Here is a 115,343-nt window from a genome sequence, read left to right on the forward strand (position 1 = left end):
ACGCATGGCACGACGACATGATCGCGCGATGCATCGACTGCTCGACAGAGACGGCATTGGCGTTCATCGCCACGTCCATCGCGCCGATGAAGCCACCGAACAGGAAGATGGCGATCGCCGCGGTCCAAACACTCTGGGTAATGGTCAAGGCGAGCAGCATCGGCAGCAACAACACGGCAAAAGCCTTGACGACGATCTTCGAGCCGCGCCCGGCAATCTGCGCACCGGCCATCGGCATCATCACCAGCGACCCCAGGCCGAAAACCAGGATCATCAGGCCGAGTTCGAATTTGGTGAGTTGCAGCCTTTCGGCGAACTCCGGAATCTTCGGCGCCCAACAGCCGACCGTGAAGCCGTTCATCAAAAACAGCAGGGAAACGGCTGCGCGCGATTTTGTGAAGAATCCGCTTCTGCGAGCGTGAAAGCTCTCGGATTGCGTCATATCATCCATAAGAAATCCCCCAAATCGGTGCGCGCAGAATATTTAAATCGATTGAAATCTCAATATCCGAAAAGAGGGACATCGGTCACATTTCGTCTCCATCTGTTAAAACGGAGGCAACGAAGCCACAACCGCAAATAATATTTCCCGACCCACCTACCTTGCCCATATGGCCTATTGACGGCAAAAAAGTAGCCTCCTATCGGTTGAGCCTTAAAGAATCTTCGACCGGCCCGCCTCGAGCCATCCCCATGGTGCTTCCGTGAAAAACCCTGTCAGCTACGGCATCCTGCTTACGGTGTTTGCCTACATGCTGTTCACCGCCCACGACTCGGTGGTGAAATTGCTCGTCGTCACCATTCCGGTCTGGCAGATCCTGTTCTGGCGAAGCTGTACCATCCTCGCCGGCTGCTTCATCTTCGAGGGTCCATCGCTGGCGCAAAAGGTGGCGCGCTCGCCGATCATCAAGCCCATGATCGTGCGCAGCATTCTGCTGGTGGTCGCCTGGACCTCCTATTATTCCGCCGCGCGCTACCTGCAGCTCGCAGAAGTCACCACGCTCTACTACGCAGCCCCGATCGTCGGGACAATTCTTGCGACCATCGTGCTGCGCGAGAAGGTCACCGTCGCCCGCTGGATGGCCGTCGGCGTCGGCTTCTGCGGGGTGGTGATCGCCTCCAATCCGGTCGGCCTATCGATTTCCTGGCCGGTCTATCTGGCGCTGCAGGCGGCTGTGCTTTGGGCGACCGGCATGGTGCTCCTGCGCAAGACTGCACTGCACGAAAAAAGCCATATCCAGATGGCCGTCTCCAATATCATCTTCATCCTGCTGACGGGCACGATGGCCATTCTGCACTGGAAAACGCCGACGACTTACGAACTAGTCCTGCTTTTCAGCACCGGCGCGATTGCCGGCGTGGCGCAGTTGGCGCTGTTCGAAGGCATGCGGCAGGCGCCGGTCTCGGTTTTGGCGCCGTTCGAATATACCTCGCTCGTCTGGGCCTTCCTTCTCGGCTTTCTGATCTGGGGCGATATTCCCAAGATCAACACCTTCGTCGGCGCCGTCCTGATCCTCGGCGCCGGGCTGATCATCATCGTCAGCGAACGGTTGCGACGGGTGCCGGCGGCTTTAACGAAGCAGGATCACGATCGCGCAGAACGCTCTCCGGTGCCGCATTCAGGCGAGTGAAGCAGCGGTCGGCGGCAAGCGTCATTATAGCAGACGGCAACTTTCCGAAAACGCAGCCTCCAGCCTGTATCCGACGGCTTGTTGATCGGGACTCGCCAACGCTGAGATTCAATCAAAAGCTGCATTTTACCCGCCACCATGGGCATGTATCTAAGCTCTCCCTTCACCTTATGGCGACATGACTTCCGGCAAAGTCATTAGGGTGATGACTGGACAAGCCCACTCTCTTGGGTCACGCTGCTATCAGCGATTTCGTGCGATCAGCATTTAACATACTGAATGCCTTCAGTAACCCGAATACCAGTTTCTGGTAGTTCTCGTGAAAGCATCGGATCCCAATGAAGTATCGACCCGAAATAGATGGCCTCAGAACTATGGCCGTCTTGCCTGTAGTGTTTTTTCACTCTGGCTTGTCCGGGTTTTCGGGAGGCTTTATCGGCGTCGATATATTCTTCGTCATCTCAGGTTTTTTGATTACGACCATAATTGAAGACGATCTCAAAGCCGGGCGCTTTTCCATAGTGGGATTCTACGAAAGGAGAGCAAGACGCATTCTCCCCGCCCTTTTCTTCTATCTGCTTTTGACAACCTTGTTCGCGTCACTCTTATTTTTACCGTCATTTTTCATCGACTATTCCAAGAGTATGGCGAGCGTTGCATTATTTATTTCCAATTTCTATTTTTGGAAATTTTCCGGATATTTTGAAGACAGCGCTCTGCTTCGTCCGCTGTTGCACACATGGTCGCTCTCGGTCGAAGAACAGTTTTATATCTTTATGCCGCTCGCGATGTGGCTGCTTCACCGGTGGCGCGGCGGTCTCCGTCTCACGGCTTTCGCTGCTGTCGCAGCCGCATCATTTGCCCTTAGCGTATATGCAACCGACGTTGCTCCAACAGCCAATTTCTTTCTCCTGCCAACGAGATGCTGGGAGCTTTTGCTCGGCGCGCTTCTGGCTATCTGGGGCAGACAAAGCACTCTGCCGAATTTGATAAATAACCTGCTGGCAATTGCCGGATTTTTGGCAATCGTGATTGCAGTTTTCACCTATTCGGCAGCGACGCCATTTCCGGGCCTCTCTGCAGCGTTGCCCTGCATCGGTGCGGTCATCTTGATTTACACCGGCGGAGCCAAGCAATCGATCGTTGCCAGGTTACTGTCGACGAAACCCTTCGTATTCACCGGCAAGATATCCTATTCCCTGTATCTGGCGCACTGGCCCATCGCGGTATTCTTGCGCTATGTCACGCTGCGCGAACCGGGAGCGCTCGATGCAATTTTCATCATTGTGTCGAGTTACGTTTTGGCCGTTTGTTCGTGGTGGTTCGTGGAACGACCTTTCCGTGGAAGGGAAATTATTTCGTCCCGCGGCAAAGTGTTTGCATCAGCCGCGACGGGGCTTTTTGCCGCTTTCGCGGTTGCATACGGAACAATCGCCGCTGGCGGCTTCCCCAATCGCTTTCCCGCCTATGAGGCACAGGCGGAGATGCTGCACCTAAAGAAAAAACCGCAGGCGGTAGCGGCCGGCGAAGACCAGACCTGGCGAAATGACAGATGCTTCTTCGAGAATGGAGACGAGTTTAAGAACTGGAAGCCGGAAAACTGCCAATTGACGAAAACCTCGGGCGACGTCGCTTTTCTCTGGGGTGACTCGTACGCCGCCCACTATGTCCCGGGTATTGTCGCGAACGCTGGCCAAACGTCTCTACAGATTTACGAGTACACCTATGCGGGCTGTCCACCGGTACTCGCCTACTATTCCTATGCCAGACCCAACTGCCAGCAATTTAACCGCAACGCGCTAAACCTCATCAAGACGCTCAATGTGAAGCACGTCATTCTTTCGGGGAGGTGGGTGGATCTACGTGTCAGAGGTCTGGATTTGCTTCAAGATACGATATCGACCCTCAAGGCGCTGGGGGTGGACGTAACCGTAATAGGTCAATCGCCGATGTTCGTTACGGACGTGAGGGTCATTGGATTTGAAAAAGCTGCGTTAGGAGAAGCGTCGTCTTCGTGGCCCACTGTAATTGAGGCGAACTTCAATGAACAACTGAGGTCTGTATCCAAAGGCGCGACTTTTGTTGATCCAATTGCAAATTTGTGTTCAGGCGGAAACTGTAATTATATTATAGACGGGCAATTTGTATACTTTGATTCTGGACATTTTTCGGATTTCGGCAGCGCTTTGGTGGTAAAACGATATTTTCCACTTTCTTATAAAAGTGCGTATAACAACTAATGTCATTGGGGTGGCGTTGCGGGGAGCACGATGCCTTCTCTAGGCCAATGTTGTCGATTTAGTCGGCGATCCATCGACTTGCTTCCTCGTGGTTCACCCACACCATTACGACGGCTTGCCCGGATACCTCTTACCTGCGCGGTGGCAAAATCACGAAACCTCAACCCTTTGAGAAAAATATTCGCAATTGCCCATTTCTTTTGCAGTTTTCTACGCTTCATTGCCCCAGTTTTTCTGCAATGTATGCGGCATCGATTGAACCGCTCAAGAAACGGGAGAAAACAATGAACTGGTTGAAGACTGTCGCCGCTGCCGCCCTCGTCCAGGCTGCATTCCTGCTGCCCGCCCATGCCGGCGATAACTTGAAGGCCATCCAGTCCGCCGGCGTCCTGAAAGTGGGGACTGAGGGCACCTATGCCCCGTTCACCTATCACGACGAAAGCGGCAAGCTCGTTGGCTTCGACGTTGAGATCGCCGAAGCCGTCGCCGCTAAGCTCGGCGTCAAGGCGCAGTTTCTGGAAGGCAAGTGGGACGGCCTGATCGCCGGCCTCGACGCCAACCGCTATGACACAGTGATCAACGAAGTCGGCGTTACCGATGCCCGCAAGCAGAAGTACGACTTCTCCGATCCCTACATCGCCTCCAAGGCCGTGCTGATCGTCAAGGATAGCAACAGCGACATCAAGGACTTCGCCGATCTCAAGGGCAAGAAGGCTGCACAGTCGCTGACCAGCAACTTCGGCAAGCTCGCCGAACAGTCCGGCGCCGAACTCGTTGGCACGGATGGTTTCGACCAGTCGATCCAGCTCGTGCTGACCGGCCGCGCCGATGCCACCATCAACGACAGCCTGTCCTTCTTCGATTTCAAGAAGCACAAGCCGGACGCACCGGTGAAGATCGTCGCCCAGCAGGCCAATGCCGATTATTCCGCCGCCATCATCCGCAAGGGCGAGCCGGAGCTGCAGGCCGCCATCAACAAGGCGCTGGCCGACATCAAGGCTGACGGCACCTATGCCAAGATTTCCCAGAAATACTTCGGCCAGGACGTTTCCAAATAATAGGCATCGCCGCCAAATTGTGAAAAAGATGCGTCTGGGGTCATTCCTGGACGCATTCTCTTATTGAAAGGCCGCTTCGTGCAGCACTGGTCGCAATTGATGTGGGACTCACTGGGCTCGCTGCTTTGGGCGGGACTTGTCTTCACCATCCCGCTCACCCTGATCACCTTCGTTCTCGGCTTGCTGCTCGGCCTGCTCACCGCCGTCACGCGGCTTTTCGGCCCGCGCCCGCTCGCCGCAATCGCACGCTTTTATGTCTGGGTGATCCGCGGCACGCCGCTGCTGGTGCAGCTCTTCGTCATCTTCTACGGCCTGCCGAGCCTCGGCATTCTGCTCGACGCCTTCCCTGCCGCCGTCATCGGTTTCACGCTGAGCGTTGGCGCCTACACATCCGAGATCATCCGTGCCGTCATCTCCTCGGTGCCCAAGGGTCAATGGGAAGCGGCCTATTCCATCGGCATGAGCTGGCGGCAGGCGATGAGCCGCACCATCCTGCCGCAGGCCGCGCGCGTTGCCGTGCCGCCGCTGTCGAACACCTTCATCTCGCTGGTCAAGGACACCTCGCTTGCAGCCGCAATCACCGTGCCGGAACTGTTCCAGGCCGCACAGCGCATCGTGGCGACGACCTATGAGCCGCTGATCCTCTATATCGAAGCGGCCCTGATCTACCTCGTCATGAGTTCGTTCCTGTCGACGCTGCAGGTCTCTCTTGAACGCCGTTTCGCCCGCTATGGCGGCACGCTGGAGGCGCGGACATGATCGAGCTGTCGCATATCGAAAAACGCTTCGGCGACAATGTCATCCTGAGAGACATCAGCCTGCTGATCCCGGAAGGTACGGTGACGGCGCTCGTCGGCCCTTCCGGCGGCGGCAAGAGCACGCTGCTGCGCTGCATCAACCTTCTGGAAATACCGACGTCAGGCACGATCCGCATCGGCGAAGAGACGGCCACCTTCCTACCTGGCAAGAAGACCGTCTGGCAGGACATCCAGAAAATCCGCCGGCAGACCGGCATGGTCTTCCAGAATTTCCAACTCTTTCCGCACCAGACGGCAATCGAGAATGTCATGGAAGGCTTGGTGACCGTATTGCGCTGGCCGGCTGACAGGGCGCGAGCCCGCGCGGTCGAGCTTTTGACCAAGGTCGGCATGGCGCACAAGATGGACGCCTGGCCATCGACGCTGTCGGGTGGACAACAGCAGCGCGTGGCGATCGCTCGTGCGCTGGCCCCCTCGCCTCGCGTTCTCCTCTGCGACGAGCCGACCTCGGCACTCGACCCCGAGCTCGCGGCCGAAGTCGTCGACGTTCTCGGCCGGCTCGCCAACGAGGGCACAACCATGGTGATGGCGACGCATGACCTGCGCCTTGCCTCGAAGATCGCCACCAGTGTTGTCTTTCTCGAGGCCGGCAACATCGTCGAAACCGGCCCCTCCCGTGCCATTTTCGGCGCCCCGACACAGGAGCGGACGAAGCAGTTCATCTCGACGCTGAATGCAGGGCACACCTACGACATATGAGATCACGATCTTCGCGGCCAAGGCGATCATGAGCGCAACCTTCTCACTGCGGCCGGCGACCGCGGCAGACGTCGAAGCCATCCGCTCGCTAACGCGGGACGCATATTCGAAATGGGTGCCGCTTATCGGCCGCGAACCGCTGCCGATGACCGCCGACTACACCGAGGCCGTCCGCAGCCACCGCATCGACCTGCTCGACAGCGACGGCGCACTCGCCGCGCTGATCGAAATGATCCCGCAAGCCGACCATCTGCTGATCGAGAACGTGGCCGTATCGCCCGCTCATCAGGGCCGGGGCCTTGGCCGAAAGCTGCTCGCCCATGCCGAACAGGTCGCGGCATCGCTGGGACACAAGGAGATCCGGCTCTATACCAACAAGCGCTTTGCCGAAAACGTGCAACTCTACCTGAAGATCGGCTACGAGATCTACCGCGAAGAGCCGTTCAAGGGCAGCTTCATCGTCCATATGCGCAAATCAGTTGGATAGCGCGCAACACGCCGGGCTTGAATGTTGGGATTAGGCCGCTTCCTGCCCTCAAACAAGGCCGCTGCTGGTTCACACGGTCGAGATTTGGTAGCCCTCGGAGGCCCGCTGTACGCGGCCGAAGCCGGTGATATGGCCGCCGGCGATGATCCATCCCTCACGAACAGCCTCTTCCAGTGTGGCTTGGCGAGTTTGCGCCGCCATGTCGGGGTCAAGATCAAAGACCAGCCCGATCTTTGGATCACCAGGTTGAAGATCCCCTAGATGCAGGGTGTCGCCCCAGATCAAGAGATCATTATCCTCGCCGCGCACCAGATAGCCGGTGTGGCCGGGAGTATGGCCCGGCAGAGGACGTGCCTCTATGCCAGCGAACACAGGGCCTTCCTTTATCCGTCTGACTCGGGATCCATATACGCGTTGGAGCTGTTCAGCCACGTTGAAGCCGCCCCGTCGCGCCTCCGGCGTCGCCTGTCGAGCGGCTGGATTGGTGAAAAAGGCGAAATCGCTCTCTGGCACGAATACGTCGGCATGAGGGAAATACGGAGTGTCGCCATCGAACAAGCCGAGAGCATGATCGCCATGGATATGGGTGAGCAATATGCGCCCGATCTGGTCCGGTGTTATTCCGGCCTCATGCAATGCAGATCGCGCGTGACCATATTTGGGTCCCCACGAGGTACCAGTGCCGGCATCGACGAGAATAATGCCGTCGGCGTCCCGCAGGGCAAAACAGTTTACATCCACCTGAAGCGTCGGCTTACCCCATGCTTCGATGACGCGATGCCGTGCGGCGTCGCCATCCGCATGGATCAGCACGTCCGCTGGCGCTTCAAACACGCCGTCGCGCAGAAGGATAACCTCATATCGCCCGAAGTGGCGGGAACTGTTTGTCATTAATGCGATTTCGTCTTCAATTCTACATTCATGCGACGGGCAGGCTCTGGGAGCCGCCCCTTCTTTGCTTCGCTACGGGCGGTCAGGCCCCGTAAACCACCAGCAGGTCCTTGGCATCGATCTGGTCGCCGGCGCGCACCAGAACTTCGGCGACCGTGCCGTCCTTCTCCGCGTGCAGCGCCGTTTCCATCTTCATCGCCTCGATGGAGACCAAAACGTCGCCGGCCTTGATCGCCTGGCCGGGCGAGACGAAGACGGTGGAGATGACGCCCGGCATCGGTGCGCCGACATGGGCGGCATTGCCCGCCTCAGCCTTGCGCCTGATAGCACTGCCCGACGCACCGTGAGCGCGATCCGGCACCTTGATGCGCCGCGGCTGGCCGTTGAGTTCGAAAAACACCGTCACCATGCCCTTGTCGTCGGTCGCCGTCATTGCCTGGTTGACGACAACGAGGGTCTTGCCCTTCTCGATTTCGGCAAAAAGCTCGCCGCCTTCCTTCAGGCCGTAGAAATAGGCCGGCGTCGGCAGCACCGAGACCGGGCCATAGGTATCGGCGGCCAGGGCATAGTCGGTGAAGACCTTCGGATACATCAGGTAGGAGGCGAATTCGAAGTCGTCGACCTTGCGCTCCAGCTTTGTCTCGATCGCCTTACGCTCGGCATCGAGATCGGCATCGGCGAGCAGAGAACCGGGACGAACCGTATAGGGCGCCTCACCTTTCAGCGCCTTCTTCTGCAGCGCTTCCGGCCATCCTGCCGGCGGCTGGCCGAGATCGCCCTTCAGCATCGATACCACCGATTCCGGAAAGGAAACCTCGCGCTCCGGGCTGACGACGTCGGCAACCGTCAGGTCCTGGGAAACCATCATCAGCGCCATATCGCCGACCACCTTGGACGACGGCGTCACCTTGACGATGTCGCCGAACATCTGGTTGGCGTCGGCATAGGCCTGGGCGACTTCGTGCCAGCGGGTCTCGAGGCCGAGCGAACGGGCCTGCTCCTTGAGGTTGGTGAACTGGCCGCCCGGCATTTCGTGCAGGTAGACTTCCGACGCCGGTCCCTTGAGGTCGCTTTCGAAGGCAGCATACTGATGGCGCACGGCTTCCCAATAGAAGGAGATGCGACGGATCCATTCCGGATCGAGACCCGGATCGCGCTCCGTACCCTTCAGCGCCTCGACGATCGAGCCTAGGCAGGGCTGCGAGGTATTGCCGGAGAGCGCATCCATCGCTGCATCGACGGCATCGACGCCGGCGTCCACGGCGGCCAGCACCGTCGCCGCCGCAATCCCCGAGGTGTCATGCGTATGAAAATGGATCGGCAGGCCGGTCGCTTCGCGCAGCGCCTTGAACAGCACCTTGGCCGCACCGGGCTTCAACAAGCCGGCCATGTCCTTCAGCGCGATGATATGGGCGCCCGCCTTTTCCAGCTCGACGGCGAGATCGGTGTAATATTTCAGGTCGTACTTCGGCCGGGCGGAATTGAGGATGTCGCCGGTGTAGCAGATCGCCGCCTCGCAGAGCTTGTTCTCCTCGGCGACGGCATCCATCGACACCCGCATATTCTCGACCCAGTTCAGGCAGTCGAAGACGCGGAAGAGGTCGATTCCGCCCCGGGCAGCCTGGCGGACGAAGTATTTGACGACATTGTCGGGATAGTTGGTGTAGCCGACGCCGTTGGCGCCGCGCAGCAGCATCTGCAGGAGCAGATTCGGCGCGCCCTCGCGGATCAGCGACAGGCGCTCCCACGGATCCTCGGTGAGGAAGCGCATGGAGACGTCGAAGGTGGCGCCGCCCCAGCATTCCAGCGACAACAACTGCGGCAGCGCCCGGGCATAGGTGCCGGCCACCCGGGCGATATCGAAAGTACGCATGCGGGTGGCGAGCAACGATTGATGGCCGTCACGCATCGTCGTGTCGGACATCAGCACGCGCTTTTCGTTGCGCATCCATTCGGCAAACTTTTGCGGACCGAGCTTGTCGAGCCGCTGCTTGCTGCCGTCAGGAACCTTTCCGTCGATATACGGCAGGATCGGTTCGGCGGCCTTCGGCGACGGCGCCGGCCGGCCGCGCGCTTCCGGATGGCCGTTGACGGTGACGTCGGCGAGGTAGGTGAGCAGCTTGGTGGCGCGGTCCTGGCGCTTGACCTGCTGGAACAGCTCCGGCGTCGTGTCGATGAAGCGCGTCGTGTAGCTGTTGTCGCGGAATTTCGGATGGGTAATGATCGCTTCAAGGAAGGTGAGGTTGGTCGCGACACCACGGATGCGGAATTCGCGCAGCGCCCGATCCATGCGGCTGATCGCCTCCGAAGGAGTCGAAGCCCAGGCCGTCACCTTGACCAGTAGCGGATCGTAGAAACGGGTGATGATCGCACCGCCATAGGCCGTGCCGCCATCGAGACGGATGCCGAAGCCTGCAGCCGAACGGTAAGCAGTGATGCGGCCGTAATCCGGAATGAAATTATGTTCCGGGTCTTCCGTGGTGACGCGGCATTGCAAGGCATGGCCGTTGAGATGGATATCCTCCTGCTTCGGAACACCCGACTCCGGCGTGCCGATGGCGAAGCCGTCGAGGATATGGATCTGCGCCTTGACGATGTCGATGCCGGTGACGACTTCGGTCACGGTATGCTCGACCTGGATGCGCGGATTGACTTCGATGAAGTAGAACTTGCCGGTTTCGGCATCCATCAGATATTCGACGGTGCCGGCGCCGACATAATTGGTCGCCCCGGCGATCTTCAGCGAATAGGCGGCCAGTTCCTGGCGCTGCGCTTCGGTCAGATACGGCGCCGGCGCGCGCTCGACGACCTTCTGGTTGCGGCGCTGAACGGAACAGTCGCGCTCGAAGAGATGCACGACATTGCCGTGCGTGTCGCCGAGAACCTGGCTTTCGACGTGGCGCGCACGCTCGACCAGCTTTTCGAGATAGACTTCGTCCTTGCCGAAGGCGGCCATTGCTTCGCGCTTGGCTTCCGTCACTTCCTTGGCGAGATCCTTGGGATCGCGGATGGCGCGCATGCCGCGGCCGCCACCGCCCCAGGAGGCCTTGAGCATGACCGGATAACCGATCTCCTCGGCCATGCGGGCAACCTCAGCCATGTCGTCGGGCAGCGGCTCGGTTGCCGGCACGACGGGAACGCCGACGGAAATGGCCAGATTGCGGGCCGCGACCTTATTGCCGAGCTGGCGCATCGTATCAGCCCTCGGGCCGATGAAGATGAGGCCGGCGGCATCGCAGGCGTCGACGAATTCCGGGCTTTCCGACAGCAGGCCGTAGCCTGGATGGATGGCATCGGCGCCCGACAGCTTGGCGACGCGGATGATCTCGTCGATCGACAGGTAGCTTTCGATCGGGCCGAGATCGCGGGCGAGATGCGGACCGCGGCCGACCTGATAGCTTTCGTCGGCCTTGAAGCGATGCAGCGCGAGTTTGTCTTCCTCGGCCCAGATGGCAACTGTTTTTATGCCCAGCTCGTTGGCGGCGCGAAACACGCGGATGGCAATTTCAGAACGGTTGGCAACCAGGATTTTGGAAATGGGCAAATGCGGTCTCCCTCGCGACGCCGGAAGCGGGCATGCTGCACCCGCGAAGGAAATTCTTAACTTCTTGTCACGAGAAGTTCAATTTCCCCTGCGACATCCGACATCAAAATAGTTGCCATTACGGAATAAGTCCGTTTCTAAAAGCGATGGCAACGATATGCTGGCGGTTCTTGGCATTCAGCTTATCCTGGATGCTGTTCATATACCAATCGACGGTGTGATTTGAGATCTTGAGCATCCGGCTGATCTCCATCGAGGTCATGCCTTCCGCGAGATGATTGAGCACCTCCATCTCGCGCCTGGTAAGCTTGACATCGATCGTGGCCGCCTCTTCCAGTGATCGTGCTTCGTCACGCAGTTCCAGAAGCCGCCAGAAGGCTTTTTTCGCCACCGCATCGAACAGCGCGATTTCGACCGGCGACAGATCGACCACATTGCCGCCGATCGTCATGCTGCCAAGCAGACCGCTGCGCCCATGAACAGGGAAGATGTAGCCGTCGATGAGCCCATGGGCGCGGGCATCGGCCATCATCTGCTCCATGCGCCGACGGAGCGGATCGCCCTTCAGTGCCGCCATGGCATCGCGCCAGCGGAAAGGCCGCTGCGCCCGGCCGAGATAGCGAATGGTGGGATCGACCAGGATGTATTTCTTGGTGACATAGGTGAGCGGCCATTTGTCTGGCCAGCGTCCGGCAAGGACGAGATTCATAGGGTCGGTATTCGGCCGCGGCTGCTTCAGCAGACCATAAAAATCGAACTTATAAGACCGCAGGACCAATTCCAGCTCTGTCACAACATTCTTGGCAAGCTTGCATTCTTCAATAACCACAAGCAATTGTATTAAGGAATGAATATTCACATAAACCCCCTGGCCTAAAAGCCTGGTTCTTCGTCAGCAGATGCCGTCATCATCATCCGCTTTGCCGCCGACACGGCTGATGGCGGGCAAACATACCCAGATCGAAATGAAATTAAACGTCTTTGGCGAAAATTTTACCGATCAACCTTAAATAGCAACCGCGTCGCCGCGCGACAATGCCAATACATGAACTATCCTATAGTTGTCACATTTCTCGGACAGCCGCTTGCACGCCCTTGCGGCTACAAGCGAAACGCGTCAAAATTCCCCTGAAAAAACAGCGTCAGATTCCGTTAATCGCCGGTTCAGGTAGCAATCTGTAGCATCCAGCATTCCTTATTTGCGAATGCACAGAGGGTGCCAGACGTGTCGCTGTTCAAAGTCTATGCCAGAGCCCTGAAGTATCTTGGCGCGTATCGATACCGCGTCTGGATGGTTGTCATCGCGAACATCGCGCTGGCGATGACCACCATTTACGAGCCGGTTCTATTCGGCCGCATCTTCGACTCCATCGCCAAAAAACAGGCAGTGGCGCCGACCATGATGCTGTGGGCAGGTTTCGCCGTCTTCAGCGCGGTAGCGTTCATCGTTGTTTCCCGTGAGGCGGACCGTCTCGCCCATGGGCGTCGCGCATCGCTGCTGACCGAAGCATTCAGCCGAATCATCTCGATGCCGCTCTCCTGGCACAGCCAGCGTGGCACAGCGAGCGCGTTGAACACGCTGCTGCGCGCCTGCGAAGCTCTGTTCGGCCTCTGGCTCGAATTCATGCGCAACCATCTGTCGACTGCGGTCGCGCTTGTTGTGATGATCCCGACGGCCATGGCTATGGACCTGCGTCTCTCGGCCGTGCTCATCCTGCTCGGCATCTTCTACTGGGTCATCGGCCGCCTCGTCATGAGCCGGACGAAGGATGGCCAGACCTCGGTGGAAAGCCATTACAATACGGTGTTCTCGCATGTCAGCGACAGCATCAGCAACGTTTCCGTGCTGCATAGCTATAACCGCATCGAAGCCGAAACCAGGGCGCTGAAGTCCTTCACTGAACGACTGCTCGCCGCACAGTATCCGGTTCTCGACTGGTGGGCGCTCGCCGGTGCGCTGAACCGTACGGCCTCGACCGTCGCCATGATGGCCATCCTGATGATCGGTACGCTGCTGGTTCAAGACGGCAGCCTGAGCCTCGGCGCCCTCATCACCTTCATCGCCTTCGCCAACGTGCTGATTGGCCGCCTGGAACAGTTGCGCAACTTCGCCAACCAGATTTTCGAAGCGCGCGCCAAGCTGGAAGACTTCTACACGCTGGAAGATTCCGTCCGCGACCGTGAAGAGCCGGCCGGCCTTGCCGAGATCAAGGACGTCAAGGGCGAAGTCGAGTTCCGCAACGTGTCCTTCGGCTTCGGCAATACGTCGCAAGGCCTGCACAATATCAACTTCACGGTGAAGGCTGGGCAGACGGTCGCAATCGTCGGTCCGACCGGCGCCGGCAAGACGACGCTCGTCAACCTGCTGCAGCGTGTCTTCGACCCGCAGGACGGCCAGATCCTCGTTGACGGCAACGACATTACCAAGGTGACGCGCAAGTCGCTGCGCCGCTACATCGCCACCGTCTTCCAGGATGCCGGCCTGCTGAACCGCTCGATCAGCGACAACATCCGTCTCGGCCGCGAGGGTGCCACCGAAGAGGAGATGGTCCGCGCCGCCGAAGCGGCTGCCGCCAACGACTTCATCGAGAATCGCGAAAGCGGCTATGACACTCGTGTCGGCGAACGCGGCAACAAGCTCTCCGGCGGTGAGCGCCAGCGCATCGCCATTGCCCGCGCCATCCTCAAGGACGCGCCGATCCTGGTACTCGACGAAGCGACCAGCGCGCTCGACGTGGAGACCGAGAACCGGGTGAAGGCGGCGATCGACAATCTGCGTCAGAACCGCACGACCTTCATCATCGCTCACCGCCTGTCTACGGTACGCGAGGCCGATATCGTCCTCTTCCTCGACAATGGCCGCGTGATCGAAAACGGCAGCTTCAGCGAGCTCAGCCAGAGCAACGGCCGCTTCGCCGCCCTGCTGCGCGCCAGTGGCATCCTGACGGACGACGAAGTCCGCAAGGCACACGCCACGGAAACCGAAGCCGCCTGATATTTTCCAAGGGGCCCAAAGATCGAAGCCGGGGGAGCGATGCTCTCCCGGCTTTTTTGCTGCCGAACTTCCGGCCGGACGACGTATGTCAGGTACGTCCGACGCCGTCGCCGCCCTGCGTCTGTCGAATACATGGCTGAACCAAAAACAAGAAAGGCCCGGCAGGGAAAACCGGGCCTTTCTCCTTCTCTGATCGGAGGTCAAATCGGTTGTGGCGTCAAGCTGGAGTCAAGGCCAACGTCAAACCGGTTATGACTGGCGTCAAACCGGGATCAGATCAGAACTTGCGCTCGAAGCGGAGCACGCCGGCCCACTGGTCCTGGTCGGCAGCGTCCCAATCGGTGTAGGAAACTTCCGGCTCGATCAGCAGGTCCTTGACCGGACGCCAGGCGACGTTGGCGGTGGCGGCAAAGATTTTCGAGTCGGTATAGGCGACCTGAGCATTGGCCTGCAGCTTCGGCGTCAACTGATAGCTGGCGCCCGTCCAGAAGGCCCAGTCACCCCAGCCGCAATCCGCGCCATTGGTCGGGCAAGCTGCGCGGTTGCTGTTGAGGTAGGAACCGGCATACTTGTTCAGCTTGTCGCCATCCGTGTTCCATCCACCCATCAGGAAGACCTTGAAGTCGCCGAAATCGGCGTCGATGCGCGCTTTGATGGCGCCTTCCTCGACAATGCTGTCATAGCCGCCGATGATCCGGAGGGTCCATGCGCCCGCCTTGTAGCCGGCGCCGGCAACGACATCAGGAGCATAGTGATTGGCCTTACCTGTTTGCCACGCGCCGCCGTAGGACGACGTATCGGCTGACGAGTTGGAATCTTCCAGCGAGATCACAGCCGTGAAGCCGTTGCCGGCGTCATACCTGTAGGTGAACTGGTTGAGTTCCTTCGGGCCGTCATAGACGACGTCATCGTTGATGACGTTGCCGGCATAGCCCATGTAGAGATTATACTGCGAGTCGAGCTTACCTACGATGAAGCCGGCAAGGCTGATATTGGCCCAAAGCAGCTTGGTGGCGGTGGTGCCGCCCTCCTGCCAGTCCCAGCGGTAGACGGTGTTGGTCTTCAGCGGGCCGTATTCGGTATCGGTCGCCGTGTCGATGCTGAGCTCAGCGCGGGTATGCCAAAGCGTACCATTCTTGCTGTTGGCGTTGTAGGCATCATACCATTCGCCCTCGGTGCGGACGCGGCCGCCGATCTTGAGGCAGGTTTCGGTGCCCGGAATAAAGAAGTAGCCGGCGCCATAGGCGTCGCAAATGCGAACATATTGAAGCGGTTCCGGCTCGGCAGCCACAATAGCGTCAGCCGCCTGCGCCCCCGAGGCGGCTGCCAGGGCGGCGGCCGAACCGAGAAGAAGACTTCTAATATTCATAAATACTCCAATCTAGTATCGATTGGGCATGAGTTATCGCGCCGAAAATTCGACGTTCCCTACCCCATTCCCGTTTTGACAATCCCCACGAATGCGTCGCGCCCGTTTGTACGCTTTAACGCCGGGGTGGCGGCACTCCCCGAGCACCGTCACGATCTCGATGTAGGAATTCAATTTTGCACAACAAGATTTTGGGCAACTGAATATTTGCCGCAACGCGCCGGGTCACCGTTGCGTTGCAGAAAAATCACGTCACACTTCGTTCGCACAATTGTTGCAAAACGAATTAACGATATAGATCAATAGATTATAAGTTGTGGTACGGAATGGCCGCGAGACAAATTATCGACTTTTTTCGATCCGTGCCGGCAGCGGAATTGTACCCACGGATGCCGCGATGGGCCGATGGCCTGCTGTATCCAGCCGCCTATGCTCGAGATAGTAGGCATAGGCAAACTGTGCGACGATGCCGACCAGAACATAGGCGCCGCCAACAGCCGGGTCCTTATCGGTGACGTACAGGATGACCTGGCCGACCATGGCGAGGATCGTGCCTGCAACGAAGATGCTCAGTGAATGCCGCCCGAGGATCGCCAACGGATGATCGGCGGGCCGGCGCAGCAATCGCGAAACCGTCGGGACGCTGACGATGATATAGGCAAGCGCCAGCACATGCAGCAATCGCGGCAACGACAGAAAGGTCTTGTCGAAACCGGTGACGACCGTGGGCAGGCCGAGCGCAGCGAGGTGATCGCCCAGCGTCCAGAGTTTGTCGGTGACCCAGATGAAAGACAGAACGACATAGGCAAGCGACAGCGCAAACAGGACCGGATTATAGGAGATCCGGCCGCCGCGCTTCACATGCATGATGGCGACGAAGCCAATAACGAACAGGAACTGCCAGGAGAGCGGATTGAGAAACCAGAAGCCGTCAAGCAGCGTCGTATGCGGCGCGATCTGATAGATGCCGGCGACCAGCCAGACACCGGCGGAGACCAAGAGCAAGAGCAGCGGGCTTCGCGCCTCCAGCACCAGGATCAGCGGCAGCATCAGGAACAATGCGCCATACATCGGCAGGATATTGTTATAGCCGATCTGGTGCCCGAGCAGCAGCAAGGCCGGAATGCCGCGAGCCGGATCCATCAGCACAGCAAGGATATTCACCTCGCAGAGCAAGCCCGGCTGGCGGAATATCCATGCGCCGGAGATGAACAGCACCAGCGTGATGAAAGTGGTGATCATGTGCGCAGCATAAAGCGTCAAGGCGCGCCTGACCGCCTTCCAGGCGATTGAAAGCTGATTGCCAGGCATAAACCGCGTGCCATAGGCGAGACCGACGGAAATGCCGGAGATCAGCACGAAGGCTTCCGCCCCATCGGAGAAGCCGAAATTCTTGGTAGTCAGCCGCTCGAAAAACTGGCCCGGCACATGATTGATAAAAATCGTAATCAGGGCCAAAGCCCTTAGAACATCCAGTCTCGTATCCCGCTGCGTCGCCGTCTTCGGCAAGCTCACTCGACTTGCCGAGGCCACGTCGATATTTGCCCTGGAATTCATGGACTTCTCCTGTTCCGACATCCAAATGCGATCGGGGCCAAAGAGTTCCCCCTTTGGCCCCGATCGTTGAAGCGAAAACAGTGCAGGAAAACGCTACTGTCCGATCGGATAGCCCTCTTCGGGATGGGCGATCGCCCTATCATTTATCGTGACCGAGTATCCCTCTGCATCGGGCACTTTTGAGACGGAAATACGGTATTTTCCGCTCGGCAGATCGAGGTCCGCCGCAAAGCCGTCCCACTTCGACGGCAGCGCCGGCTTGACGTAGAGATGGCCATTCTTCACGCGGATGCCGAGAATTCCCTCGATTGCCACGCGATAGAACCATCCCGCCGAGCCCGTATACCAGGTCCAGCCGCCACGGCCGGTCAATTGGCCCTCGCCATAGACGTCGGCGGCGATGACATAAGGCTCGACACGATAGGTATCGGCTTGATCACGATTGCGTGCGTGGTTCACCGGATTCAGCAGTTCGAAGCAATGCCAGGCATCGTCGCCGCGGTTCATTTCCGCCAGTGCCATGACTACCCAGGTGGCGGCATGAGTATACTGGCCACCGTTTTCGCGCACACCCGGAGGATAGGACTTGATGTAGCCCGGATCACGCGCCGATTTGGCGAAGGGCGGCGTGAACAGCCGGATGATGCGGTTGTCATCGTCGACAAGCTTTTCAAGAACGGCGTTCATCGCCATTTCGCCGCGCTCGCGGTCGCCTTCACCAGAGAGAATATTCCAGGACTGGGCGATCGAATCGATCTGGCATTCGAAATTCTCGTTCGAGCCGAGCGGACTGCCGTCATCGAAGTAGCCGCGGCGGTAATGACCGCCATCCCAGCCCGCCGTTTCCAGCGCCTTGCGCAATTCCGGCAAATGCTTGGTCCAGCGCTCGACGCGCTCCTTGTCGCCCCGCGCTTGCGCATAGGGCAGGAAGGCGGTGAGCGTGCCTGCAAGGAACCAGCCGAGCCAGACGCTTTCGCCGCGGCCTTGAATGCCGACGCGGTTCATGCCGTCATTCCAGTCGCCGCCGAGAATCAGCGGCAGACCGTTGCCGCCCTTGCGCTTGATCGCGAGATCGAGCGCCAAGGCCGCGTGCTCGTAGACACTGACCTTATCCTGCGACACGGACGGCTGGTAGAAGGCGTCGTGCGTGCCTGGCATGAGGGCCGCGCCTTCGACAAAGGCAAGTTCCTCGTCGAGGAGCGACTTATCGCCGGTCACCATGCAATACTGGTTGATGGCATAGGCGAGCCAGACGACATCGTCCGAGATATGCGTGCGCACGCCGGCGCCACTGCCCGGCAGCCACCAATGCTGCACGTCGCCTTCGCGGAACTGACGCTGCGCCGCATTCAGGATCTGCTTGCGGGCAAGTTCCGGCGCGTGCATCAGGAATGCCAGCGTATCCTGCAACTGGTCGCGGAAGCCGAAGGCACCGGAAGCCTGATAGAAGGCAGTGCGCGCCATGATGCGGCAGCCGAGGCTCTGATAGGGCAGCCAGGCATTGATCATGTTGTTCATCGCCTTGTCCGGCGTCGAAATCTGCAGACGGCCGGTGAAGCCATCCCAGAAGCCGCGGCTGGCCGAAAGCACAGCCTCGAAATCGGCCTTGCGGATATCGGCGACCAGTGCACGCGCCTCTTCGACCGAAGCGGTATCGCCCATATAGAGGCAGATATCCTTCTGCTCGCCGGCTCCGACGGTCAGGTCGAAGGCGAGCGCCGCGCAGGGGTCGCCATCGAGGTCGGCGGAGTTGGAGAGGACGGCGCCGGAAACGACGGCCTCCGGCATCTGCACCGTGCCGTAGCGGCCGATGAATTCGCGGCGGCTGGCCGAGAAGCTCGAATGCCCCTCGCTTGCCGCCATGAAGGCGACGCGCTTGGAATAGTCGATGCTGTAGGGATTGTTGGCAAACAGCGCACCCGTTTCTTCGTCCAGCGACGATAGGATGAATGGTCTGGTTTTGTGCGGATTGGTGCCGAGCACCCACTCCGCATAATTGTAGAGCCGCAGCCGGCGGGTGCCGGCGCCCGTGTTGCGGACGCGCAGGCGGAAGAGCTTGACAGGACGTTCGCGGTCGATCGTTTGCGTCAGTTCCAGCGCTATGCCGTTCTGTTCGCTCGAGAACACCGAATAGCCGAGACCGTGGCGGGCCTCATATTGGACCTTCGGGTTGCGCGACAGGCCCGCATAGGGAGTCATCACCGTATTGCTATCGAGATCGGTCACGTAAAGCGCCTCTCCCGGACGGTTGATGACCATATCGTTGGTCCATGGCGTCAACTGATAGTCGCGCGAATTGTGGCTCCAGGTGAAGCCGCCGCCTTCGGCAGGCACATGGAAGCCGAAGCGCTCGTTGGAGATGACGTTGATCCATGGATGCGGGGTCGACTGGCCGCCGGCAAGCCGGACGACATATTCGCGGCCATTGTCGACAAAGCCGCCGTAGCCGTTCCAGAAATCGAGATCGTCCTGCGCTCCCAGCTCTCCGGCTGCAAAGATCGATTCCTGTGGCAGAAGCGGCACGGCAAGGCGATTGGCGGGTGCCCGCCCATCGGACTGTGCGGAACCGAACAGCGTGGCCGCGCGGGCAATTTGATCGACAAGCTTGCCGTTGCGTGCATGGAAGATCACACGCGAGGCCGCGAGAATCTGCTGGTAGGTCTCATTCTCGATCAGATCCTTGCGAACCGAGAAGATATTCGGGCGCAACCCGTCGCCCTGATTGTGACGGACGTGCTCGACGAGCTTGTCCAACTCGCTCTGCATGTCCTGGGCCTGGTCCACGTTGCGTTCGTTGACGATCACCAGATCGGCATTGATGCCGCGCGAACGCATGTATTCCGCAGCGCTCAGTGCTTCCCTGGCGATTTCGAGATCGATATCGTCGTTGATGCGCAGGGTGAAAATCGGGAAATCACCCGAGATCGTCACCGGCCAGAGCGCCGACTGCGAATGCAGGCCGGCCTGAACGGTAGCGCCGTCGGCGCGCAGATGCATGTCCGGATAGACGAGATAGCGGGCAAGCTTCTGGAAGGCTGCCGCCTGCTGCGAGGTGACGCCGACATGACGCATCTGCATTTGGGTGCGCGTCCAGGCCTGCGTGAGCTCGACCGCGAAGGTGTCGGGATTGCGATAGCGGTCGACCGCCTTGTCGACATCCTCGCGGTTCGGTGCAGCGATCGTCCAGAAGATTATGCTGACCTTCTTGCCCGCCGGAACGCGGACGACGCGACGCAGCGACAGGCAGGCATCCATCGTGAAACCGTCCGTGCCAGAAAGCGTCGCGCCCGGATCGAAAGCGGCGGCTTCGGCCAGCGTCCGGCCGCGGCCAAGGAACTTGCGGCGGTCCGTCTCGAATTCTGTCGGGCGCTCAGTGCCGGCATTGTCGACGACCAGGTGGGCGATCGACATGTCAGGCTCGTTGTAGTCGCGCTTGTTGCGCTCGGCACGGATCACATCGCCGCTGCCGCCGATCTCGGTGCGCACGAACATACGCGCAAAGACCGGATGGCCCGAATCGACGTCGTCGCTGGCGATAGCCGGCTCGAGATAGGAGGTCACTTCGATGAAGCGATCCTCCGCACCCATGTTGAGCAGCGTCACGCGCCGGCCTTCGGCATCGTTTTCCGTTGCGACGATGCACTCGACCTCGCTGGTGAGGTCACCCACTGTCTTGCTGTATTCCGCCTTTTCGTCGCTGAAGGTGACCTTGACCTTCTCGCCCTCGATGCTGCGCGGTTCCGAAGTCGTCGACCACCATTGGCCGGACACGGTGTCGCGCAGGAAGATGAAGGTGCCCCAGCGATCTTCCGTCGGATCGGGCCGCCAGCGCGAGACGGACAAGCCGTTCCAGCGCGAATAGCCGGCGCCCGTCGCCGTCAGCATGACGGCGTAATGACCGTTGGAGAGGAAGGCGAGTTCGCGGTCCTGCGTGGCCGGATCGGCAATCTTCCGGATTTCCGGACGCAGCATGTCTTCCTGGATGTTGGCCGGCTGGTCGCTCTCATGCTTGGCGGCCATGACGGGAATATCGCGCGGCGCCTTTTCCTGCAGCAGCAGCTCGGCTGCTTCGATCACCGGATCGGCGTGGAAGAGCTCGCGAAGGCGCCCGTTGAAGGCGACGTTGGCAATGGCGGCAATCGACATGCCGTGATGGTGGGCATAGTAGTTGAACACCACCGCAGACTTCTTGCCTTCGGGAACGCGGGTCGGCGTGAAGTCGACGGCATCGTGGAAGCCATAGGTGCCGAGCGCGCCGACCTTGCGCAGCTTCTGCAGGTTTTCGAGCGCCGCTTCCGGCCGGTATTGGCTGGCGAGAATCGAGGCATAGGGCGCGATAACGGCATTCTGGCCGAGCCCGCGCTTCAGGCCAAGCGAGGGTACGCCGAAATTGGTGTACTGATATTGCATCTGATGGTCGCGGGCGTTGAAGGCCGCTTCCGAAATGCCCCAGGGAATGCCGGCGCCCAGGCGCTTGGCATAGTTCATCTGCTCCTGGACGATCAGGTTGTTGGTCTGGTTGAGGATACCGCCCTGACGCTCCTGCATGACGAGCGGCGGCATCAGATATTCGAACATCGAGCCGGACCAGGAAACCAGCGCGCCCCGCGAACCGATCGGCACGACCTGACGGCCGAGGCGGTACCAATGCTCCGTCGGCAGGTCGCCCTTGGCGATGGCGAAGAGGCTGGTGAGGCGGGCTTCGGACGCCAGCAAGTCGTAGCAGGCGGCATCGAGTTCGTTGGTTTCCACGCGGAAGCCGATGGAGAGCAAGCGCCGTTCCGGACGATAGAGGAAACTGAAATTCATCCCGAAGGCGATCTCGCGCATGCGGTCGCGGAGTTTTGCCAGGCGCTGACGCAGCGCGTCGACATTGGCGAGATCGAAGACGCTGTCGGCGATATGGCCTTCGCAGACCTTCACCAGCGATTCCGACCAGGTGAGCACCTCGCCGCTCTGCGGCGACTTGACCTCGTGGTCGAGGTTGGCAGCGAGCTTTTGAATATCATGCGCCAGGACGGACAGGTTGATGATGCGGATCGAGGCGAACTCATGCTCGCGCTTGACCGCCGCCAGTGCGTTCCGGAAGCCGATGATGCGCTCTTCCAGGCGATGACGCAGCGGACGAACAGTCTTGCGATCATCCGGCAGTTCGGCAAGCATTTCGCCGAGAATGCCGGCGACATCGCCGATGCCGTCGAGATTGCCCTGCATATGCGCGGAAGGCGCTTCCGCCCAGATGCGGCAGGCCGAAGACACCGCAATCAGGTGGCCGGCAAAATTGCCGCTGTCGACCGCCGAGACATAACGCGCGCCCATCGGCTTCAGCGTGTCTGTATGATACCAGTTGCAGAGATGCCCGCGGAACTTCTCGAGCTTCTCGACCGTCGCCATCGTCTTTTCCATGCGATCGATGGTTTCCTCAAAGGAAATCCAGCCGAAATTGCGGGCCGAGATTACCGAGAGCAGATAAACGCCGATATTGGTCGGCGAGGTGCGCGAAGCGACCACCGGATGCGGCGTCTGCTGCACATTGTCCGGCGGCAGATGGTTTTGCTGCTCGACCACGAACGTGTCGAAATAGCGCCAGGTGCGGCGCGCGATCTTGCGCAGCTCGGCCGAAACGCTTTCCGGAACTTCGAGCTTGTCTTCTGTTTCCGCCGTCTGGCTGACATACCAGGCGATTGCCGGCGACAGAATCCACAGCAATGCGAAGGGGATGCCGACGAAGAAGGCATTGTCGCCGGACAGAGATGCGAAAGCCAAAGCCAGCAGCGCCAGTACCGGCGCGTGCCACATGACGCGGTAATGGCCGAGGATCGTCGTCTGCGCCGCAGCCTGGGCGCTGGCGGCTGTGCGCCATTGCAGCATCAGCTTGCGGCTGACGAAGGCGCGGTAGAGCGACCGGCCGATGGCGTCCGCCATGATGCAGGCGCCGTCGGCAATGAAGACGATTCGCAACGCCACTTGCGCATTGGCGGCGCGGATGTCCGACCAAACGGTATAGAGATGGGCGCGGGCGACGATGTCGCTGGTGCGCGGAATGATACCGTTGATCAGCGACAGCGTCGGCGCCACGAACAGGCAGAAGATCAACAGGATCTGCCAGATCAGGGCGGCGAACGGCCCCATGAAATACCAGCCGAGAACGGAGGCGAAGAACCAGGCGATCGGTGTCAACGAGCGACGCAGATTGTCCATCATCTTCCAGCGGCCGAGGCCGGTGACGCCGCGCTTCGGATTGAAGAGATAGGGAAGGAGCTGCCAGTCGCCGCGAGCCCAGCGATGCTGGCGCGAGACTTCCACTTCGTAGCGAATCGGGAAATCCTCCACGAGCTCGCAGTCGGTCACCAACGCGCAGCGCGCCATCGAGCCTTCGAGCAGATCGTGGCTGAGAACCGCATTCTCTTCGATCTTACCCTTCAGCGAGGCCTCGAAAGCATCGACATGATAGAGGCCCTTGCCGGTGAACGTGCCTTCCTCGACCAGGTCTTGATAGACGTCGGAGACGGCGAAGACATAGGGGTCGAGACCGCGATTGACGGAGAAGACGCGCTGGAACACCGAGGCGTCCTTGCCCGTCGTCAGCGACGGGGTGACACGCGGCTGCAGCACGCCATAGCCGCGGACAACACGCTTGCTCTCGGGATCGAACACCGGCCGATTGATCGGATGATGCAGCTTGCCGACGAGCTTCGTGACCGTGTCGCGCACCAGGCGCGTGTCGGAATCGAGCGTCATGACGTATTTCACGTCCTTCGGCACGGTATTGGCACCGGGCAGGAAGGTCGTATCGCGATCACCACGCAACAGCAGATTCAGTTCGTGCAGCTTGCCGCGCTTGCGTTCCCAACCCATCCAGGCGTCTTCGGCCGGATTGTAAAGGCGGCGGCGGTGCAGCAGATAGAAGCGCTGCTTGCCGTCCTCGGCGTAGCGGGCGGAGAGGCTCGCGACTTCGCGGCGGGCGTAATCCAGAATTTCCAGATCGCGTTCGCTCTCTTCTTCCTTGCTGTCCGGCCAGTCGCTGAGCAGCGCGTAATAGACCTCACCAAGCGGATTGGCGAGGTAGTGAACTTCGATATTGCGCACCAGTTCGTCGACGCTGTCGCGATTGGCGATCAGCGTCGGCACGACGACCAGCGTGCGGGCCTCCTCCGGAATGCCTTCCTTGAACTCATAGCCGACGAGACGCGCCGGCATGAGGAACATGGTGACCACGAAGTTGAACAGGCCCGTCGCACCTTCCGACGCCGGCAGCGAGAACATCAGCAGCAGGATGATGGTTTCAGCCCAGCCCATACCGGCCTGGATCATGAAATAACCGACGATCCAAAGAGCGATGACGGTGAGCAACAGAACGGGTGCGGCGATCGCCAGCCAGTTGAACTTGCGCCACTGGCGCACGAAGCGCTGCGACAGCTTCGGCCGAAAGCCGATCGCCTTTTCCAGCTTCTCGATCTGCTGACCGACGATAAATTCGCCGATATTGGCCTCATGCGGCTGCAGCTCGCCCGAAGCCTTGGCCGCCTCTGTCATGGCCATGGCGACCTGGGCGATTTCCATTTCCGTCTTGTCGGAACGACGCGCAAGCTTTTCGATGGCGCGACGATAGCTGTTGCGCGAGCCGGGATCGAGCTTGGCATAGTCGGTCTCGTCCCAGAGCAGCTTGTCGACCGCGCTGACTTCCTCGACCCAGCCCGACCAGTCGGTATCGTCGATCAGACGCAGGCTTTTGATGATGTTGCCCATCGTCACATTGCCGGACGACAGGCGGTTGTGCTCGGCCATCATGACCGTTTCGGCGTCGGTGCCGGCTTCCGCCAGCCGCCTTTCCAGCCAGGTGACGGCAAGGCCCGATGTGTGCGAGCCGTCGCGCAGGCGATAAAGGAACTGCGTGGCGAAGGTATTGTCGGACGTATAGGGTTCGAGCGTCTTCAGGAACTCGGTGACCTTTGCGTCGTCATTGATGCGGATCAGCTCATCGACGGCGGCGTTGGCCTTCTTGCGCGTCAGGCGGCTCTGTTCGACGCGGCTGGAGATGCGGCGCAGATTATCGACGAGAACATAGCGAACCAGCGATGGAACCGCCCAGAGCTCACCGATCTTCAGCATCTCGTACGACTGGAAGCCTTCGACGAGCGCCAGCAGACCCTGGTTGGACACGGTGCTGTGCGTGTGGGCAACATAGAGCCAGGCGAGCGCCAGCGTGCGCGGCATCACCATGCCGTCGACGGTGATCGTCTGCAGTTGATCATAGAACTTCTTCGGAAAATCGCGGCGGACTTCCTGGATTGCCTCTTCGATGATGTAGTGGTTATCGAGCAGCCATTCGGCGGCGGGCGTGATCGATTCGCCGGCATCGACGTCGGCATTGGCCGAACGGTAGACGCGCAGGATCTCCTTCTCGTTCTCCTTATGCCGGGCGAAGAAATCGAAAGGCGCAAAGCCTGGCAGCTTCGTGCTGGCGCCGTTGCGGGCGAAAGCCGCACCGCATTCCCGGATCTGATCGTTGGAGAAATAGGTGGCACGGATCGAATCGTTATGATCGATCTGCTTGGCTTCAGAATCGCGTGGCGGAACAGTGGAGAGGTTTTGAGATGTCATGGATTCGGGTTCTGGGTCCAAACAGAGTGACAGGCATTGTCGCCTTTAACGTCTTTTGCCCTGCCCGGCACAACTATTCATGCATTTGGACCCTTTGCTTCGCTTCCCGGCGTGCGAAGGGGATGAATTCGAAGTGACGGCTTAGAACAAACGTATTCAGGCGAAGATTTTCACGGCCTCTTCGTCAGGATCATGGCAATTTTGCGCCACCATTCGAAACAGGCTTCCGTGAAACTTGAGACGCGGCCAAATGGTTCCGGCAGCGGTCGCACGTGTCAAAGACAATCGATCAAAGTCATGAGGCATTCTCCTTAGGCTGATTTCTCGCGATTGGGAATCCGGCAGGGCGTGGCAGGTTGAGCCCTCCATATCCCGCAGAAGATGAACTTAAACTGAACTCCCTCAAAAGATTCGCAAATTCCTCTCAAGAGCCGTTTTTCTCAGGGTAGGAAATGATCGACAAGAAGCGGATCGGCAGGCTTATGAGCACTTCCGGACCATGCGGCGCATCAGCGTCGAAGAACAGGCTGTCGCCAGGTCGCATCGCATAGAGCTTGTCGGCATGACGGTATTTGACCTCGCCTTCCAGCATATAGATCAGCTCCAACCCCTCGTGTTGAAACGCCGGAAAAACATCGGAATCGGCTGTTAGCGTAATCAGATAGGGCTCGACCTGCAGGCCGGTAGATCCATTGCCGATGTGACCGAGCAGATTGTACTGGTGACCGGCGCGCGTACCCCGCCGCTCCATCTCCAAACCCTCGCCCGCCTTGACGAAGACGGCGTTGCGCTTTTCCTCGAAGCGTCGGAAAAACGACGTCACGGGCACGCCGAGCGCCCGTGCCAAGGCTTGCAATGTGGTGAGAGACGGCGACGTGTTGCCGTTTTCGATCTTTGAGAGCATGCCCAGTGATATGCCGGTGGCAGAGGCAAGATCGGCGCCGGTGATGCCGAGCTTCTTGCGAAAGGCGCGAACCTCGTGGCCAATCGCCAATTCGAGATTATTCTCTTTCACGTCGCGTAGGGCATGCGGATCCTGTTTCAGAACCGCTCTCGCACCGTGAACACCATTCCGTCTGCTGCTGCGCCCAGCCTCCGCCTTGGTCATGCTTCCGCCCCACTCTATTTTATATTTTGGCGGAGCTTACTGTTTTCATGACGCGCATTCTATTGGGCACAAGAAATTTTCTTTGTCCGGCGAAGTTTTGACAGTGCCGGGAAAGAAGAGTTGCCGTAAGGGAAGGCTTCAACTTGGGAAGAAGCGGGCGATGCAACGCCAATCATCACGCTCGCCTGAAGGTCCGCCCGATCAATAGCGTCGCCGTTAGGAAAGGACGGATGACGCTCCGACCGCAATCATCTGGCGCGCCGCGTCGGCATGCATGCACCCATGATCATTGACCAAGGTCGTCTTTGTAGCAGGGTTCAGACAACGACGCCGCAGACGATGGCAGCGACGAAAAGAAATGCGGCGGAAAACAGCGCAACGTGAATCGCAGTCTGAATCTTATGGCGCGTCGTCGCGACACGCTTCGACCCGTCGAACTGATTCACATGCGTATTCGACATACCCAAATTCGCCATGTGTTGCCTCCGTTCGTTTTTTTGTCGATGTCTCGCGGGACGATCCGCCAGACATTCATATAATCCCTATCAATTAGGTAGACATGAAATTTCGTCCAGAGGGCAACGAAGGAAAAAATAAACCACTGGACGACGATCAGGCTCGAAAGATCAGCAAGGCCAAATCAGCAGAGAATGCGGCGAGCCCAGATCAAAGTGCGCTCTACGGCGCTTGCTTCAGGAGCCGGCGTTTCGGTTGGACCGATCTGACGGCGGCTCTTTTCTTCTGGCAGAGCGACGGTCAGCACGTCCTCCTCTTTCGCCGGCTTTGGCGGATGAAGATAACCCATGGTCATGCCACCCATGAAAAACATGCCTGCCTCCACTCGCGCATGACCCGAAATAGGGATCACGAAAGTTAACCGCCATTAACGAGATCATGACAGAAATGCGGCACGAGTCAATAGTCTATACGATTGGTCGTCTTTTAAAGGTGTCTTAACTAAAGGAGCGATGAAGGGCCAATGATTACAATCGCTTAATTGCGAACAAATCCCCTGCTCGCAATCATGAGATTGCGTGTATAGTCTTCCTTGACATCGCCAGTCGCCAATTCTTTTGCGCTCAGCCGCTCGACGATAGCGCCGTTCTGCATCACCACGAGGCGTTCGCACATATGGGTGACGACGCCGAGATCGTGGCTAACCATAACGAATGTCAGATGGCGATCCCTGCGCACCTGCTCCAGCAGGTTGAGCACTTCCGCCTGTACGGAAGCGTCCAGCGCCGAGGTCGGCTCGTCGAGCAACAGGATGGACGGCTCTACGATCAAGGCACGGGCGATCGCCACACGCTGACGCTGGCCGCCGGACAGTTGATGCGGATAGCGGAAACGGAAACCGGAGCCGAGGCCGACTTCGTCAAGCGCCCGGGCGATGCGTGCGTCACTGTCGCCAATACCGTGGATCGCCAGCGGCTCCAGCAGCAGCCGGTCGATGGTCTGACGCGGATGCAGCGAGCCGTAAGGGTCCTGAAACACCATCTGGACCTGGCGATAGAACGCCTTGTTGCGTTTCGAACCCTTCAGCGCCTCGCCGTCGATGCGGATCACACCGCCGCTGACCGGCGCAAGACCCCCGACGGCGCGCAAAAGGGTCGACTTGCCGGAACCGGACTCGCCGACAAGACCGAAGGATTCGCCCCTGTCCACATCGATACTGACCGCATCGAGGGCATAATAACCATCATAGACGACGCTGAGGCCGTCGACTGCAAGTGCCGCCGTCATGCCGCCCACTCCGGCTTGCGGTCGAGGACCGGCAGCGGATGGCGGTCCTCGCCGATCACAGGCATGCAATTCAATAGGCCGCGCGTATAGGGATGTTGCGCATTGTTGAGCTCGGAAGCCTTTATTTCCTCGACGATCTTGCCGGCATACATGACGATGACGCGGTCGCAGAAGGAAGACACCAGCCGCAGATCGTGCGACACGAAAATCAGCCCCATACCGCGTTCCGACACCAGCCTATCCATGATCCGCAACACATCGAGCTGCACGGTGACATCAAGCGCCGAGGTCGGCTCGTCGGCGATCAGCAGCTCCGGCCCCGCAATCAGCATCATCGCGATCATCGCGCGCTGCCCCATGCCGCCCGATACTTCGTGCGGATGCAGGTCGTAGACGCGCTTGGGATCGCGGATCTGCACCGCTTCCAGCATGGCCATGGCGCGGTCACGCGCTTCCGCCTTGCCGACCTTCTCATGCGTGCGCAGCGTCTCGGTGATCTGCCGGCCGATGGTCATCACCGGGTCGAGCGAATATTTCGGATCCTGAAGCACCATGGCGATGCGTTTGCCGCGCAGAGACCGGCGCTCTTTCGCGGAGATCGACAGGAGGTCGATGCCACTGAAATTCAGCCGGTCGGCGGTGACGATTCCATGCGACGGAGTGAGCCCCATGATGGCACGACCAGTCTGCGATTTGCCGGAACCGCTTTCGCCGACGATGCCGAGCCGTTCGCGGCCGAGCGTGAAGGACACGCCGCGCACTGCTTCGATGACGCCGGTGCGGGTAGGATAGCGAACCCTCAGGTTCTCGACCGTCAACAGCGCCGTCATTGGCCGCTCTCCTTCGGATCGAGCGCATCGCGCAGGCCGTCGCCAAGCAGGTTGAAGCCGAGGCTGACGATCAGGATGGCGATGCCGGGCATAGCCGCCACCCACCATTGGTCGAGGTAATATTTGAACCCGGTGGCGATCATCACCCCCCATTCCGGCAGTGGCGGTTGCGCGCCGAGGCCGAGAAAGCCGAGGCCGGCGGCCGTCAGGATGACGCCGGCCATATCGAGCGTGACGCGCACGATCACCGAGGAGATGCAGAGCGGCATGACATGGCGGAAGATGATGCGCAGCGGCGAGGCGCCCATGAGCCGCACGGCGGCAATATAGTCTGAGCGCCGCACCGTCATCGTTTCGGCCCGCGCCAGGCGCGCATAGGGTGGCCAGGAGGTAATGGCTATGGCGATGATGGCGTTTTCGATGCCCGCCCCGAGCGCGCCGGCAAAGGCGAGCGCCAGCACCAGCTTCGGGAAGGCGAGGAAAATGTCGGTGATGCGCATGAGCACGGTGTCGATCCAGCCGCCCATATATCCGGATACCATGCCGATGATCAGCCCGACTGGCGCGGAGATGATCGCAACCAGCACGACGATGTACAAAGTCCATCGCGAACCATAGATCAGGCGGGACAGAATATCGCGGCCGAGATCATCCGTCCCGAGAAGATAGCCCTCGGTGCCCGGCGGTTTCAGATAGGCGTTGGTGAGATCGCCGATGACTGGCGAGTGAGGCGCGATGACATCGGCAAGGGCTGCAACCAGCACCAAGGCGATGATGATCAGCAATCCGGCGACCGCCAGGCGATTGGCGGAGAATTGCCGCCAGGTGACATAGGCGCGCCCGAGTCTTGCTTGCCGCCGTGACTGCGGCCGGTCGGACAGGAGCCAGTCGCGCCAACCGGGTTGGATGGTGTCAACCGTCATTTACGTCGCGTCCTTGGATCGAGGGTCCGATAAAGCAGATCGGAGAACAGGTTGATGCCGATGAAAACCGTGCCGACGACGATCGTGCCCCCAAGTACGGCATTCATGTCGGCATTGCGTAGCGAGCTGGTGATGTAGAAACCGATGCCCGGCCAGGAGAATACGATCTCCGTCAGTACCGAGCCTTCCAGCAGTCCGGCATAGGAAAGCGCGATCACCGTGATCAACGGCACGACGGCGCTGCGTAGCGCATGGCCCCAGATGACCCGCGTCTCCGAAAGTCCCTTGGCGCGGGCAGCGACGATATATTCCTGACCCAGCTCATTCAGCATGAAACTGCGTGTCATGCGGCTGATATAGGCAAGCGAGAAATAACCGAGCAGCGACGCCGGCAGAATGATGTGGCGGAATGCGTCCCAGAATACATCCCATTGCCCCTGCATGGCGCTGTCGATCAGATAGAAGCCGGTGATCGGCGTGAACGTATATTCGAAGGCGATGTCGATGCGGCCGGGATACGCCGCCCAGCCTAGCTTGGCATAGAAGATGACGAGTGACACCATCGCCAGCCAGAAGACCGGCACCGAATAGCCGACGAGGCCGATGACCCGGACGATCTGGTCGATGAAACTGTTGCGGCGTACGGCGGCAAGCACGCCGAAGGGAACGCCGAAAGCCGCGCCGATGATCGTGCCGACGGTTGCCAGCTCCATCGTCGCCGGAAAGACGCGCCTGATGTCGTCCATCACCGGATTGGTCGTCAACACCGACGTACCGAAATCGCCGGTCAATGCGTTCAGCAGATAATAATAGAACTGCAGATAGAGCGGCTGATCGAGATGCATTTCGCGGCGCAGGCGCTCCAGCACCTGCGCAGGCGCATGGTCACCGGCAATCGCCAACGCCGGATCGATCGGGATGACACGCCCGATGAAGAAGGTGACGGCGAGAAGACCGAGATAGGTCGTGACCGCCACGACCAGGAAGCGCAAGACGCCCATCAGAATGTGCGCGGCACGGCCCTTTTTGGGCCGCACCTCCATTTTCCGTTCGACAGTGCTCAAAGAACTAGTCCTATCGGACCATCACTTCGACACCGGCCAGACAAAGTTGGTGTCGAAGCTCGGGCCGAGCTTGAAGTCCTTCACATCCTTGCGATAGCCGGCAACTTCCGTCTGCTGGAACAGAAAGACGAAGGGGCTGGCATCCAGGTACTTCTTCTGGATCTCCTGATACATGGCACCGCGCTTGGCGGTATCGACCTCGAACAGGGCGGCCTTGGTTTCCTTGTCCAGTTCGGGCGTCGTCCAGGTATTGCGCCAGGCAAGCGTCTTGTTGGTGCCCGCGTCGGAGTTGTCGGGATTGTTCGTGAACGTATCCGCGTTGGAATGGGGGTCCCAATAGTCGTTGCCCCAGTTGCCGAAATAGATATCGTGGTTACGGGCGCGATACTTGGTCAGCTTCTGCTTGCCGTCGCCGGGAATGATCTCAACCTTGATCCCAGCTTGGCCCAGCGTCTGCTGAATCGAGGTGGCCACACCGGTATCCGGCTCGATGCTGCGCACGTCCATCGTCACGGAGAAGCCGTTCGGCAAGCCGGCTTTGGCCAGCAGTTCCTTTGCCTTGGCGACATCGAGCTTGAATGGATTTTCATCCAAAGAGCCAAGCATGCCCTTCGGCTCGAAGGTCTGGTGGATTTCGCCGATGCCCTTGATCAGCGTCTTGCCGATGGCGTCGTAGTCGACCAGGTATTTGAACGCCTGCTGCACTTCCGGCTTGGCAAGATTCGCATTTTTCTGGTTGAGGCTGACATAGTAGATCGTGCCCTTCGGCGCATTGGTCGAGGCAAGCTGCGCATTCTTCTCGATAGCGGCCAGATCGGTCGGCGACAGGTTGCGGGCAACGTCGATGTCGCCATTCTCCAGCGCCAGGCGCTGTGCCGAGCTTTCCTTCATGAAGCGGTAGATGACACGGGCAAGCTTCGGCTTGTCGCCGTAGTAATTGTCGTTGCGCTCCAATACGACGGCTTCGTTGGCGCGCCATTCGCGCAGCTTGAACGGACCGGAGCCGGCATAGCCGGTCTTCAGCCAGGCGTTGCCGAAGTCGTTGTCGTATTTGTTGTCGGCCGACGGCGTCACCGGCTTGACGTGCTGCAGAACCAGCTTCTTGTCGACCACTTCCGCAACGGTCGCCGTCAGGCAGTTCAGCACGAAGCTCGGTGCATAGGGCTTGTCGACGGTGAAGGTGAACGTGCTGGGATCGGTGGCCTTGGCCTTTTCCGTGACATTGTCGCCGGTCAGGCCGAATTGGGTGAGGATGAAGGCCGGACTCTTGTCGAGCTTGACAACGCGCTCGAAGGACCAGGCGACATCATCGGCGGTAATCGGATTGCCCGAGGCAAATTTCAGGCCGGGCTTCAGCTTAAACGTATAAGTCAGGTGATCGTCGGAGACCGACCAGCTCTCGGCAAGATCGCCTTGGATCTTGGAGGTGTCGTTGATATCGAGGCGAACGAGCAGGCTGTAGCTGTTGCCAGTGACTTCGGCAGCGGAGAGTTCGTAAGCTTCCGCCGGATCCATGCTGAGGATGTCGTCGAAGGCGAACCCTTCGACCAGCGTATCCTTCGGCGTTGCCGCAAAGGCGCTCGGTACAGCCATCGTCAAAAGCGTGAGAGCCGCACCGGCCGAAAGAGCACGGAAGCTGCGGTTCATCTTGGTCATCATCATGTTTTTGTTCCCTTATTTTAGCTATTATCTATATGAACTATGCACGCGGCCCGCTGCTCTCTCCCCAAGCAGACGCCAGAATACGAAGCCAGTTCTCCCTGCATAGCTTCACAAGATCTGCGTCAGCATAGCCAACGTTCCTGAGCGCAGCAATCAGCTTTTGGTTGCCCGCAGCATCGCTGATTTCTTCTGGAATCGTCGCCCCGTCGAAGTCCGATCCGAGGCCGACGCAATCGATACCGACACGTTTCACGAGGTGGTCGACATGGCGGACCATGGCCTCGATCGGCGTGTTCGCATCCGAACGGCCGTCGTCGCGTAGCATCGCCGTCGCATAGTTCAGGCCGACGATGCCATGGCTCTCCTTGATGGCGTCGAGCTGCTTGTCGGTCAGATTGCGGGCGACGGGGGTCAGCGCATGCGCGTTGGAATGGCTGGCAACCAGCGGCTGATCCGATGTCTTCGCCACATCCCAGAAGCCCTTCTCGGTGATATGGGCGAGGTCGATGACGATGCCGAGGCGGTTGCATTCGCGCACCAGCGCGAATCCGGCATCCGTCAGGCCCGGCCCGGTATCCGGCGAACTGGGATAGGCGAAGGGTACCCCATGAGCAAAGACGTTGTTGCGGCTCCAGACGGGGCCGAGCGAGCGCAGGCCGGCCGCATAGAAGGTTTCGAGCGCGACGAGATCGGCGCCGATGGCCTCGCAGCCTTCCATATGCATCACCGCGGCGAAGATGCCCTTTTCCATGCAGTCGCGAATTTCTGCGGTCGAGCGGCAGAGCTTCCAGGCACCGGCGCGATCAAGCTTGAGGGCGATCGCAGCCATTTCGAGCGCGATATCGAGCGACGGCGCACGCTCCAGCGGCGGCGAGAGCGGCGTTGCATAGTGGCCATTGCGGTCGGGATCGGCGAAGACAAGATTGCCGGAGGGGATATAGATGGCGCAGAGACCGCCGGCCAGACCGCCGGCCTTGGCGCGCGGCGCATCGATATGGCCGGTCGATATACCATCCCTGAATTCAGCGACCGGATCCGTTCCTTCGCGGGCATGATTCCAGAGTCTCAGCAGAACATCGTTATGGCCATCGAATACGAATTGCATTGTCTATCCTGGATAAAGCGCTCGGATGAGCAACGTGAAAGCGGCCAGAATAGAAAAGATGACGGGATTCGCCATCCCTAAATGAAAAAAATCTGCATTAGCATGGAATGCCGCATACGGAAAAGGCGGGGGCAAATCCCCCCGCCTCGAGATAGCCGACAAAGCATCAGCCGTTTCAGCGTTTGGCCCGCTTCTTCTGGCGGTAGACGTCGATTGCCACAGCGGCGATGATAATGATGCCCTTGGCGATCTCCTGGTAGTAGGCGTCGACGTTGAGGAAAGTGAAGCCCGAAATCATCACGCCGAGAATGACCGTGCCGATGACCGTGCCGGCGACGCGCCCGACGCCGCCGGTGAGCGAGGTGCCGCCGATGACCGCGGCTGCGATCGCGTCCAACTCATATGTCACGCCCATGCCCGCTTGCGCCGTCTGGACGCGGGCCGCTGTGATGATGCCTGCAAGACCCGCGAGCAGACCGGCGATTGCATAGACCTTGACCAGATGCGCCTCGACATTGATGCCGGAGACGCGCGCGGCCTGAATGTTGGCGCCGATCGCATAGGTGAACTTGCCGTAGCGCGTGTAGCGCAGCACGATATGGAAGGTGAACGCAACGACCAGGAAGACGACGACGGGCCAGATGCCGGTGCCGATGAAATTGAACTGATCGGTGAGGCCGGAGACGGGCTGGCCTTTCGTGTACAATTTCGACAGACCGCGTGCCGAGACCATCATGCCGAGCGTCGCGATGAATGGCGGAATCTTGGTTTTCGTGATGAGCTGGCCGTTGACATAACCGGCGGCAAGACCAATCAGCAGACCGACGCCGATCGGAACGAAAAACGGCAAATCGGTCAGCGCGGGATAAAGCGCCCGCGACCAGGCCGAGGACTGTGCAAAGCTCGCCGCCACCATGGCGGTCAGGCCGACGACGGAGCCGGATGAGAGATCGATGCCACCGGTGATGATGACCTGCGTCACCCCGACCGCGATGATGCCGATGACGGAGACCTGCAGGATCATGATCTTCAGGCGCTGCACGTTGAGCAGAAAGCTCTGGCCAACGAAAATCCAGCCGAGGACTTCACAGACGAGCGCAATGCCGATCAATACGAGGAAGATGCCGAGCTCTGGCGGTACGCGCCGCCGCCTGGGACGCGTCACTGACGGTGCGGTCGCCTCCGCAACTTTGCTAACCATGGTTCAATCCTCCTTTGCGACGGCCGGCCCAGTCATTGCGCCGCCAGCTCCATCACCTTGACTTGAGTTGCATCCGCACGATCGAGGAAGCCGGTCACCCGTCCCTCATGCATCACCATGATGCGGTCGCTCATCCCCAGCACTTCGGGCATCTCCGAGGAGATCATGATGACAGCGACGCCGTTGCGCACCATGTCCGTGACCAGCCGATGGATTTCCGCCTTGGCGCCGACATCGATGCCGCGGGTCGGCTCGTCCAGGATCAGAATACGCGGCTTGGTGAGCAGCCAACGGCCGATCAGCACTTTCTGCTGATTGCCGCCGGATAGGTTTTCGACACGTTCATCGAGGTTCGGCGTCTTGATGCGCAGCTTATGCGCCATGTCGTCGCAAGTCTCCTCGACCGAACTCTCCTGCACGAAGCCGGCCCGCACGAACTTGTCGTGCAATACGGCGACCTGCATGTTCTCGAGCACGCTGAGGATCAGCAGACAGCCGGTCTCCTTCCGATCCTCAGTCAGAAAAGCCATGCCGTGCCGGATTGCCACCGCCGGCGAGGATATATCGACCTTTTTGCCGAAAAGCTCGATCGTGCCGGACGAGGCCGGTGTGACGCCAAACAGCGTCTCGGCGACATTCGAGCGGCCTGAGCCGACCAGGCCCGCAACGCCGAGGATTTCGCCGGCCCTCACCTCGAAGGAGACATCGGAGAAGACGCCGTTCAAGTTGAGGTCCTTGACGGAAAGAACCGTCTCGCCGATCGGCACCTCTTCCTTCGGGAACATCTGGGTGATCTCGCGACCGACCATCATGCGGATGATGTCGTCGCGCGTGACGTCGGTGGAGGTGTGTGTGCCGATATATTTGCCGTCGCGGAACACCGAGAATTCATCGGCGATCTCGAAAAGCTCGTTCATCTTGTGGGTGATGTAGACGATGCCGATGCCCTGCTCACGCAGGCCGCGGATGATCTCGAAGAGATGCGTCACCTCGCGCTCGGTCAACGCCGAAGTCGGCTCATCCATGATCAGCACGTCGGAATCATAGGATACCGCCTTGGCGATCTCGACCATCTGGCGGTTGGCGACCGAAAGCTCGCGCACCTGGATTTCCGGATCGATGGTGATATTCAGCCGGCTGAAGAGTTCCTCTGTCTTTCGGCTCATCTCCGAATGATCGACGAAGCCCAGACGGTTCTTCGGCTCGCGACGGATCCAGATATTCTCCGCGACGGTCATGAACGGCATCAGGTTGAGCTCCTGATGGATCATCGCGATGCCGTTCTCCAGCGCATCCAGCGGTGATTTCAGGCGGATCTCGACGCCTCTCAGACGCACTTCGCCCTGATCCGGCGTGTAGATGCCGGCCAGAATTTTCATTAGCGTCGACTTGCCGGCGCCGTTTTCACCCATGAGCGCATGCACGGTGCCGCGCTTCAAACGGAAGGAAACATCATCGAGGGCAAGCACGCCCGGAAATTCCTTGCGGATGCCTTCGGCACTCAGCAGATAGACGGCATTGGGGACCGCGCCGCTGGCGCGCACCGCAGCCATGGTGGATGGGCTCACAACCATCTTTTCCCTCCCGGGAGCTGTCGGAATTTAGGGGATGCGGGCTCTGGCGCCCGCATCCATCGGTAACAGCCGTCAGTTCTTCTTGACGAAGTCCTTGACGTTTTCCGGCGTCACGAGCTGGAAGGGGATATAGACCTTCTTTTCCACCTTCTCGCCCTTGGCGAGCTTCAGCGCGGCATCCACCGCACCCTTGCCCTGGCCGGCAGCGTCCTGGAAAACCGTGACATCGAGGTCGCCGGCCTGCATCGCTGCCAGCGCATCTTGCGTCGCGTCGACACCGCCAATGACGATACTATCCATCGATTTGCCGGCCGCCTTCAGTGCCTGGATCGCGCCGATGGCCATTTCGTCATTGTTGGAAATGACAGCATCGAAATCGAGACCGCTCGAGAGCCAGTTGGTCATCAAGTCGGAGCCCTGGGTGCGCTGCCAGTTACCGGTCTGTTCCTGGACGATCTGGATGCCCTTGCATTCGTCGGTGGCGAGAACGTCATGTACGTCCTTGGTGCGCATGCGGGCCGCCTGGTTCGACAGCTCGCCCATCATGACGACCGCCTTGCCCTTACCCTTCAGCAGACGGCAAACCTCCTTGGTTTCCAGGGTACCGGATTCCTGTTCGTTGGAGGCGACGAAGGCTTGCTTGTCCGGCAGGCTATCGACGTTTGCCGGCTCGCGATTGACGTAGACCAGCGGAATTTTCGCGTCCGCCGCCAGCTTCGACATGGCGGCCGTGGCATCCGTATCGACCGGATTGACGATAATGGCATCGACGCCGCTGGCGATGAAGTTCTGGATTTGGCTCTGCTGCTTGGCGACGTCGTTCTGGGCATCCTCGACTTGCAGCGTCACGCCCTTCATCGTCTTGGCATAGTCCTGCATGCCGTTGCGCAGAACGGTCAGAAAGTTATCGTCGAACAGCGCCATCGAAACGCCGATGGTCTCGGCATGGGCGGCAGTCGACAGCATAAGCGCCATCGCGGAGCCCAGAATGAACTTTTTCATGATTTTTCCTCCCAGCTATGGTGTCCGGCTACACCCCTCCTAACGCCGGAGCCCCCGGTCTCCACCGCAGGGCCAACAATCAGGGCCGCCGTCACTCCTATAACGGTAACCCCAAAAACGGAACAAACAGACCGTAAAATTTCATATGCGGAATATTTATTCCATTTTTCGGTGGGAACGTCAACACTATTTTGTCGCCGCACGGCCGGAACTGGCGATCAACGAACGACAGAAGAAGTTTCAGCGGAGAAAGGCTGTAAAAGGTGGCGAGCCGGCCTACATGTGGGCTGCTCGATCCGATGGAACGGACATTCCATCGACATTTGAATAACGTACAACGCCATCGATATCAGGCCGCAATCAACCCCCATCGGCCGACAATGGAGAACCAGCATGCCCTCGATGTACCGCTTCTCGGTGCCCGTCTTTCAACGTGGCCTCGCAAATCTTTCAACCTATCTCGACAAGATCGAGGCTTATGCCGCAGAAAAAGGCACCGATCCGAACGAGCTCGTCGGCGCACGCCTCGTTGACGACATGCTGCCGCTCTCCGGCCAGTTTCAGCGCGCCACCGACAGCGCCAAGCTCGCGATCGCCCGGCTGACCGGCATCGACGCTCCACGCTTCGAAGACAATGAAACCACCGTTGCCGAGTTGCGCGAACGTCTGAAAAAGACGGAGGACTTCCTGGCGACGATTACGGCGGAGACGATGGAAGGCAGCGAAAGCCGGGAAGTAACGATTGCGCCCGGCGGCAACAAGACCGTGCTGAGCGGTGAGGACTATCTCGCAAGCTTCGCGCTGCCGAATTTCTTCTTCCACGTTACCACCGCGCACGGCATCCTGCGCAGCCGCGGCCTGCCGGTCGGCAAGATGACCTATCTCGGTTCGTTTTCCTGATAGCCTACTATCGAAACTTGATCAGGGCCGGCGCGATACCGGCCCTTTTTCTGTCAGCTCGGTATAAGCGAGCGTCTGATCGAGATGCTGTGCCCTGAGAGACAGCAGCTTTTCGGCATAGGCAAGCCGAGTTGCCGCATATTCCGGGTCGTCGGCAAGATTGATGAGCTCCATCGGATCGTTCGCCAAGTCGAACAGCAATGGCGGCAGGCCGGCGAAGTGGACGTATTTGAAATTCTCGTCCCTGATGACAGCGAGATTGCAGGCATTCGACCTGAGACCGAAGTGCCGTTCCGCCCCGCCCTTGGCAATATCGCGGAAATCGAACTCCCAGAACGCCGCATCGCGCCAGTTCTCCGGCTCTGCGCCTTCCAGGAAGGGGATAAGCGTCTCGCCGTCGAGGTGATTGTCAGGCACGAGACCTAGACGATCGCAGAGAGTCGGAAAGATATCGGCGGCGCTGGTGAAGCGCTGCACTTCCTTGCCCATGCCGCCGGGCTGCCCCGGATCGCGGATGACCAGCGGGATGTGATAGCTGCTGTCGAAAAAGCCGCCCTTGCCGAGCATCCAGTGATCGCCCATCATTTCCGCATGGTCCGATGTGAAGACGATCAGCGTATCGTCCCAGGCACCTGCATCCCTCAGCGCCTGCCAGATCCGCCCGAGCTGTGCATCCACTTCGGCGATCATGCCGTAATAAATGGCGCGAATTGCTGCAAAATCGGCTGATGTCCACTCACTCGCGGGCCCCTCGCCGCCATGGACAAAGCCGCCCTTGCCGATCAGCGGCATGGCGAAGGCGAGAAAGGGATGCGCCGCCTGCTCCGCCTGGCGATCTGCAGCACGCGCAAAAGCAGGTCCATCACCCGCGGCAAACATCAGATTATAGGGCTCAGGCACCGAAAACGGCGGATGCGGCCGGAGGAAGGAGACATGCGCGAACCAGGGCTCGTCCTGCTCGCCGAGCCAGCGAATGAACTCGCCAGCCAGAAAAGCCGTCTGCGTCTCGTCCTTGGAATAGGCCGGCGCTGCATTGGAGATCTCGCCAGGCTTTGCACCGACGGGAATATGGATATCGCGGCTGAGGGCTTGGCTGTGACCACGCTTACGCAGCCAGGACAGCCATTGCTTCTCATGTTCAGGTAAAAGCTGACGCGCGCTGAAGCCCGGAAGCACGCCCTCATAGGTCGTCAGATGCGGATCATTCGGGTCCATACCGCGCGGATCCGGCGCCGTATCAGTGTAGCCGAACAGCGTCGGATCGTAGCCGGCGCGCCGTGCGGCAAGCGCCAGATTGTCGAAACGTGCATCCAGCGGCGAACCATTGCGGCAGACGCGATGATTCATCTGATAAAGGCCGGTGTAAAGCGTCGCCCGCGCCGGCGAACAGGGCGCCGCTCCGGCGAAATGTCGGCGGAAGAGCACGCCGTCATCCGCCAGAGCATCGACATTGGGCGTCTTCACAGTGGGATGACCAACGGCGGAGAGACAGTCGCCCCGCCATTGATCGGCCGATATCAGCAACACGTTCGGGCGCTTGCCCGAACCACGCTCAATGCTGGTTGGATTTGGCATGCCAGTTCCAGGCGGATTCGATGATGCGTGAAAGATCATATTTCGGCGACCAGCCGAGAACGTCGCGCGCCTTGTCGTTATTGGCGACGAGGGTGGTCGAATCGCCTTCGCGGCGGCCGACATATTCAACGGGGAAGGGCCGGTTCGATACCGTCTCGATCGTCGAGAGCAATTCCTTGACCGTCGTGCCCGTACCGGTGCCGAGATTGAGCGCGACCGATTCACCGCCCCGCAGCAGATATTCCACCGCCCGGACATGCGCATCCGCAAGGTCAAGCACGTGGATATAGTCACGCACGCAGGTGCCGTCGCGCGTGTCGTAGTCGCTGCCGAACACCTTGAAGCCCTGGCGACGGCCAAGCGCCGCATCGATCGCCAGCGGGATGGCATGGGTTTCAGGCGTATGCCACTCGCCGATGCGCCCTTCGAAATCGGCGCCGGCCGCATTGAAATAGCGCAGTACTACGGAGCGCAGGCCCTTGTACTGGTCGTAGTCGGCAAGCGCCTGCTCGACGATATATTTGGTGCGGCCATAGGGGTTGATCGGCACCTGCCGGTGGCTTTCATCCAGCGGCACGCTCTGCGGCAGGCCATAGGTCGCGCAGGTGGATGAAAACACGAAAGCGCCGATGCCGGCCGCCTGCGCCGCCGACAGCAGCGTCAGCGTGCCGATGACATTGTTCTCATAGAAGGAGACAGGATCCTTCACCGACTCGCCAACCTCGATCAGTGCCGCGAAATGCAGGATCGCGGCTGGTTTGTATTTCGCCAGCACCTCGTCGAGCCGCGCCCGGTCCCGGATATCACCCTCTTCCGCCGGACCCCATTTGACGAATTCGCGATGACCGTTGGAAAAATTGTCGTAGACGACAGGCTGAAACCCCTTGTTCGCCAGATCCAGACATGTATGCGAGCCGATATAGCCGGCTCCGCCGACCACCAGAACCGTTTCCCCTGCCATAACCATCCCTTCTCAACGACTGACTGCTCAAACACGCAGGACCGTGCTCGATCCGATGCGTAGAGTTAGAGACCTCTAGACGAGTTGCAAGACCAGAAAAAGACGCAGGATTTGCTGGCTTGGCGAACACGAACGCGAAGAACGCCGGAACAGCCTATGCCGGCTTTGTTTCAGCCTTGCCTGTATGAAACAGGATTCCAACCAGCGCCAAAACCGGCGGCACGAGGAAACATTCCATGCCGGCGAACATGAAGAGCAGGGCCGCCGCCGCGCAGCCGCAGGCAAAACCGCCGACCGCAGCCCCCATCCGGCCAAGCCTTGCCTTGATGGCGGCTTTCGCTTCTGGGGCAGGCCCACGCAGGAGATCGGCGATATCGATCATGATTTGCGTCGTCGTGCCCGTCATCAACGTCGTCGGCGGCGCCGAGGCAAGATGGACGCGGTGTAAAGCGTTCTGAACGGCCATGGCGGAAACCAGCGTCATCCCGGTAACGATCGCCCGCCAACCGTCGCCGCTGGCGAATGGACCAAAGCTGATGGCGAAGATGGCGGCAAGCACGAGCAGAAGGAATTTCAACGTTAGGATCATCCGCAGCACCGGCAATTTGCGCCGCGACAGATCATCGCCCAGCAGGCGAGCGAGAATGACGACAATGCAGAAAACCGGCAGTGCCAGCAGCTTGGCCGTCGCGCCCGATGTTCCCAGCACCATCGAGGCGCCGAAGGTGACGAAGTTGCCGGTGACATGGGCGGTGAACAGACCCTGCAATGCAAGGAAGCCGGCGGTGTCGACATAGCCGCCATTGATGCTGAGAAGGGTCGGCAGGGTCGGCTTCATCGGCACCTCGTCTTCGCTGTGATCCCATCCGGATTTCGGTTGTTATCACGCGGAACCGGAGGCAATGTCGAGATATCGACAGCCGTCTTGCAAAGAATTTTGGAAAGCCGCTCTAATAGCTATGCTCGTTTTCCAGCGCGGCGATCTCGTCGGTAATCTCCCGGATCCTCTCTTTCAGATCCGCCTCGGTACCGTCGTCGACTTCCCCTTCGCCAAAACAATAGCGCGCTATATGCAGCTCGAGCTTGGATTCCAGCTCCGAGCGTTTCGCATATAAATGGGCAAGATATTTGTTACGCATCGCAAACCACGCATTCCGAGAAAATATGTCTCTGAATACTAAATAAGTTCGCGGCGAAAAGGTTTCGATAGGTGGCGCCGCGACTTTTGGCCTGCCGCGGCGCCTTCAGGGTGGACCGGGCTACCAGCGCCTTATCCGCGCGCGGGGATCATCCGGGCAAGCACGCGATCACGAAGCACATAATGGTGCATGAGGGCTGCGGCGGCGTGAATTCCCGCAACGGCGATGATCGCCCAAGCGGTGTAGTCGTGCAGTTCACCGATCACATGCCGTGTTGGCTGATCGACGACGATCAAGGGTGGCACGGAGAACAGGCCGAAAAAGCTCGGGCCGTTGCCCGAGGCCCAGATCATCAGGAAGCCATAGGACACCTGCGAAATCATCAATGCATAGAGGGCAAAGTGCACAAGCGTCGCCACCACATGCTGAAGCCCGGAGACGGCCGGCGCGGTGCGCCTGTGGGTCGCGATGCGCCAGACGATGCGCAGGACGAGGACGGCGGCCAGCAGAACGCCGAGCGAGACATGCACGAAGATCAAATCCGTGCGCAGAGGCGTTCCGCGCTCGACGAAGCTCCGCGCCTCGGCCAGTGCGAACATGGTCAACACCAGAAGCGCCGTCAGCCAATGAAGCGTGATGGTTAAATGGTCGTAGCGGGCCGCCCGCGCATCCGCAGCGGCCATATTGAAATTACTCATGATTTACGATCTCCTTGGGAGGGACGAGCAGCAAACACCCGAGGCTTCCTTTTTATTCGGCCGCCTCAAAAAGATGGGCGGCATGCGAAGGCACCCCGCCGATGCGCCTATTGCAAAGCCTCTGCCTGATAGTCACATTGATCTGACTTGCACCTGAATTGGCGTCTCGGAACAAAGATTTGCGCTGACACGCCGCTTAGGTTTCGGCTATTTCAAGTCGATTGTTCGAGGTAGATTGTGTTGAGCGAAAAAATTGCCGTCATTGGTCTGGGTTACGTCGGATTGCCTGTCGCGATCGCCCTGGCCGAGAAATTTTCCGATGTGGTCGGTTTCGATATCAAGCCATCCCGCGTCGCCGCCCTGAAAGCAGGGGAAGACGATACGCGTGAGGTTTCGCCGGCGCGCCTGAAGGAAAGCGGCCTGCACATCAGCAGCGACATTCATGATCTGCAAGACCGCGACATCTTCATCGTCGCCGTTCCGACGCCGATCGACCGGAACCGGCAACCGGATCTGAGACCGATGATTTCCGCCTCGCGCACCGTTGGCCAGGCTTTGAAGAAAGGCGGCATCGTCGTCTATGAATCGACGGTCTATCCCGGCGTGACGGAAGAGGTGTGCGGCCCCGTGCTCGCCGAGGTCTCGGGCCTGCGCCAGGGCGAGGATTTTCACGTCGGCTATTCGCCGGAACGGATCAATCCCGGCGACAAGGAACATACGTTCGAACGCATCGTGAAGGTGGTCGCCGGCGACAACGAGGAAACGCTGGAGAGGATCGCCGCCGTTTATGGCGCGGTGGTCGAGGCCGGCATTCACCGCGCACCCAGCATCAAGGTCGCGGAAGCAGCGAAAGTGATCGAAAACACCCAGCGCGACCTGAACATCGCCTTGATGAACGAGCTGTCGATCATCTTCGAGAAAATGGACATCCGCACGGCGGACGTGTTGAAGGCGGCCAGGACGAAATGGAATTTCCTGCCCTTTACGCCCGGTCTGGTCGGTGGCCACTGCATCGGCGTCGACCCCTACTATCTCACCGCCAAGGCCGAGGAGCTCGGTTATCATCCCGAAGTCATCCTCTCCGGCCGCCGCATCAATGACGGCATGGGCGCCTTCATCGCCCAGAAACTCATCAAGATGCTGGTGTCGGCGCAAAAGCCCATTAATGGCGCCAGGATTGGTATCTTTGGCCTGACCTTCAAGGAAAACGTGCCCGATCTACGCAACAGCCGCGTGCCGGACATTATCCGCGAACTGCATCAGTTCGGCCTCGAGCCGCTGGTGCATGACCCCATGGCCAGTCGTCACGAGGCGGAAGAGGAATACGGCGTGCGGCTGGCAGCGCTCGAAGATTTCGGCGAGCTCGACGCTATCGTGCTTGCCGTACCGCACAAATCCTACCTGACCGACGGTGCTGCGCAGATTCTTGGTCTGCTGGGCGAGAACGGCGTGGTGGTCGACGTGAAGGCCGCGCTGGAGCAGAACAATCCACTGCTCAATGGGCACGCAGTCTGGAGCCTGTAAGGGCTAGCTGGTGATCTTTTCGGATGCGGCGACCGTCAGCCGCAGACCGTCATCGACCGAAAAGGGCGGCGACCACCCGGTGATCTCCGCCGTCTCGCCTATATCGACCTGCAGCGAACCCAGGAGCCGTTGCGCCGCCGCACGACGCCCCAGCAGCATCGCAAGCCCTTCCAACAATCGTGGCGGTACGGGGAGCATCAGCGCTTTTTGCCCCATCGCCAAGGAGAGTTTGCCGATCAATTCGCCGATGGAAAGATCCGAGCCATCGCTGATCAGGAACACTCGATTTCCCGCGTCGGGATGGCGCGCGCAGAGCAGGATGAAATCGACAAGATTGCCGACGAACACCAGCGATCTGCGGTTGGCAACCAGGCCGAAAGGCCATGGAAACGGCCGCTTGGCCCACTTCATCAAACTTGCGAAATTCGCCTTCACCCCCGGCCCATAGACAAGAGGCGGCCGGATGATGACGACGTCCATATCCGTTTCCTCGCCGATGGTAAGGAGCGCCTCCTCCGCCTCCCGTTTCGACTGGCCGTAGGGATCTTCGGGATGCGGTATGTCGGATGCCGTAAACGGCTTGCCCGGTGCGGTCGCCTCTCCATTGACCTTGATGGAACTCAGGAAAACGAAGCGTTTCGCGCCGGCCCGAGCCGCCTGTCGCGCCAGATTGACGGTGGCGTCGACATTGGCGGCGCGAAAGGCGGCAAGCGGGTCGGCCGCGGTATCGTTCATGACATGGACACGCGCCGCCAGATGCACGACCGTTTCGACACCCGCGAGCACGCCGGACCAATCCGTGACGCCGTCAAAGGTGCCCACGGTCAAAAAACCTGGCTTCGGCGTACGGCTGATCGGTCGATACCCTATCTGCTGCCGCGAAAGCTCGGCGCAGAGCGCCTGCCCGACGAAACCCGTCGCGCCCGTGACCAGGATCATGCGTCTATCATCCCTTATTCCACCCAGGTTTTTACACGCGTCATGCTTTGCACATTCCCTCCGCAGGGAACAAGCCCGGCAAAATTCGTGAGCAGGACGATTGTGAACAAATCCATGATATGAGATGCACTCCGCACAAAGCCGTCATTGGCGCAACGAGACACGAGCCCCGGCAGAACCATCAGAGACGATGCCCTATACGATCGCCAAGCGCCTTTTCGACTTCCTTGCCGCCCTTGCGGCCGCCGTCTTCTTTTCCATTCCGATCCTGATCGTCGCCGCCGCCGTCCGTTTGACCTCCCCCGGCCCCGTTCTCTACTGGTCGGACCGTGTCGGCCGTGGAAACAGGATTTTCCGCATGCCGAAATTTCGCAGCATGCGGACCGATACCCCTGCGGTTGCGACGCATCTTCTGAAGGATCCCAGCGTCTATCTGACGCCGATCGGCTCTTTCCTGCGCAAATCCAGCTTGGATGAGCTGCCGCAGCTCTGGTGCATCCTGAAGGGCGAGATGAGCATCGTCGGCCCTCGCCCGGCCCTCTTCAATCAGCATGACCTGATTGCGCTACGCACCGAGCGCGGCGTCGACATCCTGCTGCCGGGCCTGACCGGCTGGGCACAGGTCAACGGCCGCGACGAGTTGCCGATCCCGCAGAAAGTGGCGCTGGACGAGGACTATCTGCGCCGGCGCTCGTTTCTTTTCGATGTCAAGATCATCATCCTGACGATGCTGAAAGTTCTGCGCAGTGACGGAGTGACGCATTAACGGGACTGCAATATCGTAAGCTTTTAATATCATAAACGGGCGACGCAAAACGACAACCACCGAAATGCCGTATTCCTGCCTCCTTGCGACCCTACTGGCCAGCAGACACAGGCTTAGGCTTTCCGGAATGGCTGAATGTGGATGAAGGCGGACGACGATATTGGCTCAGTTGCAGACGAATAACCCACCGGTCGATCTCGCATCTGGAAACAATGCCGGCGAACTCGTGCCTGTTATCCTGCCACAACGCCTTTTGATCCTGGGTAGCCTCTTGTGGCTGGTGGTCGTATCGCCGCTCTTCGTCGAAAGCGCCGCCTATCGTTATACCGCGCCCTTCCTCGCCCTCATCGCCACTCACTACTACAGGAAGGCGACTGTGCGCCCCCCCACCGTCTGGCTCGGTTGGCTGTGCATGGGCTGGGGCACCTATGTACTCGCCCGCTTTCTCATCATCTTCTTGATGACGCCGGAGCATACGATCGGTGCATCCGACTGGCTCTATGCCTATCCCTTCTTCTTCCCAGTCCTTGGCGTCGCCCTTTTGCTGTACGAACCGGTGCTGGAGAAAATCATCGCCGCAGTTTTCGCCGTCGCGCTCATCATGTTGATCGCCACGCAACATTTCCGCGACGTCTTTGCCGGCGAAACCGTGCGCCCGTTGATCATGAATAATCAGATTCATGGCGCCGTTGCCTGCGGCATGATCCTGATCTTCACCGCTTTCTGGCTGCTGCACTATCTGACGGAGGAATCCGGCAATCGATCGATCGCCCGCTTCGCCTACATCGCCTCGCCATTGATTGCCGTTCTCTGTCTGATCGCAATCTACGGCGCCAAGTCGAAAGGCGTCTGGCTGGCGCTCGCCGCCACCCTGCCGGTGCTGGGGCTGGTCACTTTGACCTATCTGCGTTTGAAAAACGGCCTTATCGTCGTCGTCTGCGCCGCCGTGCTTCTGCTGGTTGGCGCCTATGCGGTGCGGCACAATATTGACAAGACCGCCGGCCCGACAGTGGCTTCCACCATCGAGATGATCGACAACATCACCAAAAGCCACGACCTCAATAACGCCGTGGCAAGCACGATCACCTCCGATACCACGCCCTTTGCCATGGATGCGCGGCTACAGCTCTGGTCGAACGGCTGGGAGCTCTTCTCTTCCGCACCTATCTTCGGCTGGGGCGGCGAATGGGTGGAGCGCTGGAAACACACGCGCTATGCAGACGTCCAATATACGCTGCTGCACAACGGCTATCTCGAAATGCTGGTGCGTCACGGCTTGTTCGGCGGCCTTGTCATGGCGATCATTCTCGGCGCGCTCATCGTCAATGTCTGGCGTGCGCGCAAGGCGGGCCTCATACCGCGCACCGCCTGGCATGCCTACGCCGTCAGCCTATTCTTCTTTGCATTGACGCTGCTCAGCAACTCCAACAACCGCCTCGCGATCGGCGAAAGCTTTGCGCTGACAAGCTCTGCCTTCGCCTTCTGGTGCGGCATGCGCTTGAGGGGGGAAAGCTTGTTGATGCCGAGCAAGAAACCGCAGGCGGAGGCCGTCAGCGCCTGATCACGATCGGATCAGCGCGGCAACCCTGAGGTCGACGAGTAGTCCCCTACTCCCTCTAGCGCTTTCCTGCACCTGCGCCAGAAGGCATTTGACTGTGCAGTCTTTTGTAGAGCACCGCATAGGCATTACCCATCCGCTCTGCGGTAAAGCACTCTTCGTATCGCAGGCGAGCCGCTTTGCCTAAGGATGCCGCCACCTCACCATCGGCCGTAAGACGTCCCATTGCTTCCGCAAGCGCCGTCGGGTCGTCGGGCTGCACGACATAGCCCGTTCTACCATTTTGGTTGACGAAACTGGTACCCGTGCCGATTTCGCAGGAGATCATCGGTTTGCCGAACATCGCGGCCTCGACGAGCGAAAGGCCAAATGCTTCCGAGCGCAGATTGGAAGGGAATACGAACCCCGTGCATAGTTCGAGAAGGGCAGTCTTGTCCGCATCCGGCAGCGCACCCAGAAAGACGACGTTTCCGAGGCCGTGCTGCTGCGCATATTCCTTCAATGATGCTTCCATCGGACCTTCGCCGACAATGACAATATCGCTGGCCGTCTGTCGCGCAGCCTCAAGAAGGATGTGAACGCCCTTATAATAGCGCAGCACGCCGACAAAGAGGAAAAACGGTTTGGGAAACCGTGTGCGCCAACGCGCTCTATCCTCTTCTTTTGCCTTCCGATAATCCGCCTCGTCCAGACCAAGCGGGATGACGGTGGTCTTATCCTTGTAGCGCTGCAAGACCTCGCTCGTCGCCAGATAATTCGGGGAGGTAGCCACGATTGCACCGACGCTTGCCAGGAAACGGTGCATGACCGGCTCGTAGAGTTTCAGCAGAAATTTCTGCTTCACGATGTCGGAATGGTAGGTCACGACCGTCGGCTTGCCGGGCGGGGCGGCGAGATGGACGACATCCATCATCGGCCACGGAAAATGGTAGTGGACGATGTCGGCCTTCCGGCTCAGCTCTCGAAAACGCCCGAATGCCTCGCGCGAAAAGCCGGTGGAGGCAAACTCCAAATCGAGCTTCGCCTTGTGAGCCATATGGCCGTCAAATTCGACTGTGCCCTTTTCGGGCGTCTTGCTGAGCGAGAGGACGTCGGACTGTATGTCGTGTCTTGCGACGCCCTTGACGATCGCATGGATTGTCCGCTCGACCCCGCCGAAAGTATCCGGCCAATATGTTTTGAAAAAATGTAGAACGCGCATTTCATTCCTGTAGCGAGAGAAACTGCGCAGGTCCATAACCAGTATCGTTCGACGATCTGGATATCAGATCAATCGAATAGCTCGGCGTCCGCCAGCAACGGTTGCCGCTCATCCTTGGCGGAAAGCGTCAGTGCGCCGACCGCTTTCCAGTCGATTGCAAGCGTCGGATCATCCCAACGAATCCCACGGTCGCTCTCTGGAGCATAATAGTCGGTGGTCTTGTAGAGGAACTCGACGCGGTCGCTCAGCGTCAGGAATCCGTGCGCAAAGCCTTCCGGGATCCAGAACTGACGCTTGTTCTCCTCCGACAGGAGGACGCCGACCCACTGACCGAACGTCGGGGAAGACCTTCTGATGTCGACGGCGACATCGTACACCTCGCCGATGACGACCCGAACGAGCTTGGCCTGAGCACGTGGCGGCAATTGATAGTGCAGGCCGCGCAGAACGCCTTTGCCCGACCGGCTGTGATTGTCTTGCACGAATGCCGCGCTTCGCCCGATCGCCGCTTCGAACTTGACCTGGCTGAAGCTCTCAAAGAAAAAACCGCGATCATCGGCAAAAACCGTTGGCTCGATGATCTTGACGTCCGGTATGGCGGTATCGATGGCTTTCATTCGTCTTTCCTGCTTCCCTATGCCCGCATTGGCGTGGCCAGCGGGCGCGCAACGTCACCAAGTGCGTCGTTAAAATACCCGTTCGCGCAGAATTCCGAGAAGATACTGCCCATAGGCGTTTTTCTTCAACGGATCGGCCAGGGCCTCAACTTGAGAGGCATCGATCCAACGGCTTCGGTAAGCGATTTCCTCGGGGCAGGCAACCTTCAGGCCCTGCCGGCTTTCGATGGTGGCGATGTAGTGGCTCGCCTCCAGCATCGATTCATGGGTGCCGGTATCCAGCCAGGCGTAACCGCGACCCATCGTCTGGACGTCGAGCCGCCCAGCCTTGAGGTAATGCGCGTTGACATCCGTTATTTCCAATTCACCGCGTGGCGAAGGACGTATGGATTTTGCCACGTCGACGACGTTCGTATCGTAGAAGTAGAGCCCGGTGACGGCGTAATTGCTCTTGGGGGCCTTTGGCTTTTCTTCGAGGCTGATCGCGCGGCCCTGCGAATCGAATTCAATAACGCCGTAACGGTGCGGATCATGCACGTGATAGGCAAAAACGGTGGCCCCATCCTGCTTGTCGCCCGCCTGATGAAGGAGCTTGGTGAAATCATGCCCGTAAAAGATGTTGTCTCCGAGTACCAGGGCGGACGGGGCGCCGTCGAGAAACGCTTCGCCAATGAGAAACGCCTGCGCAAGACCATCCGGGCTCGGCTGAACCGCATAGTCGAGCTTGATGCCCCATTGGCTTCCGTCCCTCAGCAGCTGCTCGAAACGAGGTGTATCCTGAGGTGTCGAAATGATGAGGATTTCACGAATGCCGGCCAACATCAAAGTCGTTAGCGGATAATAGATCATCGGCTTGTCGTAGATCGGCAGAAGCTGCTTACTGACGGCAAGGGTTGCGGGATATAGGCGCGTGCCAGATCCGCCGGCGAGTATGATGCCTTTACGTGCTTTATTCATTATAGACGTCTCGTCTTGAATTCGTTTTGCAGGCCAATCAGTTCATTTATTGCAACTTATAACTTAAAAACTTTGCATATTTTCAATTACTGGTGGGCGAAAGTATTTCTACCACGTCATTCACGCCCTCCTGCCACGCGGGAAGGGGGAATGCGAAGCAATCCATGAGTTTCGTGCAGTTCAACCTTGAATTTTTCGGTCGTTTTGCCGGCGTCGGATACTCGGCGGTCGAGATCGGCTTGAGAGCATCGAGCGTAAGGGCAAGATTGAAGTGCCTCGCCGATGCCTCGCGGACGATATGCGCGGCGTAGCCGTGCCATGATGTATTGCCCTGCGCGCTCAGGTGATAGGTGCCCGACACATCAAGCGCATCCACGCCGCTGACGACCTCGATGATCCTGCGTGTGACATCCGCAATCAGCGCCGCCGAAGTCGGCGCGCCGATCTGGTCAGCGACGACGTTCAACGTGCTGCGCTCTTGCGCGAGACGCAGGATGGTCTTGAGGAAATTGTTGCCGTGATGGCCAAAAACCCAGCTCGTCCGCAAAATGACGTGATTTGCGCCGGCGGAGCGCACCGCCTCTTCACCCAGCCACTTGCTTTCGCCATAGACCGACTGCGGATTGACCGGATCGGTTTCCACGTAGGGATCCGGTTTCATGCCGTCGAAGACGTAGTCCGTCGAATAATGCACGAGATAAGCATCGTTATCGGCGGCCCAACGCGCCAGCACGCCGGGTGCTGTGGCATTGACCGCCATTGCCTGCTCTTTTTCGCTCTCTGCACGATCGACAGCGGTATAGGCGGCGGGATTGACGATGACGCTTGGCTTGTGCTTTCTGAGGAAAGAGAGAATGCTAGCCTCACTCGACAAGTCCATCTCCGCACGCGTTGCGGCGACAATTTTGCCCAGAGGTACAAGAGAGCGCTGCAATTCGAAGCCGACTTGCCCATTGGTGCCGGTGATCAGAAGCGCGCTCACAGCTGAACCTCATACTGTCTGCCGACCCATTCGCGATAAGCGCCGCTGGTGACATTCCGCACCCAATCCTGATTGGCGAGATACCATTCGACCGTCTTGCGAATACCGGTCTCGAACGTCTCTTCAGGCTTCCAGCCCAATTCACGTTCGAGCTTCCGGGCATCGATCGCGTAGCGGCGATCGTGACCCGGCCTGTCCTTCACGAAGGTGATCTGGTCCTTATAGCGACCACCGGAAACCTTCGGCCGCAGCTCATCGAGGATGCTGCAGATGGTATGAACGACATCCAGGTTGGGCTTCTCGTTCCAGCCGCCGACATTGTAGGTCTCTCCGACCTTGCCGGATTGAAGTACGCGGCGAATGGCGCTGCAGTGATCCCTGACATAAAGCCAATCGCGGATCTGCTGACCGTCGCCATAGATGGGAAGGCTCTTGCCCGCCAAGGCGTTCAGGATCACCAGAGGGATCAGCTTTTCCGGAAAATGATAGGGGCCGTAGTTGTTGCTGCAATTCGTCGTCAATACCGGCAGGCCGTAGGTATGATGCCAGGCGCGCACCAGATGGTCCGACGCAGCCTTGCTCGCGGAATAGGGGCTGTTCGGCTCGTATCGATTGAGCTCGTTGAACGGCGCATCATCCCGCGAAAGCGTGCCGTAGACCTCGTCCGTCGAGACATGAAGAAAGCGAAACGCCTGCTTCTCGCCGCCCGGCAAGCCATCCCAATAGCCGCGGACCGACTCGAGCAGATTGAACGTGCCGACAACGTTTGTCTGAATGAATTCGCCGGGTCCATGGATGGAACGGTCGACATGGCTTTCGGCAGCGAAATTGATGACGGCACGCGGTTTGTGCATGGCGAGCAGGTTATTGATCAAATCGCGATCACCAATGTCGCCGTGAACGAAAACATGGCGATTGTTGCCGTTCAATCGTTTCAGCGTCTCCAAATTGCCGGCATAGGTCAACTTGTCGAGGTTGATCACTGCTTCATCGAAATGATCCAGCCAATCGAGAACGAAATTCCCCCCGATGAAGCCGGCGCCTCCAGAAACCAATATCGTCATTTCGCTTTTATTCTCACCAAAACTTTTCAATACAACTTTTAGTACGCATACGGTCGCCAGACCATATTACCGAGAAATGCTGTCGATGAATGCCTGACTTGTACAACGCCCGCGAATAGTTTGAAAAGCTTTTCCCCGCGAATTCGCTTAAAAATTGCTTCTGGTGCCTTACGATTTTCGTTCGTGAACAGACGCGCCGCCGAGCAGCGCATCGAGAATCCGCCGATCAGGAGAAAATACCAAAGCTTTGCATCAGCCCGGCAGTTGTCAGACATGAGCATGAGTTCACAGCTCATGTCTGTAAAAGGAATATCGGTCGATTGGAAAGCTTAGATTGGCTGGGAAACCTGGATTCGAACCAAGATTAACGGAGTCAGAGTCCGCTGTTCTACCATTGAACTATTTCCCAACAGCCGCCGGACGATAGACGCCCCCGCGGGGAAAGCAGCGCCTCTATAATGGAATTCGCCGCGGATGCAAATACTTTAACGCCAGCGAATACGATTTTTTGGGCAAGGCGCACTCGGCAACCAAGATAGTCGCTGAAGAGTGGCGTTTCCAGATATTTTCTGTGGCGAGGCCGGCTCTGCGGGGTAGCGGACCAAGAACTGACCCGATGCCTCACCCGGTTACGCCGTTCAATCTTGCGATTGCCTTTCCGACTGCCGGCCGCTGTTCCATGGCTTCATACCAGCGGGCGACATTCGGCGCCTCGATGAAATCGATGCCGGCGAATTCGCGCCGCCAGAGCCAGCCGAAATGGGCGATATCGGCGATGGTCAGTTCGTCGCCGGCAACATAGAACGAACGGGCGAGTACACCGTCGAGCACTGACAGCACGCGCCGCGCCTCCGTTTCGAAGCGATTGATCGCCAAGGGGAGTTTTTCATCATTGCGCTTGAAAAAGCCGGCTTGGCCGAAAGCTGGACCGAGGCCGGAGGCGTGGAAGAAAAGCTGCTCGAAGACCCGCGCCCGCATGGCACCCGTGACGGGCAGCAGCCGGCCGGTCTTTTCGGCGAGATAGATGAGAATGGCGGCGGATTCGGAAAGTGTCAGCGGCTTGCCGTCCGGGCCATCCGGATCGAACAGCACCGGCACCTTGCCGTTCGGATTGAGTGTAAGGAACGACTGATCCTTTTGTTCGCCCCTGCGGACGTTGATGGGCTTGAGTTGGTAGGCAATACCAAGTTCTTCCAGCGCGATCGGAATTTTCACGCTGTTCGGCGTGGCGAAGGCATAGAGTTCCAACATGCGAATGGCCTTTCTTGTGCTGAATGCAACATCGTCGTCGCATGCGAGCTCGCGTTGCCGGAAGGCTGGCCAAAGTGATATGTCTCATTCCCAAAAGGCATAAACCGGGGAAGGGACGCATGGACAGGCTGGCGGCGATGGAGACCTTCGTAAGGGTGGTGGAGACCGGCTCCTTCTCTGAAGCCGCCCGGCACTTGCGCGTCGGCCAGCCGGCGGTATCGAAGACGGTTGCGCAACTCGAAGAGCGGCTTGGCGTCAAACTGCTGCTGCGCTCGACGCGCGGGCTGACACCGACCGAATCCGGACAGAGCTTCTATGAACGCGCCAAACGAGCGATCGATGAGGCCGACGAAGCCGATCTTGCTGCGCGCGGGGCGGGCGCCAGCCTCTCTGGCCGCCTGAGAGTCAGCGCCGCCACCACCTTCGCCAGCCTACATGTCGTTCCGCACCTGCCGAAATTTCTTGCCGCCCATCCTGATCTGCAGATCGAGGTGATCCTCGACGACGAAAAGATCGACCTGATCGAAGAGGGGATCGATGTCTCCCTGCGCATGGGCGATCTTGCCGATTCCAGCCTGACGGCGCGCAGGATCAGCCGGGCCCGGCGCTTGGTGGTCGGCGCGCCGGCCTATTTTAAACATGCAGGCGTGCCGGCATCGCCCGATGCGCTCGCCGCCCACGAAACCGTGGTCTACGCCAGGGGCGCCGGCCGCGATGTCTGGACCTTTCGCAAGGGGGAGGCGGAGACGACCGTGACACTGAATGGCCGTGTGCGCGTGTCCGCCGGCGAGGGCGTGCGCGCCGCGGTCCTGGCAGGCATGGGCGTTACCGTCGCCTCGGAATGGATGTTCGCTCGCGAACTCGTCACCGGCGATATCAGAGCCGTGCTGACGGACTGGACGATCGCACCGATCGACCTCTGGGCCGTCTTCCCCACCGGCCGCGTCGCCAGTGCCAAGGCCCGCGCCTTTGCCGCTTTCGTCGAGGAACAACTGGCGCTCGCTCCGAAACTTGCCGTTTGAGGTGATCGAACCCGAGCGGGCGTCAAGCCGGTTTTCGCTCTTTCTCCATTCCCGGCAGGAATAGGCTCTAGTCGCAGCCGTCGGCTACTGCGGCGGCGGCAACACCGTATCTTCATTCCCGTGATCAACAGCAACGCCCCGGTCGCCGAAGACAGTGCGAAGGGGCTGGGAATGAAGGGATTTTATCATGAGCAGGAAACTTGAAGGCAAGATCGCCGTCGTCACCGGCGGCAGCGCCGGCATCGGCTTCGGCACCGCAAAGCGTTTCGTCGAAGAAGGCGCACATGTGTTCATCACCGGCCGCCGCCAGGCTGAACTGGACAAGGCGGTCGCCGAAATCGGCCGCAACGTCACCGCCATTCAGGCCGACGCCTCAAACCTCGCCGACATCGACCGTATCTATTCCATCGTCAAGGAGCGGGCCGGCCGCATCGACGTCCTCTTCGTCAATGCCGGCTTCTACGAATTCGGCACCTTCGGCGAGATCACCGAGGAGCATTTCGACAAGACGTTCAACACCAATGTCCGCGGGCTCCTGTTTGCCGTGCAGAAGGCATTGCCGCTGCTTTCCAAGGGTTCGTCGGTCATTCTCAATGGCTCTATAGCCTCGATAAAGGGCTACCCGTCCTTTTCGGTCTATGACGCCACAAAGGCGGCCGTGCGCTCCTTCGCCCGCGGCTGGATCGTCGACCTCAAGGGCCGCGATATCCGCATCAACGTGCTGAGCCCCGGCCATACCGAAACGCCCGGCCTTGCGGTATTGGCTGATGAGAACGTGCGCAACGTGATGATGGCAAACGTGCCGCTCGGCCGCATGGGCACCCCGGACGATCTCGCCAAGGCGGCCGTTTTCCTGGCCTCGGACGATAGCAGCTACATTACTGGCATCGAGCTCTTCGTCGACGGCGGCGTCGCCCAATTCTGATCGTTTGCCGATTCTGATTTATCACCAGCGCAGCACGCGCTTGCCGACGACATATCCGACCGCCGTCACCACGGCGATGGCGATCGGATACCACAACAGAACAAAAAGCGGACTGTCGTCGTTGCAGTTGGAAGCATAGAAGGTGGCGGCGATGCCGCTGGCCGCGAGCCCCGCGACCGCACCGGCAATGCCCGGTTTCTCCGGTGCACCCTGGCGCAATGCGAAGAGAAAACAGGCGAGTGGCCCGATCGACAGCAGCGGAATGAATGTCAGGCAGAAGCGGGCATTGTGCCCGATCATGCGCGCGCCCCAGGTATCGGCCGGCATGACCATCACCTCGACCAGAGCCGCAGCGACCAATAGTAGCGGTGCAGCGAAAAGCATCCAGCCCCAGGGACGCAGCGATACGCCGGGGCGACCGATGCGGAAGACAACGGCCCCGGCGGTGACGGCCAGCGCAATGGTGACGACGAATTTGAACAGGAAGCGAACCGTTTCCATGGCGGTGCCGATATCGGCGCGAAAACCGATCGCCGCGAAGAAGATCACTCCACTGATGAGGATGCCACCGACGACCGCAAGCACCAGCGCCTGCCCGATCCGCGAGCGGACCGGCGCATCCTGCGCTAGAAGATTGATGAGGTCATCGGTTTTCACTTGTCTCACTCCGATATAAGGCGGCAAGCGCCTTCAATGCGCGATGCAGGGCCACGCGCACCGCACCCTCCGTCATCTTCAGTCGAGCGGCCGTCTCGCGCACGCTGGTTCCTTCGACGGAAATGGAGCGCACGATGGTCCGCTGCGGATCTTTCAATTGCTCCAACATATGATCGACATCAAGACGATCCAAGGCATCCGTGTGCTCTTCCGCCTCCAAAATATCAATGACATCGTCGATCGGCACGCTCATATGCCGCCCGCGCCGTCTCAAGCTGTCGATCAGCTTGTTGCGCACGATGGTCGATATCCACGGACCGATGGGACGAGATGTGTCCCAGGTTCCGCGTTTCAGATGCATCGTCAGCAACACTTCCTGGACCACGTCCTCGGCCTCGCTTGCCGGCGCGCCGAACTGATCGCAGCGTCTGCGCGCCATGGCGCGCAAATGCGGAGTGACAGTGGAAAGGAAGCGATGATAGGCCTGCGCATCGCCGTTGACGGCGGCTCGCATCCAGACTGCCCATTCCTCTTCGCGCGCCGAATAATTCATTCGACACCTCCTTCTACGCGCGACCGCACGATTTCGTTACCGGCAATGGTCCCTCTTTTTTCAGAACCTTGTCGGAATCGGATTTCAGCCGAAAACGGATGCGCTGACGATTGGACATCATCCGGCAATTTTGCCAGAGCGCGGCATGAAAGAGTGCGGTATGGGACCGCCGCGATTTCACGATCAGCCACGTATTACCTCCCCTGAGCACAGGCGTCGTTCCCGCCGCTCCCCATGCTGCAGCGTCATCCCTTTGGAATCAAACCTCATCTATCGCCCCCGGTATACACGCAGAGAATTGGATAATAGACTGCCCTCGCCGGAGCTTGGGCGGCATTCAAAAAAATTATCGTAGCGTCTGTAATATTCGCAGAGCGGCTGCGTAGACATCAGTGCAATGCAATGACGGTTCATACTCTTTACGGGGACAGTCTTATGAAAGACAGCATCGTCGCTCTGGCCATTGCAAGTACATTGGCTTCTGCGGTCGCATCCCTTGTCGCTGCCCCCGCCGCAGCCGCCGATGGCAAGGCCAAGGAAAAGTGCTACGGCGTTGCCCTCAAGGGCCAGAACGATTGCGCCGCCGGTGCAGGCACTACTTGCGCCGGTACCTCGACGATCGACTACCAGCGGAATTCCTGGAAGCTGGTTCCCTCCGGAACATGCGAAACGATCAAAACGCCGAACGGCCATGGCACCCTGACACAGGGACCGGCGCCCGTGTGATCGAAGCCGCCCGCCAAGGTCGGACCGGCCGACCGCACGGACAGACGGCGCAGCGTCCGCCGCGCAGCCGTCTCGCGAAACCCGCGAGGTCCGCAGAGTTGCTTGCCGTGAAACCATCAGGGTTTCCCCGTCGCGATGCGGAACGGATAGGCTGGAGCACCGGCGATCAATGCGCGTCGCTCCGGGAATCGAGCAGCGCAAACGCCGGACGAATGAGCCCTTCTAGCAGCGCCCTTTCAGGCCGGGTGCGCGCCAGAACACGAATGCCGAGCAGCATGCCGAGCAACATCCGCGCCATGTCGTCGGCCGACTGTCCGTTGCTGATGGTGCCGTCCCGGTGGCCCGCTTCGACGCAGCGCCGGAAGAAGGCTTCGACCTGAACAAGGACATTGGCGACCACCCGCTGAAATTCCGGATCGTGCGGCGCAACCTCCAGCGCCGAATTGACCAGCATGCAGCCCTTGCGCTTGGTATCTTCCAGCGAACGGGCAACGATCTCATTGAAGAAAGCCTCGATCGCCTGGCGGGGCGGCAGATTGCCTTCGAAGCGACCGACGCGATCACCGAAACTATGGTCGACATAATAATCGAGCGCGCGTCGATAAAGCGAGCGTTTGTCGCCGAAGGCGTTGTAGATGCTGGCGCTGGTCAGGCCCATGACCTCGGCGAGATCACGGATCGAGGTTGCCTCGTAACCGTGTTCCCAAAAACGCTCGACCGCCAGCAGCAACACGGCCTCCTCATCAAATTCCCTTGGCCGGGCCATGGCCCAAGTCTCCCAAAAAGTTGATCCCTGCCCGAATGGCGCGGATAATATTCGTCCTGTAATTTAAAACGAACGTTCTAAAACGCAAGGCAATGACCGGACCAGAATTTGAGAATGAGGGACGGTCCCGCCATTTTCACGTCGACGATCCCTAACTGATCCGGCCATCCAAAAAGGAGACACGCCATGACCAAGGTCGCACTCTATGTCGAACTGAAAGCCAAAACCGGCAAGGAGGAAGAGGTCGCCGCCTTCTTGAAAAGCGCCGTCGGTCTGCTGACACAGGAACCGCAGACTATCGCCTGGTTCGCCGTCCGCTTCGATCACAACACCTTCGCCATCTTCGACGCCTTCGACAGCGAAGACGGCCGCCAGGCCCACCTCAAAGGCCCGATCGCGGCCGCGTTGATGGCCCGTTATGACGAGCTGTTTGAAGGCCCGCTGGCCATCAAGAACCCGGACGTCCTGGCAGACCGGCTGCCGGGCTAACTGGTCACCGCGCGACGGCAGTGTATGCGCCGCTGCCAGTGCGACAACGTCCGAATTGTGGCGTCGGGCACTCGCACGAGTCGCTTTGAGGAGTCGGCCGCACGAACGGTGCGGGGTGGGCTGTTGCGCTGTGACAGCGATGCATGCCTTGATCGACATCTTGAGCCAGATGCCCGAGGACATCGCCTTCGACATGGAAGGCGAAATCGGCGGCGATGCGACCGAACGGTCGCTGTCAAGAAAGGCGCGGAAATCGGCGGCACCGTCCGCGCGGGCCTGAAGTCGTGCGGCCTCTGGAAGGTGGACTCCAGCCTCTTCACCACCAAAACTTCGCTGCGGTCCATTGAAAAGCATAGGCTGCCCTGTCCTCAGGTTTAGCCTTCCCTCTCCTTTGACCCGATCGATCGCCAACATGCTTGGGCATAGAGTCCGCGCCGTGGCACGTGACGAAACATCTCGATCACGCAAAACAGGAGCGCATCATGTCGCAGGCAGAAACAACACCCCGTACGATTGGTCAGCAGGAGACAAACATGAGCCTAGACAACACCTCCCACCCCGGGAGAACGAGACCCGAAGAGCTGGTTCCGTCGCGCTACGCCGTACGGATCGGCGAGATTGACGTGCTGGTGGTCAGCGATGGGGTGCTGCCGCTCCCAACCGCGATGCTGGGACACAACGCCGACCCGGCCGTCCGGGCCGCCTGGCTGAACGACATGTTCCTGCCGCCCGACGCTTTCGACTGGTCGCTGAACGTGGTTGTGGTGCGTAGCGGCGGGCAGACCATACTTATCGACGCCGGGCTAGGATTGGACCCGAACCTGAACTTGCCGCGGGCCGGGCAGTTGATCAAGCGACTCGAGGCCGCCGGCATCGATCTATCGTCCGTGACCGACGTGGTGCTTACCCACATGCACATGGACCACATTGGCGGACTGCTCGTCGGCGGCGTAAAGGACCGGCTGCGTCCCGACCTGCGGATCCACGTGGCGGCCGCCGAGGTCAAATTCTGGGAGTCGCCCGACTTCTCCCACGTCTCCATGCCGCCGGGTTTCCCGGACGCGCTTCGGGCGACCGCCAAGCGGTTCGCGGAAGAGTACCGCAGCCAGCTGCGGCTGTTCGACGAGGAGTACGAGGTAGCGCCGGGGGTGGTCGTCCGTCGCACCGGCGGCCACACTCCCGGGCACAGCGTGGTTCGCCTGGCATCCGGCGGCGATCGGCTGACCTTTGCCGGTGATGCCGTGTTCGCGGTCGGGTTCGATCACCCCGACTGGTACAATGGTTTTGAACACGACCCCGAAGAGGCGGCCCGTGTTCGGATCGGTCTTTTGACGGAGCTGGCGACAACCGGCGAACAGCTGGTGGCCACTCACCTGCCGTTCCCGTCCGTCGGCCGGGTGGCGCTCGATGGCGACCACTTTCGATGGGTACCGGTTTTCTGGGACTACTGACCGCTTGTTGGTCAGGGCCGAACTAGGGCATGACCCATAACGGCCCGATCCAGATGCGTGTCGCAGCCAGCTTGATGGCGGCGAGAAAGTTGCGCGGGTCTTTGTCGTATCCGGTTGCGATGCCGCGGAACTGTTGAGTTGGTTGAAGAAACGCTCGATCATATTGCGAGACTTGGCCCAAGCTCGTTTTCTTTGGCCAAGTCTCGCAAGGCATTGCTGTCGTAGGCGCGGTCAGCAAGGAGGATCGCGCCAGCGTGCACGTCCTGCTGCATCGTTTCTGCTATCCTGATATCGTGGGCTTGCCCCGCTGTCAGATCAAGGCTGATTGGCCTGCCGTCGGCGTCGCCTTCATGTTTGCGAGCAGCATTACCCGGCCGCGTGACCGGCGGCTTTCGGATCGAATGACCGTTTGGGAGGTCACGCCGACGTCATTCCGGAAGACCGGCCTTGCGGTAGCCGTCAACGAAATGCTCAAGCGTCGCCGCGTCGCGGAATGGCTCCGTCGTGGCCCAGTGGCGGGTTGTGAAATGCGGGTTGCCGACGAGGAAGAGTTCGACCTCTGCGCGCGCCTCGTCGAGCCGGCCGAGTTGCGCAAGGCTTGCCGCCAGGAAGCGGCGTGAGCTTGTGCGATAGGTCTCGTCCCTGAGCAGCGTCTCGACAGCGGCTTCGTATTCGCCGGCGGCATATTGCGCCTGGCCGAGCGTCAGATAGTACCAACTTGCCGGAAACGGGTTCAGCCGGAATGCCTTGCGAATGTGCTCGAGACCTTCCTTGATTCGCCCCGCCAAGACCGCGATGTCTGATAGTGCCGCCCAGGTATCGGCCTCGTTCGGGTCGAGCTCGATCGCCTTGGCGAATTCCGCGTCCGCCTCGGCGAAGCTGCGCTCATAGGCAAGCAGATAAGCTAGGGTCCAGCGGCAGCCAGCATCGTTGGGATCGATCACTACGGCCTTGCGCGCCAGTTCCAAGGCAACACCGCGTGCAGGTTCCGTTGGTCCGCCGGAATGTACCCATCCCATCCAGTGGTTTATGGCCAGCCAGCGATAGGCCTCGGCGTATCCCGGATCGAGCGAAATCGCGCGCGTGAGCATCAGATGCGCTTCCTGCGCCGTCTGCGGCGAGTCATCCATCAGCTTGCGCGCCCGCACGCAGAGATCGTAAGCCTCGAGATTTTTGGGCCGATTACGCGGCGGCGGTGTGCGCAGCCGGCCAAGCAACGCCTCCACGATCTTACCGGTGACCTCGTCCTGAACGGCAAAGATATCTTCCAGACTGCGATCGAAGCGTTCCGCCCATAGATGTTCGCCACTTTCCGTGTCGACCAGCTGGGCGTTGATGCGCACGCGCCCCGCGGCGCGTCTTGCGCTCCCCTCCAGCAGGTAGCGCACGCCAAGGTCCTCTGCGATCCCGCGCACGTCCATCGCCTTTCCTTTGAAGGCAAAGACCGAGTTGCGTGCGATGACGAACAGGCCGGAGATCCTGGACAGGTCGGTGATTAGGTCTTCGGTCAACCCGTCCGCGAAGGATTCCTGCTCGGGATCGTTGCTGACATTCACGAAAGGCAGCACGGCTATCGATGGTTTGCTGGGCAGCGGCAAAGGTTTTCGCGCTCGCGTACCGAGCTGCTCGATGACCCCCTTGAAGCGGTAGCCAACGCGCGGAACTGTGGAGATCCACTCACCGCCGTCGGCGGCCGGACCAAGCAGCTTCCGGAGCTGGGCGATCTGGACGGTGAGGTTGCCTTCCTCGACGGCCGTGCCCGGCCACGCCGCGTCCATCAATTCGGCCTTACCCAGGATTTCGCCCTGCCGTCCGACGAGCGCGGCAAGCAGCCTTAGTCCGCGGTGGCCAACGGCAACGGGAACATCGTTCCGAAGGAGCGTTCCCGCACCGGAATCAAGCACGAACGGACCAAAGGCAAAGCGCGATCCCTGCATGGGGCGCATCTATAGCCCCTTTGGAAATTTTTGAGAACTTTTTGGAAGTGCTTAATTACGAAGCCGTCCGCATCCTGCAGAATTCATCCTCCTTGACGTTGAGGGCCCTCAGACCCCCAAGCCATATGGAGGTTGCCATGAACGACGCTCGGCATCGGCACTATGCACGACCGGTTACCGGTTCAAACCTGCCTGACGATGCGCCCGATCGCATTGACGAGAAGGCGCGCAGCGGTGAGCGCCGTGATGCCGTCGATATCAGCGGACGTTTGGAATTCAATGAGGTCGAAACCGGCAAGGCGTCCGCGCTGGCTCACCCCCTCAATCAGTCCGATCGCCTGCTGATAGGTCAGCCCGCCAGGTGCGCGGCCGGCGACGCCCGGCATCACACTGGGATCGAGGCCGTCGCAGTCGAGGGTCACGACTACGCGTACGCCCGTAGGTATGTGCCTGAGCGCAGCTTCGATGCCCTCGGCGTGGATCTCCCGCGCGGTAACGAGGTGCGCGCCCCAGCGCTTGGCGGTCTCGACCTCCAGGGGCCGGGCACTGCCAAGGCCCCGGATACCCGCCTGCACGATGCCGGCGACATGCGGCATCTCACTCGCCCGGCGCATGGTGCTGGAATAGCCCAAGGGCTCGCCATAACGCTCGTCGCGCCAGTCGATATGGGCATCGATCTGCAGAATCCAGATTGGGCCATGATCGGCAAAGCCGGCGATGAAGGGGATGGGCACGGAATCATCGCCCCCGATCATCAGCGGTGTGGCGCCGGCGGCGAGAATGCCGCGCGTCTTCTCTTCGATCAGCTTGCGATTTCCGGCATTGTCAATGACCGACGTCGGAAGGTCGCCGGCATCGACGCAGCAGGGCTCTCGGCCCGCGAAGAGGGGGCCGCCAAGGTCGAAGTCCCAGCTGTCGAGGAACTGCGTATCGCCCCGGCTGGCATCGCGGATGGCGGCCGCCGCAACGGCGAAACCCGAAGGATCGGCCCCGGGATAGGTGCTGCCATGCGGCGCGCCGAACATCACGATACGCGGTTGCACCCCGTGGGGCAGATGTACTGGAAAATCGAGAAAGCCGCGATGCAGGGACATGTCGGAGGTCCTTGTTGCAGAGTTCGGAAGGTGGTCGAGAAGGCGAAAGGATATCTCTCTCGTTACCCCTTTGAGGCGAATGCTGCAATGACAGCAGATCGCCGATCTCCGAGCACCGCAGTGGTTCGCCGGCGCTTGCACTTGCCGGGATTCACCAGGCCCGTCTGGAGGTCTGCATGACCGCCGAAAGCACGACATCACCGCAAGGAGACCGGATTCCATGGGCCGCGATGGCGGGTATCATCGCGACCGTCACGGTGTTCGCCGTGGCACAGGGGCTGACCTATCCGCTGCTCAGCTTCATCCTGGAGCGTCGGGGGACGACGCCCGCCCTGATCGGCTTGTCGGCGGCGATGACGCCGCTGGGTTTCATTGTATCCGCGCCGTTCATTCCGGCGCTGGCACGGAGCGTGGGCGCGGGGCGGCTTGCGATCCTGTGTTCGATCCTGGCCGCGTTCACCCTGATCGCGATTGCCTGGGCGCAGGAAGTCTGGGCCTGGATGCCGCTGCGCTTCATGCTCGGTTTCTTTGCCAATCCGCTATACGTGATCAGCGAAACCTGGCTGATCTCGATCACGCCCGCGCCACGCCGGGGCCGCATCATGGGCCTCTATTCATCGATCGTTTCGGGTGGCTTCGCCATCGGCCCGCTGTCGCTCGGCCTGGTCGGCACGCAGGGTTGGCCGCCCTTCATAGTCGGCATCGTGGCCTTACTTCTTTGCGGCCTGATCGTGCTTGCGGTCGTGCCGCGCCTGCCTGACATGCCGCATGAAGGCGAGGCAACATCGGTCGGCGGCTTCTTCGCACTGGCGCCGCTCCTATTGTTCGCGGTTTTCGCTGCTGCCGCCTTCGAGCAGATCCTGCTTTCCTTGTTCGCGGTCTACGGCACCGCGCTCGGCAGCGCCGAGGAGCACATCGCCTCGCTCATCACCTGTTTCATCGCAGGCAATGCCGTGCTGCAGATTCTGCTCGGGCGCGTGGCCGAACAGTTTGGCTCGACGCGGACCATGCTATTTTGTGCTCTGGCTTCGCTGGCCGGCTGCTTGCTGCTGCCGTCGATCTTCAACTCGTGGCTCATCTGGCCGCTGGTTTTCGTCTGGGGCGGCGTCTCATTCGGGCTCTACACCATGTCGCTGATCCAACTCGGCGAGCGTTTCACCGGTCAATCCTTGATCGCCGGCAACGCGGCCTTCGCGTTCGTATGGGGCATCGGCGGCATCGTGGGCTCGCCCGCGACAGGACTGGCGATGCAACTGATCGGACATCAGGGGCTGCCATCGTGCCTTGGCCTGCTATGCCTCGTACTGGTGGTGTTTCTGATGGCGGAGAGACGGCGGGTCTGATCGAGGCACTTGTCTCGTACCGTGTCGATGACATGCTGGGTTCCACCCACAGGGGAGCCAGCATGACCGCCGAAGATCTCTCAATTCGAAAGGCGTGCGGCTGCGCCTGCTTCCCACCAAGATCCACCTGAAAACCGACTTCGCTTGTTCGGCATTGCGCGGTATACGTTGCAGTGCAGCAAACAAGGCCCGTCAACCGCGGTCCAGGGGCTGAACATTCATGCCATTGCGATGCAGACACGCTCTGCTTTTACAAATGTTTTCAAGGTCTCGCGGATCAGTTGTTAAATCGTGTCCGGTGTCTGATCGCGGAAGATACGGGGCGACCGATCGTTCCACCGCCGCGCGATTTGTTTGCTATTGCTTAGGGCAAGATCGCTACAAACCGTCAGCGGACGGCTGGGCAGCCAATTTACAGTCACAATCCTGTTCCGATCATTGGTTAGACGAACAACTGCAAAAGAGGGCCACATATGACTGAGACGAAGACCTTTGATGAGGCGGAAGGAATAGTCGACTTTGACGCGGGCGAAGGCGAAGCAGCGACCGTGGAGATCGACGACTACACAAAAAGCCTTGCTCAGGCGAAGGCCAAGTCCGTCAAGCTCGTCGACGCCATCACTGGCGCAGTGCTCAAGAAGAAAGACGCGGTGCATTTCGACGACCTGCGCCCATCGCTTGCGGAATTCGTGCGGCAGAAACATCCGGGCATTCGCTCCGACGACTACATAAGCCGCAAGGCGATGGACGACTATCGCGCCCAATATATCGCCGAATTGCTGGTGGACGAGCGCGGCGAACTTTCAAATCTGGAGGATGAGGTCGTCGAAAGCCTGAAGACGCACGACACCTTGGCCGAAAACATCGAAGAGGACTACGAGGATCATCGTTCCATCGGCGACCGCATGGCCGATATCGTCGCGTCCTTCGGCGGCAGCTGGACCTTCATCATCTCGTTCTGCTTGTTCCTGACGGTATGGATGGGCATCAATCTCGCCATGGGCGAAAGCAAAGCCTTCGATGTCTATCCGTTCATCCTGTTGAACTTGATCCTATCGACAATCGCCGCCCTGCAGGCGCCTATCATCATGATGAGCCAGCGCCGGCAGGAAGCGAAGGACCGGCTGCGCGCGCTCAACGACTATAAAGTCAACCTGAAAGCCGAACTTGAAATCCGTCATCTGCACGAAAAAGTCGACCATCTTCTCAACCGGCAATGGGAGCGGTTGACGGAGATCCAGCAGATCCAGATCGAGATGATGCTGGAGCAGGCCAAGGCGGCCACGCGCGCCCTGAAGGTCAGCAAGGCATCGAAAGTGAAGACCAATGCCTTGAAGAGCCTCTTCGGAGGCAAGACCAAGGCGGCGGAGCCGGACGATCCGACGGAATAGGCTTAGCTGCCCACATTCGCCATCGGCTCGGTGTGCGGCGGCGGCCAAGCCTGCCTATCGGCATATCTATGAACATCGTGGGGCCACCGTCGCCGCCACGATCCGCGGATTGCACCCAAAACACGCCCTGTTTCCGCTAATCCGGCAGTGCAAGCAACGTCATTGACGAATGGCCGGTCGCGCTCCTGCGGATGTCGGTTCGACGGACGGTGAGCCGGAAGCCCGCCGGCAGCACGATCGGACGCCGCTAGGATCATATCTTTTATGATAGCTGTTATAGCCGCACGAAGCAGCGTCCCCGGTGCCGCGTAGCAACAAGGCACTTTGTGCGATCTCGGCAGCGGGTATTATCGACGACACACGTATAACGTTATCCGCCGCGCTTGCGGCCACGGCACCCCAAAGTAAGACGAGAAAACACACGATCGTTCTCATGTCTCCCTCCATTATGTTAGAGAAACGACAATGAACCGTGAGTTGTTTATCGTCAATCAGATACTCTTAAAGTAGCTAGAATGGGTGAGGCCGGCGCATAGCGAAGAGCTGCAGAACTGGCTTTTAATGATGCTGGTAGGGGAGGGCTACGGACTATCCCGGCGCAACCAGCGTACGCGCCGATCACGATGTCGTCGTCAGCATAATCAATCTCGACCTCTGCCGGAACCAGAAGCAACGTTTCGCGTTGAGGAGTGAGGTGAAAAAGATGAACAAGCTCGCCATTATAGCTCTGTCGTGCGTAACCGCGCTTACCGGCGTTGTCACTCCGGCTGAGGCTTTTCCAACTGTTAGTCCGCTAAAGATCGAAACATCGGACGTTCAGAACATTCAGTATAGAGGCGACCGTGGCAACATGAGGGGCGAGTGGAACCGCCCCTACTGGCACCGCCGCAATTACGGCGGCGGCCATGGCGGATACTATGGCGGTGGTAGATATTACGGCCACGGTGGATATTACGGCCGTGGCGGATACTACGGCCGAGGATACTACGGCCGCGGATACTACAACGACAATGCCGGCGCTATCATCGGTGGCCTGGCGGCTGGAGCCATCATCGGGGGGATCATCGCCTCGCAACCACGCGTCTACAGTGGCGGCGGTGGACATACAAGCTGGTGCTATTCGCGCTATAGATCCTATCGGGCCTACGACAACACGTTCCAGCCCTACAACGGGCCTCGTCGGCAATGCTATTCGCCCTATTAGTGAGTATTTGAATGAGGCCGCTGTTGGCTCAGGTGGGGTGGCCCAATACGTGGATTCTCGAGTCTAACCAATTGACATTCGCTGCCGTTGTGAGACCGTTCGAGACGGTTTCTTAAACACCGTTTTGAGAAAAATGACAAAACGATCACAAGCGGTTATCACGACTGCCGAAGAGCGTCCGCGCGACGAATGGAACGATCCGATCCACGGTCGCGTGTCATGGCACACGCTTTTCAGCAGCGACATCACCCCGACCGACAGCATGAGTGCAGGTGTTGCGGAACTCGTGTCCGGCGGCGAGCTTCGACCCCATCGGCACGAGCAGCCAGAGATCTATTTCATCCTGGAGGGAACCGGCATCGTGCAGATCGACGGGCACGAAACGGTTGTCAAAGCCGGTACCGCCGTTTTCATTCCCGGTAACGCAGAGCACGGTATCCGCAACGACTCCGACGCCAACTTGAAGCTATTCTATGCCTTCCCCACCGGCTCTTTTGCAGATGTGGTCTACCGCTTCCCTGACAACTGACGATGCCGTTGGCACACTGATCCCGTCATTGCGGGAGGCCGCAAATGGGTAAGTATCCATCCAGGCGTTGTCGCAACTATGCTCCAACACCAGCGTATATTGCTCGGTAGATATCCCCTACCTTCACTATAGGTACCATCGATCCCCAGAGCGCCCTTGCCACGATATCGGCCTGCCAGGAGGTGATCTTTCCAACCACCCATTTAAGACGGCCCAAACGCCGCTCGACTATCGTCTGGCGTGCGTGAAGGATGATTGCTGCGCGTGGCGTCCACTTGCATCTACAAGAAAAAAGAATGAAGGGAGCCATCAGATCACCGACGCTTGGCAACGGCCTAGGCTGCGGAGTCAAGAAACTCAGAGCTTCGCACCCACGACGAACATCAGCCTCAACTAATCAAAATGAAATTGCAACCGGCGCGGACTAGGCAGGCTACACATGCCAGCGCTCTCTGATCGTTGCCATGTGATTCCCAACAGGTATCGAAGATCATGCATAGGATACCTGGAGGGAGCAAAGGATTATTCCACGTCTGATCGAAGGCCATCACAATCTTTCGAAGAACAGCATCGCCTCCCTAGCGAAATATAGAAAAAAATGCTAATACTATGCTGCCTGCACTGCCTCATTCATACTTTCATCCGGCGGAAAATATGTCCGGCATGAAAAATAATACCCTCCATTCGAGGCAGCAGGATTTAGTTAAGTGCCAGATTCGAGAGAAATTTCCATTCAAGCTGTTTCTAATCCGAAGCTGCGGAGGAAAGTTCAATGGCCAGCAATCTTGTTTCATCCATCATGCAACTACTGACGCCGGATTTGATCGGTCGCCTGGCAGGCGCGCTTGGCCTGGATGCCGCCAAGACGCAGCGTGCGATAGCGGCTGCGGTGCCTGCGCTGCTGGCCGGTCTTGGCGGCGTTGCGGCGCAACCTGGCGGAGCACAGAAAGTCGCCGACGCTGCAAGACAGCAGGGTGGCGCACTCGGCAACCTTGCCGGAATGCTCGCGCCGGATGGCCAGGCGTCCCTTGGCCAGACCGGTTCGCAAATCCTGTCATCGTTGTTCGGAGCCGGTGACAGTGGCGCATTGGCGAACGCGGTCGGCAGCTACGCCGGCCTCGACAACAAGGCGAGCAGTTCCCTTCTGGGCATGCTAGCCCCGATTGTCATGGGCGGCGTTGCCCAGCAAAGTGGTAACGATCTCAGCGCCAACGGCGTTGCCAGTCTCCTCGCCAGTCAAAAGGACAACATTGTCTCTGCTTTGCCTTCAGGTGTCAGCGATATGCTTGGCGGCACCGGTCTTTTGAGTGCTCTCGGTGGATCCATGCGAACGGCGACAGCGGCGCCAAGCCAGGCAGCGGGCCGAGCCACGGCAACTGCATCGTCAATGAGCAACGTTGGCCAGCGCACCGCGTCGGCGGCGTCGTCCGCGTCCTATCGCTGGCTCTATTGGCTCATTGCGGCGCTCGTGATCCTGGCAGCGCTCTATTATATCTTCGCAAGGCCAACCGAACAGACGGTCCCGCAAAGCGCGGTCCCGACGCAGAACCTGACAGTTGGCGGCGTGGATGTGGGCAAACAGCTCACGGATACCTTGACAAATCTGCAAGCCACAGTCACCGGCGTCACCGATGCGGCATCCGCGCAGGCAGCCCTCCCCAAGCTGCAGGCGGCAGCAGGCGATGTTGACAAGGTCACGGCAACGATCGGACAACTTTCGGCAGAGCAAAAGACCGCACTTGCGGGCATGCTCAAGCCAATGATGTCGACACTTAACGGGCTGTTCGACAAGATCCTGGCCATCCCGGGCGTATCCGACGTTCTAAAGCCGACAATAGATTCGCTAAAGGCAAAACTTGCGACCCTGCCCGCTTGACGGCGAATGAAATCGATCGCCGGCCATATACGGCCGGCGTGCGAAATCCGCTCGCTTGCACCCAGATGAACAGCAAGAGAAAAGGACCGGAGACGATGGCTGACAAATCAACATTCACGCCCGACGAATGGAAGCTGCTGCTGCAAAGCGTGATGGCGGCAGGCATTGCCGTCACCGCCGCCGATCCAAGTGGACTTTGGGGTATGCTGAAAGAAGGAATGGCCAGCACGCGCGCGCTGCTACAGGCCAAGACCGATCCCGGAGCGACCTCGCTCGTCTCCGCACTCGTCAGCGACTTCGAAACCTCGGAAGGAAGAACTATCGCGCGGGAAGGCCTTCAGGAAACGCTCAAGGGCTCCAAGCCGGATGAAATCAAGACCAAATGCATTACCGTCTTGCAGCAGACCAGCGATCTTGTCGCATCCAAGGCGCCGGAGGCCGCCACTGCGTTCAAGACCTGGCTCTACCGCATTAGCGAGAGCGTTGCCGAAGCCGCAAAGGAGGGCGGGTTCCTTGGTTTTGGCGGGGTAATAGTAAGTGATGCCGAAAAAGCCACGCTTGCCGAGATTTCGGCAGCGCTGAAACTCGACCAACGCTCAACGTGATCCGCGCCCGCCATGATTGGACAGAATTGTCTTGCCCCAGCGCCGCAACTAGGCGCTTCGAGGTTGCGGCATTGGGGAGAGTTATCAGCCCCCAAATACCGCAATAAAAGATAATCGGTGCTGATATAGCATCTGGCGGCGAACGAGAGCGCCCCGGGAGTGGCTCTCTGATCAGGAGCAAGCTCCTCGACCCGAACGCGGCAACAACCTTGCCGAGCCGGCGCAGGGAACGCGCTGATTTCAAAGGCTCATATTGGCGGAGAGGGTGGGATGATGAACCGTGGCCGGCACCATCCCTCCTTCTTACGACTGATATACTTCCTTACATGTTCCTTGTTCTTTACGTGTCCCTCCTTCCTCGCAACTTCCCCTCGCTGTTGCGCTTTGAGCCCCTGTGCCTCGCTACAGGCACCCCTGCGTCTCTCTACCTACGTATCCGTCTATGTGCGTCTCTGCTCAGAAAGCTAACCGTTCTCATCTCCGGATCGTTCTAGGTTTCGTCTATGCGTTCAGGGTCTAGCCATTTCCTGATGTAGCTACGCAGCTGTTGCTTTATCGAGCGTCTGACGTTTGCTCTTTTGCTCATATCTCGTTTAAGAGTGCGACCGTGTTGCTGTGTGCTTGTTGATCGTCTGAGAGATCTGCGGTCGCTCTATATGAGCTTCTAGTGAGATTAGCTGTTTTGAATATTAGCCGAAACCTAAGTTGGCGATGACAACGTTTGTCAGCAAAAACCTGTTTTCAACAAGAAATGTAAACTTAGCGCAACCTTGGATCTGTTTTAGGGAGTAGAACGGGTTGAGTAATCAACCGTCTATGCAGCCCTGATGGTATCATCCCTTTCCCGCGGCAACCCTATCAAGGGCCTGGAAGTCGCCCTTCCGGCCTTGTCCAGATAAATTGCCACACACCGACGCACGTGCGGCAGAGATCATACAGCTATCCCAGCCAAGATGGCCCAAGAGCCATCACCCAACGAGGACGGGATGTTCAGAGCGATGATGGAACCGCGCGTCATCCCCACCATCGATCACCAACACGTTAACGAGCGTGATCTTCCGCAGTTGCGACCGGATGATATAAGGCGCGCGTTTTCACTCCAGTGTCTGGACGCATCATGATCCGCTTAGCATTCACCTTTGGGCTGCTGATTTTTTTTGCAGCTGGTGTCCGCTCAGCCGAGGCTGACAGTATCAGTGAACCTGCCTATGGGCGGGAGCTGCAAGGATTTGAATATCCGTTCCAAGTCTCGCATTATCATTTCAGCTCCCAGGGCCAGGCCGTTGAGATGGCCTATATGGATGTGCGGCCATCTTCGCCCAATGGCCAGACCGCTGTCCTGCTACATGGCAAGAATTTCTGTGCAGCAACCTGGGAGGGCTCGATCGAAAGCCTCACCGCTGCCGGCTACCGGGTGATCGCCGTCGATCAGTTGGGCTTCTGCAAATCCAGCAAGCCGGACGGCTATCAATTTACCTTCCAGCAGCTGGCCAGCAACACGCGGGATCTGCTGGCCTCACTGGATATCCAGCGCTCGGTGGTGATCGGCCACTCCACCGGCGGCATGTTGGCGATGCGCTATGCACTGATGTATCCCGACGCTGTCGACCAGCTTGTTCTCGTCGATCCGATCGGGCTGGAGGATTGGAAGACTAAAGGCGTGCCGTGGCTCAGCCTGGACGGCTGGCTGAAGCGCGAGGACCATGTTTCGGCCGACAGTATCCGGGCCTACGAACGGGCGACATATTATGCCGGCACCTGGGATCCGTCCTACGAGAAATGGGTGCAAATGCTGGCGGGTCTCTATCGTGGCGCCGGCCGCGCGGCGGTGCAAAAGAGTTCCGCCCGCCTCTACGACATGATAGCCACTCAGCCGGTGTTCTACGAGTTCGAACACATCTCCAAACCCGTCCTTTTGATGATCGGCGACAAGGATACCACCGCCATCGGCAAAGATCTCGCGCCAGAGGCTATCCGCCCGACACTCGGCAACTACCCCGTTCTCGGTAAGCAGGCAGTTGCCCGTTTTCCGCACGCACAGTTGATGGAATTTCCTGATCTCGGCCACTCACCGCAAATCCAAGCCCCTGATCGCTTCAACCAGGCTCTGGTGCAATGGCTGCAGCAGCCAACGACCGGCGGTTCTGAAATCAAGTAAACGCAGGCGATTCGGATCTCTAGCGTTATTGTGCCCCGGCCGAAGAAAATATAAAGGGCGCTGGGCAAAGTGAGAGGTCGGCTGTCGACCGGCGACCTCAAAATCCACTGATTTCAAACAAATATGGCGGAGAGGGTGGGATTTGAACCCACGATGCCCTTGCAGGCATGCCGCATTTCGAGTGCGGTGCATTCGACCACTCTGCCACCTCTCCGGATATGCTGGTCGGCGCGTTTGAAGCGCGGCGTTCTCATAGCGATAGACGGGGGGGATGGCAAGGGTGAATATTCAAGCTTTTCATCCTTTTGCCTTGACAGATCAGAGACCCTTATATATCCCGTGCAACGCAATAGGTGTGGATAAGTCCGTGCCTTGGCCGCCTCGCTTTGTGCGGGGTTTCACCGGCAGATCTTTTTCGAGGCCGCAAGCCTTTGGAATCCCTGCTAAGTTTCGACTGATAAAAAGACGGCCGCTTGTCCTTGTGACAAGAGAGCCGGAACGAACATGAAAGGATAAAAAATGTTCGCAGTCATCAAGACCGGCGGTAAGCAGTACCGTGTGGCAGCCGACGACGTGCTGACCATCGAGAAGCTGGAAGCCACCGCCGGCGATACCGTAGAATTCACCGAAGTCCTCGTTATCGGCGAAGGCGCCGACGCTGCGATTGGTGCTCCCTTCGTCAAGGGTGCTTCCGTCAAGGCCGAAGTGGTCGAGCACAATCGCGGCAAGAAGGTCATCGCCTTCAAGAAGCGCCGTCGTCAGAACTCGAAGCGTTCGCGCGGCCATCGCCAGCATCACACGGTCGTCCGTATCACGGACATCGTGGCTGCCAAGTAAGTAACGGGATCAAGGTTTAAAGGAGAACTCCAATGGCACACAAAAAAGCTGGCGGTTCCTCGCGCAACGGTCGCGATTCCGACTCCAAGCGCCTTGGCGTGAAGAAGTTCGGCGGCGAAAACGTCGTTGCAGGCAACATTATCGTGCGTCAGCGCGGTACGCAGTGGCATCCGGGCGCCAATGTCGGCCTCGGCAAAGATCATACCATTTTTGCGCTTACGGCCGGCAATGTGGACTACCGTACGAAGGCCAATGGCCGCGTGTACGTGTCTGTAATGCCGAAAGCGGAAGCAGCGGAATAAGCCGGTAGCGCTCAAAAACAGCCGGCGTCTCATCGACCCGGCTGATCGCATCAGGTTCAGTCAAGAAAAAGGGGAGATGGGGCGCCATCTCCCCTTTTTCTTTACCCTCAACCAAGGAGGACTGAACCATGCAAGGCGAATTGTTAAGGGAAGACCAATCGAGGTCTCCCGAAGAACGGCTGAGGCCGGAGCGGTTAAGGACCGATTGCCCTGTCTTGTTATCGGAAAGGCTCGTTCTGCGCGCGCCCCACGAAGAAGACATCGACGCCCTTGCCCATCTCGCCAACAACGCCAACGTCGCCACTATGGTATCGCGTATGCCGCACCCGTATACGACCAATGATGCCGCCGATTTCGTGCGACGCACGAAGCTTGGCGAGATTGGCAAGTGCGTCTATGCGATCACCAAAGCCGAAAACGGCGCCTTTCTCGGTTGCTGCGGCGTCGAGCCGACGGCCGACCCGCAGACAGTCGAGATCGGTTATTGGCTGGGCGAGCCCTATTGGAACCGGGGCTATATGACGGAAGCCGCTCATGCCTTGATCGACATGGTCTTCCGTACGCGTGAGAACGTCGCCCAGATCGATGCCCGTTGCCGGGTGATGAACGTTGCCTCCCGAAGGGTTGTGCAGAAGTGCGGCTTCCAGTTCCAGGGATCCGGCCTTGCCGCATCGCTGGCGCTCGGCAGCACGGTATCGGTCGAATGGTACCGGCTCGACCGCAAGACCTGGATGTCACTGCGTAGCTGGGGAGGTCTGAGATGAACGCCGCCACTCTTGTCCGCCGCGACACCCGCATCCTGACGCCCGGACCGACGCCCGTCATTCAGACGGAACGGCTGACGCTCCGCCCACACCGGCTCGTCGATGCCGATGCGATCACGGAATCCCTGTCGGATTTCGCGGTCACGCGTATGCTGGCCCGTGTTCCAACGCCTTATGACCGGCAGGATGCCCTGGACTGGCTGGTCCGGAACACCCCCGGCATCGGTAGCGACTGGACGCTGGCCATCACCGAACGGGACGATGTCCATATCGGCATGGTCGGCATAGAACTGCGGCATGGCCGCTGGCATCTCGGCTATTGGCTGAACCGCTACTACTGGCGGCGCGGCATCATGACTGAGGCAGTCACAGCCGCTCTCGAGCGCTTCGGCCGCCGCATGCCCGACGTCGCAGTGTTCTCAGGCGTCTTCGCCGACAATCCGGCGTCGTTGAAGCTGCAGCAGAAGTTGGGCTTCGACATCACCGGCTGCGCAGAGATCTACAGCTTCGCCCGTAGCACAATGGTTCCGCATATCGAAACCGTGCTGAAGCCCGGGGCGTTGCGGCTCTCGCAGGCGTCATGAGGCCGTGAAAAATCCGTCAACGCCGGTTCTGCCGGCGGTGACACCCCTAGCCATCAATCTCAATCCATACCGGAAAATGATCAGAGCCTTCGGCCTCAAGATCCACATGGGCCGATCGCAAACGATCACTCAGTCCGCAACTGATGAAGCAGTAGTCAATATGCATTCGCTTGCTGCGATCCTCGGGATCCATCCAACTATAGACTTCAGGCTTCAGCCAGCCGGCCGCGTCGAGCGCGTCGATCGGCGTGTCGAAACGCGGCATGCGGCCATAGAAGGCATCCTTCAGTCCTGCAAGCGCGCAATATTCCGGCGATTCCGGCACCATGTTGAAATCGCCCATCAGGACAAAATCCTCCGGCAGCGGCGGATCGCTGTGGTCGATCTCCATAGCGCCCGTCAGCGAACCGCCATCGCGCGCAAAGTTGATCGCATGATCCTTGAGACAGTGGATCTGGCGGATGCGCTCGTCCGGAGCGACATGGTCGAGCTGCACGGAGTAGGCCCGGATCGCACCGCCAGGTGCATCGATCACCGCCTCGACGGCAGCGCGCTGCAGATTGAGTTTGGAAATCGTGCGACTGCGAGGCAGAAGCAGCGTCCGCGTCGCAAGAATCGGCCAGCGCGACAGAACCATGTTGCCGAACTGGAAGCGGAGATCGCGTGGACCAGCGCCCGGCGGCAGCAGGTCCATCCCCACCCCATAGATGGTATAGTGGTCCGGCAGCAACGTCTCGATCGCGGCGACCATGTCGATACCGCCGTTAGGGGCGAAACCGCGGGATACCTCTTGCAATCCGATAATGTCGGCTCCGGCAAGGTTTGCGACGATGCGCTCAAGATCGTATCTGCCATCGAGGCCAAAGCCGTATTGTATGTTATAGCTCACCAACTTCACGATAATCTTTGACCTCAGACTGAACCGCCTATATCGAAGGCGGCATACGGGTAAATGACCGCGCTGCATGTCCTGGCGGATGTGCAAAGGACGCGATAACAATTGAAAAGGGCGCATGAGCCTGTCCCGAATCGAACCCGATCGAGGATCATGCGCCAATACCGAGTGACGGAAGTAAAATGAAATTTCTCGACGAAGCAAAGGTCTATATTCGGTCTGGTGATGGCGGCGCAGGTAGCGTTTCCTTCCGGCGTGAGAAATTCATCGAGTTCGGCGGTCCGGACGGCGGCGATGGCGGCCGTGGCGGCGACGTCTGGGTCGAGGCCGTCAACGGGCTGAATACGTTAATCGACTTCCGCTATCAGCAACATTTCAAGGCCACGATCGGCACGCATGGCATGGGCAAGAACCGCGCCGGCGCCAAGGGCGAAGACGTAACGCTGAAGGTGCCGGTCGGCACGCAGATCTTCGAAGAAGACGGGGAAACCCTGATCTGCGACATCACGCAGGAAGGCCAGCGCTTTCGCCTGGCGCCAGGCGGAAATGGCGGTTTCGGCAACGCCTATTTCAAATCCTCGGTCAATCAGGCCCCCGACTGGGCCAATCCCGGTCTGCCGGGTGAAGAAAAAACCATCTGGCTACGGCTGAAGCTGATCGCCGATGCCGGCCTCGTCGGCCTGCCGAATGCAGGCAAATCGACTTTTCTCGCTGCCGTCAGCCGTGCCCGGCCGAAGATAGCCAATTATCCATTCACGACGCTGCATCCCAATCTTGGCGTCGCCACCATCGATGGCCAGGAATTCGTGCTGGCCGACATTCCCGGCCTGATCGAAGGGGCGCATGAAGGTGTCGGTATTGGCGACCGCTTCCTCGGCCATGTCGAGCGCACGCGCGTGCTGCTGCATCTTGTCTCCGCCCAGGAAGAGAAGGTCGGCAAGGCCTACAAGACGGTCAAACACGAGCTCGAAGCCTACGGCAATAACATTACTGACAAACCTGAAATCGTCGCGCTATCGCAGATCGATGTGGTGGACGAGGAAATGCTGAAGAAGAAGACGCGCGAGCTTGCGCGGGCGTGCGGCAAGACACCCTTCCAGATTTCCGCCGTCACCGGTCGCGGCATGACCGAAGTGCTGCGCGCGCTGCGCGACGTCATCGTCGAAGCCAATGCGGGCGAAGCGGACAAGCCGGCGAAAACGCATAAGCTGCGCCATCGCGACATGCAGGCCTCCGACGACGTGGACGAGGGGGACGGTGATCACGAGGAGCAGCAGGGATGACTGCCCGCAAGCCGCTCGACCGTTACCGCCGCATCGTCATCAAGATCGGCTCGGCCCTTCTCGTCGACCGTAAGACCGGCCTGAAGAAGGCTTGGCTCGACGGCATGTGTGCCGATATTGCCGGGCTGAAGGCGAAGGGCGTCGATGTCCTCGTCGTCTCCTCCGGCGCCATTGCACTGGGACGTTCGGTGCTCGACTTGCCCTCCGGTGCGTTGAAACTCGAAGAAAGCCAGGCGGCGGCGGCCGTCGGCCAGATTTCGCTGGCGCGCGCCTGGTCGGAAAGCCTGTCGCATGGCGATATCGTCGCGGGCCAGATCCTGCTGACGCTCGGCGACACCGAAGAGCGCCGCCGCTATCTCAATGCGCGGGCCACCATCAATCAGCTTCTGAAAATCGGCGCTGTGCCGATCATCAACGAAAACGACACGGTCGCCACCAGCGAAATCCGCTATGGCGACAATGACCGGCTGGCCGCACGCGTCGCCACCATGACCGGCGCCGACCTGCTGATCCTGCTGTCCGATATCGACGGGCTCTACACCGCCCCGCCGCATCTCGATCCGCAAGCCAAATTCCTGGAAACGATCGCCGAGATCACGCCCGAAATCGAGGCGATGGCCGGCGGCGCCGCCTCCGAATTGTCGCGCGGCGGTATGCGCACCAAGATCGATGCCGGTAAGATCGCCACAGGTGCCGGCTGCGCCATGATCATCGCCTCAGGCAAGACCGATCGGCCGTTGAACGCTATTGAGAACGGCGCGCGTTCCTCCTGGTTCGCGCCGTCGGGTACGCCCGTCACCGCCCGCAAGACCTGGATTGCCGGCCAGTTGCAGCCGGCGGGCGAGCTGCATGTCGATGATGGCGCCGTCACCGCGCTGGGCGCCGGCAAGAGCCTGTTGCCCGCTGGCGTGCGCAGCATTGTCGGCCATTTCGGCCGCGGCGACACCGTTGCCGTCATCGGCCCCTCGGGCCGGGAAATCGCCCGTGGCCTTGCCGGTTACGATGCCGAGGAAGCCCGCCAGATCACCGGCCGCAAGTCGGCGGAGATCGAGGCGATCTTAGGCTATCCCGGCCGTGCCGCCATGGTGCACCGAGACGACCTCGTCATGACCGCGTCCGTCAAGACGAAGGCCGAAAAACTGAAGAAGGATGAAGCCCATGCTTGATACCGTCGCACAAAGCCCCGACATCGACACCTTGATGAACGATATCGGCCGCAAGGCCCGGGCTGCGTCGCGACCGTTGGCCTTCGCTTCGACCGAGAGCAAGAACAAGGCGCTTGCCGCCATGACCGATGCCATTCTTGCGCGCAAAGATTATATCCTTGCCGAGAATGCCAAGGACCTCAAAGATGTCGAGGGCACCGATATCCTTGCCTCCTTCGTCGATCGCCTGACGCTCAACGACAAGCGCGTCACTGAGATGGCCGAAGGCATCCGCGCCATTGCCGGATTGCCGGATCCGGTGGGTGAAGTGATCGCTGCCTGGGACCGGCCGAATGGACTGAAGATCGAGCGCGTCCGCACGCCGCTCGGCGTCATCGGCGTCATCTTCGAAAGCCGGCCGAACGTCACCGCCGATGCCGGCGCGCTCTGCTTGAAGGCTGGCAATGCCGTCATTCTACGCTGCGGCAGCGATTCGCGCCGCTCGTCTCAGGCGATCCATGAATGCCTGGTCGAAGGGCTGAAAGCAGCAGGCCTGCCGGAGCATGCGATCCAGCTCGTTCCCGTCACCGATCGCGCCGCCGTCGGCGCCATGCTGCGCGGACTCGAGGGTACGATTGATGTCATCGTGCCGCGCGGCGGAAAAAGCTTGGTCGCGCGCGTGCAGAGCGAAGCGCGTGTGCCGGTCTTTGCTCACCTTGAAGGCCTCTGCCACGTCTATATCGACGCCTCGGCAGATCTGGAGATGGCAAAGACGATCATCGTCAACGCCAAGATGCGCCGCACCGGCGTCTGCGGCTCTGCCGAGACGCTGCTGGTTGATGCCAAGGCCGCGCCGACGCATCTGAAGCCGCTGCTCGACGTGCTGTCTGGCGCCGGCTGCGAAATCCGCGGCTCCGCCGACGTGCTTCGCCTTGCACCAGGTCTGAAGGCCGCAACGGAAGAGGATTGGTCGACCGAATATCTCGCCGCCATCATCTCTGTAGCCATTGTCGATGGCATTTCCGGCGCAATTGCCCATATCGGCAAATATTCGTCCAACCATACCGAAGCCGTGATCGCCGAGGACCCCGCCGTGGTCGAGCGCTTCTTCACCGAGATCGATTCGGCGATCCTGCTGCACAACGCCTCGACGCAATTTGCCGATGGCGGCGAGTTCGGCATGGGTGCGGAAATCGGCATCGCCACGGGCAAGATGCATGCGCGCGGCCCCGTCGGCGTCGAGCAGCTTACCTCTTTCAAATATCGTGTGCGCGGCACCGGACAGATACGGCCCTGACGTGCACAAAGAAGAGATCGATTACCGCTATCTGCGCATGCCGCGTGCCGAACGCGGCATGGTGGTCGGTCTTTTCGGCGGTTCCTTCAACCCGCCGCATCAAGGCCACGCGCTGGTGGCCGAAATAGCCATCCGCCGGCTCGGCCTCGACCAGCTCTGGTGGATGGTGACGCCGGGCAATCCGTTGAAGAACCGCAATCATCTCGCACCGCTTGCCGAACGCATCGCGCTCAGCGAGGCGATCACGCATGATCCGCGCATCAAGGTGACGGCTTTCGAGCAGACGCTCGGCATGAGTTACACGGCGAACACGCTCGCCTATGTCAAGGCGCGCAATACCCAAGTGCATTTCATCTGGATCATGGGGGCCGACAGCCTCAACACGTTTCACCGCTGGCAGAAATGGCAGGAGATTGCCCACACCTTTCCGATCGCCGTCATCGACCGACCGGGATCAACGCTATCCTATCTCTCCGCAAAGATGGCCAAGACGTTTCACTACGCGCGCGTCGATGAAGACGATGCTCGGGTACTATGGAAGAAGCCGGCACCCGCCTGGACCTTCATTCACGGCCGGCGCTCGACATTGAGCTCTACCGCCTTGCGCGCCGCACAATAACCGCACCGGCGCGATATTAGGCCTGATTTTCAAGAAAACCTCCAAAAATGAAAAGCCCGACGGGGGAGGAGATCCGTCGGGCCTTCAAACCTGGTCAGCAACTGGGAGGAGGAGGGTTGCCGACCCATATCGAAAGGCGTTGGGAGGAGGAGATCGCCGTTTCGATGTTTATGTTTTAGCAGATTTGACCGAATGATAAAACGCTGATAGCGCAATGCAGCAATGCGTTGTAGTCATAGCTTTGAAAACTGTCTGCCCAAAAAACGCTTCTTTTGCGTTGGTTAAGCGCGCTGCGGCTTCCCTGCCAGATCGGCTTTTGCACAAAGAGCTGCAAAATCGCACGATTCGTAACGTTACGTCTTATACCGTGAGCGTTCGCTATTCCCCTTGGGCGAATCAAGCCATGCATTTCCGTAATGGTAAAACGCACTAATATCCGCTTCAAAGGCAAATCTCTATCAAATTCGTAGGGTTACGCTTGGCGATAACGCTATATTTTTCAAAATATATCCCTAGCCAAGGCTCATCAGCCGTTATATCTCTCCAAATATGTCGACATCTTCCCGGAGAAACATGATGGCTACCAGCCGCCGCCAATGGATCAAGCTTGCAACCGCCGCCCTTTGTGCCGCCTGGCTTGGCATGTCGGTCATTCCGGCGCCGGCGTTCGCCGCCGACAAGATCACCGTCTTCGCTGCCGCCAGCATGAAAAACGCGCTGGATAATATTGACGCCGCCTTCACCAAGGAAACCGGCAAGCAGGTCACCGTCTCCTATGCAGCAAGCGGACCGCTGGCCAAGCAGCTCGAAAACGGCGCACCGGCCGACGTCTTCATCTCCGCTGATACGGACTGGATGGACTATGTCGCCAAGAAAAAACTGATCAAGGACGACAGCCGCACCAACCTGCTCGGCAACCAGATCGTTCTCGTCGCCGCCAAGGACAAGGCCAAGCCGATCGAGATCAAGCAGGGTATGGACCTCGCAAGTCTTCTCGGCGACGGGCGCTTGGCGATCGGCCAGCCGGAATCGGTCCCGGCGGGCAAATACGGCAAGGCGGCGCTCGAAAAGCTCGGCATCTGGTCTTCCGTCGAGAGGAAGGTCGCCGGCGCTGAAAGCGTGCGCGCCGCGCTCGCGCTGGTTTCACGTGGCGAAGCGCCCTACGGCATCGTCTATCAAACCGACGTTTCCGCCGATCCGGGCGTCGCCGTCGTCGGCACCTTTCCGGAAGACAGCCATCCGCCGATCATCTATCCGATCGCGATCACCGCCAGCAGCACCAATCCGGACACGCAGGCCTATTTCGATTATCTGAAATCGGCTAAGGCTGTTCCGTTCTTCGAACATGAAGGCTTCACGGTTCTGAAGCAGTGAGCACCACCGCTCGACCGTAGGCATTCTGTTTGTTTCGACAGGCTCGCCGGACCTCGGCGGGCCTGACATGTCTTTGCGAGGCCGGACTTGGACGCATTGGGTTTGAGCAGCGACGAATGGACGGCGATCGAGCTGAGCCTGCGCGTCTCGACCGTCGCCATGCTGGTGAGCCTGCCCTTCGGCATAGCCGCCGCAATGTTGCTTGCGCGCGGTAAATTCTGGGGCAAGTCGATCTTCAACGGCATCATCCATCTGCCGCTGATTCTGCCGCCCGTCGTTACCGGCTTTATCCTCCTGATCCTCTTCGGCCGGAAAGGGCCGATCGGCGCGTTGCTCGACCAATATCTGGGTATCGTCTTCTCCTTCCGCTGGACTGGTGCCGCACTTGCCTGCGGCGTCATGGGCTTTCCGCTGATGGTCAGGAGCATCCGTCTGTCGATCGAAGCGGTCGATCGCAAGCTCGAGGAGGCCGCCGGAACGCTTGGCGCCAGCCCGCTCTGGATATTCCTCACCGTGACCTTGCCGTTGATCCTGCCCGGCGTCATCGCCGGCATGATCCTTTCCTTCGCGAAGGCCATGGGCGAGTTCGGCGCCACCATCACCTTCGTCTCCAATATCCCCGGCGAAACGCAGACACTGTCGTCGGCGATCTACACCTTTACGCAGGTGCCTGGTGGTGATGCCGGTGCGCTACGGCTGACGATCGTCGCCATCGTCATTTCCATGGCGGCATTGCTCGCCTCCGAATTCCTCGCCTATCTCGCCGGCAAGAGGGTGGATTGGGAATGACGCTTTCTGTCGATATCCGCCACCGACTGGGTGCCTTCTCCCTCGACGCGGCCTTCAGCTCGGACGGCGGCGTCACCGCCCTATTCGGCCGCTCCGGCTCTGGCAAGACATCGATCATCCGTATCATCGCCGGCCTGATCCAGCCCGACCATGGCCGCGTCAGCCTCGATGGTACGGTGCTCTCCGACACCGACGCCCAAGTCTTCGTTCCGCGCCACCGCCGCCGTTTCGGTTATGTCTTCCAGGAAGCCCGGTTGTTTCCGCATCTCTCCGTACGGCAGAACCTGAATTACGGTCGCTGGTTCGCTCTGAAAAGCGAGCACGGCGAAAGTTTCGATGGTGTGGTTGATCTCCTGGGCATCGCAGCGCTTCTCGATCGACGACCCGCAAAACTCTCCGGCGGCGAGAAACAGCGCGTCGCCATCGGCCGCGCCCTGCTGTCGTCACCGCGGCTGCTGCTGATGGACGAACCGCTGGCCGCGCTCGACGAGGCCCGCAAAGCCGAGATCCTGCCTTATCTCGAACGGCTCCGAGACGAAACGAAAGTGCCGATCATCTATGTCAGCCACTCCATCGCCGAAGTGGCGCGGCTGGCCAGCCGTGTCGTCGTCATGCGCGACGGTAAGGTCGAGGCAATGGGGCCGGCGGTCGAGATCTTCAGCCAGCTTTCCGGCCCACAGGCGATCGACCGTCGCGAAGCCGGTGTTCTGTTCGAGGGGCGTGTGGAGCATATCGATTTTGGGCACCGTTTGACCATCGTGGCATTGAAGGCGGCAAAGCTATTCGTACCCGGGGAAGCGGCTGGAGTCGGCAAGACCGTCCGCGTCCACATCCCCGCCCGCGACGTCATGCTGGCGACGGTCCGGCCTGAAGGCCTCAGCGCCCTCAACATCCTCGAAGGCCGGGTGCTTGCCATCGGCACGGCGGCCGACGGCACCGTCGAAGTAAAGGTGGATTGCGGTGGTGACACGGTACTTGCCCGCATCACGCAATTTTCTTCTGAACGGCTGGGGCTGCAGATCGGACTGCCCGTCCATGCGGTCATCAAGACAGTAGCGCTCGAATCGTAGGAGCGATCAGGACTCCGCCCGCGGCTCTGCAACGGCATCGCTGGGGTTGCGATTGGCCTCCAGCCATTCGAGATCACCGGCAATTGCCGCCCGCACCGAACTTTCCATGCCGCGGAATCGCCGCAACAACTCCTCGCCGAACGGCGTCAGCGCAGCGCCGCCACCCTTCTGTCCGCCACGCTGCGATTCGACGACCGGCTCCTGGAACATATGGTTCAATTCGCTGATGAGCAGCCAGGCGCGGCGATAAGACATATCCATGGCGCGTCCGGCAGCCGAGATCGAACCGGTTTCGCGAATATGTTCAAGGAGTTCCATCTTGCCGCGCCCAAGCCGGTCCTGCCCCGAAAAACTGATGCGGAGGATGGGCTTTAGGGACTGTTGCGGAGTTTTGGTCATGGCGTCGGAGCGTTTCGATCTGCTCTTGTGTATACGCGCCCTTCGCTCGCCTGTACATGGGATGCGGACGATTGGTAATGGCGACCGCCCGGTTCTACCTCACCTAGCGTTACCCGAAGCTCACGCCGTAGCCCGCGCCGACAATCACCCATATGTGGTACGAGGGAGCGGGAATTTAATACAAAACCTTGTCTCTACGTCCAATAGATGACGGCGTGCGTCTTGAAACCTTAACGCATTGATGCCTATCTTTGTAGCGTGATCGACTCAGATCACCTATGTGCCTGTTCTGTTACTCAAGGAAGGAAGAGCACTGACAACAGTACACGCCAAGGGAAGAGCGCCTGTCGTTATCCCGAAGAGCCCGGAACGTGGCGCCGATGCCGCTGCCCGCGCCCTGCAAGCCGTCCTCGTAAGCCTCGAGGACTCCAAGGCCGAAAATATCGTCACCATCAACATTGCTGGCAAATCCGCGCTTGGGGACTATATGGTCGTCGTCTCCGGACGCTCGAACCGGCATGTCCTGGCGATTGCCGACCATCTGATCACCGACCTCAAGGACGAAGGCCTGGGCACCGCCCGCGTCGAGGGCCTGGAAGGCGGCGATTGGGTGCTGATCGATACAGGTGACATCATCATTCACGTGTTCCGTCCGGAGATCCGCGAGTTCTACAACATCGAAAAGATGTGGGCTGCACCTGATCTCGATGAGGGCACACTGCACTAACCGATTCCAGGTGTTATTCCCGGTCCCGGTTGGCAGCCTTGAATCGCCGGACATGATGGTCCGGCAGCGATCTATATCTGTGCCGCCATAACGGCGGATATGCTTGGGAGCGGGAATGCGGATAGGTCTTTTTGCCGTGGGACGGTTGAAAACCGGCCCTGAAAAGGATCTTGCGGCCCGTTATCTCGACCGTTTCGCCAAGGCTGGTCCAGCAATCGGCCTCGAACTGGCGCGTATGACCGAGGTCGGCGAAAGCCGCGCATCCAACGGCGAGACGCGCAAGCGTGAAGAGGCCGTCCTGCTGCAGAAAGCGCATCCGGAAGGCGGCGTTCTCATCCTCCTCGACGAGCGCGGCAAGGCTCTGGACAGCGAAGCCTTTGCCGCTTTGCTTGGTACGTACCGCGACCAGGGCAAGCGCGACCTGACGCTCGCCATCGGCGGTGCCGACGGTCTCGATCCCAGCCTTTACGACAAGGCCGACGCCACCATCTGCCTGGGCAAAATGACCTGGCCGCATCAGCTTGTGCGCATTCTGATCGCCGAACAGCTCTACCGCGCCGTCACGATTCTGTCCGGGCATCCCTACCATCGGGCTTGATGTTCCGCTGCCGAGATCGAAACACTCGAAAACAGTTTGGCTTTCGGGTATTTTGCGTTAACGGAACGCTCACACAGGCGTGTTTTGATTCCCGCCGCAAAATTGATGATGCTTTCTGGGTAATCGCAGTAAATCGGCTTGATTTTCACGCGATGTAAAGGGACCAAGCCCAAACCGACTGGATGAGAAAAACCCCGCCCACCCTTTCCCGCCTGTTGCTGCCGTCCTTAGCAGTGTGTTTTGGCATGGGTGTCTATGTTGAAAGTCCGTTTCAGTTTCGGGACATGGCCCTGGCGCAGGAAGATGACGGCGCATCACCCGCGCCAGCGCAGACCCCAGCGCAGACCAAGGACGATCAGCCTGTCGTCACCTCGACCGCACCATCGACACAGCCGGCCGGGCAAGCACCCGACCCGGCCGCCGATCTCGCCCGGAAGCGCGATCAGACGCGCGCCGAGCTGGAGGAATTGTCAAAGACGATCAGCCTCTCCTCCGACAAGACGAAGGCACTGGAAGACAGCATCGCCTCGCTCGACAAAAGCACCGCCAGCCTGCGTCAGGCTCTGATCGACAGCGCTGCCCGCCGAAGGGACATGGACCGCAAGATTCAGCAGAGCGAGAAGACGTTGACCGATCTCGCGGTCAAGGAAGACAATATCCGCAGATCGTTGCACGAGCGCCGCGGGTTGCTGGCCGAAGTTCTCGGTGCACTGGAACGCATGGGCCGCAACCCGCCGCCGGCACTCCTGGTGACACCAGACGATGCGCTTGCTTCCGTGCGCAGCGCCATCCTGCTCGGCGCCGTCGTTCCCGGCATGCGCAAGGAGACGGATAAACTCGTCGCCGACCTTACCGATCTTACCAAGCTGCATGCCGCCACGGCTGCCGAAAAGGCCGATCTCACCGCCACCATGACCAACAGTCTGGAGGAAGAACGGCGCATGGACCTGCTGATCGCCGAAAACGACAAGCACAGCCATGAAAATGCCGAGGAACTGGACGCCGAGCGCAAGCGCTCCGAAGAATTGGCGGGCCAGGCGACCAGTCTCGAAGGCCTCGTCGCGTCGCTGGAAAGCCAGATCGGCTCGGTGCGCGATGCCGCTGCCGCCGCCCGGGCGGAAGAGGCCCGCCGGGAGCAGATGACCGACCAGCAGCGCGACCAGGCCAAGGCCCTGGCCGAAAACGGTGTGCCCGATAAAAACCGCATTGCGCCCGCATATCCGTTTTCCGACCTCAAACAGAAATTGGAGCTGCCTGTGGCGGGTGATATTCTCCGCCAGTTCGGCGACGATGACGGAACGGGACATACGGCGATGGGCATGACCGTCGCGACTGGCCCCGACGCGCTCGTCACCGCGCCTGCCGATGGGACGGTCGTTTACGCGGGCGCGTTTCGCAGCTACGGTCAGATGGTTATTTTGGATACGGGCGACGGCTATCACATGGTGCTGTCGGGAATGGACGCGATCAAGACGCGTCTCGGCAAATTTGTCTTCGCTGGCGAGCCGCTCGCTGTGATGGGCGAAAAAAGAGTCGCGAGCGCGACTGCATTGGCGCTGGAAACGGATCGGCCAACGCTCTACATTGAATTTCGAAAAGATGGGAAACCGGTCGATTCTCGGCCTTGGTGGACCTCCAAAGACACTGGAAAGGCACGCAATGATTCGTAGGGCTTCTCTTGTTCTCGTTGGCGCATTGATGGGTGCGACCGCGATGAGCGTCATCTACACGGCCGTGGTGCCGGCGGAAGCCGCTGGCGCTTCCACGTACAAGGAATTGTCGATTTTCGGCGATGTCTTTGAACGTGTGCGTGCTCAGTACGTAACGCCACCCCAGGAAGACAAGCTCATCGAAGCCGCCATCAACGGCATGCTGACCTCGTTGGACCCGCATTCGAGCTACATGAATGCCAAGGACGCCGAAGACATGCGCACCCAGACCAAGGGTGAATTCGGCGGTCTCGGCATCGAAGTGACGATGGATAACGACCTGGTCAAGGTCATCACCCCGATCGACGATACGCCCGCTGCCAAGGCCGGTGTTCTCGCCGGCGACTACATCACCGCCATCGATGGCCAGTCTGTACGCGGCCTGAAGCTGGAAGACGCCGTCGAGAAGATGCGCGGCGCCGTCAAGACGCCGATCAAGCTGACGCTGATGCGCAAGGGCGCCGACAAGCCGATCGAACTCACGATCATCCGTGATGTGATCGCTGTTGCCGCCGTGAAGTCGCGTGAAGAAGGCGGTGACGTCGGTTATCTCCGCATTATCTCCTTCACCGAAAAGACCACGCCGGACCTTGAGGCCGCGATCGCCAAGATCAAGAAGGATATTCCGGCCGATAAGCTGAAGGGCTATGTCCTCGACCTGCGCCTTAATCCGGGCGGCCTGCTCGACCAGGCGATCAACGTTGCCGACGATGTGCTGGAGCGCGGCGAAGTCGTCTCCACCCGCGGCCGCAATCCGGACGAAACCCGCCGCTTCAACGCCGGCCCGGGTGACCTGACCGACGGGAAGCCGATCATTGTGCTGATCAACGGCGGTTCGGCTTCGGCTTCGGAAATCGTCGCCGGTGCCTTGCAGGATCTGCGCCGTGCCACCGTTCTCGGCACCCAGTCCTTCGGCAAGGGCTCCGTGCAGACCATCATCCCGCTTGGCGATGGCAACGGTGCGCTGCGTCTGACGACAGCACTTTATTACACGCCATCGGGCCGTTCGATCCAGGGCACCGGCATCACGCCTGACATCAAGGTCGACGAGCCGCTGCCCGACGATCTGAAGGGCAAGCTGGTGACCGAAGGCGAATCCAGCCTGCCGGGCCACATCAAGGGCCAGAGCGAAACCGACCAGGGTTCCGGCTCCGCCGCCTATGTGCCGCCGGATCCGAAGGACGATGTTCAGCTCAACTACGCGCTTGACCTATTGCGCGGCGCAAAGACGGACCCGTCCTTCCCGCCGAACCCGGAAAAGGCAGTTTCCGCGAAATAAGGAAACGGCGCCGGGCTGGAAACAGACCCGGCGCTTTCATATCCGGAGCGAGGTGATTTATCTCATCTCGCTCTAACTATTTGAATAAGTGCGATCTTATTCGAAATCCATTTTGGATCATGCTTGGGTTTTTTGAATACGGAGCATCCTCTCCGCTTTGATGGCTGCACATGAAAGCGGAATGCTCTGGGGGCGGACAGCTTCCCGCTTGGGGTGGATACGGACTTTGGGAACGGATTTGCATGCACCGCTGGGCCAGAACCGCGGCCCTGGCCGCAAACGGCGTCATCCGCCCTTCGGGCGCATCCTTGCCGGCTTCTGCCTGATCGCGATCGCCAGTTTTTCCCTCTATTCGGCGCTACTGCGCGATAACCTTCAGAAAACTCCACCTGTCGAGACAGCCGAGAAGACCACACCACCGCCGGCGGCGGTGGCCGAAAAGCCGGCCACCAACAATCAGACGGGCCTGACACAGGTCGATCCGCAGTCCGGGGCCGATACGCATCGCATCGTCACCAGCGATGGTTCTGTCGTGACGATGTTCAGTCCGAACTCGCGTGACGGCAACGGCCCAGTGCTGATAAACGCCAATCAGGTCGGTCAGGATCCGCGCATGGCGGCAACGCCGAACGACAGCCTGCTGGAGGACTCGCCCTTCGGCAAACTGCCGATCACGGCGCCGAGCGGGCTGAGACCGATGGACCAATATGCGAGGCCCTGGTCCGGCGCCCGCGGCACGCGCGTTGCCATCGTCGTCAGCGGCCTCGGCCTCAGCCAGACCGGTACGCAACGCGCCATCGAGAAGCTGCCCGAGGAGATCACGCTCGCCTTTGCCGCCACGGGCAATAGCCTGCAGCGCTGGATGCAGGAGGCGCGGCGCGGCGGCCATGAAATCCTGCTCCAGGTGCCTTTCGAACCGTTCGACTATCCCGGAAACAATCCCGGACCGGATACCCTGTTGACCTCGCAGCCCGCGGCCAAGAATATCGAAGACCTGCACAAGGCCATGGGCGAGATCACCAATTATACCGGCGTGATGAACTATCTCGGCGGACGGTTTCTTTCGAATGCCGACGCTATGGAGCCTGTCATGCGCGATATTGGCAAGCGCGGCCTACTGTTCCTTGATGACGGCTCCTCGGCGCAGTCCAAATCCGGCACCGTCGCCAAGGCGCTGGAGGTGCCGCATGCTTTTGCCGACGTACAGCTCGACGGAGAATTGCAGCAGGATGCCATCCTGAAGAAACTTGATGAGCTGGAACGCATCGCACGCCGCAACGGTTCGGCGATCGGCGTTGCGGCCGCTTTCGACGAGAGCGTCGATGCCATCAGTAAATGGAGCGAGGAAGCAGCCATGCGCGGTATCGAGATCGTTGCCGTCTCCGCTCTCGCCGACGACCCCAAACATCCCTGAGCCTTAGAGGATAACCATGAGCAAGAGCCATCAACCCCTCAGAGCTGAAGACCTGCCCTATCGTCCCTGCGTCGGCATCATGGTGCTCAATCGCGAGGGGTTGGTCTGGTCCGGTAGGCGCATTCCGATCGGTAATTCCGAATATGATGGCTCGCCGCAGCTCTGGCAGATGCCGCAAGGCGGCATCGATAAGGACGAGGACCCGCTGGAGGCGGCCTATCGCGAGCTCTACGAAGAGACCGGCATGAAGACCGTGACGCTCTTGGCCGAAGCGAAGGACTGGATCAACTACGATCTGCCGCCGCAGTTGATTGGCATCGGCCTCAAGGGAAAATTCCGCGGCCAGACCCAGCGCTGGTTTGCCTTCCGCTTCGACGGCGACGAAAGCGAAATCGCCATCAATCCGCCGCCAGGCGGCCACGAGCCGGAGTTTGACGCCTGGGAATGGAAGCCGATGGCGGAGCTGCCCGGCCTGATCGTCGCCTTCAAACGGTCGGTCTACGAACAAGTCGTCGCCGAATTCCAGCATCTGGCGGGTCTGGAGACCGACGACTGATCGCAGTCCGGCCGCCTTTCGGCGGCCGGTACAAAAACCCGAATTATTCCGCAGAATCAGCCGAATCGGCGTTGAGCTGGCCGTATTTGGTCTCGCCGATCTTTTCAAGCAGGCCGATCTGGGTTTCCAGGAAGTCGATATGGCCTTCCTCGTCCGCAAGCAGCTCTTCGAAGAGCTTCATCGAGACATAATCGCCGGCGTCATGACAGATGTCGCGCGACTTCTTGTAGGCCGTGCGGGCATCATATTCGCCGGCGAGATCGGCTTCCAACACTTCCTTGACATTCTGACCGATGCGCAGCGGCGCCAGCGTCTGCAGGTTTGGATGTCCCTCAAGAAAGATGATCCGAGCGACGAGACGATCGGCGTGATGCATCTCTTCAATGGATTCCGCACGTTCCTTCTTGGCAAGCTTGGTATAGCCCCAATCTTCCAGAAGCCGATAATGAACCCAATATTGATTGACTGCACCGAGTTCGAGAAACAGCGCCTCGTTAAGCCGCTCGATGACTTTTTTGTCGCCTTTCAATGTCCGCTCTCCTATTTTCTTCGTGGAATTTTTTCAAGCGTGACATGAAATCAAATATTTCCGCCTCCGTCGAGTGGCGGCGGGCATGATAGTCCTCGGTCGTCTGGATAATGATGTCGACAACATTCGGGAAACAGCCGCAGCAACGGCCGCGTTTCGACATGGCGTGATAGACCTTGGAGGGGACGATGAGCTGCCAACAATCCTGATCGAGGAGCTCGGTGATGACCTCCCGGATTTCTTTGTCGGTGATGTAATTACAACTGCAAACCAGCATTCTTCGCTCAGCCCGTCAAACATGACATCTGCTGTCTTGTTATCTGCGAAAGAAGACGGTCTTTGTCAAGAAAGAATCGATTCATTTTTTATTGAGCCAAACCGAACGGGTCACTTCAGTGTGAGGTGCGGCCCCTGCGTATCAATGGAAGTTACGGCCTCGCGGCATGACGCTTGCTGTCCCAGTGATATCGCTGCGGCCATCTGCCGCTATCTCGGCGGCCTGCTCCCGCGCCGACCGGCTTGCCTCGTCGAGCCGCTTCTTTTGCCGATGATCCATGGTCGGACGCAAGGCCTCATCTGCCCGGTCACTGACGCCGAAACGCCTGGTTTCGCGTTGCAGCAGACCCAGCGCCGGGGTCATGTCCTCGATATAATCGACCACCACATGGATGACGCCGCTTTCGCTCTGCAGACGGCCACGAATCTTGACCAGCCGGGCGCTCATGACGATGGCGCGGTATTTCTCAAACATTTTCGGCCAGACGATCGCATTGGCAACGCCAGTCTCGTCTTCCAGCGTCATGAAGATCACCCCATTCGCCGATCCCGGCCGCTGGCGCACCAGCACCAGCCCGGCGACCGTCACCATCCGTCCATCAGGAACACTGGGCAAATCCCGGTTCTGCATGATGCCGATATTGGAGAGATCCGCACGCAGGAAGGAAAGCGGATGCGCCTTCAGCGACAGCGAGAGATAGCGATAATCCTCGATCACCTGCTCGCCGGGCAGCATTTCCGGCAGGGAGACCGCAGGCTCGACCTGCAGATCGGCGCGGTCGGCAAGATCGAAGAGAGGGAGCTTCTCGGCGGCACTGCCCACGTCCAGCGCCCTGACAGCCCATAGAGCCTCGCGACGGCCAAGCCCGATCGAACGGAAAGCATCGGCATCGGCCAGGCGCTCGATATCGGACTTGGCAAGGCCGGAGCGCAACCAGAGATCGCGCACGGAGGTGTAGCCGGAACCGCGATTGGCTACCAGCTTCTCTGTCATGTCGTCTTCCGACAGCCCTTTGACCTGCAGGAAGCCGAGACGGACCGCCCGTCTCGTCCTGATCACTTCCCGCATCGACGCATGGCGCGGCTCAATCGCATCCCTGTCGAAGGGCGCCTCTTCCAAAAGCGATTCCCATTCCGATCTATTGATATCCACCGGCCGCATCTCGACGCCATGCTCGCGCGCATCGCGCACGAGCTGCGCCGGCGCATAAAAACCCATTGGCTGCGAATTCAGCAGCGCCGCGCAGAAGACATCGGGATAATAAGCCTTCATCCAGGCGGAAGCGTAGACGAGGAGAGCGAAGGAGGCCGCGTGGCTTTCCGGAAAACCATATTCGCCGAAACCCTTGATCTGCTCGAAGCAGTTTTTGGCGAATTCTCGCTTATACCCCCTCGCGACCATGCCTTCGACCATCTTCTCCTCGAACTTATGGATCGTTCCAGTCCGCTTGAAAGTCGCCATCGCCCGACGCAACTTGTCGGCCTCAGCGGGCGTAAACCCGGCAGCCGTGATTGCGATCTGCATGGCTTGTTCCTGGAATAGGGGAACACCCAGCGTTCGTTCCAGAACCAACTCCAGTTCCTTGCTCGGATAGTCGAGAGGTTTCCCCGCGCGATCAGCCTCCCGCCGCTTGAGATAGGGATGCACCATGTTGCCTTGGATCGGTCCCGGTCGAACGATCGCCACCTCGATGACCAGATCGTAGAATTTGCGTGGCTTGAGGCGCGGCAGCATGCTCATCTGCGCCCGGCTTTCGATCTGGAAGACGCCGATCGTGTCGGCACGGCAGATCATGTCATAGACCGGCACGCCATCGGGGTGATTGGCGTTGCCGAGATCGGCCAGCTCCTTCTTCACATCATAATGCAGCAGAAGCAGCTCGAAAGCCTTGGCGAGGCAGGTCAGCATGCCCAAGGCCAGAACATCGATCTTCAGAATATTGAGACTATCGAGATCGTCCTTATTCCACTCGATCATGTAGCGATCGTCCATCGCCGTATGCATGATCGGCACGACCTCATCCAGCCTGTCCCTGGTGATGACGAAGCCGCCGACATGCTGGGTGAGGTGACGCGGAAAACCCATCAGCGTCGTGGCATAGGAGAGAACGCGCTGCGTCGTCCGATCCCTGAGATCGAGGCCGGCAACCTTCGCCTCGCGTTCGGACAATTCTTCCGTCGACCAGCCCCAGACACCGCTCGCCAGGGCCGACTGCACATCTTCGGACAGACCGAAGGCCTTAGCCACCTCGCGGCCGGCCGAGCGCGCGCGATAACTAGTGACTGCCGCCGTCAGTCCGGCATGCTCTTTGTTGTAATGCCTGTAGATATACTGAATGACCTCTTCGCGCTTCTCATGCTCGAAATCGACGTCGATATCCGGCGGCTCTTCCCGCTCCGTCGAGATGAAGCGCTCGAACAAAAGCGTCGTGATCTCCGGATTGACCTCGGTAATTCGAAGACAATAGCAGACCGTGGAATTGGCGGCGGAACCGCGGCCCTGGCACAGGATATTCTCATTGCGGGCATATTCCATGATGCGGTGCACCGTCAGGAAATAAGGCTCGTACTGCCTCTGCTTGATCAGATCGAGTTCATAGTCGATCTGCTTGGCGACCTTCGGTGGAATACCATGAGGATAACGCCATTTGGCACCCGCCCGTGTCAGCCGCTCCAGCGTTTCCGAGACAGTCTCACCCGAAACGCTCTCATCAGGATAATTATGCTTCAGCTCATCCAGCGAAAAAGACAGCCGGCTAAAAAACTTCTGCGTATTGGCGATAGCTTTCGGATAGTTTTTAAAAAGGCGCGCCATCTCGGCCCCACCCTTCAGATAGCGTTCGGCATTGGCCGCCAGCTTGAAACCGGCCTCGGCGATCGGCACATGCTCGCGGATCGAAACGACGATGTCGGCAAGCGGCTTGCGTTCGGTTGCGTGATAGAGCGGCTGGTTGCTGGCGATCAGCCGCACCCCATTGCGTAACGCCAAGATGGAGAGAGTGGCAAAGACCAGCCGATCCTGCCCGTCATAAGCAGGCGACAAGACCATATGAAGCTTCCTGCCGAAGCGCATCCATAGCCGCGCCAGGTACTGCTCCAGTTTTGCCTGCCCTTCCGGTGTCTCCACGCTCTCAGCATCGGGAACGAGCGCCAGCATCATCTCGTCGCCCCATTCCATCAGGTCGGCTTCGAGGAGTTCGCAGGAACCCTTTTCGGCTCTGAGATTGCCGGCGCTTAGCAACCGGCAGAGATGGGCCCAGCCCTGGCGGTTCTGCGGAAAGGCAAGAATATCGGGCGTCTCGTCCGAGAAGACCAGGCGGGCGCCGGGCTGGAAGCGATAGCCATACTGCTTGGCAATGACATGCGCCCTGACTACGCCCGCGACGCTGTTTCGGTCAGCAATGCCGAGGCCACTAAGGCCGGCGATCTTGGCGGCCAGCACCATTTCCTCCGGATGCGAAGCACCCTCGAGAAAGGAAAAATTCGACCGTGCTCCGATCTCAAAAAAAGGAGGATTCCCGGAAAAGGACGGATGGGTGTTCATGCGAAGACCCCGTGCATGTACCAGCTGGGGGCGGCATCCTGGCCATAGAGACCCTTGCGGAACAGCCAGAAACGATGACCGGCCTCATCTTCAATGCGGAAATAGTCGCGGGCCGGTGTTTCCTCCTCGTCGATCCACCATTCCGCCGCAAGCCGCTCCGGCCCTTCGGCCCGTAGGACCCGGTGCATCATCCGCCGCCAACGGAATTGCCGCGGCGGACCATCAGGCACTTCGGTGGCAAAGGTTTCGATCGGCTCGGGCATGCGAAATAGCCGTAACGGCCGTTCGCCGCGGGAAAAGCCATGACCAGTATACTCGCTCCCTGTCCGTCTATGGGCGGCAAGGATTTCCACGGCAGGCATCGACCGAACGGCTCTTTCGGGAATATGGCTTTCCCGCAGTTCGAAGCCCTGCAGGCAGTCCGGCCCCAGTCGCGCCGCGACCCGGTCGGCAAAGGCGGCAAGCGAAGTGCCTTGCTGATCCTCCTCGACGAAATCGCCCTGCGCCGCATCGAAAGGCGCATGTTGCAGGACATTGAGGCGGACGATCTCGAAGCCATATCCCGCATCGAGATCATCATGAACAGCAGTAAAGCGCTCCGTAAACAGACCGGCGATCCGTCTTGGCTCCCGCAGCGGCTGCGACGCTCCGGCGGCGATGCGGAACACCGCACCGTCGACCCGGAACAGCAAAAGCTCGAACGAACGGCCACCGACGCCCCGACCTTCCAGTCCCGGCTTCAGGGTTTCGGCAAGCTGGTGGGCCAGTTGCAGGATATCAGCCTCCGCCTGCACCGGTTCGGCAAGCCGCCGCTCGACCGACAACTGCGCGACCGGCCGGCGCGGCGAGATCGGCTCCTCGTTCAGACCGACGGCCTGATCGAGCCGCAAAAGAAGCTGCGCACCGAAACGGCGGGTCAGCGGCGCTCGCGGCGCGGCCAGAAGATCGCTCACCCGCTTCAATCCCAGCTTCTGCAATGCGGCGACGGTTTCCTCGCCAAGCCTGAGCGAGGCGACCGGCAGCGGCGCCAGCGCCTCTTCCATGGCTTCCGGAGGAATGACGCGGCTGTCGTCAAAGCGGGCAACCGCCCAGGATAGACCCGGCGCGGAGGAGATGGCGCCGCGGACATCGAGCCCAAGACGGGAAATCCGGATGAGGATATCCTCGAGCAGCGCCTCTTCGCCGCCGAAGAGATGGGCGCAGCCGGTAATATCGAGGAAGAGCCCGTCCTTGCCGTCGATCGCCACCAGCGGCGTATAACGATCGCACCAATCGGCAATCGCCTCCAGTAGCTTGCGGTCCGCGCCGGGATCTTCTTCGACGACGTCAAGGGCGGGACAGATCGCCTTTGCCTCGGCAACGCCCTGGCTGAGCTTCAGGCCGATCGTCTCGGCCCTTTCATTGAGCGCGGTAAGCCGCATGGCATTGTTCAGCTTGCCGGCACAGGCGAGCGGCGGCGCTTCAAGCAGGCCTGCCGAACGCCACGACAGACCCCATCGTTTGCGGGCGATCCGGTCGGTCGGCAGATGCGGAAAGGTCAGCGCCAGAATGCGCTGCGTATTCGCCGGGAAAGGCAGGGCGCTGAGCGTCGAGGACAGGGGCAAACTGGCGGTCATGGGCATTCCACTCCAAGGTTATGGAAAAGGGCGCCGGGTTGCGGCTTTTTTCCAAGGTGAGACGAAAGGCCGGATGACCGATGCTGCCGCCAAGCATCGATCCATCCGGCAGAGGCCGCGCCAGGGCCGGCGCGGGTTCGACGAGCAGACGGAAGAGGGCGCTGCTCGCCTCCTCCTCGCCCGCTTGACGCAACAAAAATAAGGGCCGTCCCGCCGCCTTGGCCCTCAGGGCCAATCGCCGGCTCTCGGTCAGCCCGAAGCGGGCCGGATTGCCGCGCACCTCCAGGATGACGACCGCAAAGGCCGCGCTGACGAGCGCCGTCTCCGCCAGCCAAAGCGCCTCTTCCAGCTTGCGCGGCGATGCCTGCAGAAAGCCGGCCGGCTCCAATCCGAAATCCCGAAGCCCGATTGCATAGGGCAGGCCCGCCTCCATCGTCGCGACCGTATCGCCGATCCACAGAACCGGCGACACGGTCGCGGTTTTGCCGGCGGCTTGCGCTCCCAGCCGCGCAGCGAAAACTCTAAGCCGCGCAGCGAGAGCGAGAGTGAAACCGCTGGCCGCTCCGGCATCACGCAAGGCCAGCGACCGGATCTCCGTCAGCGCATCGAGCGGCACGCCGCCTTGCATCGCTTCGTCGAGACCGGCAACCCCAATTGCAAGTGGCTGGACAGCATCGGCCGGACCGGCCTGCGGCTCCGCCGCCCGCACCTCATGCGCCACGGCTGCCAGCGCCGGTATCGGCCTGCCTTCCAGTCGGGCGATGGTTTCACGCAGGGCAAAAAGCGTCTCCCGCGCCACGGCGGCCTCAGCCATGACGTTAGCTCCAGATCAATTATGTTCCTGTTATGTTCTTATGGATTCCAGAGGTCGAAAGAAGAGTCAACACCATTTTATGAGAAAATATTCCTCTGTCTGATTCCACTCTCGAAAAACCGAAACAAAGGCTCTATATGACCAGCTAAGGAAGGAAGCATTCATGGCCCGCATTGACCAGAGCGAGGATTGGCGGGACCGCCACGCACCCTCAATCAGCACATTTGAATCGCTGGCGCAGGAGGCTTACAGCCACCTGCCAGACGAATTTCGCTCGCTCACCGGCAATCTCATCATCTTGATCGAAGATTTTCCCGACGACGACGTGTTCGAGGACATGGCGCTGGAAACGCCATTCGACCTGCTCGGCCTGTTCGAAGGCCGCGGCATATCGGAGCGTTTCACCGCCCAAACCGGGGAAATGCCGAACAAGATCCGGCTCTATCGCCGGCCGATTATCGATTATTGGGCGGAAAACGAGGAAACCCTCGGCGACATCATCACCCATGTCCTGATCCACGAGATCGGCCACCATTTCGGCCTGAGCGACGAAGACATGGAGCGCATCGAGGAAAGCGCGGAAGAGGCGACGGATCGCTGATTAGGCGATCCTGTTACGCTTACTGCTCGGAAAGCTTCATTTCCGGATCGTAATCCTTGCCTGCGACCTCTTTGACGACGGCCTGGCCGCACTGCATCAGGCCGGTTGCGGCATTGAAGGCATAGGTCGGCGAGCCGGAGAGTTCCCAGCCCTTGTTGAGGGCAGCGGTCACCTTGTGGCAGAAGGAGGAATCATCCGGTCCGCTGAGGAAGCGATAAAGTTTCATCAAATCGTCTTTCGTAACGTATCAGCCTTCATCCTGAGGTGCTGCCGCAGGCAGCCTCAAAGGGCGTTCTGAAATCAGGCGAGCTTTATGGACCAGTCTTTCCGCCTGGACAAGATGCAGCCGCTCGACCATGCGCCCGCCGAAATTCACGACATTGAGACCAGCCGCCGCCGGATCGGCGAAAGCGGCGATGATGGCTTGCGCCTCGGCAAGAGCGGCCTCGTCCGGTCCGAAATGCCGGTTGGCGGTGTCGATCTGGTTCGGATGGATCAGCATCTTGCCGGCAAAGCCCATTGCGCGGCCCTCGGCACATTCGGCGTCCAGCGCCTGCATATCTTTGAAATCGTTTAAAACACTGTCGATAGCGTCGAGCCCATAGGCGCTGACGGCCAGCACCACCTGCATCAGCCAGGGCACGAGGTAGGCGCGGCCCGGTTGCGGCAACACGCCGGTCTCCTTGCGCAAATCGTTGAGGCCGACGACGAAACAATCGAGCCGGCTTCCCGGCGTACGGCCGGCCTCGGCTATTGCGGCAGCGTTCAAGATGCCGCGCGGCGTCTCGATCATCGCCCAGATGCGCAGGCTTTCCGGCGCGTCTGCCTCGGCAAGCCTGTCGCTGACAACAGTCACATCCTGCGGCTCGTCGATCTTGGGCAGAAGAACCGCATCCGGCTCGAGCGCCAAGACCAGTTCCAGATCATCGGCACCGAAACCGGATGACAAGCTATTGATGCGGATGATCCGCTCTTTGCCAGCCTCTTCTTTGTCGGCAGGCGGCGGATCGGTGAAAAAAATCCGCAAATTCTCCCGCGCTTCCGCCTTCTTCTCCGGCGCCACGGAATCCTCGAGATCGAAGATGACAGCATCGCAATCAAGGCTGGCTATCTTCCCAAGAGCGCGCCGATTGATCGCGGGGACACTCAGCACCGAACGGCGCAGGCGGATGGAACGGGGAGGGGCGGAGCGGCTCATGATTCAGTTTTGCCGCGCTTTCAGTCATCAGGCAAGATAACAATGGGCAAGACAACAAAAAGCCATGCTCCTCTTGCAGAGGGAAGAAGAGAGGACCACATTGCCATGAGTAGAGAGGTCTCGACCATGCAGAATATCCGTTCCTTGTTTATCGCGCTTGCCGGCATCACCGTGTTTGCAGCCCTGGCGCTGTTTACCGTTTCGCTCACGCTCGCCGTCGGCGGCATTCTCACCGTGCTTATGGTGGGCCGCGCGATTTCGTTGCGGATGAAGCCCGCTCCGGTACGTGCCAAGGCGAACGGTCAGCGCGAAATGCGCGTCTGGAACGACGGTCGCGGCACGATCATCGACCTCTGAGGCCGAAAACAGGGCAGGGCAGCCGTTGCCGGCTGCCGAATGCATTCGCCTAATTTCAGGCATGTTGCTGAAGAGCAGATTGCGACCAAAGCGCCGCACTGTAGAGCATTTCCAAGATTCTTCTTCATTTCGGGCGGGATTTGCTCTATTGGCAGGATAATTCGTGCTTAGGCGAAAATGAAGGCAGGACCCCATGGACAAGTTCGTGAAGTTGACCGGTGTCGCAGCACCGCTCCCGGTCGTCAATGTCGACACCGACATGATCATCCCGAAGGATTATTTGAAGACCATCAAGCGCACCGGTCTCGGTACGGGGTTGTTCGCTGAAGCCCGCTACAATGAAGATGGCTCGCCGAACCCGGATTTCGTGCTGAACAAGCCGGCCTATCAGAACGCCAAGATCCTCGTCGCCGGCGACAATTTCGGCTGCGGCTCCTCGCGCGAACATGCTCCCTGGGCACTGCTCGATTTCGGTATCCGCTGCGTCATTTCCACCAGCTTCGCCGACATCTTCTACAACAACTGCTTCAAGAACGGCATCCTGCCGATCAAAGTCAGCCAGGAAGACCTCGACAAGCTGATGGACGACGCCTCGCGCGGCTCCAACGCCATTCTGACGGTCGATCTGGAAAACCTTGAGATCACCGGCCCGGACGGCGGCTTGCTCAAGTTCGAACTAGACGAATTCAAGCGCCATTGCCTGCTGAACGGCCTCGACGATATCGGCCTGACGCTGGAAAAGGCCAAGGCCATCGACAGCTTCGAGAAGTCGAACGCCAGCGCTCGCCCCTGGGCAGCTTGATCGATTTCATCATCACATTTGCGTGCAGAAGCCGGGCTGAAAAGCCCGGCTTTTTCTTTTCGTGCCCGTGGAAAGGCCATGACATTTTGCCGGCTGTAATATCTCCGACAAGAAGCGGGTCCATATAGCCTCTGCGGAGCCCTTCAGGCCGCTCCTGCCCCCCTCGATTTTCCTCCTCCTCCCAATCGGAGCATTTCATGACCTCCCTTCCTATTGTCGGCGCCGCCATGACGCTGAACGACGTCGAAATCCATCGCAACTGGCTGCTGGAAAAGCCGCGCGACCTGGAATTGCAGAGCTTCGTCGAAGCCGAAATTCTGAACGGTGACTGGGCGCCGCTCGCCGAGCGCACCAAAAAGCTGCTCGACGGTCATCAGGGCCGCCTCGGCATTCATGGCCCGTTCTGGGGCTTCATCATCGCGTCGCAGGATCCGGATATCCGCGCCGTCGTCTCCAAGCGCATCCTGCAGGCCCTCGACGTCTGTGCCACGATCGGCGCCACGCAGATGGTCATCCATAGCCCCTACACGTCCTGGTCCTACAACAACCTCGACAACAACAAGGGCGAACGCGAAAAGATCATCGAATATACGCACCTGACGCTGAAGGACGCGGTCAAGCGCGCCGAAGACATCGGACTGACCATGGTCATCGAAAATATCGAGGACAAGGATCCCCATATCCGCGTCGGGCTTGCCGACAGCTTCAATTCGCCCGCTGTTGCCGTTTCGATCGACACCGGCCATGCCCAGTACGCACACGGCTACACCGGCGCACCGCCGGTCGACTACTACGTCCACGCGGCCGGCAACCGCCTGCAGCACATTCATCTGCAGGATGCCGACGGTTACGCCGACCGCCATTGGAGCCTCGGCGAAGGTAACATCCACTGGCGCGCCGTCTTCGCCGCTCTTGCCAAGCTCGAGAGCAACCCACGCCTGATCATCGAGATCAAGGACAAGTCGAAGATCCCGGCATCGGCCGCCTATCTGGCCTCGCTTGGATTGGCTGAGTAATCAGCCTTCTAAACTCCGGTCGGTATTTCCTGAAATCGCCGGCCGGAAACATAAAAAATGCGGCATTTTCCCTGCTGAAACCGTACCGCTTCGCCCCCTTCTTCGCTTGAAAAGCCGCACCTGCGGGTCTAAGAACCCGCAACTTGTTTCTTTTGCGGAGGCTTTTCCCATGACAGTGCGCAATCTCTTCCTCCTGCCGGGTGACGGCATCGGCCCCGAAGCTATGGGCGAAGTCCGCAAGATCATCGCCTACATGAACGAGGCGAAGAATGCCGGTTTCGTCACCGATGAAGGTCTGGTCGGCGGCAGCGCCTACGATGCACATGGTTCGGCCATTTCCGAGGAAGATATGGGCAAGGCACTGGCGGCCGACGCCGTTCTCTTCGGCGCCGTCGGCGGCCCGAAGTGGGACAGCGTACCTTATGAAGTGCGCCCCGAAGCCGGCCTGCTGCGCCTGCGCAAGGACCTGCAGCTTTTCGCCAACCTGCGCCCGGCCATCTGCTATCCCGCGCTGGCATCGGCTTCCTCGCTGAAGCCGGAGCTGGTCGACGGCCTCGATATCCTCATCATCCGTGAGCTCACCGGCGGCGTCTATTTCGGCGAGCCGAAAGAAATCATCGACCTCGGCAACGGCCAGAAGCGCGGCATCGACACCCAGGTTTACGATACCTACGAAATCGAGCGCATTGCCGGCGTCGCCTTTGAACTGGCGCGCACCCGCAACAATCGCGTCTGCTCGATGGAAAAGCGCAACGTCATGAAATCCGGCGTGCTTTGGAACCAGGTGGTCACCGCGACGCACAAGGAAAAATACGCCGACGTCCAGCTCGAGCACATGCTTGCTGACGCCGGCGGCATGCAGCTCGTTCGTCAGCCGAAGCAGTTCGACGTCATCGTCACCGACAATCTATTCGGCGACATGCTTTCGGACGTCGCGGCCATGCTGACCGGTTCGCTCGGGATGCTGCCGTCCGCCTCGCTCGGCGCCCCGGATGCCAAGACCGGCAAGCGCAAGGCGCTCTACGAACCGGTGCACGGTTCGGCCCCCGATATCGCTGGCAAGGGCATCGCCAACCCGATCGCCATGATCGCCTCATTCGCCATGTGCCTGCGCTACTCCTTCGGTCTCGTCACTGAGGCCGACGCGCTGGAAAAGGCGATCGCCAACGTGCTCGACAGCGGCATCCGCACCGGCGACATCATGTCCGCCGGCAGCCGTCAGGTCGGTACCACTGAAATGGGCGACGCCATCCTCGCCGAATTCAAGGCCCTGTCGGCATAATCGCCGACTAGCGCATCTTATCCGTTTTCTGGTAGCTCCACCTGAAAGCGGGATGCTCTAGTATTTCACGTGAAACATTCAAAGCCCTCGCTCTCTGCTTGCAAAGCGAGGGCTTTTTGTTGAACTCGACGCGACAGGCACTTATTTCCGTTGGATGAATACGGAAACGACACCGCCGCCGGGCATGATCCAGAAACAATCAAAGCCTTGGCAAAGGCTGGCGCGGCGCTATGACATCAGCCGCAGCCGCCACGGCCGCCTTCCTTGGCTCGGCTATACGCTGACGGCTATCAACATCGTCATTCTCGCCTTCTTCGTCTTCGACACACCGCTTGGGCAGACTGCGAAGAACCTCTCGCCGGAACTGATCGCGGTCGCAAGTGCCGTTACCGATATCGGCAGGCTGGCCTGGATTCTCACAGCGATCGCCGTCGTGCTTGCCGTGGGCCTTTTCGTCGTACGACGCTCGCCGACGCATGGCCGTTACCGGACCGCCCATCTCATCCGGATGGTTGCCTATGTCGGTCTGTCCGTTCTTTCTGCCAGCATCGTCGTGAACATTCTGAAATACGCAATCGGACGGGCGCGGCCCCTGCTTTATGACCAATACGGAATTTTTGGCTTCGAGCCGTTTCACGGCGACTTCCTGTTTCAGAGCTTTCCCTCGGCGCATTCGGCGAATGTTGGCGCGCTCTTTGCCGCCCTGGCCCTGCTTTTCCCGCGATTTCGGCTGCTGTTCGTCGGCATCGGCCTCTGGCTCGGCGCTTCGCGCATCATCATCGGCGTCCATTATCCAAGCGATGTCGCCGCGGGTCTGGCGCTCGGCGCCTGGATCGCTTTCGCCGTCGCGATCCTCTTTTCCCGTTTCGGCCTGGTCTTCTCCAAAGGACAAAATAATTGGCCGCTGCCGCGGCTGAACCATGGGCTTCGCTGACCTGTCAATCGTCTCAAATCCGTAAAAAAACTGTAGCAGGACCCTGCTACGCGTGATCGTCGACTTGGTGGAATTGGCGGCAACAGGCGGTGGGTATGCAGGCGATCTTGACGTCTCTCGACAGGCGGTGGCGACGGAACAAGAGCGGCTTTGCACCTTCGCATTGGAAGGTCTGCCTGTTCCTGACCGCCAATATCGTATTGCTCGCGGCCCTGCTGTTCGATTGGCCGGTCGGCGCAAATATCAAGAATATAGCTCCACCCATTCATTTCTTCGGCAAGCTGCTCACCAATTTCGGCGAATCCGGCTGGATCATCTTGCTCAGCGCCTTTCTGTTCTTCGAAGGCTGGGCCGGTAGCCGACTGTTGCAATCGCCACGCTGTCGCTGCCAGGCCCTGCGAATCTGTCAGATCGGCGGCTATCTGCTGACGACCATTGCGCTTTCGGGTATCGTTGCCAATCTCCTGAAGCGGGCCATCGGCCGTGCACGCCCCACGCATTTTGCGGATTGGGGTCCTTTCGGCTTCTCGCCCTTTAATGGCCATGCCGGCTTCGAAAGCTTCCCGTCCGGCCATGCGACCACTATTGGCGCCTTCTTCGTGGCGCTCGCCTTCCTCTTCCCACGCTATCGCTACATCTTCGCCGCCTGTGCCCTCTGGCTAGCCACGACACGCGTGATGATCGGCGCGCACTATCCAAGCGATGTCATCGCCGGCCTCGCGCTCGGCGGCTGGTTTTCCTTCATGGTGGCGATTGTCTATTCCCGCTACGGCCTGCTCTTCCGCATCGGCGAGATCGGCTGGCCGGTGCCGAGATTGCCGCTGCTGAGAAAGTAATCGTTCCCTTCTCCGTGGAGAGAAGCATCCGAAGGGCGAATGAACGGACAAACTTCGGTTCATCTTGAGAGCCGTTTGTTCCGACAACGCCGTCCCCACGAAGCGTCTTCCGACGAGGGCCAGATAAAGTTCTCGAAATCGACCATGCCGCCATCAACCATACCCCGAATGGTTGCCAATTTTTTGCTACGTTCATATATCTGGGGCAGTGAGTTCACGGGAAACCATCCCGTTGGTGATATGACGATGACGGATGCCGGGCCGATACGATTGAGCGAGAGACAACTGGGATTGATTTCCCGGGCGCTCGCCGAGCCGCGCCGGGTGCAGATGCTGAAGGAAATCGGCAGTCATTCCGAGCCGATGCCTTGCAGCGTGCTGACGCAATGCCATACCGTTAGCGCCGCAACGATCTCCCACCACCTGAAAGAGCTTGAAAACGCCGGTCTCATCGAGATCGTGCGGGAAGGCAAATTCGCGAATCTGGTGTTACGTCGCGACGTGCTTTCCGCCTATATGGCAGAACTCTCCCACATCTGACAATTTCCCACCCAGACGATTCTTTGTGCGCCGCACGCGCTCGCCCTTGTATCAGTTAGATGATTATCTAAATATCGAAGTGACGTGACGCGATCCACACTTTCACGGCCGCGGTCACGCCAACAATTCGATAGATATAAAATTATCTAACAAACATCTCGATAGGAGATATCATGAGCAAACTGGCAGGTAAGGTCGCGATCGTGACCGGAGCATCGAAGGGCATCGGCGCGGGCATCGCCAAGGCACTGGGCGAGGCGGGTGCAGCCGTTGTGGTCAATTATGCGTCGAGCCGCGAAGGCGCCGACAAGGTCGTGGCCGAAATCACCGCCAAGGGCGGCAAGGCGATCGCGGCCCATGGCGACGTTTCGAAATCCGCCGACGTGAAACGGCTTTTCGCTGAAACCAAGGAAGCCTTCGGCGGCGTCGACATCCTCGTCAACAATGCCGGCGTCTATCAATTCCAGCCGCTGGAAGAGATCACCGAAGAGGAATTCCACCGCGAATTCAACATCAACGTCCTCGGCACGCTGCTGACGATCCAGGAAGCCGTGAAGCATTTCGGCCCTGAAGGCGGCAATGTCATCAACATCGCCTCGACCGCCGTCACCATGAACCTGCCGACGGCCACAGTCTATACGGCGACCAAGGCGGCCGTGACCTCGATCACCCAGATCCTTGCCAAGGAGCTCGGTCCGCGCAACATCCGCGTCAACACCATCTCGCCGGGTGGCGTAGAGACTGAAGGCGTCATCGCGGCAGGCATCATCGGCAGCGATTTCGAAAAGCAGATGGTTTCGCAGACGCCGCTTGGCCGCCTGGGACAGCCAACAGACATCGCGCCGATCGCAGTTTTCCTCGCTTCCAAGGATTCCGGCTGGCTGACGGGCGAAACCCTTTATGCCGGCGGCGGTCTGAAGTAACGGCCTCTGTCCGAGCCGCTTCCCTCCTGACGAGGGGAGCGGCATTGTTCATCATCTCACAGCTCCAGCCCAATTGATCGCATCCGGCGACAATTGCCAAACCGTCTCCGTCTTCATACTATCATTTCGTTCGGGTTTTTCCGCAGATCCTCGCAGCCGTTTTTGCTGCGAAACGACCATCTTGACCGCGAAAACTTTCAAGACAGATCCTGTCTGCAATGCGATCCCACGCGAGAGCGCACGCCATTAATTCCTGCGAAAACCTCTGAGAGATCGCTGTTGCGAACAACAAAACGGAGCACGCCATCATGAATACCGCCAATACCAAATCGAAACTGGGCACCCGCACCAACCTCAGCCAAGAGGCGACACGCGATATTTCCGCAGCGCTGAATGCGTTGCTGGCGGATGTCTTTGCCCTTTATCTCAAGACCAAGAATTTCCATTGGCATATGAGCGGGCCGCATTTTCGCGACTACCACTTGTTGTTGGACGAGCAAGGCGAGCAGATCTTCGCCATGACCGACCCGATTGCCGAACGCGCCAGAAAGATCGGCGGCACCACGCTGCGTTCGATCGGCCATATCGCCAAGCTGCAGCGCATTCCCGACAATGACGCCGAATATGTCGACGCTCAGGACATGCTCGCCGAACTGGCCGACGACAACCTCAAGCTTGCTGCCGAAATTCGCGCCACCCACGACGTCTGCGATGAATATGGCGATATCGCCACCGCCAGCCTTCTCGAAAACTGGCTGGACGAAACGGAACGCCGCACCTGGTTCCTGTTCGAATCCACCCGCAACACCAATCGTTAAAAGTTCGCCCTGATTTCTGCGTTCCCGCGGAAGTGGGAACGCAAAATCCTTGACTCCTGTGGAAAACCTCTTAGAACCGGCGACGGAAAAGGAAGACCTCCATGGTTCGCTTCGAACAGATCGATAGCTTCAGTCACCTGGCAGTATTTGCCGGGCAGGAGTTCCGTTTTCCGGTTTCTTCCAAAACTAAGGCCAAAACGACGACGAAAACCGTCTGACGTCTCTGGCCTGCCGCTCTCTCCCCGGCCCGGTCGGGGACAGGAACCGGTCGTCATGGCCGTAGTTCCCCCCTCGCCCAAGAGGAGAGAAGAGAAAGAGAGCTTGAGAAATGGGTTTCAAAGTTGCAGTTGCGGGCGCGACCGGAAATGTCGGCCGCGAAATGCTCAACATTCTATCCGAACGCGGTTTTCCCGCTGACGAAGTCGTGGCGCTGGCATCGGCCCGCTCGCAGGGCACCGAAGTTTCCTTCGGCGACCGGACACTGAAGGTTTCGAACCTGGAGAACTACGATTTCTCCGACACCGATATCTGCCTGATGTCGGCCGGCGGCGATGTCTCCAAGAAGTTCTCGCCGAAGATCGGCGCCCAGGGCTGCGTCGTCATCGACAACTCCTCGGCCTGGCGCTACGACGCGGACGTGCCGCTGATCGTGCCGGAAGTCAATCCGGACGCCATCACCCAGTTCACCAAGCGCAACATCATCGCCAACCCGAATTGCTCGACCGCACAGCTTGTGGTGGCCCTGAAGCCGCTGCATGACTTCGCAAAGATCAAGCGCGTCGTCGTCTCCACTTACCAATCCGTCTCTGGCGCAGGCAAGGACGGCATGGACGAGCTCTTCAACCAGACCCGCGCCGTCTTCGTCGCCGATCCGATCGAGAACAAGAAGTTCCCCAAGCGTATCGCCTTCAACGTCATCCCGCAGATCGATGTGTTCATGGAAGACGGCTACACCAAGGAAGAATGGAAGGTGCTGGCCGAAACCAAGAAGATGCTCGACCCGAAGATCAAGGTCACCTGCACCGCCGTGCGCGTGCCGGTTTTCATCGGCCATTCGGAATCGGTCAACATCGAGTTCGAAAACGAGATCACCGCCGACCAGGCCCGCGATATCCTTCGCGAAGCCCCGGGCTGCCTTGTCATCGACAAGCGCGAGCCGGGCGGCTACATCACGCCTTATGAATCCGCCGGCGAGGACGCCACCTATATCTCGCGCATCCGCGAGGACGCGACGGTCGAAAACGGTCTCAACATCTGGGTCGTTTCCGACAATCTGCGCAAGGGCGCGGCACTGAACGCCATCCAGATCGCCGAACTCCTGATCAACCGCGGCCTGATCAAGCCGCGCAAGCAGGCGGCATAAACGGTTTATAAACCAATTTACGGTTTTTAAATCTTTGCTGGCTAAGCGGGATCCAAAGAAAAGCCTCGCCATTTCGGATCGAAAGGCGGGGCTTTTGCAAAGCTGCCGTTAAGTACAATGTTTCACGTGAAGCGAAAATACTGATCGCTAAAACGTGATAATGACAGAATCGCCGGATACTGGCATGGTCCGGTGACAGTAAGACCGCGCATAGGCCCGAAGAACGGAAGGCTTATGTGCCATCAAAAACGGTTACCGCGTCTCGCGCGGTAAGAATTCGGGGACTCTGAATGCGCATTACAAAGTCTGGAATGGCAGCTCTCGCGGCAGGCGGGTTGCTGTTGGTGACGCCGCTTGCGGCGAATGCGGCATCTTGCGGCAACTCGTCTGCCGGTTTTGAGAATTGGGTGCAGGAATTCAAGCAGGAAGCGCAGGCTCAGGGCGTGAGCGCCTCTGTCCTCGACCGAGCCTTTGCCAACGTGCACTACAATCAACCGACCATCCGCGCCGATCGCGGCCAGAAGAGCTTCAAGCTCTCTTTCGACGACTTCATGCGGAAGCGCGGCGGGCAGGCGATCATCAGCCGCGGCAAGAGCGTAAAACAGGCCAATGCCGCGTTGTTCGCTAGGATCGAAAAGCGTTATGGTGTGCCCGCCGGCCCGATCATCGCCATCTGGGGCATGGAAACCGGTTTTGGCGGCTTCATGGGCGACCAGCATACGCTTTCAGCCGTGTCGACGCTCGCCTATGACTGCCGCCGCTCCGACTATTTCACCGATCAGCTCTATGCTGCCCTCAAGCTCGTCGGCGAAGGCTATCTCAGCCCGTCGGCTCGCGGCGCGGCCCATGGTGAAATCGGCCAGACGCAGTTCATGCCGAAGAACGTCGTCAATTTCGGTGTCGACGGCGATGGCGACGGCAGGGTCGATCTGGTCGGCTCCCGCGCCGACGCGCTGGCCTCGACTGCAAACTTCCTGAGGGGCCACGGCTGGCAGCCTGGTCTTGGCTATCAGCCCGGCGAACCAAATTTCGCGGCGATTGGCGGCTGGAACGATGCGGTCGTCTACCAGCAGGCAATCGCCTACATCGGCAAGCAGATCGACGGCCAATAAACACCACGGCAAATCAACAGGCGGCGCTTCGACCAAATGGTTGGAGCGCCTTTTTCGTTGCCTGTCTTATTCTTGGATTTCAGGCCTGATGAAATCGCGGGTTTTCGCGTCCATTACCCACAGCTCGCCGGTGGAGATATCGAACCAGGCGCCGTGCAGGTTCAATTTCCCTTCCTCCTCCAGCGACTTGATATCGGGAAAGCTGCGCAGATTGTCGAGCGAATTGCGGATGGAGATGCGCTCCAGCGCCGTCTGACGCTCGGCTGGCGTCATGACGTCATTGCTCTGGATCTGTTCGGCAGCGGGCTTTACGAGGCCCATCCACCGGCCGATGAAATCGCCCGGCGATAGCGGCTCGGCATTCGGGTCCAACGCCGCGCGGATGCCTCCACAGCGACCATGCCCCATGACGACGATATCCGAGACCTTCAGTGACTGCACCGCGAATTCTAGAGCTGCGGACGTCGCGTGAAAATGGCCATCCGGCTCGTAGGGCGGCACCATATTGGCGACGTTGCGGATAACGAAAAGCTCGCCGGGACCAGCATCGAAAATGGTCTCCGGGGCCGAACGGCTGTCGGAACAGGCAATCACCAGGGTCGCGGGCTTCTGCCCTTCCTCTGCAAGGCTGCGATAGCGCTCGCGCTCATCGACGTAACGCCCGCTCATGAAGTTGCGATAGCCGTTCAGAAGGGAGATAGGAAAGCTCTGCATGGTACTGAATTACAGCGCAGCGCCGCCGATGGCAACTATTGCACTGCAAAAAGCTGCCGACACCCCAACCGCTATTTCTTCCGCCGTTGCGCCGGATGCAGCAGGTGCCGCATCTGCACCATCGCCATCGGCGTCGACAGACTGGATGCATCGGCGGCAAGAGTCAGCTCGTCGCTGCCGCGCTTGACTGCACGCGCCAGCACTTCATAGACGCTGGCCGTGGTCAATTGCAAAGCCCGCTCTTCGTCCATGCCGGAAAGAAGCCGCGACAGAAAGACGGCCGAGAGCAGGTCGCCGAGCCCGTTCGGCGCATTGTCGATGCTGCGATGTTCGGCAAACAGCGCGTTGCGGCCGCTGAGATAGAGATTGCCCGTGCCGCCGGTCATCATTGGCACGGCTGACGTCACCAGCATGCGCGATGGTCCCAGCGCCAGGGCAGCTTCCATGACGGCATTGTTGTCCTCCAGCGGCGCACCGGCGAACCAGGCAAGCTCGTAGCGGTTCGGCGTCGCCAGCGAAGCCAGCGGGATGAGGTGATCTCGGATCGCTTCCGCGGTTGCTTCGGGTACGTACAGCCCACCGGCATCGCCGATGACTGGATCGCAGGCATAGATGAGATCGGGGTTCTTTTCCCGCAGAGCCGTTACCAGTCGAGCGACGGAACGTGCCTGCGCGGCATTGCCGAAATAACCCGACAGCACTGCCTTCACCTCGGGCAGCCAGGGTGCGGCGATGAGGTCGTCGATCGCATGGTCGAAATCCGCTTCGGCAAAGGTCAGTCGCGTCGAGCGGCCATGGCCGGGGTGCCAGGGCAAAACGACGGTCGGCAGTGCCCAGACCGGATGGCCCAAGGTTTCAAGTGCGAAGACCGCCGCGCGATTGCCGACAGAACCTCTGACGACATGACTGGAGATGACGATAACGGCGCCTGCCGCAGTGTCCGACATGATGCTTGCTTCCAGTTCCGATGTTGCGACTTCGATGGCGCCGTTGATGATCTTTTTATCGTCACTCTGTCAACCACACTTCACAGAGTCATGAAACCCTCTGTTGACTAGCTTATGTCCGCCAATTTTGCCCTAATCTTCATGCGGTTTGCAGTGAGATCTCGCAGGCCAGCAAGATTCTTCAAAATTCGAGACCTGATCGGTCAAAAAGCAATGAAATCCGCATTCATTTTGCCAGTTTTTTCGATAGACCTTCTGATAAGGTGACCAAAACTCTTGAAATAGGGGAGGAATTTCATGGCATCCAGGACCAATCCGAAGCGGGAAAAACAGATCGAAGCGGCGCGCAAGATCGCCGCCGCGACCGGCGAGACGCATCTCGATCCGGAGATCCTGTTCGGCCGGGCGAGCAATGACGATATGGAGCGCTACAGCCCGGAAATGCTCGCCCTTGCCGCGGTACATGCGGCCAGGGAACTGGCGGCCTGGAGCGGTGCCTCTCCCCGCGTCAATATCGAGCAGGTTGCCAACATCGACCCCGAGGGCATGCCTGTCTCGATCCTGTCGATCACCGACCACAACATGCCCTTCCTCTACGAATCGGCCATGGGCGAGGTGACGAGCAGCTACCGCGACCTTTACATGGCCGTGCATCCGATCCTCGTGATCGAAGACGGCAAGCAACCCACGCTTTATTCCGCCGATCAACCGAGCGATCCCGCTCACCGTGTCAGCCACATCCAACTGCATCTGTCGCCCCTGACGGGTGCGCAGGCAACGGACCTGATCAAACGCGTGCTAACCGTGCTTGATCAGACACATCTGACCGTTTCCGATTGGAAGTCGATGCTGGCGCGGCTGGATACCGTGATATTGGAGCTTTCCACCTATGAGGCCGGCGGCCGCCGCAAGGCGGATCGTGACGAGGCGCTGGCCTTCCTCGCCTGGCTGCGCGACGGAAATTTCACCTTCCTCGGCATGCGCGAATATGTCTATTCCGGCAAGGGCGCCGACGCCAAGGTGGAGCGTGACCGCGGCGCCGGCCTCGGCATCCTCTCCAATCCGGACGTCCTCGTCCTACGGCAGGGGAAGGACGCCGTCACCACCACACCGGAAATCCTGGCCTTCCTCGATGGGCCGGATTTCCTGATCGTCACCAAGGCCAATGTCAAGTCGGTCGTCCACCGCCGCGCCTATATGGACTATGTCGGAGTCAAGCGTTTCGATGCCAACGGCAATGTCACCGGCGAACTGCGCATCGTCGGCCTCTATACTTCGACCGCATACACGAGTGCCGCAGCCGAGGTGCCGTTGCTGCGTTCCAAGGTGCAGAAGGTCAAGGACCACTTCGGCTTCGACCCGGCCAGCCATTCCGGACGCATGCTGGACAACACCTTGGAATCCTATCCGCGCGACGATCTCTTCCAGATCGACACGACACTGCTTGCAAGCTTTGCCGAACAGATCAACGACCTTGCCGACCGGCCCCGCGTGCGCGCACTGCCGCGCATCGATCATTTCGACCGTTTCGTCTCGGTCATCGTCTATGTTCCGCGCGAGGAATATGATTCCGTCGTCCGTGAGAAGATCGGCAACCATCTGAAGACCGTCTATGACGGCCGCGTTTCCGCCTACTACCCGGCCTTCCCGGAAGGCGGCGTGGCGCGCGTGCATTTCATCATCGGCCGCAGCGCCGGCAAGACCCCGCACATTCCGCAGGCCAAGCTCGAAGAGGCGATCCGCGCCATCACCGCCCGCTGGGACGACCGCTTCGAAATGCTGGCCGGGCCGAAGGCACCGCATATCTCGGTCAGCCAGGCCTTCCAGGAGGCCTTTTCGCCGGAGGATGCCGTCGCCGACCTGCCCGATATCACGGCCACCACCGGTGCCGGACAGATCCGCATCGCCTTCTACATCCGCAAGGACGAAGCGGGTGATATCCTGTCGCTCAAGATCTTCCACGGCCAAGGCAATCTGGCGCTGTCGCGCCGCGTGCCGCTGCTCGAAAATCTCGGTTTCAATGTCTTGAGCGAGCGGACCTTCGATATCTATGTCACCGCCAAGGACAGCGCGACCGGTCATGTCGTTCTCCACGACATGGAGCTGGAAGCCCGCAGTGGCGTGACGATCGATCTCGCTCGGCATGGGGCAGCGCTGGAGGAAGCTTTCCTTGCCGCCTTCGGCGGCACGATCGACAATGACGGCTTCAACCGGCTGATCGTCTCGGCCGATCTTTCCGCCCGCGAAACTAACGTTTTGCGCGCCTACGCCCGTTATCTCCGCCAGGCCGGCATCGCCTATTCGCAGGATTACATCGCCGCGACGCTGGACAAATATCCTCGCATCGCAGGCTCGATCTTCCGCCTGTTCCACGATACGCTCGACCCCAAGCTCAGCGACAAGAACCGCACGAAAAGGCTTTCCGAGCTGCATGCGACCATCGAAACCGAGCTCGCCGACGTTCCAAGCCTCGACGACGACCGGATTCTCCGCCGCTATGTCAATGCGGTCGATGCGACGCTGCGCACCAACTATTTCCAGAGGAATCCGGACGGCACTCCGAAGGCCATGCTCGCATTCAAGCTCGACCCGAAACTGCTGGACGGTCTGCCGGAGCCGCGGCCTTTCCGCGAGATCTTCGTCTATGGCGTCGAAGTCGAGGGCGTGCACCTGCGCTTCGGCAAGGTCGCCCGCGGCGGGCTGCGCTGGTCGGACCGCGCAGAGGACTATCGCACCGAGGTGCTTGGCCTGGTGAAGGCACAGCAGGTGAAGAACGCCGTCATCGTGCCTGTCGGCGCCAAGGGCGGCTTCTATCCCAAGAAGCTGCCGATCGGCGGCAGCCGCGATGAGATTTTCAATACCGGCCGCGATGCCTACAAGACCTATATCCGCACGCTTCTATCGATCACCGACAACATCGCAGGCGCCGATATCATCGCGCCGCCGGACACGGTGCGGCTGGATGGCGACGACCCCTATTTCGTCGTCGCCGCCGATAAGGGTACCGCTACTTTCTCCGACACCGCCAATTCCCTGGCGCAGGAAGCCGGCTTCTGGCTCGACGACGCCTTCGCCTCCGGCGGCTCGGCCGGCTACGACCACAAGAAGATGGGCATCACCGCCCGCGGCGCCTGGGAGACCGTCAAGCGTCACTTCCGTGAAATGGATATCGACATCCAGACGACGCCCTTCACCGTCGCCGGCGTTGGCGATATGTCTGGCGACGTCTTCGGCAACGGCATGCTGCTGTCGCCGAAAATCCGCCTGCTTGCTGCCTTCGATCACCGCGATATCTTCATCGATCCCGATCCGGACATGGAAACGACGCTCGCTGAGCGGCAGCGGCTGTTCAACCTTGCCCGCTCGAGCTGGCAGGATTTCGACAAGAGCATTCTGTCGAAAGGTGCGATGATCATCTCCCGTTCGGCGAAATCGGTAACGCTAACAGCTGAGGCCGCAGCCGCTATCGGTATCGAGAAGGCGGTGGCGACGCCCTTCGAGATCATGACGGCGATCCTGAAGAGCCCGGTGGACCTGCTCTGGTTCGGCGGCATCGGTAGCTATGTGAAGGCACCGGCCGAAACGGATTCGGAAGTCGGTGACCGTGCCAACGATCCGATCCGCATCACGGCGGAAGAGGTTCGGGCCAAGGTAATCGGCGAGGGCGCCAATCTGGGCGTCACCCAGAAGGGCCGTATCGCCTATGGTCTCAGGGGCGGACGCTGCAATTCCGACGCCATCGACAATTCGGCGGGGGTCAACACCTCGGACGTCGAGGTCAACATCAAGATCGCGCTTGCGTCCGCCATGTTCGATGGCCGCCTGACGCGCGCCAAGCGCGATACGCTGCTGGCGTCGATGACTGACGAAGTGGCGGTGCTTGTGCTGCGAAACAACTATCTGCAGTCGCTGGCGATCTCATTGACCGAACGCAAAGGCACCGGCAACGGCCTGGAACTCAGCCGCTTCATGAGCGTGCTGGAGGCGGCCAAGCAGCTCAACCGCAAGGTCGAGACGCTGCCGGACGACCAGACCTTTGCCGAGCGCTACGCCAATGGCCGGCCGCTCAGTCGCGCCGAGATCGGCGTCCTGCTCTCCTACGCGAAGATCGTCCTCTTCGATGCCCTGGCGGCGAGCGGCTTGCCGGACGATCCCTATTTTGCCGCAACGCTCAACCGCTACTTCCCGGCGAAGATGCAGCGTTCCCATGCTGCCGATATCGCAGGCCATCGGCTACGTCGCGAAATCATCGCGACAGCGCTCGCAAACGAAGCGATCAACCGCGGCGGACCGGGCTTTGCCGTCAGCATGATGGATGCGACGGCGGCGTCTGCCGCCGAAGTGGTCAAAGCTGCCGTGCTCGCCCGCGACGGCTTCGATCTCGACCGGCTCTGGAACGAAACGGATGCACTGGACGGCAAGGTCGGCGGCCAGACACAGAACCGCGTCTATGCAGAAATCACCGAGGTCTACACGGCTCTCACGCGTCTGTTGCTGAAAACCGGCGCGGCCAAGGG

At 59.7% G+C, this 115,343-nt stretch carries 101 protein-coding genes, 2 tRNA genes and 1 pseudogene (2 of these 104 only partly in view); 54 read left to right on the plus strand and 50 right to left on the minus strand.

Annotated elements, in window-relative coordinates:
• Positions 1-451 carry the beginning of an MFS transporter gene (locus FHT86_RS25880; RefSeq protein WP_133708806.1) on the minus strand. It extends 749 nt beyond the left edge of the window, so only the first 451 of its 1,200 coding nucleotides appear in the window; its start codon is at positions 449-451; its stop codon lies beyond the left edge, outside the window.
• Positions 452-704: 253 nt separating this feature from the next.
• Between FHT86_RS25880 and FHT86_RS25885 the strand changes: the two genes are divergently transcribed.
• From FHT86_RS25885 to FHT86_RS25910, 6 genes are all read left to right on the plus strand, one after another.
• The gene (locus FHT86_RS25885; protein WP_133708805.1) at positions 705-1,631 is read left to right on the plus strand and encodes a DMT family transporter; all 927 of its coding nucleotides are present in this window, start codon (positions 705-707) and stop codon (positions 1,629-1,631) included.
• 338 nt (positions 1,632-1,969) lie between these two features.
• Positions 1,970-3,871 (plus strand): acyltransferase family protein, encoded by a 1,902-nt coding sequence (locus FHT86_RS25890; protein WP_133708804.1) that lies wholly within the window; start codon positions 1,970-1,972, stop codon positions 3,869-3,871.
• A gap of 284 nt (positions 3,872-4,155) precedes the next feature.
• Positions 4,156-4,929 carry an amino acid ABC transporter substrate-binding protein gene (locus FHT86_RS25895; protein ID WP_133708803.1) on the plus strand — a complete coding sequence of 258 codons (774 nt, stop codon included), beginning with the start codon at positions 4,156-4,158 and terminating at the stop codon, positions 4,927-4,929.
• Positions 4,930-5,007: 78 nt separating this feature from the next.
• Positions 5,008-5,688 carry an amino acid ABC transporter permease gene (locus FHT86_RS25900; RefSeq protein ID WP_133709264.1) on the plus strand — a complete coding sequence of 227 codons (681 nt, stop codon included), beginning with the start codon at positions 5,008-5,010 and terminating at the stop codon, positions 5,686-5,688.
• Positions 5,685-6,446 (plus strand): amino acid ABC transporter ATP-binding protein, encoded by a 762-nt coding sequence (locus FHT86_RS25905; protein WP_133708802.1) that lies wholly within the window; start codon positions 5,685-5,687, stop codon positions 6,444-6,446. The genes FHT86_RS25900 and FHT86_RS25905 overlap by 4 nt, the downstream gene beginning before the upstream one ends.
• Positions 6,421-6,933 (plus strand): GNAT family N-acetyltransferase, encoded by a 513-nt coding sequence (locus FHT86_RS25910; protein ID WP_246779645.1) that lies wholly within the window; start codon positions 6,421-6,423, stop codon positions 6,931-6,933. Before FHT86_RS25905 ends, FHT86_RS25910 begins: the two co-directional genes overlap by 26 nt.
• Before the next feature lie 69 nt (positions 6,934-7,002).
• Here FHT86_RS25910 and FHT86_RS25915 read toward each other — a convergent pair whose 3' ends face one another.
• The 3 genes from FHT86_RS25915 to FHT86_RS25925 all read right to left on the minus strand — a co-directional run bounded on the left by FHT86_RS25915 (position 7,003) and on the right by FHT86_RS25925 (position 12,227).
• Positions 7,003-7,824, minus strand: coding sequence for an MBL fold metallo-hydrolase (locus FHT86_RS25915; RefSeq protein WP_133708801.1), 822 nt, complete (start codon positions 7,822-7,824; stop codon positions 7,003-7,005).
• Between the two features lie 82 nt (positions 7,825-7,906).
• Complete coding sequence (gene pyc / locus FHT86_RS25920) at positions 7,907-11,368, minus strand: pyruvate carboxylase (RefSeq protein WP_133708800.1); 3,462 nt, start codon at positions 11,366-11,368, stop codon at positions 7,907-7,909.
• A 118-nt stretch (positions 11,369-11,486) separates the two neighbouring features.
• Positions 11,487-12,227, minus strand: a complete 741-nt coding sequence (locus tag FHT86_RS25925) for a helix-turn-helix transcriptional regulator (protein WP_133708799.1) — start codon at positions 12,225-12,227, stop codon at positions 11,487-11,489.
• A 366-nt stretch (positions 12,228-12,593) separates the two neighbouring features.
• On the opposite strand from FHT86_RS25925, the gene FHT86_RS25930 reads away from it, so the two are divergent.
• Complete coding sequence (locus tag FHT86_RS25930) at positions 12,594-14,363, plus strand: glucan ABC transporter ATP-binding protein/ permease (protein ID WP_133708798.1); 1,770 nt, start codon at positions 12,594-12,596, stop codon at positions 14,361-14,363.
• 277 nt (positions 14,364-14,640) lie between these two features.
• Here FHT86_RS25930 and FHT86_RS25935 read toward each other — a convergent pair whose 3' ends face one another.
• The 15 genes from FHT86_RS25935 to FHT86_RS26005 form a co-directional block, all read right to left on the minus strand.
• Positions 14,641-15,732: a porin gene (locus tag FHT86_RS25935; protein WP_133708797.1), complete on the minus strand. Its 1,092-nt coding sequence runs from the start codon at positions 15,730-15,732 to the stop codon at positions 14,641-14,643.
• A 342-nt stretch (positions 15,733-16,074) separates the two neighbouring features.
• Positions 16,075-17,289, minus strand: coding sequence for an OpgC family protein (locus FHT86_RS25940; protein ID WP_133708796.1), 1,215 nt, complete (start codon positions 17,287-17,289; stop codon positions 16,075-16,077).
• Positions 17,290-17,382: 93 nt separating this feature from the next.
• Positions 17,383-25,893, minus strand: coding sequence for a GH36-type glycosyl hydrolase domain-containing protein (locus tag FHT86_RS25945; protein ID WP_133708795.1), 8,511 nt, complete (start codon positions 25,891-25,893; stop codon positions 17,383-17,385).
• A gap of 424 nt (positions 25,894-26,317) precedes the next feature.
• Positions 26,318-27,001: an XRE family transcriptional regulator gene (locus FHT86_RS25950; RefSeq protein WP_133708794.1), complete on the minus strand. Its 684-nt coding sequence runs from the start codon at positions 26,999-27,001 to the stop codon at positions 26,318-26,320.
• 317 nt (positions 27,002-27,318) lie between these two features.
• The gene (locus FHT86_RS25955) at positions 27,319-27,477 is read right to left on the minus strand and encodes a hypothetical protein (RefSeq protein ID WP_166656866.1); all 159 of its coding nucleotides are present in this window, start codon (positions 27,475-27,477) and stop codon (positions 27,319-27,321) included.
• 164 nt (positions 27,478-27,641) lie between these two features.
• On the minus strand, positions 27,642-27,830 hold the full coding sequence (locus tag FHT86_RS25960) for a hypothetical protein (protein ID WP_133708793.1): 189 nt from the start codon (positions 27,828-27,830) through the stop codon (positions 27,642-27,644).
• A 164-nt stretch (positions 27,831-27,994) separates the two neighbouring features.
• Entirely contained in the window at positions 27,995-28,744 is a 750-nt protein-coding gene (locus FHT86_RS25965) for an ABC transporter ATP-binding protein (protein WP_133708792.1), read from the minus strand.
• The gene (locus FHT86_RS25970; protein ID WP_133708791.1) at positions 28,741-29,574 is read right to left on the minus strand and encodes an ABC transporter ATP-binding protein; all 834 of its coding nucleotides are present in this window, start codon (positions 29,572-29,574) and stop codon (positions 28,741-28,743) included. Before FHT86_RS25970 ends, FHT86_RS25965 begins: the two co-directional genes overlap by 4 nt.
• On the minus strand, positions 29,571-30,497 hold the full coding sequence (locus FHT86_RS25975) for an ABC transporter permease (protein WP_133708790.1): 927 nt from the start codon (positions 30,495-30,497) through the stop codon (positions 29,571-29,573). The genes FHT86_RS25970 and FHT86_RS25975 overlap by 4 nt, the downstream gene beginning before the upstream one ends.
• Entirely contained in the window at positions 30,494-31,561 is a 1,068-nt protein-coding gene (locus FHT86_RS25980) for an ABC transporter permease (RefSeq protein ID WP_133708789.1), read from the minus strand. Before FHT86_RS25980 ends, FHT86_RS25975 begins: the two co-directional genes overlap by 4 nt.
• 21 nt (positions 31,562-31,582) lie before the next feature.
• The gene (locus FHT86_RS25985) at positions 31,583-33,223 is read right to left on the minus strand and encodes an ABC transporter substrate-binding protein (RefSeq protein WP_133708788.1); all 1,641 of its coding nucleotides are present in this window, start codon (positions 33,221-33,223) and stop codon (positions 31,583-31,585) included.
• A gap of 37 nt (positions 33,224-33,260) precedes the next feature.
• Entirely contained in the window at positions 33,261-34,328 is a 1,068-nt protein-coding gene (locus FHT86_RS25990) for a dipeptidase (protein WP_133708787.1), read from the minus strand.
• 175 nt (positions 34,329-34,503) lie between these two features.
• Positions 34,504-35,529, minus strand: coding sequence for an ABC transporter permease (locus tag FHT86_RS25995; RefSeq protein ID WP_133708786.1), 1,026 nt, complete (start codon positions 35,527-35,529; stop codon positions 34,504-34,506).
• A gap of 32 nt (positions 35,530-35,561) precedes the next feature.
• On the minus strand, positions 35,562-37,103 hold the full coding sequence (locus tag FHT86_RS26000; RefSeq protein WP_133708785.1) for a sugar ABC transporter ATP-binding protein: 1,542 nt from the start codon (positions 37,101-37,103) through the stop codon (positions 35,562-35,564).
• Between the two features lie 72 nt (positions 37,104-37,175).
• Complete coding sequence (locus tag FHT86_RS26005; RefSeq protein ID WP_133708784.1) at positions 37,176-38,105, minus strand: sugar ABC transporter substrate-binding protein; 930 nt, start codon at positions 38,103-38,105, stop codon at positions 37,176-37,178.
• Between the two features lie 393 nt (positions 38,106-38,498).
• On the opposite strand from FHT86_RS26005, the gene FHT86_RS26010 reads away from it, so the two are divergent.
• Positions 38,499-39,005: a DUF1993 family protein gene (locus tag FHT86_RS26010; RefSeq protein ID WP_133708783.1), complete on the plus strand. Its 507-nt coding sequence runs from the start codon at positions 38,499-38,501 to the stop codon at positions 39,003-39,005.
• 21 nt (positions 39,006-39,026) lie between these two features.
• Here the strand turns inward: FHT86_RS26010 and FHT86_RS26015 are convergent, their stop codons facing one another.
• The 5 genes from FHT86_RS26015 to FHT86_RS26035 all read right to left on the minus strand — a co-directional run bounded on the left by FHT86_RS26015 (position 39,027) and on the right by FHT86_RS26035 (position 43,378).
• On the minus strand, positions 39,027-40,580 hold the full coding sequence (locus FHT86_RS26015) for an alkaline phosphatase family protein (RefSeq protein WP_133708782.1): 1,554 nt from the start codon (positions 40,578-40,580) through the stop codon (positions 39,027-39,029).
• Positions 40,558-41,541 carry a UDP-glucose 4-epimerase GalE gene (gene galE, locus FHT86_RS26020; protein WP_028751579.1) on the minus strand — a complete coding sequence of 328 codons (984 nt, stop codon included), beginning with the start codon at positions 41,539-41,541 and terminating at the stop codon, positions 40,558-40,560. The genes FHT86_RS26015 and galE overlap by 23 nt, the downstream gene beginning before the upstream one ends.
• 154 nt (positions 41,542-41,695) lie before the next feature.
• Positions 41,696-42,379 (minus strand): YoaK family protein, encoded by a 684-nt coding sequence (locus tag FHT86_RS26025; protein WP_133708781.1) that lies wholly within the window; start codon positions 42,377-42,379, stop codon positions 41,696-41,698.
• Positions 42,380-42,491: 112 nt separating this feature from the next.
• Positions 42,492-42,680: a hypothetical protein gene (locus FHT86_RS26030; protein WP_133708780.1), complete on the minus strand. Its 189-nt coding sequence runs from the start codon at positions 42,678-42,680 to the stop codon at positions 42,492-42,494.
• 131 nt (positions 42,681-42,811) lie between these two features.
• Positions 42,812-43,378: a cytochrome b gene (locus FHT86_RS26035; protein WP_133708779.1), complete on the minus strand. Its 567-nt coding sequence runs from the start codon at positions 43,376-43,378 to the stop codon at positions 42,812-42,814.
• Positions 43,379-43,615: 237 nt separating this feature from the next.
• Between FHT86_RS26035 and FHT86_RS26040 the strand changes: the two genes are divergently transcribed.
• Entirely contained in the window at positions 43,616-44,902 is a 1,287-nt protein-coding gene (locus FHT86_RS26040; RefSeq protein WP_133708778.1) for a nucleotide sugar dehydrogenase, read from the plus strand.
• Between the two features lie 3 nt (positions 44,903-44,905).
• Here the strand turns inward: FHT86_RS26040 and FHT86_RS26045 are convergent, their stop codons facing one another.
• Positions 44,906-45,841, minus strand: coding sequence for a UDP-glucose 4-epimerase family protein (locus tag FHT86_RS26045; RefSeq protein ID WP_133708777.1), 936 nt, complete (start codon positions 45,839-45,841; stop codon positions 44,906-44,908).
• A gap of 190 nt (positions 45,842-46,031) precedes the next feature.
• On the opposite strand from FHT86_RS26045, the gene FHT86_RS26050 reads away from it, so the two are divergent.
• Positions 46,032-46,607 (plus strand): sugar transferase, encoded by a 576-nt coding sequence (locus FHT86_RS26050; RefSeq protein WP_133709262.1) that lies wholly within the window; start codon positions 46,032-46,034, stop codon positions 46,605-46,607.
• Between the two features lie 169 nt (positions 46,608-46,776).
• Entirely contained in the window at positions 46,777-48,168 is a 1,392-nt protein-coding gene (locus tag FHT86_RS26055) for an O-antigen ligase (protein ID WP_246779646.1), read from the plus strand.
• Positions 48,169-48,223: 55 nt separating this feature from the next.
• On the opposite strand, the gene FHT86_RS26060 is transcribed toward FHT86_RS26055, so the two are convergent.
• From FHT86_RS26060 to FHT86_RS26090, 7 genes are all read right to left on the minus strand, one after another.
• Positions 48,224-49,366, minus strand: a complete 1,143-nt coding sequence (locus FHT86_RS26060; protein ID WP_133708775.1) for a glycosyltransferase family 4 protein — start codon at positions 49,364-49,366, stop codon at positions 48,224-48,226.
• Between the two features lie 68 nt (positions 49,367-49,434).
• Entirely contained in the window at positions 49,435-49,983 is a 549-nt protein-coding gene (gene rfbC, locus FHT86_RS26065) for a dTDP-4-dehydrorhamnose 3,5-epimerase (protein ID WP_133708774.1), read from the minus strand.
• A gap of 69 nt (positions 49,984-50,052) precedes the next feature.
• On the minus strand, positions 50,053-50,940 hold the full coding sequence (rfbA, locus tag FHT86_RS26070; RefSeq protein ID WP_133708773.1) for a glucose-1-phosphate thymidylyltransferase RfbA: 888 nt from the start codon (positions 50,938-50,940) through the stop codon (positions 50,053-50,055).
• Between the two features lie 82 nt (positions 50,941-51,022).
• Complete coding sequence (gene rfbD, locus FHT86_RS26075; protein WP_133708772.1) at positions 51,023-51,922, minus strand: dTDP-4-dehydrorhamnose reductase; 900 nt, start codon at positions 51,920-51,922, stop codon at positions 51,023-51,025.
• On the minus strand, positions 51,919-52,986 hold the full coding sequence (gene rfbB, locus FHT86_RS26080) for a dTDP-glucose 4,6-dehydratase (RefSeq protein WP_133708771.1): 1,068 nt from the start codon (positions 52,984-52,986) through the stop codon (positions 51,919-51,921). The genes rfbD and rfbB overlap by 4 nt, the downstream gene beginning before the upstream one ends.
• A gap of 335 nt (positions 52,987-53,321) precedes the next feature.
• Positions 53,322-53,395, minus strand: a tRNA-Gln gene (locus tag FHT86_RS26085).
• A gap of 212 nt (positions 53,396-53,607) precedes the next feature.
• Positions 53,608-54,237: a glutathione S-transferase family protein gene (locus tag FHT86_RS26090; RefSeq protein WP_133708770.1), complete on the minus strand. Its 630-nt coding sequence runs from the start codon at positions 54,235-54,237 to the stop codon at positions 53,608-53,610.
• 119 nt (positions 54,238-54,356) lie between these two features.
• Here FHT86_RS26090 and FHT86_RS26095 point away from each other — a divergent pair, with 119 nt between their 5' ends.
• Both FHT86_RS26095 and FHT86_RS26100 read left to right on the plus strand, forming a co-directional pair.
• A complete protein-coding gene (locus FHT86_RS26095) occupies positions 54,357-55,259 on the plus strand; it encodes a LysR family transcriptional regulator (RefSeq protein WP_133708769.1) in 903 nt (300 codons plus the stop codon).
• A 187-nt stretch (positions 55,260-55,446) separates the two neighbouring features.
• Positions 55,447-56,184, plus strand: coding sequence for an SDR family oxidoreductase (locus FHT86_RS26100; RefSeq protein WP_133708768.1), 738 nt, complete (start codon positions 55,447-55,449; stop codon positions 56,182-56,184).
• Positions 56,185-56,205: 21 nt separating this feature from the next.
• Here FHT86_RS26100 and FHT86_RS26105 read toward each other — a convergent pair whose 3' ends face one another.
• Positions 56,206-56,841 (minus strand): NrsF family protein, encoded by a 636-nt coding sequence (locus FHT86_RS26105; protein WP_133708767.1) that lies wholly within the window; start codon positions 56,839-56,841, stop codon positions 56,206-56,208.
• Positions 56,828-57,394 (minus strand): sigma-70 family RNA polymerase sigma factor, encoded by a 567-nt coding sequence (locus tag FHT86_RS26110; RefSeq protein WP_133708766.1) that lies wholly within the window; start codon positions 57,392-57,394, stop codon positions 56,828-56,830. The genes FHT86_RS26105 and FHT86_RS26110 overlap by 14 nt, the downstream gene beginning before the upstream one ends.
• 435 nt (positions 57,395-57,829) lie before the next feature.
• On the opposite strand from FHT86_RS26110, the gene FHT86_RS26115 reads away from it, so the two are divergent.
• On the plus strand, positions 57,830-58,120 hold the full coding sequence (locus tag FHT86_RS26115; RefSeq protein WP_133708765.1) for a DUF2282 domain-containing protein: 291 nt from the start codon (positions 57,830-57,832) through the stop codon (positions 58,118-58,120).
• A gap of 166 nt (positions 58,121-58,286) precedes the next feature.
• Here the strand turns inward: FHT86_RS26115 and FHT86_RS26120 are convergent, their stop codons facing one another.
• Positions 58,287-58,886, minus strand: coding sequence for a TetR/AcrR family transcriptional regulator (locus FHT86_RS26120; protein ID WP_133708764.1), 600 nt, complete (start codon positions 58,884-58,886; stop codon positions 58,287-58,289).
• A gap of 186 nt (positions 58,887-59,072) precedes the next feature.
• Here FHT86_RS26120 and FHT86_RS26125 point away from each other — a divergent pair, with 186 nt between their 5' ends.
• From FHT86_RS26125 to FHT86_RS26130, 3 genes are all read left to right on the plus strand, one after another.
• On the plus strand, positions 59,073-59,375 hold the full coding sequence (locus FHT86_RS26125) for a putative quinol monooxygenase (RefSeq protein WP_133708763.1): 303 nt from the start codon (positions 59,073-59,075) through the stop codon (positions 59,373-59,375).
• A gap of 139 nt (positions 59,376-59,514) precedes the next feature.
• Positions 59,515-59,655: a hypothetical protein gene (locus FHT86_RS37680; protein ID WP_166656865.1), complete on the plus strand. Its 141-nt coding sequence runs from the start codon at positions 59,515-59,517 to the stop codon at positions 59,653-59,655.
• A 202-nt stretch (positions 59,656-59,857) separates the two neighbouring features.
• On the plus strand, positions 59,858-60,826 hold the full coding sequence (locus FHT86_RS26130) for an MBL fold metallo-hydrolase (protein WP_133708762.1): 969 nt from the start codon (positions 59,858-59,860) through the stop codon (positions 60,824-60,826).
• Between the two features lie 22 nt (positions 60,827-60,848).
• On the opposite strand, the pseudogene FHT86_RS38175 reads toward FHT86_RS26130, so the two are convergent.
• From FHT86_RS38175 to FHT86_RS26145, 3 genes and pseudogenes are all read right to left on the minus strand, one after another.
• Positions 60,849-61,170: pseudogene (locus FHT86_RS38175) on the minus strand (transposase); the annotation flags it as partial.
• 84 nt (positions 61,171-61,254) lie between these two features.
• Positions 61,255-62,763: a winged helix-turn-helix domain-containing tetratricopeptide repeat protein gene (locus FHT86_RS26140; protein WP_133709260.1), complete on the minus strand. Its 1,509-nt coding sequence runs from the start codon at positions 62,761-62,763 to the stop codon at positions 61,255-61,257.
• A gap of 182 nt (positions 62,764-62,945) precedes the next feature.
• A complete protein-coding gene (locus tag FHT86_RS26145; protein ID WP_133708761.1) occupies positions 62,946-63,857 on the minus strand; it encodes an arginase family protein in 912 nt (303 codons plus the stop codon).
• Between the two features lie 176 nt (positions 63,858-64,033).
• Here FHT86_RS26145 and FHT86_RS26150 point away from each other — a divergent pair, with 176 nt between their 5' ends.
• From FHT86_RS26150 to FHT86_RS26180, 7 genes are all read left to right on the plus strand, one after another.
• Positions 64,034-65,200 carry an MFS transporter gene (locus FHT86_RS26150; protein ID WP_133708760.1) on the plus strand — a complete coding sequence of 389 codons (1,167 nt, stop codon included), beginning with the start codon at positions 64,034-64,036 and terminating at the stop codon, positions 65,198-65,200.
• Positions 65,201-65,673: 473 nt separating this feature from the next.
• Entirely contained in the window at positions 65,674-66,591 is a 918-nt protein-coding gene (locus FHT86_RS26155) for a DUF1003 domain-containing protein (protein WP_133708759.1), read from the plus strand.
• Between the two features lie 703 nt (positions 66,592-67,294).
• Positions 67,295-67,795: a BA14K family protein gene (locus FHT86_RS26160; protein WP_133708758.1), complete on the plus strand. Its 501-nt coding sequence runs from the start codon at positions 67,295-67,297 to the stop codon at positions 67,793-67,795.
• Positions 67,796-67,928: 133 nt separating this feature from the next.
• Positions 67,929-68,324, plus strand: a complete 396-nt coding sequence (locus FHT86_RS26165; protein ID WP_133708757.1) for a cupin domain-containing protein — start codon at positions 67,929-67,931, stop codon at positions 68,322-68,324.
• A 772-nt stretch (positions 68,325-69,096) separates the two neighbouring features.
• Positions 69,097-70,200: a DUF937 domain-containing protein gene (locus FHT86_RS26170; RefSeq protein WP_133708756.1), complete on the plus strand. Its 1,104-nt coding sequence runs from the start codon at positions 69,097-69,099 to the stop codon at positions 70,198-70,200.
• A gap of 95 nt (positions 70,201-70,295) precedes the next feature.
• Entirely contained in the window at positions 70,296-70,805 is a 510-nt protein-coding gene (locus tag FHT86_RS26175) for a hypothetical protein (RefSeq protein ID WP_133708755.1), read from the plus strand.
• A gap of 1,117 nt (positions 70,806-71,922) precedes the next feature.
• On the plus strand, positions 71,923-72,963 hold the full coding sequence (locus tag FHT86_RS26180; RefSeq protein ID WP_133708754.1) for an alpha/beta fold hydrolase: 1,041 nt from the start codon (positions 71,923-71,925) through the stop codon (positions 72,961-72,963).
• Positions 72,964-73,087: 124 nt separating this feature from the next.
• Here the strand turns inward: FHT86_RS26180 and FHT86_RS26185 are convergent.
• Positions 73,088-73,177: transfer RNA gene (locus FHT86_RS26185), tRNA-Ser, on the minus strand.
• A 305-nt stretch (positions 73,178-73,482) separates the two neighbouring features.
• On the opposite strand from FHT86_RS26185, the gene rplU reads away from it, so the two are divergent.
• The 4 genes from rplU (at position 73,483) to FHT86_RS26205 (ending at position 75,450) form a co-directional block, all read left to right on the plus strand.
• Positions 73,483-73,800, plus strand: a complete 318-nt coding sequence (gene rplU, locus FHT86_RS26190) for a 50S ribosomal protein L21 (protein ID WP_120706113.1) — start codon at positions 73,483-73,485, stop codon at positions 73,798-73,800.
• Positions 73,801-73,832: 32 nt separating this feature from the next.
• On the plus strand, positions 73,833-74,102 hold the full coding sequence (gene rpmA / locus FHT86_RS26195; RefSeq protein ID WP_007824841.1) for a 50S ribosomal protein L27: 270 nt from the start codon (positions 73,833-73,835) through the stop codon (positions 74,100-74,102).
• A 128-nt stretch (positions 74,103-74,230) separates the two neighbouring features.
• Positions 74,231-74,866, plus strand: coding sequence for a GNAT family N-acetyltransferase (locus tag FHT86_RS26200; RefSeq protein ID WP_133708753.1), 636 nt, complete (start codon positions 74,231-74,233; stop codon positions 74,864-74,866).
• Positions 74,863-75,450, plus strand: a complete 588-nt coding sequence (locus tag FHT86_RS26205) for a GNAT family N-acetyltransferase (protein WP_133708752.1) — start codon at positions 74,863-74,865, stop codon at positions 75,448-75,450. Before FHT86_RS26200 ends, FHT86_RS26205 begins: the two co-directional genes overlap by 4 nt.
• Before the next feature lie 46 nt (positions 75,451-75,496).
• Here the strand turns inward: FHT86_RS26205 and FHT86_RS26210 are convergent, their stop codons facing one another.
• Positions 75,497-76,348 (minus strand): endonuclease/exonuclease/phosphatase family protein, encoded by an 852-nt coding sequence (locus FHT86_RS26210; protein ID WP_133708751.1) that lies wholly within the window; start codon positions 76,346-76,348, stop codon positions 75,497-75,499.
• A 179-nt stretch (positions 76,349-76,527) separates the two neighbouring features.
• Between FHT86_RS26210 and obgE the strand changes: the two genes are divergently transcribed.
• From obgE to modC, 7 genes are all read left to right on the plus strand, one after another.
• Entirely contained in the window at positions 76,528-77,628 is a 1,101-nt protein-coding gene (gene obgE / locus FHT86_RS26215) for a GTPase ObgE (RefSeq protein ID WP_133708750.1), read from the plus strand.
• Positions 77,625-78,794: a glutamate 5-kinase gene (gene proB / locus FHT86_RS26220; protein ID WP_133708749.1), complete on the plus strand. Its 1,170-nt coding sequence runs from the start codon at positions 77,625-77,627 to the stop codon at positions 78,792-78,794. The genes obgE and proB overlap by 4 nt, the downstream gene beginning before the upstream one ends.
• On the plus strand, positions 78,787-80,070 hold the full coding sequence (locus tag FHT86_RS26225; RefSeq protein WP_133708748.1) for a glutamate-5-semialdehyde dehydrogenase: 1,284 nt from the start codon (positions 78,787-78,789) through the stop codon (positions 80,068-80,070). Before proB ends, FHT86_RS26225 begins: the two co-directional genes overlap by 8 nt.
• Positions 80,071-80,107: 37 nt before the next feature.
• Entirely contained in the window at positions 80,108-80,689 is a 582-nt protein-coding gene (locus tag FHT86_RS26230; RefSeq protein WP_246779668.1) for a nicotinate-nucleotide adenylyltransferase, read from the plus strand.
• A gap of 576 nt (positions 80,690-81,265) precedes the next feature.
• Positions 81,266-82,063 carry a molybdate ABC transporter substrate-binding protein gene (modA, locus tag FHT86_RS26235; RefSeq protein WP_133708746.1) on the plus strand — a complete coding sequence of 266 codons (798 nt, stop codon included), beginning with the start codon at positions 81,266-81,268 and terminating at the stop codon, positions 82,061-82,063.
• An 87-nt stretch (positions 82,064-82,150) separates the two neighbouring features.
• Positions 82,151-82,852, plus strand: a complete 702-nt coding sequence (gene modB / locus FHT86_RS26240) for a molybdate ABC transporter permease subunit (RefSeq protein WP_133708745.1) — start codon at positions 82,151-82,153, stop codon at positions 82,850-82,852.
• Entirely contained in the window at positions 82,849-83,922 is a 1,074-nt protein-coding gene (gene modC, locus FHT86_RS26245; protein WP_133708744.1) for a molybdenum ABC transporter ATP-binding protein, read from the plus strand. Before modB ends, modC begins: the two co-directional genes overlap by 4 nt.
• A 6-nt stretch (positions 83,923-83,928) precedes the next feature.
• Here modC and FHT86_RS26250 read toward each other — a convergent pair whose 3' ends face one another.
• Positions 83,929-84,321, minus strand: coding sequence for a winged helix-turn-helix domain-containing protein (locus FHT86_RS26250; RefSeq protein WP_133708743.1), 393 nt, complete (start codon positions 84,319-84,321; stop codon positions 83,929-83,931).
• Positions 84,322-84,601: 280 nt separating this feature from the next.
• Between FHT86_RS26250 and rsfS the strand changes: the two genes are divergently transcribed.
• The 6 genes from rsfS (at position 84,602) to FHT86_RS26280 (ending at position 90,604) form a co-directional block, all read left to right on the plus strand.
• Complete coding sequence (gene rsfS / locus FHT86_RS26255) at positions 84,602-85,048, plus strand: ribosome silencing factor (protein ID WP_133708742.1); 447 nt, start codon at positions 84,602-84,604, stop codon at positions 85,046-85,048.
• 115 nt (positions 85,049-85,163) lie between these two features.
• Positions 85,164-85,646: a 23S rRNA (pseudouridine(1915)-N(3))-methyltransferase RlmH gene (gene rlmH / locus FHT86_RS26260; RefSeq protein WP_133708741.1), complete on the plus strand. Its 483-nt coding sequence runs from the start codon at positions 85,164-85,166 to the stop codon at positions 85,644-85,646.
• 212 nt (positions 85,647-85,858) lie between these two features.
• Positions 85,859-87,316: a murein hydrolase activator EnvC family protein gene (locus FHT86_RS26265; protein WP_409527625.1), complete on the plus strand. Its 1,458-nt coding sequence runs from the start codon at positions 85,859-85,861 to the stop codon at positions 87,314-87,316.
• Positions 87,306-88,634: a S41 family peptidase gene (locus FHT86_RS26270; protein WP_133708740.1), complete on the plus strand. Its 1,329-nt coding sequence runs from the start codon at positions 87,306-87,308 to the stop codon at positions 88,632-88,634. The genes FHT86_RS26265 and FHT86_RS26270 overlap by 11 nt, the downstream gene beginning before the upstream one ends.
• Before the next feature lie 226 nt (positions 88,635-88,860).
• On the plus strand, positions 88,861-90,048 hold the full coding sequence (locus FHT86_RS26275) for a divergent polysaccharide deacetylase family protein (protein WP_133708739.1): 1,188 nt from the start codon (positions 88,861-88,863) through the stop codon (positions 90,046-90,048).
• A gap of 16 nt (positions 90,049-90,064) precedes the next feature.
• Positions 90,065-90,604, plus strand: coding sequence for an RNA pyrophosphohydrolase (locus tag FHT86_RS26280; RefSeq protein WP_133708738.1), 540 nt, complete (start codon positions 90,065-90,067; stop codon positions 90,602-90,604).
• 43 nt (positions 90,605-90,647) lie between these two features.
• Here FHT86_RS26280 and bfr read toward each other — a convergent pair whose 3' ends face one another.
• From bfr to FHT86_RS26305, 5 genes are all read right to left on the minus strand, one after another.
• Positions 90,648-91,133, minus strand: a complete 486-nt coding sequence (gene bfr / locus FHT86_RS26285) for a bacterioferritin (RefSeq protein ID WP_133708737.1) — start codon at positions 91,131-91,133, stop codon at positions 90,648-90,650.
• Complete coding sequence (locus FHT86_RS26290) at positions 91,099-91,410, minus strand: bacterioferritin-associated ferredoxin (protein WP_133708736.1); 312 nt, start codon at positions 91,408-91,410, stop codon at positions 91,099-91,101. Before FHT86_RS26290 ends, bfr begins: the two co-directional genes overlap by 35 nt.
• Positions 91,411-91,551: 141 nt before the next feature.
• The gene (locus tag FHT86_RS26295; protein ID WP_133708735.1) at positions 91,552-94,953 is read right to left on the minus strand and encodes an error-prone DNA polymerase; all 3,402 of its coding nucleotides are present in this window, start codon (positions 94,951-94,953) and stop codon (positions 91,552-91,554) included.
• Positions 94,950-96,374: a Y-family DNA polymerase gene (locus tag FHT86_RS26300; protein WP_246779669.1), complete on the minus strand. Its 1,425-nt coding sequence runs from the start codon at positions 96,372-96,374 to the stop codon at positions 94,950-94,952. Before FHT86_RS26300 ends, FHT86_RS26295 begins: the two co-directional genes overlap by 4 nt.
• A gap of 40 nt (positions 96,375-96,414) precedes the next feature.
• Positions 96,415-97,383, minus strand: coding sequence for an ImuA family protein (locus tag FHT86_RS26305; RefSeq protein ID WP_183868910.1), 969 nt, complete (start codon positions 97,381-97,383; stop codon positions 96,415-96,417).
• A gap of 163 nt (positions 97,384-97,546) precedes the next feature.
• Between FHT86_RS26305 and FHT86_RS26310 the strand changes: the two genes are divergently transcribed.
• Positions 97,547-97,984: a metallopeptidase family protein gene (locus tag FHT86_RS26310; RefSeq protein ID WP_133708733.1), complete on the plus strand. Its 438-nt coding sequence runs from the start codon at positions 97,547-97,549 to the stop codon at positions 97,982-97,984.
• 19 nt (positions 97,985-98,003) lie between these two features.
• On the opposite strand, the gene FHT86_RS26315 is transcribed toward FHT86_RS26310, so the two are convergent.
• Positions 98,004-98,210, minus strand: a complete 207-nt coding sequence (locus FHT86_RS26315) for a DUF1737 domain-containing protein (protein WP_133708732.1) — start codon at positions 98,208-98,210, stop codon at positions 98,004-98,006.
• A gap of 21 nt (positions 98,211-98,231) precedes the next feature.
• Positions 98,232-99,182 carry a CoA ester lyase gene (locus tag FHT86_RS26320; RefSeq protein ID WP_133708731.1) on the minus strand — a complete coding sequence of 317 codons (951 nt, stop codon included), beginning with the start codon at positions 99,180-99,182 and terminating at the stop codon, positions 98,232-98,234.
• Between the two features lie 126 nt (positions 99,183-99,308).
• On the opposite strand from FHT86_RS26320, the gene FHT86_RS26325 reads away from it, so the two are divergent.
• The 11 genes from FHT86_RS26325 to FHT86_RS26375 all read left to right on the plus strand — a co-directional run bounded on the left by FHT86_RS26325 (position 99,309) and on the right by FHT86_RS26375 (position 109,165).
• Positions 99,309-99,539 (plus strand): hypothetical protein, encoded by a 231-nt coding sequence (locus tag FHT86_RS26325; protein ID WP_133709258.1) that lies wholly within the window; start codon positions 99,309-99,311, stop codon positions 99,537-99,539.
• A gap of 193 nt (positions 99,540-99,732) precedes the next feature.
• Positions 99,733-100,341, plus strand: coding sequence for a 3-isopropylmalate dehydratase small subunit (gene leuD, locus FHT86_RS26330; RefSeq protein WP_133708730.1), 609 nt, complete (start codon positions 99,733-99,735; stop codon positions 100,339-100,341).
• 197 nt (positions 100,342-100,538) lie between these two features.
• Positions 100,539-101,357 carry a sugar phosphate isomerase/epimerase family protein gene (locus FHT86_RS26335; RefSeq protein ID WP_133708729.1) on the plus strand — a complete coding sequence of 273 codons (819 nt, stop codon included), beginning with the start codon at positions 100,539-100,541 and terminating at the stop codon, positions 101,355-101,357.
• A gap of 169 nt (positions 101,358-101,526) precedes the next feature.
• Positions 101,527-102,639 carry a 3-isopropylmalate dehydrogenase gene (leuB, locus tag FHT86_RS26340; RefSeq protein WP_133708728.1) on the plus strand — a complete coding sequence of 371 codons (1,113 nt, stop codon included), beginning with the start codon at positions 101,527-101,529 and terminating at the stop codon, positions 102,637-102,639.
• Between the two features lie 154 nt (positions 102,640-102,793).
• Positions 102,794-103,573 (plus strand): phosphatase PAP2 family protein, encoded by a 780-nt coding sequence (locus FHT86_RS26345; RefSeq protein ID WP_246779647.1) that lies wholly within the window; start codon positions 102,794-102,796, stop codon positions 103,571-103,573.
• A gap of 95 nt (positions 103,574-103,668) precedes the next feature.
• Entirely contained in the window at positions 103,669-104,409 is a 741-nt protein-coding gene (gene lpxE / locus FHT86_RS26350) for a lipid A 1-phosphatase LpxE (RefSeq protein ID WP_133708727.1), read from the plus strand.
• A 39-nt stretch (positions 104,410-104,448) separates the two neighbouring features.
• Positions 104,449-104,949, plus strand: coding sequence for an ArsR/SmtB family transcription factor (locus tag FHT86_RS38180; RefSeq protein WP_246779648.1), 501 nt, complete (start codon positions 104,449-104,451; stop codon positions 104,947-104,949).
• Between the two features lie 173 nt (positions 104,950-105,122).
• Positions 105,123-105,872, plus strand: coding sequence for a glucose 1-dehydrogenase (locus tag FHT86_RS26360; protein WP_133708726.1), 750 nt, complete (start codon positions 105,123-105,125; stop codon positions 105,870-105,872).
• A 308-nt stretch (positions 105,873-106,180) separates the two neighbouring features.
• On the plus strand, positions 106,181-106,690 hold the full coding sequence (locus FHT86_RS26365) for a Dps family protein (protein WP_133708725.1): 510 nt from the start codon (positions 106,181-106,183) through the stop codon (positions 106,688-106,690).
• 328 nt (positions 106,691-107,018) lie between these two features.
• Positions 107,019-108,053 carry an aspartate-semialdehyde dehydrogenase gene (locus FHT86_RS26370; RefSeq protein ID WP_133708724.1) on the plus strand — a complete coding sequence of 345 codons (1,035 nt, stop codon included), beginning with the start codon at positions 107,019-107,021 and terminating at the stop codon, positions 108,051-108,053.
• 290 nt (positions 108,054-108,343) lie between these two features.
• A complete protein-coding gene (locus FHT86_RS26375) occupies positions 108,344-109,165 on the plus strand; it encodes a lytic transglycosylase domain-containing protein (RefSeq protein WP_133708723.1) in 822 nt (273 codons plus the stop codon).
• 66 nt (positions 109,166-109,231) lie between these two features.
• On the opposite strand, the gene FHT86_RS26380 is transcribed toward FHT86_RS26375, so the two are convergent.
• Together FHT86_RS26380 and pdxY are read right to left on the minus strand one after the other, a co-directional pair.
• Positions 109,232-109,879 carry a carbonic anhydrase gene (locus FHT86_RS26380; protein ID WP_133708722.1) on the minus strand — a complete coding sequence of 216 codons (648 nt, stop codon included), beginning with the start codon at positions 109,877-109,879 and terminating at the stop codon, positions 109,232-109,234.
• A 71-nt stretch (positions 109,880-109,950) separates the two neighbouring features.
• Positions 109,951-110,826, minus strand: a complete 876-nt coding sequence (gene pdxY / locus FHT86_RS26385) for a pyridoxal kinase PdxY (protein WP_133708721.1) — start codon at positions 110,824-110,826, stop codon at positions 109,951-109,953.
• A gap of 297 nt (positions 110,827-111,123) precedes the next feature.
• Here pdxY and FHT86_RS26390 point away from each other — a divergent pair, with 297 nt between their 5' ends.
• On the plus strand, positions 111,124-115,343 hold the 5' portion of the coding sequence (locus FHT86_RS26390; RefSeq protein WP_133708720.1) for an NAD-glutamate dehydrogenase. Its footprint extends 571 nt past the window's final position; the window shows 4,220 of its 4,791 coding nt (coding positions 1-4,220); its start codon is at positions 111,124-111,126; its stop codon lies beyond the right edge, outside the window.

The sequence above is a fragment of the Rhizobium sp. BK313 genome, assembly GCF_014193655.1.
Lineage (GTDB): Bacteria > Pseudomonadota > Alphaproteobacteria > Rhizobiales > Rhizobiaceae > Rhizobium.

Bases quoted from the DNA above. Each gene is read 5' to 3' on its own strand.
- FHT86_RS25890 (WP_133708804.1), top strand. From the start codon at position 1,970: ATGAAGTATCGACCCGAAATAGATGGCCTCAGAACTATGGCCGTCTTG.
- FHT86_RS25895 (WP_133708803.1), top strand. From the start codon at position 4,156: ATGAACTGGTTGAAGACTGTCGCCGCTGCCGCCCTCGTCCAGGCTGCA.
- FHT86_RS25905 (WP_133708802.1), top strand. From the start codon at position 5,685: ATGATCGAGCTGTCGCATATCGAAAAACGCTTCGGCGACAATGTCATC.
- FHT86_RS25910 (WP_246779645.1), top strand. From the start codon at position 6,421: ATGCAGGGCACACCTACGACATATGAGATCACGATCTTCGCGGCCAAG.
- FHT86_RS25915 (WP_133708801.1), bottom strand. From the start codon at position 7,824: ATGACAAACAGTTCCCGCCACTTCGGGCGATATGAGGTTATCCTTCTG.
- FHT86_RS25935 (WP_133708797.1), bottom strand. From the start codon at position 15,732: ATGAATATTAGAAGTCTTCTTCTCGGTTCGGCCGCCGCCCTGGCAGCC.
- FHT86_RS25940 (WP_133708796.1), bottom strand. From the start codon at position 17,289: ATGAATTCCAGGGCAAATATCGACGTGGCCTCGGCAAGTCGAGTGAGC.
- FHT86_RS25945 (WP_133708795.1), bottom strand. From the start codon at position 25,893: ATGACATCTCAAAACCTCTCCACTGTTCCGCCACGCGATTCTGAAGCC.
- FHT86_RS25950 (WP_133708794.1), bottom strand. From the start codon at position 27,001: ATGACCAAGGCGGAGGCTGGGCGCAGCAGCAGACGGAATGGTGTTCAC.
- FHT86_RS25955 (WP_166656866.1), bottom strand. From the start codon at position 27,477: ATGGCGAATTTGGGTATGTCGAATACGCATGTGAATCAGTTCGACGGG.
- FHT86_RS25960 (WP_133708793.1), bottom strand. From the start codon at position 27,830: ATGTTTTTCATGGGTGGCATGACCATGGGTTATCTTCATCCGCCAAAG.
- FHT86_RS25965 (WP_133708792.1), bottom strand. From the start codon at position 28,744: ATGACGGCGGCACTTGCAGTCGACGGCCTCAGCGTCGTCTATGATGGT.
- FHT86_RS25970 (WP_133708791.1), bottom strand. From the start codon at position 29,574: ATGACGGCGCTGTTGACGGTCGAGAACCTGAGGGTTCGCTATCCTACC.
- FHT86_RS25975 (WP_133708790.1), bottom strand. From the start codon at position 30,497: ATGACGGTTGACACCATCCAACCCGGTTGGCGCGACTGGCTCCTGTCC.
- FHT86_RS25985 (WP_133708788.1), bottom strand. From the start codon at position 33,223: ATGATGATGACCAAGATGAACCGCAGCTTCCGTGCTCTTTCGGCCGGT.
- FHT86_RS25990 (WP_133708787.1), bottom strand. From the start codon at position 34,328: ATGCAATTCGTATTCGATGGCCATAACGATGTTCTGCTGAGACTCTGG.
- FHT86_RS25995 (WP_133708786.1), bottom strand. From the start codon at position 35,529: ATGGTTAGCAAAGTTGCGGAGGCGACCGCACCGTCAGTGACGCGTCCC.
- FHT86_RS26000 (WP_133708785.1), bottom strand. From the start codon at position 37,103: ATGGTTGTGAGCCCATCCACCATGGCTGCGGTGCGCGCCAGCGGCGCG.
- FHT86_RS26005 (WP_133708784.1), bottom strand. From the start codon at position 38,105: ATGAAAAAGTTCATTCTGGGCTCCGCGATGGCGCTTATGCTGTCGACT.
- FHT86_RS26010 (WP_133708783.1), top strand. From the start codon at position 38,499: ATGCCCTCGATGTACCGCTTCTCGGTGCCCGTCTTTCAACGTGGCCTC.
- FHT86_RS26015 (WP_133708782.1), bottom strand. From the start codon at position 40,580: ATGCCAAATCCAACCAGCATTGAGCGTGGTTCGGGCAAGCGCCCGAAC.
- galE (WP_028751579.1), bottom strand. From the start codon at position 41,541: ATGGCAGGGGAAACGGTTCTGGTGGTCGGCGGAGCCGGCTATATCGGC.
- FHT86_RS26025 (WP_133708781.1), bottom strand. From the start codon at position 42,379: ATGAAGCCGACCCTGCCGACCCTTCTCAGCATCAATGGCGGCTATGTC.
- FHT86_RS26030 (WP_133708780.1), bottom strand. From the start codon at position 42,680: ATGCGTAACAAATATCTTGCCCATTTATATGCGAAACGCTCGGAGCTG.
- FHT86_RS26035 (WP_133708779.1), bottom strand. From the start codon at position 43,378: ATGAGTAATTTCAATATGGCCGCTGCGGATGCGCGGGCGGCCCGCTAC.
- FHT86_RS26045 (WP_133708777.1), bottom strand. From the start codon at position 45,841: ATGATCCTGGTCACGGGCGCGACGGGTTTCGTCGGGCAGGCGCTCTGC.
- FHT86_RS26050 (WP_133709262.1), top strand. From the start codon at position 46,032: ATGCCCTATACGATCGCCAAGCGCCTTTTCGACTTCCTTGCCGCCCTT.
- FHT86_RS26060 (WP_133708775.1), bottom strand. From the start codon at position 49,366: ATGCGCGTTCTACATTTTTTCAAAACATATTGGCCGGATACTTTCGGC.
- rfbC (WP_133708774.1), bottom strand. From the start codon at position 49,983: ATGAAAGCCATCGATACCGCCATACCGGACGTCAAGATCATCGAGCCA.
- rfbA (WP_133708773.1), bottom strand. From the start codon at position 50,940: ATGAATAAAGCACGTAAAGGCATCATACTCGCCGGCGGATCTGGCACG.
- rfbB (WP_133708771.1), bottom strand. From the start codon at position 52,986: ATGACGATATTGGTTTCTGGAGGCGCCGGCTTCATCGGGGGGAATTTC.
- FHT86_RS26090 (WP_133708770.1), bottom strand. From the start codon at position 54,237: ATGTTGGAACTCTATGCCTTCGCCACGCCGAACAGCGTGAAAATTCCG.
- FHT86_RS26095 (WP_133708769.1), top strand. From the start codon at position 54,357: ATGGACAGGCTGGCGGCGATGGAGACCTTCGTAAGGGTGGTGGAGACC.
- FHT86_RS26100 (WP_133708768.1), top strand. From the start codon at position 55,447: ATGAGCAGGAAACTTGAAGGCAAGATCGCCGTCGTCACCGGCGGCAGC.
- FHT86_RS26110 (WP_133708766.1), bottom strand. From the start codon at position 57,394: ATGAATTATTCGGCGCGCGAAGAGGAATGGGCAGTCTGGATGCGAGCC.
- FHT86_RS26115 (WP_133708765.1), top strand. From the start codon at position 57,830: ATGAAAGACAGCATCGTCGCTCTGGCCATTGCAAGTACATTGGCTTCT.
- FHT86_RS26120 (WP_133708764.1), bottom strand. From the start codon at position 58,886: ATGGCCCGGCCAAGGGAATTTGATGAGGAGGCCGTGTTGCTGCTGGCG.
- FHT86_RS26125 (WP_133708763.1), top strand. From the start codon at position 59,073: ATGACCAAGGTCGCACTCTATGTCGAACTGAAAGCCAAAACCGGCAAG.
- FHT86_RS37680 (WP_166656865.1), top strand. From the start codon at position 59,515: ATGCATGCCTTGATCGACATCTTGAGCCAGATGCCCGAGGACATCGCC.
- FHT86_RS26130 (WP_133708762.1), top strand. From the start codon at position 59,858: ATGTCGCAGGCAGAAACAACACCCCGTACGATTGGTCAGCAGGAGACA.
- FHT86_RS26140 (WP_133709260.1), bottom strand. From the start codon at position 62,763: ATGCAGGGATCGCGCTTTGCCTTTGGTCCGTTCGTGCTTGATTCCGGT.
- FHT86_RS26145 (WP_133708761.1), bottom strand. From the start codon at position 63,857: ATGTCCCTGCATCGCGGCTTTCTCGATTTTCCAGTACATCTGCCCCAC.
- FHT86_RS26150 (WP_133708760.1), top strand. From the start codon at position 64,034: ATGACCGCCGAAAGCACGACATCACCGCAAGGAGACCGGATTCCATGG.
- FHT86_RS26155 (WP_133708759.1), top strand. From the start codon at position 65,674: ATGACTGAGACGAAGACCTTTGATGAGGCGGAAGGAATAGTCGACTTT.
- FHT86_RS26160 (WP_133708758.1), top strand. From the start codon at position 67,295: ATGAACAAGCTCGCCATTATAGCTCTGTCGTGCGTAACCGCGCTTACC.
- FHT86_RS26165 (WP_133708757.1), top strand. From the start codon at position 67,929: ATGACAAAACGATCACAAGCGGTTATCACGACTGCCGAAGAGCGTCCG.
- FHT86_RS26170 (WP_133708756.1), top strand. From the start codon at position 69,097: ATGGCCAGCAATCTTGTTTCATCCATCATGCAACTACTGACGCCGGAT.
- FHT86_RS26175 (WP_133708755.1), top strand. From the start codon at position 70,296: ATGGCTGACAAATCAACATTCACGCCCGACGAATGGAAGCTGCTGCTG.
- FHT86_RS26180 (WP_133708754.1), top strand. From the start codon at position 71,923: ATGATCCGCTTAGCATTCACCTTTGGGCTGCTGATTTTTTTTGCAGCT.
- rplU (WP_120706113.1), top strand. From the start codon at position 73,483: ATGTTCGCAGTCATCAAGACCGGCGGTAAGCAGTACCGTGTGGCAGCC.
- rpmA (WP_007824841.1), top strand. From the start codon at position 73,833: ATGGCACACAAAAAAGCTGGCGGTTCCTCGCGCAACGGTCGCGATTCC.
- FHT86_RS26200 (WP_133708753.1), top strand. From the start codon at position 74,231: ATGCAAGGCGAATTGTTAAGGGAAGACCAATCGAGGTCTCCCGAAGAA.
- FHT86_RS26205 (WP_133708752.1), top strand. From the start codon at position 74,863: ATGAACGCCGCCACTCTTGTCCGCCGCGACACCCGCATCCTGACGCCC.
- obgE (WP_133708750.1), top strand. From the start codon at position 76,528: ATGAAATTTCTCGACGAAGCAAAGGTCTATATTCGGTCTGGTGATGGC.
- proB (WP_133708749.1), top strand. From the start codon at position 77,625: ATGACTGCCCGCAAGCCGCTCGACCGTTACCGCCGCATCGTCATCAAG.
- FHT86_RS26225 (WP_133708748.1), top strand. From the start codon at position 78,787: ATGCTTGATACCGTCGCACAAAGCCCCGACATCGACACCTTGATGAAC.
- FHT86_RS26230 (WP_246779668.1), top strand. From the start codon at position 80,108: ATGCCGCGTGCCGAACGCGGCATGGTGGTCGGTCTTTTCGGCGGTTCC.
- modA (WP_133708746.1), top strand. From the start codon at position 81,266: ATGGCTACCAGCCGCCGCCAATGGATCAAGCTTGCAACCGCCGCCCTT.
- modC (WP_133708744.1), top strand. From the start codon at position 82,849: ATGACGCTTTCTGTCGATATCCGCCACCGACTGGGTGCCTTCTCCCTC.
- FHT86_RS26250 (WP_133708743.1), bottom strand. From the start codon at position 84,321: ATGACCAAAACTCCGCAACAGTCCCTAAAGCCCATCCTCCGCATCAGT.
- rlmH (WP_133708741.1), top strand. From the start codon at position 85,164: ATGCGGATAGGTCTTTTTGCCGTGGGACGGTTGAAAACCGGCCCTGAA.
- FHT86_RS26270 (WP_133708740.1), top strand. From the start codon at position 87,306: ATGATTCGTAGGGCTTCTCTTGTTCTCGTTGGCGCATTGATGGGTGCG.
- FHT86_RS26280 (WP_133708738.1), top strand. From the start codon at position 90,065: ATGAGCAAGAGCCATCAACCCCTCAGAGCTGAAGACCTGCCCTATCGT.
- FHT86_RS26290 (WP_133708736.1), bottom strand. From the start codon at position 91,410: ATGCTGGTTTGCAGTTGTAATTACATCACCGACAAAGAAATCCGGGAG.
- FHT86_RS26295 (WP_133708735.1), bottom strand. From the start codon at position 94,953: ATGAACACCCATCCGTCCTTTTCCGGGAATCCTCCTTTTTTTGAGATC.
- FHT86_RS26300 (WP_246779669.1), bottom strand. From the start codon at position 96,374: ATGCGGCTTACCGCGCTCAATGAAAGGGCCGAGACGATCGGCCTGAAG.
- FHT86_RS26305 (WP_183868910.1), bottom strand. From the start codon at position 97,383: ATGGCTGAGGCCGCCGTGGCGCGGGAGACGCTTTTTGCCCTGCGTGAA.
- FHT86_RS26310 (WP_133708733.1), top strand. From the start codon at position 97,547: ATGGCCCGCATTGACCAGAGCGAGGATTGGCGGGACCGCCACGCACCC.
- FHT86_RS26315 (WP_133708732.1), bottom strand. From the start codon at position 98,210: ATGAAACTTTATCGCTTCCTCAGCGGACCGGATGATTCCTCCTTCTGC.
- FHT86_RS26320 (WP_133708731.1), bottom strand. From the start codon at position 99,182: ATGAGCCGCTCCGCCCCTCCCCGTTCCATCCGCCTGCGCCGTTCGGTG.
- FHT86_RS26325 (WP_133709258.1), top strand. From the start codon at position 99,309: ATGCAGAATATCCGTTCCTTGTTTATCGCGCTTGCCGGCATCACCGTG.
- leuD (WP_133708730.1), top strand. From the start codon at position 99,733: ATGGACAAGTTCGTGAAGTTGACCGGTGTCGCAGCACCGCTCCCGGTC.
- FHT86_RS26335 (WP_133708729.1), top strand. From the start codon at position 100,539: ATGACCTCCCTTCCTATTGTCGGCGCCGCCATGACGCTGAACGACGTC.
- leuB (WP_133708728.1), top strand. From the start codon at position 101,527: ATGACAGTGCGCAATCTCTTCCTCCTGCCGGGTGACGGCATCGGCCCC.
- FHT86_RS26345 (WP_246779647.1), top strand. From the start codon at position 102,794: ATGAATACGGAAACGACACCGCCGCCGGGCATGATCCAGAAACAATCA.
- lpxE (WP_133708727.1), top strand. From the start codon at position 103,669: ATGCAGGCGATCTTGACGTCTCTCGACAGGCGGTGGCGACGGAACAAG.
- FHT86_RS38180 (WP_246779648.1), top strand. From the start codon at position 104,449: ATGAACGGACAAACTTCGGTTCATCTTGAGAGCCGTTTGTTCCGACAA.
- FHT86_RS26360 (WP_133708726.1), top strand. From the start codon at position 105,123: ATGAGCAAACTGGCAGGTAAGGTCGCGATCGTGACCGGAGCATCGAAG.
- FHT86_RS26365 (WP_133708725.1), top strand. From the start codon at position 106,181: ATGAATACCGCCAATACCAAATCGAAACTGGGCACCCGCACCAACCTC.
- FHT86_RS26370 (WP_133708724.1), top strand. From the start codon at position 107,019: ATGGGTTTCAAAGTTGCAGTTGCGGGCGCGACCGGAAATGTCGGCCGC.
- FHT86_RS26375 (WP_133708723.1), top strand. From the start codon at position 108,344: ATGCGCATTACAAAGTCTGGAATGGCAGCTCTCGCGGCAGGCGGGTTG.
- FHT86_RS26380 (WP_133708722.1), bottom strand. From the start codon at position 109,879: ATGCAGAGCTTTCCTATCTCCCTTCTGAACGGCTATCGCAACTTCATG.
- pdxY (WP_133708721.1), bottom strand. From the start codon at position 110,826: ATGTCGGACACTGCGGCAGGCGCCGTTATCGTCATCTCCAGTCATGTC.